Origin of the sequence: Frankia sp. AgPm24 (assembly GCF_023243055.1) — a bacterium.
GTDB lineage: Bacteria > Actinomycetota > Actinomycetes > Frankiales > Frankiaceae > Frankia > Frankia umida.
Genome location: NZ_JALKFW010000199.1, coordinates 1 through 107,364 on the forward strand (window position 1 = coordinate 1; position 107,364 = coordinate 107,364).

88 protein-coding genes, 2 tRNA genes and 1 pseudogene are annotated in these 107,364 nt (G+C 71.8%); 44 read left to right on the top strand and 47 right to left on the bottom strand.

The features are described from left to right. Together MXD61_RS16635 and MXD61_RS28140 are read right to left on the bottom strand one after the other, a co-directional pair. The coding region (locus MXD61_RS16635; protein WP_248814280.1) for a tetratricopeptide repeat protein at positions 1–2,548 on the bottom strand (2,548 nt) is incomplete at its 3' end. Between the two features lie 15 nt (positions 2,549–2,563). Next, on the bottom strand, positions 2,564–3,031 hold the full coding sequence (locus MXD61_RS28140) for a hypothetical protein (RefSeq protein ID WP_285223297.1): 468 nt from the start codon (positions 3,029–3,031) through the stop codon (positions 2,564–2,566). 400 nt (positions 3,032–3,431) lie between these two features. Between MXD61_RS28140 and MXD61_RS16645 the strand changes: the two genes are divergently transcribed. Continuing rightward, a complete protein-coding gene (locus tag MXD61_RS16645) occupies positions 3,432–3,656 on the top strand; it encodes a DUF2188 domain-containing protein (RefSeq protein WP_248814281.1) in 225 nt (74 codons plus the stop codon). Positions 3,657–4,330: 674 nt separating this feature from the next. On the opposite strand, the gene MXD61_RS16650 is transcribed toward MXD61_RS16645, so the two are convergent. After that, a tRNA-Ala gene (locus MXD61_RS16650) sits at positions 4,331–4,404 on the bottom strand. Positions 4,405–4,420: 16 nt separating this feature from the next. Further along, positions 4,421–4,945, bottom strand: a complete 525-nt coding sequence (locus MXD61_RS16655) for a hypothetical protein (protein WP_225438656.1) — start codon at positions 4,943–4,945, stop codon at positions 4,421–4,423. Here MXD61_RS16655 and MXD61_RS16660 point away from each other — a divergent pair. From MXD61_RS16660 to MXD61_RS16670, 3 genes are all read left to right on the top strand, one after another. Beyond that, positions 4,935–5,150, top strand: coding sequence for a hypothetical protein (locus MXD61_RS16660; protein WP_248814282.1), 216 nt, complete (start codon positions 4,935–4,937; stop codon positions 5,148–5,150). The two genes, MXD61_RS16655 and MXD61_RS16660, sit on opposite strands and share 11 nt — an antisense overlap. A 539-nt stretch (positions 5,151–5,689) precedes the next feature. Beyond that, complete coding sequence (locus MXD61_RS16665) at positions 5,690–7,063, top strand: phosphoribosyltransferase family protein (protein ID WP_308222773.1); 1,374 nt, start codon at positions 5,690–5,692, stop codon at positions 7,061–7,063. A 139-nt stretch (positions 7,064–7,202) separates the two neighbouring features. Further along, positions 7,203–8,039, top strand: coding sequence for a CBS domain-containing protein (locus MXD61_RS16670; protein ID WP_248814283.1), 837 nt, complete (start codon positions 7,203–7,205; stop codon positions 8,037–8,039). Here the strand turns inward: MXD61_RS16670 and MXD61_RS16675 are convergent, their stop codons facing one another. The 3 genes from MXD61_RS16675 to MXD61_RS16685 are packed head-to-tail and all read right to left on the bottom strand — an operon-like array spanning position 8,040 to position 10,321. Continuing rightward, on the bottom strand, positions 8,040–8,855 hold the full coding sequence (locus tag MXD61_RS16675) for an ABC transporter ATP-binding protein (RefSeq protein ID WP_248814284.1): 816 nt from the start codon (positions 8,853–8,855) through the stop codon (positions 8,040–8,042). Beyond that, positions 8,852–9,874 carry an ABC transporter permease gene (locus MXD61_RS16680; RefSeq protein ID WP_248814285.1) on the bottom strand — a complete coding sequence of 341 codons (1,023 nt, stop codon included), beginning with the start codon at positions 9,872–9,874 and terminating at the stop codon, positions 8,852–8,854. Before MXD61_RS16680 ends, MXD61_RS16675 begins: the two co-directional genes overlap by 4 nt. A gap of 39 nt (positions 9,875–9,913) precedes the next feature. After that, positions 9,914–10,321: a molybdopterin-binding protein gene (locus MXD61_RS16685; RefSeq protein WP_248814287.1), complete on the bottom strand. Its 408-nt coding sequence runs from the start codon at positions 10,319–10,321 to the stop codon at positions 9,914–9,916. 179 nt (positions 10,322–10,500) lie between these two features. Here MXD61_RS16685 and MXD61_RS16690 point away from each other — a divergent pair, with 179 nt between their 5' ends. Together MXD61_RS16690 and MXD61_RS16695 are read left to right on the top strand one after the other, a co-directional pair. Further along, positions 10,501–11,010 (top strand): NUDIX domain-containing protein, encoded by a 510-nt coding sequence (locus tag MXD61_RS16690; protein ID WP_248814289.1) that lies wholly within the window; start codon positions 10,501–10,503, stop codon positions 11,008–11,010. A gap of 132 nt (positions 11,011–11,142) precedes the next feature. Continuing rightward, on the top strand, positions 11,143–11,667 hold the full coding sequence (locus tag MXD61_RS16695; RefSeq protein WP_248814292.1) for a hypothetical protein: 525 nt from the start codon (positions 11,143–11,145) through the stop codon (positions 11,665–11,667). Between the two features lie 19 nt (positions 11,668–11,686). Here MXD61_RS16695 and MXD61_RS16700 read toward each other — a convergent pair whose 3' ends face one another. Together MXD61_RS16700 and MXD61_RS16705 are read right to left on the bottom strand one after the other, a co-directional pair. Continuing rightward, positions 11,687–14,119, bottom strand: a complete 2,433-nt coding sequence (locus tag MXD61_RS16700) for a hypothetical protein (RefSeq protein WP_248814294.1) — start codon at positions 14,117–14,119, stop codon at positions 11,687–11,689. 124 nt (positions 14,120–14,243) lie between these two features. After that, positions 14,244–15,068 carry a TetR/AcrR family transcriptional regulator gene (locus tag MXD61_RS16705; protein WP_248814296.1) on the bottom strand — a complete coding sequence of 275 codons (825 nt, stop codon included), beginning with the start codon at positions 15,066–15,068 and terminating at the stop codon, positions 14,244–14,246. Between the two features lie 336 nt (positions 15,069–15,404). On the opposite strand from MXD61_RS16705, the gene MXD61_RS16710 reads away from it, so the two are divergent. Further along, the gene (locus MXD61_RS16710) at positions 15,405–16,913 is read left to right on the top strand and encodes an MFS transporter (RefSeq protein ID WP_248814297.1); all 1,509 of its coding nucleotides are present in this window, start codon (positions 15,405–15,407) and stop codon (positions 16,911–16,913) included. Between the two features lie 57 nt (positions 16,914–16,970). On the opposite strand, the gene MXD61_RS16715 is transcribed toward MXD61_RS16710, so the two are convergent. Beyond that, a complete protein-coding gene (locus MXD61_RS16715) occupies positions 16,971–17,861 on the bottom strand; it encodes an acyl-CoA thioesterase domain-containing protein (RefSeq protein WP_248814299.1) in 891 nt (296 codons plus the stop codon). Positions 17,862–18,191: 330 nt separating this feature from the next. Here MXD61_RS16715 and MXD61_RS16720 point away from each other — a divergent pair, with 330 nt between their 5' ends. Next, positions 18,192–18,959: a cysteine hydrolase family protein gene (locus MXD61_RS16720; protein ID WP_248814301.1), complete on the top strand. Its 768-nt coding sequence runs from the start codon at positions 18,192–18,194 to the stop codon at positions 18,957–18,959. Between the two features lie 21 nt (positions 18,960–18,980). Then, positions 18,981–20,747, top strand: coding sequence for a regulator (locus tag MXD61_RS16725; RefSeq protein ID WP_248814303.1), 1,767 nt, complete (start codon positions 18,981–18,983; stop codon positions 20,745–20,747). Positions 20,748–20,876: 129 nt separating this feature from the next. On the opposite strand, the gene MXD61_RS16730 is transcribed toward MXD61_RS16725, so the two are convergent. The 5 genes from MXD61_RS16730 to MXD61_RS16750 form a co-directional block, all read right to left on the bottom strand. After that, the gene (locus MXD61_RS16730) at positions 20,877–22,031 is read right to left on the bottom strand and encodes a family 43 glycosylhydrolase (protein ID WP_285223298.1); all 1,155 of its coding nucleotides are present in this window, start codon (positions 22,029–22,031) and stop codon (positions 20,877–20,879) included. A gap of 66 nt (positions 22,032–22,097) precedes the next feature. Further along, the gene (locus MXD61_RS16735) at positions 22,098–23,699 is read right to left on the bottom strand and encodes a SulP family inorganic anion transporter (RefSeq protein WP_248814305.1); all 1,602 of its coding nucleotides are present in this window, start codon (positions 23,697–23,699) and stop codon (positions 22,098–22,100) included. Positions 23,700–23,820: 121 nt separating this feature from the next. Beyond that, entirely contained in the window at positions 23,821–24,765 is a 945-nt protein-coding gene (locus MXD61_RS16740) for a DUF305 domain-containing protein (protein WP_248814307.1), read from the bottom strand. 82 nt (positions 24,766–24,847) lie between these two features. Continuing rightward, positions 24,848–26,557: an FHA domain-containing protein gene (locus tag MXD61_RS16745; RefSeq protein ID WP_248814308.1), complete on the bottom strand. Its 1,710-nt coding sequence runs from the start codon at positions 26,555–26,557 to the stop codon at positions 24,848–24,850. Between the two features lie 322 nt (positions 26,558–26,879). After that, the gene (locus tag MXD61_RS16750) at positions 26,880–28,664 is read right to left on the bottom strand and encodes a glycoside hydrolase family 15 protein (protein WP_248814309.1); all 1,785 of its coding nucleotides are present in this window, start codon (positions 28,662–28,664) and stop codon (positions 26,880–26,882) included. 351 nt (positions 28,665–29,015) lie between these two features. Between MXD61_RS16750 and MXD61_RS16755 the strand changes: the two genes are divergently transcribed. Beyond that, complete coding sequence (locus MXD61_RS16755) at positions 29,016–29,615, top strand: hypothetical protein (protein WP_248814310.1); 600 nt, start codon at positions 29,016–29,018, stop codon at positions 29,613–29,615. A 64-nt stretch (positions 29,616–29,679) separates the two neighbouring features. Here MXD61_RS16755 and MXD61_RS16760 read toward each other — a convergent pair whose 3' ends face one another. Together MXD61_RS16760 and MXD61_RS16765 are read right to left on the bottom strand one after the other, a co-directional pair. Beyond that, positions 29,680–29,877, bottom strand: a complete 198-nt coding sequence (locus tag MXD61_RS16760) for a hypothetical protein (protein WP_006541195.1) — start codon at positions 29,875–29,877, stop codon at positions 29,680–29,682. Between the two features lie 363 nt (positions 29,878–30,240). Continuing rightward, positions 30,241–31,881, bottom strand: coding sequence for a phospholipid carrier-dependent glycosyltransferase (locus MXD61_RS16765; protein ID WP_251080100.1), 1,641 nt, complete (start codon positions 31,879–31,881; stop codon positions 30,241–30,243). 175 nt (positions 31,882–32,056) lie between these two features. On the opposite strand from MXD61_RS16765, the gene rsmI reads away from it, so the two are divergent. Beyond that, positions 32,057–33,085 (top strand): 16S rRNA (cytidine(1402)-2'-O)-methyltransferase, encoded by a 1,029-nt coding sequence (rsmI, locus tag MXD61_RS16770; protein WP_248814317.1) that lies wholly within the window; start codon positions 32,057–32,059, stop codon positions 33,083–33,085. 18 nt (positions 33,086–33,103) lie between these two features. Here rsmI and MXD61_RS16775 read toward each other — a convergent pair whose 3' ends face one another. Together MXD61_RS16775 and MXD61_RS16780 are read right to left on the bottom strand one after the other, a co-directional pair. Beyond that, a complete protein-coding gene (locus MXD61_RS16775) occupies positions 33,104–33,676 on the bottom strand; it encodes a YdcF family protein (RefSeq protein ID WP_248814318.1) in 573 nt (190 codons plus the stop codon). Between the two features lie 131 nt (positions 33,677–33,807). Further along, positions 33,808–34,911, bottom strand: coding sequence for an ABC transporter substrate-binding protein (locus MXD61_RS16780; protein WP_248814321.1), 1,104 nt, complete (start codon positions 34,909–34,911; stop codon positions 33,808–33,810). Between the two features lie 203 nt (positions 34,912–35,114). On the opposite strand from MXD61_RS16780, the gene MXD61_RS16785 reads away from it, so the two are divergent. Both MXD61_RS16785 and MXD61_RS16790 read left to right on the top strand, forming a co-directional pair. Continuing rightward, positions 35,115–35,939, top strand: a complete 825-nt coding sequence (locus tag MXD61_RS16785; RefSeq protein ID WP_248814412.1) for a TatD family hydrolase — start codon at positions 35,115–35,117, stop codon at positions 35,937–35,939. An 83-nt stretch (positions 35,940–36,022) separates the two neighbouring features. Further along, the gene (locus MXD61_RS16790) at positions 36,023–37,027 is read left to right on the top strand and encodes an rRNA adenine dimethyltransferase family protein (protein WP_374629092.1); all 1,005 of its coding nucleotides are present in this window, start codon (positions 36,023–36,025) and stop codon (positions 37,025–37,027) included. On the opposite strand, the gene MXD61_RS16795 is transcribed toward MXD61_RS16790, so the two are convergent. From MXD61_RS16795 to glmU, 3 genes are all read right to left on the bottom strand, one after another. After that, positions 37,014–38,039, bottom strand: a complete 1,026-nt coding sequence (locus MXD61_RS16795; protein WP_248814327.1) for a tryptophan--tRNA ligase — start codon at positions 38,037–38,039, stop codon at positions 37,014–37,016. The two genes, MXD61_RS16790 and MXD61_RS16795, sit on opposite strands and share 14 nt — an antisense overlap. A gap of 37 nt (positions 38,040–38,076) precedes the next feature. Then, the gene (locus tag MXD61_RS16800) at positions 38,077–39,051 is read right to left on the bottom strand and encodes a ribose-phosphate diphosphokinase (RefSeq protein WP_308222775.1); all 975 of its coding nucleotides are present in this window, start codon (positions 39,049–39,051) and stop codon (positions 38,077–38,079) included. Between the two features lie 114 nt (positions 39,052–39,165). After that, positions 39,166–40,722: a bifunctional UDP-N-acetylglucosamine diphosphorylase/glucosamine-1-phosphate N-acetyltransferase GlmU gene (gene glmU, locus MXD61_RS16805; protein ID WP_374629077.1), complete on the bottom strand. Its 1,557-nt coding sequence runs from the start codon at positions 40,720–40,722 to the stop codon at positions 39,166–39,168. Between the two features lie 625 nt (positions 40,723–41,347). Here glmU and MXD61_RS16810 point away from each other — a divergent pair. Then, complete coding sequence (locus MXD61_RS16810; RefSeq protein ID WP_248814331.1) at positions 41,348–42,490, top strand: acyl-CoA desaturase; 1,143 nt, start codon at positions 41,348–41,350, stop codon at positions 42,488–42,490. A gap of 116 nt (positions 42,491–42,606) precedes the next feature. Here MXD61_RS16810 and MXD61_RS16815 read toward each other — a convergent pair whose 3' ends face one another. Together MXD61_RS16815 and MXD61_RS16820 are read right to left on the bottom strand one after the other, a co-directional pair. After that, complete coding sequence (locus MXD61_RS16815; RefSeq protein ID WP_248814332.1) at positions 42,607–44,403, bottom strand: ABC-F family ATP-binding cassette domain-containing protein; 1,797 nt, start codon at positions 44,401–44,403, stop codon at positions 42,607–42,609. Positions 44,404–44,473: 70 nt separating this feature from the next. Further along, positions 44,474–45,574, bottom strand: a complete 1,101-nt coding sequence (locus MXD61_RS16820) for a 4-(cytidine 5'-diphospho)-2-C-methyl-D-erythritol kinase (protein WP_248814420.1) — start codon at positions 45,572–45,574, stop codon at positions 44,474–44,476. Between the two features lie 295 nt (positions 45,575–45,869). Between MXD61_RS16820 and MXD61_RS16825 the strand changes: the two genes are divergently transcribed. The 3 genes from MXD61_RS16825 (at position 45,870) to pth (ending at position 48,445) form a co-directional block, all read left to right on the top strand. Beyond that, positions 45,870–46,571: a hypothetical protein gene (locus MXD61_RS16825; protein ID WP_248814333.1), complete on the top strand. Its 702-nt coding sequence runs from the start codon at positions 45,870–45,872 to the stop codon at positions 46,569–46,571. Between the two features lie 522 nt (positions 46,572–47,093). After that, positions 47,094–47,714, top strand: coding sequence for a 50S ribosomal protein L25/general stress protein Ctc (locus MXD61_RS16830; RefSeq protein WP_163547448.1), 621 nt, complete (start codon positions 47,094–47,096; stop codon positions 47,712–47,714). Positions 47,715–47,851: 137 nt separating this feature from the next. After that, a complete protein-coding gene (pth, locus tag MXD61_RS16835; RefSeq protein WP_163547447.1) occupies positions 47,852–48,445 on the top strand; it encodes an aminoacyl-tRNA hydrolase in 594 nt (197 codons plus the stop codon). On the opposite strand, the gene MXD61_RS16840 is transcribed toward pth, so the two are convergent. After that, positions 48,442–49,656, bottom strand: coding sequence for a glycosyltransferase (locus MXD61_RS16840; RefSeq protein WP_248814334.1), 1,215 nt, complete (start codon positions 49,654–49,656; stop codon positions 48,442–48,444). The genes pth and MXD61_RS16840 overlap by 4 nt on opposite strands. 111 nt (positions 49,657–49,767) lie before the next feature. On the opposite strand from MXD61_RS16840, the gene MXD61_RS16845 reads away from it, so the two are divergent. Both MXD61_RS16845 and MXD61_RS16850 read left to right on the top strand, forming a co-directional pair. Continuing rightward, positions 49,768–51,042, top strand: a complete 1,275-nt coding sequence (locus tag MXD61_RS16845; RefSeq protein ID WP_248814336.1) for a glycosyltransferase family 2 protein — start codon at positions 49,768–49,770, stop codon at positions 51,040–51,042. Positions 51,043–51,098: 56 nt separating this feature from the next. Then, positions 51,099–52,010, top strand: coding sequence for a glycosyltransferase family 2 protein (locus MXD61_RS16850; RefSeq protein WP_163547445.1), 912 nt, complete (start codon positions 51,099–51,101; stop codon positions 52,008–52,010). Positions 52,011–52,167: 157 nt separating this feature from the next. Here MXD61_RS16850 and tyrS read toward each other — a convergent pair whose 3' ends face one another. Continuing rightward, the gene (gene tyrS, locus MXD61_RS16855) at positions 52,168–53,457 is read right to left on the bottom strand and encodes a tyrosine--tRNA ligase (RefSeq protein WP_248814337.1); all 1,290 of its coding nucleotides are present in this window, start codon (positions 53,455–53,457) and stop codon (positions 52,168–52,170) included. A 9-nt stretch (positions 53,458–53,466) separates the two neighbouring features. Then, positions 53,467–55,059, bottom strand: a complete 1,593-nt coding sequence (locus tag MXD61_RS16860; RefSeq protein WP_248814338.1) for a S8 family serine peptidase — start codon at positions 55,057–55,059, stop codon at positions 53,467–53,469. A gap of 286 nt (positions 55,060–55,345) precedes the next feature. On the opposite strand from MXD61_RS16860, the gene MXD61_RS16865 reads away from it, so the two are divergent. The 6 genes from MXD61_RS16865 (at position 55,346) to MXD61_RS16890 (ending at position 61,386) form a co-directional block, all read left to right on the top strand. Continuing rightward, positions 55,346–57,367, top strand: a complete 2,022-nt coding sequence (locus MXD61_RS16865; protein WP_248814340.1) for an HAD family hydrolase — start codon at positions 55,346–55,348, stop codon at positions 57,365–57,367. Continuing rightward, positions 57,368–57,604: an acyl carrier protein gene (locus MXD61_RS16870; RefSeq protein WP_248814341.1), complete on the top strand. Its 237-nt coding sequence runs from the start codon at positions 57,368–57,370 to the stop codon at positions 57,602–57,604. After that, positions 57,594–58,142, top strand: coding sequence for a serine O-acetyltransferase (locus tag MXD61_RS16875; protein ID WP_248814342.1), 549 nt, complete (start codon positions 57,594–57,596; stop codon positions 58,140–58,142). The genes MXD61_RS16870 and MXD61_RS16875 overlap by 11 nt, the downstream gene beginning before the upstream one ends. Positions 58,143–58,311: 169 nt before the next feature. After that, positions 58,312–59,355: an NAD(P)-dependent oxidoreductase gene (locus tag MXD61_RS16880; protein ID WP_248814343.1), complete on the top strand. Its 1,044-nt coding sequence runs from the start codon at positions 58,312–58,314 to the stop codon at positions 59,353–59,355. Next, a complete protein-coding gene (locus MXD61_RS16885; protein ID WP_248814344.1) occupies positions 59,352–59,942 on the top strand; it encodes a dTDP-4-dehydrorhamnose 3,5-epimerase family protein in 591 nt (196 codons plus the stop codon). Before MXD61_RS16880 ends, MXD61_RS16885 begins: the two co-directional genes overlap by 4 nt. A 187-nt stretch (positions 59,943–60,129) precedes the next feature. Further along, a complete protein-coding gene (locus MXD61_RS16890) occupies positions 60,130–61,386 on the top strand; it encodes a class I SAM-dependent methyltransferase (RefSeq protein WP_248814350.1) in 1,257 nt (418 codons plus the stop codon). A gap of 429 nt (positions 61,387–61,815) precedes the next feature. Here the strand turns inward: MXD61_RS16890 and MXD61_RS16895 are convergent, their stop codons facing one another. Next, positions 61,816–62,154, bottom strand: coding sequence for a hypothetical protein (locus MXD61_RS16895; protein ID WP_248814351.1), 339 nt, complete (start codon positions 62,152–62,154; stop codon positions 61,816–61,818). 13 nt (positions 62,155–62,167) lie between these two features. Between MXD61_RS16895 and MXD61_RS16900 the strand changes: the two genes are divergently transcribed. Together MXD61_RS16900 and MXD61_RS16905 are read left to right on the top strand one after the other, a co-directional pair. Continuing rightward, positions 62,168–64,030, top strand: coding sequence for a hypothetical protein (locus MXD61_RS16900; RefSeq protein WP_248814352.1), 1,863 nt, complete (start codon positions 62,168–62,170; stop codon positions 64,028–64,030). Positions 64,031–64,261: 231 nt separating this feature from the next. Then, positions 64,262–65,821 carry a Wzz/FepE/Etk N-terminal domain-containing protein gene (locus MXD61_RS16905; protein WP_248814353.1) on the top strand — a complete coding sequence of 520 codons (1,560 nt, stop codon included), beginning with the start codon at positions 64,262–64,264 and terminating at the stop codon, positions 65,819–65,821. A gap of 116 nt (positions 65,822–65,937) precedes the next feature. Here MXD61_RS16905 and MXD61_RS16910 read toward each other — a convergent pair whose 3' ends face one another. The 7 genes from MXD61_RS16910 to MXD61_RS16940 all read right to left on the bottom strand — a co-directional run bounded on the left by MXD61_RS16910 (position 65,938) and on the right by MXD61_RS16940 (position 72,862). After that, on the bottom strand, positions 65,938–66,615 hold the full coding sequence (locus MXD61_RS16910; RefSeq protein ID WP_248814354.1) for an O-methyltransferase: 678 nt from the start codon (positions 66,613–66,615) through the stop codon (positions 65,938–65,940). 49 nt (positions 66,616–66,664) lie between these two features. Next, positions 66,665–68,023, bottom strand: a complete 1,359-nt coding sequence (locus MXD61_RS16915) for a hypothetical protein (protein ID WP_248814355.1) — start codon at positions 68,021–68,023, stop codon at positions 66,665–66,667. A gap of 285 nt (positions 68,024–68,308) precedes the next feature. Then, complete coding sequence (locus MXD61_RS16920; RefSeq protein WP_248814356.1) at positions 68,309–69,052, bottom strand: SDR family oxidoreductase; 744 nt, start codon at positions 69,050–69,052, stop codon at positions 68,309–68,311. After that, positions 69,049–69,975: a hypothetical protein gene (locus tag MXD61_RS16925; RefSeq protein WP_163547543.1), complete on the bottom strand. Its 927-nt coding sequence runs from the start codon at positions 69,973–69,975 to the stop codon at positions 69,049–69,051. Before MXD61_RS16925 ends, MXD61_RS16920 begins: the two co-directional genes overlap by 4 nt. Continuing rightward, positions 69,938–70,687: a 2-C-methyl-D-erythritol 4-phosphate cytidylyltransferase gene (locus MXD61_RS16930; protein ID WP_248814357.1), complete on the bottom strand. Its 750-nt coding sequence runs from the start codon at positions 70,685–70,687 to the stop codon at positions 69,938–69,940. The genes MXD61_RS16925 and MXD61_RS16930 overlap by 38 nt, the downstream gene beginning before the upstream one ends. Next, positions 70,680–72,011, bottom strand: a complete 1,332-nt coding sequence (locus MXD61_RS16935) for a DUF4910 domain-containing protein (protein WP_374629083.1) — start codon at positions 72,009–72,011, stop codon at positions 70,680–70,682. The genes MXD61_RS16930 and MXD61_RS16935 overlap by 8 nt, the downstream gene beginning before the upstream one ends. 20 nt (positions 72,012–72,031) lie before the next feature. Then, positions 72,032–72,862, bottom strand: a complete 831-nt coding sequence (locus MXD61_RS16940; RefSeq protein WP_163547545.1) for a sugar phosphate nucleotidyltransferase — start codon at positions 72,860–72,862, stop codon at positions 72,032–72,034. Between the two features lie 1,456 nt (positions 72,863–74,318). Between MXD61_RS16940 and MXD61_RS16945 the strand changes: the two genes are divergently transcribed. After that, positions 74,319–75,479, top strand: coding sequence for a glycosyl hydrolase (locus MXD61_RS16945; protein WP_248814359.1), 1,161 nt, complete (start codon positions 74,319–74,321; stop codon positions 75,477–75,479). Here MXD61_RS16945 and MXD61_RS16950 read toward each other — a convergent pair whose 3' ends face one another. Then, positions 75,480–75,920, bottom strand: coding sequence for a MerR family transcriptional regulator (locus MXD61_RS16950; protein WP_248814360.1), 441 nt, complete (start codon positions 75,918–75,920; stop codon positions 75,480–75,482). Between the two features lie 290 nt (positions 75,921–76,210). Between MXD61_RS16950 and mfd the strand changes: the two genes are divergently transcribed. From mfd to MXD61_RS17010, 12 genes are all read left to right on the top strand, one after another. Further along, positions 76,211–79,834 carry a transcription-repair coupling factor gene (gene mfd / locus MXD61_RS16955; protein ID WP_248814361.1) on the top strand — a complete coding sequence of 1,208 codons (3,624 nt, stop codon included), beginning with the start codon at positions 76,211–76,213 and terminating at the stop codon, positions 79,832–79,834. A gap of 62 nt (positions 79,835–79,896) precedes the next feature. Continuing rightward, positions 79,897–80,664: a SurA N-terminal domain-containing protein gene (locus MXD61_RS16960; protein WP_248814362.1), complete on the top strand. Its 768-nt coding sequence runs from the start codon at positions 79,897–79,899 to the stop codon at positions 80,662–80,664. A gap of 54 nt (positions 80,665–80,718) precedes the next feature. Continuing rightward, positions 80,719–81,918 (top strand): MazG family protein, encoded by a 1,200-nt coding sequence (locus MXD61_RS16965; RefSeq protein ID WP_248814363.1) that lies wholly within the window; start codon positions 80,719–80,721, stop codon positions 81,916–81,918. A gap of 133 nt (positions 81,919–82,051) precedes the next feature. Beyond that, positions 82,052–84,022, top strand: a complete 1,971-nt coding sequence (gene sppA, locus MXD61_RS16970; RefSeq protein WP_248814364.1) for a signal peptide peptidase SppA — start codon at positions 82,052–82,054, stop codon at positions 84,020–84,022. Between the two features lie 117 nt (positions 84,023–84,139). Next, the gene (gene eno, locus MXD61_RS16975) at positions 84,140–85,423 is read left to right on the top strand and encodes a phosphopyruvate hydratase (RefSeq protein WP_248814373.1); all 1,284 of its coding nucleotides are present in this window, start codon (positions 84,140–84,142) and stop codon (positions 85,421–85,423) included. 5 nt (positions 85,424–85,428) lie between these two features. Next, complete coding sequence (locus MXD61_RS16980) at positions 85,429–85,803, top strand: septum formation initiator family protein (protein WP_248814375.1); 375 nt, start codon at positions 85,429–85,431, stop codon at positions 85,801–85,803. A 79-nt stretch (positions 85,804–85,882) separates the two neighbouring features. Beyond that, entirely contained in the window at positions 85,883–86,455 is a 573-nt protein-coding gene (locus MXD61_RS16985) for a DUF501 domain-containing protein (RefSeq protein ID WP_248814377.1), read from the top strand. Beyond that, positions 86,452–87,405 carry a Ppx/GppA phosphatase family protein gene (locus MXD61_RS16990; RefSeq protein WP_248814379.1) on the top strand — a complete coding sequence of 318 codons (954 nt, stop codon included), beginning with the start codon at positions 86,452–86,454 and terminating at the stop codon, positions 87,403–87,405. Before MXD61_RS16985 ends, MXD61_RS16990 begins: the two co-directional genes overlap by 4 nt. A 52-nt stretch (positions 87,406–87,457) precedes the next feature. Continuing rightward, complete coding sequence (locus MXD61_RS16995) at positions 87,458–87,640, top strand: hypothetical protein (RefSeq protein WP_248814380.1); 183 nt, start codon at positions 87,458–87,460, stop codon at positions 87,638–87,640. Positions 87,641–87,790: 150 nt separating this feature from the next. After that, complete coding sequence (locus MXD61_RS17000; protein WP_285223299.1) at positions 87,791–89,161, top strand: NAD(P)/FAD-dependent oxidoreductase; 1,371 nt, start codon at positions 87,791–87,793, stop codon at positions 89,159–89,161. A 311-nt stretch (positions 89,162–89,472) separates the two neighbouring features. Continuing rightward, positions 89,473–89,547: transfer RNA gene (locus MXD61_RS17005), tRNA-Leu, on the top strand. 158 nt (positions 89,548–89,705) lie between these two features. After that, positions 89,706–90,464 carry a Bax inhibitor-1/YccA family protein gene (locus MXD61_RS17010; protein WP_248814383.1) on the top strand — a complete coding sequence of 253 codons (759 nt, stop codon included), beginning with the start codon at positions 89,706–89,708 and terminating at the stop codon, positions 90,462–90,464. A 95-nt stretch (positions 90,465–90,559) separates the two neighbouring features. Here MXD61_RS17010 and MXD61_RS17015 read toward each other — a convergent pair whose 3' ends face one another. After that, positions 90,560–90,817, bottom strand: a complete 258-nt coding sequence (locus MXD61_RS17015) for a DUF4287 domain-containing protein (RefSeq protein WP_163547558.1) — start codon at positions 90,815–90,817, stop codon at positions 90,560–90,562. A gap of 109 nt (positions 90,818–90,926) precedes the next feature. Here MXD61_RS17015 and MXD61_RS17020 point away from each other — a divergent pair, with 109 nt between their 5' ends. Further along, a complete protein-coding gene (locus MXD61_RS17020) occupies positions 90,927–91,310 on the top strand; it encodes a hypothetical protein (protein WP_248814385.1) in 384 nt (127 codons plus the stop codon). A gap of 21 nt (positions 91,311–91,331) precedes the next feature. Here the strand turns inward: MXD61_RS17020 and MXD61_RS17025 are convergent, their stop codons facing one another. After that, positions 91,332–92,327, bottom strand: coding sequence for a DUF459 domain-containing protein (locus tag MXD61_RS17025; protein ID WP_248814387.1), 996 nt, complete (start codon positions 92,325–92,327; stop codon positions 91,332–91,334). 75 nt (positions 92,328–92,402) lie between these two features. Further along, positions 92,403–93,998 (bottom strand): MBOAT family protein, encoded by a 1,596-nt coding sequence (locus MXD61_RS17030; RefSeq protein WP_248814388.1) that lies wholly within the window; start codon positions 93,996–93,998, stop codon positions 92,403–92,405. Between the two features lie 208 nt (positions 93,999–94,206). Here MXD61_RS17030 and MXD61_RS17035 point away from each other — a divergent pair, with 208 nt between their 5' ends. Further along, entirely contained in the window at positions 94,207–95,106 is a 900-nt protein-coding gene (locus MXD61_RS17035; protein ID WP_248814390.1) for an alpha/beta fold hydrolase, read from the top strand. Positions 95,107–95,119: 13 nt separating this feature from the next. On the opposite strand, the gene MXD61_RS17040 is transcribed toward MXD61_RS17035, so the two are convergent. The 3 genes from MXD61_RS17040 to MXD61_RS17050 form a co-directional block, all read right to left on the bottom strand. After that, the gene (locus MXD61_RS17040; RefSeq protein ID WP_248814392.1) at positions 95,120–95,581 is read right to left on the bottom strand and encodes a hypothetical protein; all 462 of its coding nucleotides are present in this window, start codon (positions 95,579–95,581) and stop codon (positions 95,120–95,122) included. A 94-nt stretch (positions 95,582–95,675) separates the two neighbouring features. Further along, positions 95,676–96,848, bottom strand: coding sequence for a serine protease (locus MXD61_RS17045; RefSeq protein WP_248814394.1), 1,173 nt, complete (start codon positions 96,846–96,848; stop codon positions 95,676–95,678). Positions 96,849–96,926: 78 nt separating this feature from the next. Beyond that, the gene (locus tag MXD61_RS17050) at positions 96,927–97,418 is read right to left on the bottom strand and encodes an antibiotic biosynthesis monooxygenase (RefSeq protein WP_248814396.1); all 492 of its coding nucleotides are present in this window, start codon (positions 97,416–97,418) and stop codon (positions 96,927–96,929) included. Positions 97,419–97,484: 66 nt separating this feature from the next. On the opposite strand from MXD61_RS17050, the gene MXD61_RS17055 reads away from it, so the two are divergent. Then, on the top strand, positions 97,485–98,168 hold the full coding sequence (locus MXD61_RS17055) for a helix-turn-helix transcriptional regulator (RefSeq protein WP_248814398.1): 684 nt from the start codon (positions 97,485–97,487) through the stop codon (positions 98,166–98,168). Here MXD61_RS17055 and MXD61_RS17060 read toward each other — a convergent pair. The 5 genes from MXD61_RS17060 to MXD61_RS17080 all read right to left on the bottom strand — a co-directional run bounded on the left by MXD61_RS17060 (position 98,133) and on the right by MXD61_RS17080 (position 107,119). Further along, positions 98,133–100,127: a VWA domain-containing protein gene (locus tag MXD61_RS17060; RefSeq protein ID WP_248814400.1), complete on the bottom strand. Its 1,995-nt coding sequence runs from the start codon at positions 100,125–100,127 to the stop codon at positions 98,133–98,135. The two genes, MXD61_RS17055 and MXD61_RS17060, sit on opposite strands and share 36 nt — an antisense overlap. Before the next feature lie 19 nt (positions 100,128–100,146). Further along, a complete protein-coding gene (locus MXD61_RS17065; RefSeq protein WP_308222778.1) occupies positions 100,147–101,580 on the bottom strand; it encodes a magnesium chelatase in 1,434 nt (477 codons plus the stop codon). Positions 101,581–102,039: 459 nt separating this feature from the next. After that, positions 102,040–104,874 carry a PA14 domain-containing protein gene (locus MXD61_RS17070; protein ID WP_248814402.1) on the bottom strand — a complete coding sequence of 945 codons (2,835 nt, stop codon included), beginning with the start codon at positions 104,872–104,874 and terminating at the stop codon, positions 102,040–102,042. Beyond that, positions 104,861–106,141, bottom strand: a complete 1,281-nt coding sequence (locus MXD61_RS17075) for a glycosyltransferase family 2 protein (protein ID WP_248814404.1) — start codon at positions 106,139–106,141, stop codon at positions 104,861–104,863. The genes MXD61_RS17070 and MXD61_RS17075 overlap by 14 nt, the downstream gene beginning before the upstream one ends. Before the next feature lie 513 nt (positions 106,142–106,654). Continuing rightward, positions 106,655–107,119, bottom strand: coding sequence for an ATP-binding domain-containing protein (locus MXD61_RS17080; RefSeq protein WP_374629095.1), 465 nt, complete (start codon positions 107,117–107,119; stop codon positions 106,655–106,657). A gap of 130 nt (positions 107,120–107,249) precedes the next feature. Between MXD61_RS17080 and MXD61_RS28915 the strand changes: the two are divergent. Further along, positions 107,250–107,364 (top strand): annotated as a pseudogene (locus MXD61_RS28915) (alpha-ketoacid dehydrogenase subunit beta); the annotation flags it as partial.

Below are 107,364 nucleotides of genomic sequence, written 5' to 3' on the forward strand. Positions count from 1 at the left end.
GGCTGTCGGCGGCCAGCCGCTGGTACAGGTTGACGGCTTCCTGGGCTGGGGCGAGTGCCTCCGCCCGCCGTCCCACCCCCGACAGGAACATCGCCAGGTTGTTCAGCGACATGGCGAGGTCGGGGAGGTAGGCGTCGGGGCTGTCGGCGGCCAGCCGCTGGTACAGGTTGACGGCTTCCTGGGCTGGGGCGAGTGCCTCCGCCCGCCGTCCGGCGGAGGAGAGTCGGCCGGCGAGGTTGTTGTGGAGGCGGGCGAGTTCGGCTGCCTGCGGGTAGGTGATCTGCCCGTCGGTGGTGCGTATCCGTTCGGTGTGCTGGCTGAGGTTGTGGGCGGTGAGTTGAACGGCGAAGGTCAGCAGGTTCGTGGTCGAGGTGGGTAGTGCGGCTTCGACGGGGGCCAGGTCGTAGCCAGCGGGGATCTTGGCCAGCAGGGGGCTCGTCGGGGTGGGGCCGCCGTCGAGGAGACGGGCGATGGTGGGGTGGCGGGTGGCGGTGCGGGTCAGGACGGTGAGCATCCGCTGCACCTGCTCGGCCGTCGGCGGGCCCGCTTGTTCGTCGGTGAGGACCTGGAAGGGCAGGGTCCGGGTGGCGGGCAGACGGTCGTCGACGAGGGCCTGGTGCAGGACGCGGGCGACGAGTTCCTCGCCGAGCAGGTCGGGTTGCAGGGGCGGCAGCCAGCCGTCGGTGCTGTCCGCCGGGGGATACAGGTCGTGCAGCCAGCGGGCGATCGCGTTGGTCCGTGGCCGGTCGTCGAGGGCGAGGGCGGTGGACAGGACGGTGGTGGCCTCGTGCTGGTTGGCCGCGCCGAACAGGGTCGCGGTCGCTACTGCCAGCTCGACCAGACGGCGTCCTTCTGGTCCATCGGCGTGCTGGTGGAAGGCTTGCCGGGTCGCCGGGTAGAGCTTGCTGGCCGCGTCGTCCGAGTAGAGCCAGTGGTGGAGGCACTCCAGATCCAGGATTCGGCCGACCAGATCGGCCTCCTGCGGCTGGGCGGGCGGCCCGCTCGGCCCGTTCGGCCGCGGGTGCTGGCCGGGGATCGCGGTGGGTAGCAGCGCGCAGACGGCGGCGATGTGCAGCATCAACGCTGATCCGAACTCGCCCTTTTCCAGCAGGGACGGCGGTGCCGGGTCGGGGACGAACGGCAGCCTGTGCGTCGCGGCGAACTCCCCGACTGGTGCGCGCAGCGCTTCCGCGACGGCGGTGAACGTGGAGCGGCGGCCTTGTTCGGTCGGTTCGAGCAGATCCAGGGTGATCGGCTCCGGCGGTACCTGGACGCCGACGGCCTTCAGGCGGGGCAGCAGGCCGAGTGCGCTGTCGGTCCACCAGTCGCCGGCCGCGCGGGCCAGCAACAGCAGCCGCCACGGGATCTCACTGTCAGCCAGCGCATCGACCAGCGGCTTCAACGCGGCGGCGAGATGTTCGGCCGCGTAGTCGACGATCAGCAGCAGGCGGCGGCCGCTCACCCGGGCGGCATCGACCACCTCCCGCATGGTGTCGAGGCTGCCCGGGCCACGGAACAGCCCGGTCAGCCAGCCGCCCTGGGCGTTCAGTTCGTCGGCGAGCTGGCGGGCGAGGCGGGTCTTGCCCTGCCCGGCGGGCCCGGTCATCAGCCAGGCCGACCGTGCCTGCGACGAACCGCACCAGGCATGCAGGTTGTGCCGTTCGCTGGTCCTGCCCCGAAAGTCGGTCAGCGCGGCATCCGCCCGCAGCAGCCCGGCGACCGAATCTGTCACGGTCCTGCGGCGTGGTGACACAGCTTCCAGCCGGCGCTGCGCGGTGTCGGCGACCGCGTCCGCGACCGGCGGGAAACGCCGGGCGAGATCGTCGACGCGGGTCGCGTAGACGATGCCGCCGAGTGCCGTCCACCTGGTCTCGTCCCCCGGCGGATAGGCACGCACCATCCCGACGGCCACCGCACCGTTCTGGCTGGTGGTCACCGGGCCGTCGGTGCTGGTGGTCGTAGACGGCTCGTGGAGGACGGGCCCGCCGCTGTGGCCCTTCGGGCTTTCCGGAGCCGCCGCCCCCAGCGCCCCCAGCAGCAGCTGCAACGCCGGCGCGGGCATCCCAGCCTGGCTGACCTGCCCATCCGTGTCGTCGACCGTCCCGCTGAAGACCGTCCCGTCAGGGTTCCCGGCGCTGGCTGGGAAACCCTCCGTGCGGATATCCCAACCGAACCGGACCGCCGTCACGCCGAGGGGCACCGCTACCCGCGCCAGCAACTCGGTCAGAGCCCGCGAATCCTGGGCGCTGGCAGCCACCCGGGCCGTGTCCAGGGCGAGCACAGCACCATCCAAAGCCTCGTCCACGTCGACGACCCGCAGGGGGACGAACACATACCGCCCGCCGCCCGGGTGGCCGCCGCTGCCGCTGCTTCTACCGCTGCCGGGCCGCAGGCGAAGCCACAGTGGCTCGTCGGCCAGGTCCCGCACGCAGTGCGCGGCCGTCAGCACATGTCCGTGTGCGATGACGAAACCTGTCCGGAACTCCTCGTCATACGCGGTCTGATCCGGTGTCTCGCCGACCAGAAGCCGGCCAACCCCCGCGAGCATGTCAGCGGCCGCGGATCAGACGACCGGTAGGCCGGACGGCGCGGCGAGCGGCGGGCCGGCGGGTGGATTGGCCGGTCGGCGGGCCAGGGAGACGGTGACCTCCACCGCGGCCTCGCCCTCCACCGACAGCACCGCCTCGATGGCCTTACCGGCACCCGCGGTCAACGTGACCCCGAACGTGACCTCGACCGTCTCGACGCCCAACTGCCCTGGGGCCGGCTCGACCAGACCCGCCCCGTCCAACTGCCGGGACACCTCAGCCGCGACCAGACTGATCTGCGCCGTCACCGCCGTCACCGCGGCCCGCACCGCGTCCTCACCCCGCTGCACCACCCGCCCCCGCCGGCGATGCGACCCCGACGCGTCCTCGAACGGAGACCCACCCGGCACCGGCCGCCCCGGCGCCACGGGCACAGACGCCGCGGGTACCAGCGCCACACCCACCTCGGACGACCAGCCCCCGAGCTCCCCAGCTTCGTCCATAACGGCCCCCCGACCACACCTGCGGCATCACCGCTCGCACCCGACCAGACGCGCCCAGCATCCCACATCCACCCCATCAACCCACCCAGCCATCCCAACACCCTGTCGAAACAGCCCGCGAATCGCGCAACCCGACCAGTCGCCCACCGGTCAGCATTCTGGTGAGGAAGGCGTCGCTGCTGGAGGCAGCCCCGTCGACGAGGGCCGCGAGGCTGTCCACGTCAGGACGTTTTCCCTGCCCGGAATGGCACCTTTATCCGGCCAAATTCAACATGTAGCGTACGCTTACAGAAGGCGAATCTGCCATGCTGCGGCCAATTTGACTCTAGAGCGTCACTTGCGCATCCGCGAACGAACGATCGCGTGGATGTGACCCAGCACTTAGACCAAGGAGTCACCCATGGCCAACCACAAGGTGTATCGGGTCGTCCCCAAGGGCGGCTGGTGGCAGATCAGGCATGAGGAATCGTTCATCTCCACCCATCGCGTCAAGGACGAGGGTGTCAGCATCGCCCAGAAGCTGGCGATCAAAAACCAGCCCAGCCAGCTGCTTCTCCAGCGGGCTGACGGCACGACCGAAACCGAGTGGACCTACGACGAGGACCAGCTTGCGCCCAAGGTCTGACCGGCGGTGAGGCGGGTGACCGCCGCATCGGGATCCGGTGGGTACGTGAGGGAATAGCGAGATCACGAGCTGCTTTTTCAAGCAGTCCGACGTCAGGCGCAGCCCGAAGGCCACCGGTGGCCAGACAGCGAGTCGCAAGCAGTCGTAGTAACGTGCTTTGAGCACGGTTCCGTCCACTCCCTCATGGTCTGGGCGGAACCGGATGCGTTATGCATCTGGTTTTCTTTTCGTTCGCTCCGGTGTCTCGGTGAACTCTCCCGAAGCCGTTGATGCGCTGGATTCGGCAGGTCGAATCGGGGTGATACGGCCCTGGCCAGCAAGGAAAACTGGGACGCCATCGCGGAGACCAGGTAGGTCACGTCGGTCCTGAAGTCGATCTCGGCATCCGCGTCGCATCCGTGGCGATCTTGCCGTCGAAGCCGAGAACCTCGGACCCCGCGCCGAGCCGCATGCCCACGCGAGGCACGCCCGCAGGCACGGCCGCCCGTCAACGGCGCACCGACAATCCGGATCAGGCGGTAGCCCAACCAGCCGTACCCGGCCCACCGGGGGCCATCGCCCCAACGCCCCACAGCGGCCCGCCGGTCGGGGGCTTCGGGACGCGTCGCCCCCGAAAAACACTGCGGCCCGCCGGGAAGCCACCCAGAGGGCGGCGACCACGGCGGGCCAACGAGTGGAGGTGAGGGGACTCGAACCCCTGGCCTCCTCCGTGCGAGGGAGGCGCTCTACCAGGCTGAGCTACACCCCCTGGAAGCAACTGAAGCTTACAGGACGGCGGGGCTTAGATGACGAGCACCCCTCGCTGTCGGCAACGGGGTCGGTTGCAGCGGCAGCGGCTGGGTCCCCGGGACGCTTGGCAGTTCGGCGATCAGATGGTCGAACAGGTCGGCGGCATCGTCCGGGGGGAGCAGGCCGGCTTCGTGGCCGCTCCAGCCCCACCGCCGGGCGCCGTCGAGGACGATCTCCCGGTCGGGGCCGGCTTCGCCGGGGAAGGCGATCACGGCGTCGTCGGACGGAGGCGGGCCGTCAAGGGGACGGTGCCGCCACAGTTGCAGGGCCTCTTCGGGGCACCACGTCTCATCCCGGATGGCCAGCTGCCACGCCGCCCGGCCGGGCCGGTACACGGCCAGGCGGATGGACGTCCCGCGGCAGCGAAAGTGCAGGCCGAGGCCGTCGCGGCGGACTCCGCGCAGGTCGACCGGCACGGCGCAGCTCGCGGGGCAGACGAGGTACCCCTCGGCTCGCAGCCGGTTCGTCCACGCCTTGAAGGACACGTCCTTGGCGGACACAGCTGACGCTGCCTTCCTGGTCGGGCTGGGTGATGTCGGGCGTAACGCCAACGCCAACGGCGACGCCAGGACCGGTCGCGGCGGTCCTGGTCAACGGCCGGGTCTGCTCCAGGGGCCGCGTCTGCTCCAGGGGCAGTGCCGCCTCCAGGAGCAGTGCCTGCTCCAACGGCGGCATCTGCTCCGACAGCGGCGCGCGGACCTGTGACCAGGCCACCCGGGTGGTGGTGCCAACATCGAAGATCGACGTCGGCGCGTCACGCGTGGTGGCGTAGCCGAGAGGTGGCGGTGGACCAGCTGAATCCCTCGCGCCGCGGCGGCCCGCGCTGTCAGCTAGCGGGCCGCCGGGCTCGTCATGGCGGGGACGAGCCTCAGAAGGCGCGAGGGCCGGGACAAGCTGGACAGCCCGGACAACAGGAACAAGCTCCAGCGCTACAGACAGTGCGCCACGCCCAGTGGGAGGCGGGGCCGTGCTGGAAGCGGAGCGTCACCCTTCTGATTATGCACGGCGACGGGTATGCGCGAGGTCACGTGACGACTGGGGTGCTGGTCGGCGGTCATATGCCGGACTGGCCACGGCAAACCAGACAAGTAGGACGGATTTGCGCTAACGGCCTGGCCCGGTCGACGCGATCCGGACGTCGCCGGCAACCGGATGGCCCGAACGGGCGAGACAAGCAGCCGCCCTGTGGGATCGGCGATAGTCACAAGAGGGAAGGCAGATAACGGGGGGTGACGATTCGGCGGGTGGAGGCGGAGGAGGGTGCGGTGACCATGAGCGTCGACAACGGGAGTTTCGCGGATCGTCGGGACGCCGGACGCCAGCTCGCGGCCCGGCTGCGGCACCTGCGGGGGCACGACATCGTCGTGGTGGCGCTGCCCAGGGGCGGCGTGCCGGTCGGGTTCGAGGTGGCACGGGCACTCGGCGCACCGCTGGACGTCCTGCTCGTGCGCAAGATCGGGGTGCCGCGGCAACCCGAACTGGCGATGGGCGCGATCGCCGAGGGCGGTATCCGGGTGGTCAACGACGAGACGGTCTGGCTGGCCCAGGTGGACCAGGCGCAGTTCGCCCAGGTGGAGGCCGAGGAGCTGGCGGAGCTGGAACGCCGCGGCCAGCTCTTCCGACAGGGACGTCCCCGGATCGGGCTGTCCGGGCGGATGGCCCTCGTCGTCGACGACGGGATCGCCACCGGCGCCACCGCCCGCGCCGCCTGCCGGGCGCTGCGGGCGGCCGGGGCGCAGCGGATCGTCCTGGCCACCCCGGTGATCGCCCACGACCGCGTCGACCAGCTGCGGGCGGACGCCGACGAGGTGATCTGGGTGCACGCTCCCCAGGAGTTCGTCGGGGTCGGACAGTTCTACGCCGACTTCACCCAGACCTCCGACGAGGAGGTCGTCGCCCTGCTCCGGCAGGCGTCCACGACGGGCCCGTCCGGGTGGGCGACGGATGTGGAGATCACGCTCGCGGACGTCCGGCTGTCGGGCCGGCTGGCGCTGCCACCGTCGCCGCGCGCGGTGGTGGTGCTCGTGCCCGGCAGCGGCTCTGGGCGTGACAGCCCACGTGGGCGGTATGTCGCCGAGGTCCTCACCGCCGCGGGCCTGGCGACCCTCCTGCTCGACCTGGCCGTCCCCGCGTCGCCGGTTCTCCCGTCGACCCCGCAGGACCAGGACTTCGATCTGGCGCTGCTCGCCGGTCGGCTGACCGCGGTCGAGGCGTGGCTGGCCGCGCGACCGGAGACGTCCGGGCTCCCGCTGGGCCTGTTCGGCGCGAGCACCGGAGCCGCGGTCGCCCTGGCCGCCGCCGCCGAACCCGCCAGTCGCGTGCGTGCCATCGTCTCCCGCGGCGGCCGGCCGGACCTCGCCTGGACACGGCTGTCCGCCGTGCGCGCGCCGACCCTGCTGATCGTCGGCGAACAGGACACGCGGGTGCTCGAGTCGAACCGTTGGGCGCGCCAGCGCCTCACCGGCTGCGTCCACCGACTCGACCTCGTCCCCACCGCGACGCACCTGTTCAGCGAGCCGGGCACGCTCGCCCAGGCCGCACGACTCGCCCGCGACTGGTTCCTCGACGCCTTCCCCGACGCCCCCGATGGCGAGGCCGAGGCGGGCGCGGATCGGTGATCGACCACGGGACGAGCATCCATCGAGATGCGTGCCGTGTGTTGTCGTGCGACTACGTGTTGAAATCGGGGGAAGGACGTGGGCATGGCCGCGTGGCCGGTTCGCGCGGTGTGCAGAGCCCGATCGGAGGGGGAGACAGATGGTCTACGTCGGCTCGATGATCAGCAGGCCGCCGGTGACCGTGCCGCGGACCACCACGATCGGCCAGGCCGCGCGGGAGATGGCCCGGACGGGGGTCGGCGCCCTGCTGGTGGTCGACAACGATCGGCTCGTCGGCATCGTCACGGACCGCGACGTCGTGATCCGGGGGGTGGCCCGGGGGGTCGGGGCCGACGGCCGCATCGACGCGTTGATGACCACCGATGTGATCACGATCCCGGCCGGGATGGGCGTCGAACGTGCCTACGAGATCTTCCACGACCATGCCCTGCGGCGGCTGCCGGTCCTCGACGGGCGGCGCGTCGTCGGCATCGTCACCGTGGACGACCTGCTGATCCGCAGCGAGCGGCAGATGGCCGACCTGGTCCACGCGGTGCACGACGAGACGTTCGCACCGCACCGCGAACCAGCATCCCCCGTCGTGACCAGCCGTCCCCCGGGACGGACCGGACCGGGTCTGGCAGTGGGCGGCCACGCCGCCCGTCGAACGGCCATGGTCGCTGGCCCGAACGGGGGGTCCGGGGAGACGGCGTCGATGGTCCGGGTCTCCGGGTCACCGGTGTTTCCGCGGCGGACCGGGATGCTGCGGGCGCGCCCGGGCGACACGCTGATCATCCACAGTCATGTGCCGCGGACGGCGGATCGGTCGGGGCAGGTCTGCGCGGCCCGCTCGGACAGCGGTGACCCGCCGTTCGCCGTGCGCTGGAGCGACACCGGAGCCGTCAGCTTCGTGTTCCCGGGCCCGGACGCCGAGGTCCGCCACCGGCCAGAGCCAGCAGCGCGACGGCCTCGGGTGGCGGCCGGCGCCGACGGATGATCAGACGGCCGGGGCGATCTGGTGGCCGCCGGCCAGGGCGATCGTGCGGTCGGCGAGGACCTCGGCGTCCATGGGATCGTGCGTGACGATCAGGACCGGCGCGGACAGCGTCGGCAGGACGCCGCGTAGGAACGTTCGGACCTCGGTGCGCGTCGAGGTGTCCAGCGCCGACAGCGGCTCGTCGAGCAGCAGCAGCCGTGGCCGGGTGACGAGCGCCCGGGCGAGTGCCACCCGTTGGGCCTGCCCGCCGGAGAGCGCGGCGGGTCGACGGTCGGCCAGGTCGCCCACGCCGAAACGGGTCAGCCACGACTCGGCCTCCGTCCTGGACCCTCGCCGTCCCTGACGCAGGCGGGAACGCAGTCCGAACGCGACGTTGTCGCGGGCCCGCAGGTGCGGAAACAGAAGGTAGTCCTGGAACACGACACCGACCGGACGGTCCTCGCACGGCACGAAGCGGCGTTCCCGTGGGTCGTCGAGCACCTGACCGGCGAGCGTGATGCGTCCGGCGTCCAGAGGGAGCAGACCGGCGAGCGCCCGCAGCAACGTGCTCTTGCCCGCGCCGCTGCGTCCCAGAACGGCCACCACCTCACCCTGCGCGACGCGCACCTCGACGTCCAGGAGGAACGTCCCGCGGCGCACGACGATCCGCGCGTCCAGACCATCGCCCTCGCCGACGCCACCCGTATCGTCCGCCCCACCAGCGGCCGCGGCGGCGGGGGCAGCGCCGGTGGCCTCAGCGGCGCCGGTGGCCTCACCGGGGGCGGGGGGTCTCGTCGGGTCGGTGGGCGCGTTCGCCTCCGGACGGGCTGCGCTCATCGTGGTCCCCCTGAACCGTCCGAGTGGGTGTCACCGCCGCCCTCGGCAGCCGTGATCATGGATGTGTCGGCGGTGGCGGTGGCGGTGGCGGGTGGGTCGGTGCGGCCGGCCCGCAGACGCGTGATCAACCGGGTGCCGGGCAGCCACCGTGCGCGTAGTGCCACCAGGACCGTGACGCAGACCGCCAACAGCACGAGGGAAAGGGCGATCGCCGCGTCCGGGTCGGTCTCGAGCGCCAGGTAGACGGCCAGCGGCATCGTCTGGGTGGTGCCGGGGAAGTTGCCGGCGAAGGTGATCGTCGCCCCGAACTCGCCGAGGGCGCGGGCCCAGCACAGGGCGGTGCCGGCGGCGACCGCGGGCGCCACCAGGGGGACGGTCACCCGGCGGAACGTCGTCCAGTAACCGGCGCCGAGGGTGGCGGCGGCATCCTCGAAGCGGCGGTCGGAGCTGTTGAGCGCGCCTTCGACCGAGACGATGAGGAACGGCATCGCCACGAACGTCTGCGCGACCACGACACCGTTGGTGGAGAACGGCAGGGTGAAACCGAACCAGCTCTCCAGCGACTCGCCGACCAGCCCGCGCCGCCCCAGCACCAGCAGCAGCGAGACACCGCCGACCACCGGCGGCAGCACCAGCGGCAGCGTGACCAGCGCCCGCAGCAGGGTACGGCCCGGAAACCGGGTGCGGGCCAGCAGCCAGGCCAGCGGAACGCCGAACACCAGCGACAACACCGTCGACTCGGTGGACGTGCGCAACGACAGCAACAGCGCCTGGCGGACGCTCCTCTCGCTCAGCAGATGCGCCAGCCCCGTCCACGGCGCGCGGATCAGCAGGCCGACCAGCGGCAGCAGCAGGAACAGCACCGCGATCGAACCCGGCACCCACAGCACCCACGGCACCCGTTTGCGGGTCTCCCGCCGCTGACCGGACCGGCGGGCCGGATGCGGCCCGTCGGAGCCCGCAGGCTCGCCGGTCTGCGCCGGCGGGCCGGACCACGACAGGGAAGCGTCAGTCGTCATCGCCGGCGAGGTGCCTTTCCCGAGTCCGAGGCGAGGTGGTCAGCGGCGGTCGGGCATCTCGATGACGACGTTGGTGGACTTCACCGCCCCGACCGCGAGAACACCGGGCTCGAGACCGAGCTCGTCGGCGGCCTCACGGCTCATCAGGGACACCAGCCGATGCGGCCCGGCCTGGATCTCGACCTGGGCCATGACCGTGTCGCGGGTCACCCGGGTGATGATCCCCGGGAAGCGGTTGCGGGCCGACTCCGCCACGACGGGGATGGACGCGCTAGCCTGTTCACCAGCCATGTCCTTGGCGAACTCGGCCAGGTTGGCGCCCTCCACCGCCCGGCGACCCGCGTCGTCCAGGACGGTGGGCAGGCGGCCGCTGTCCGCCCAGCGGCGGACGGTGTCGTCGCTGACACCGAGCAGGGCTGCTGCCTCGCTGATCCGAAATCTTGGCATACCTGCGATAGTAACCCCGCAGGTTCGGCTAATTTCGCTTGGCTTACCCGATCTTGCGGTGATTTCAGTCGTGTATCAACCGCTTCTGCGGAGTTCTTATGGCGGTGGATCTGCCCTGCGACGAAACGTTTGCGTTACATTCTACTGACCGTGTGTCGATCTCTGGCCCTGGAGCTGCCGTGACCGATCCCGATCGTCCGTTCGCCGTCGCACCGACCACCCTGGGCGCGCCGCCCGACCGGGGTGGCCCCTCGGGCACACCGACCCGGATCAACGTCCGCGCGCTGCTGGTCGAGGGTGACCGGATCATGCTCACCAACGTGCGCGGCCAGAAGACCTTCCACCTGCCGGGCGGCCCGGTCGAGGCCGGCGAGACAGTCCAGGTCTCCCTGCGTCGTCAACTCGACGAGCAGGCCGACATCGAGGCCAACCACGTGTCGTTCGTCGGCTGCGTGGCCGGAACACGCGTCGAGCGGGGCACCGCCGTCGGTGAACTCGACGTCATCTTCTCCGTCGACCGCTCGTGGGGCGCCGAGTTCGGCAGCCGGCTCGACCATCTGGATGTCATCTCGACCCCACTGAACACCCTCGGCGAGCTGCAACTACAGCCGGAGGCCCTGCGCACGCTGATCCCCGACTGGCTCGCACACGGCCGTCCCGCCTGGCAGGGCGCCCCCGCCATCCGCTGATCACCGGTGTCCCGCGGGACGTGCGTCCGGCGTTCCGCGGGACATGGTTCGGACGGCGCTGGGACACGTGAGGCCCACCTCTGCGCTGGTAAGCAGGCGCGAAGGGGCAGGCTGACAAGCTAGATTCGCCGGATGTCCGGGTGCTCCCAGGGGCTCTCGTTGGCCCGGTCCGTCGTCGGCGTGACCGGTCATCGGGGGTTGACCGATGTGCAGAGCCGCTATGTCGACGCGGAGCTGCGGCGGCTGCTCGAGCCGCTCGCGCGGGCGACGCGAGGTTTCGCGGGCATCAGCTGTCTGGCCGACGGTGCCGACACCGTCTTCGCCGACGTCGTGCTCGATCTCGGCGGCCAGCTCATCTCCGTGATCCCCGCCCACGGCTATCGGGATCTTCAGCCAGCCACCCACCTGCGCGACTACGACCGCCTGCTGCGCAGCTCCGCCGAGGTCCGCCGACAGGACCGTCCGGTGCCCGACCTGCCCAGCCTGATGGACGCGAGCCGGCTGCTGGTCGACGTCTCCGACCACCTCATCGCCATCTGGGACGGACAGCCAGCCCGCGGCTACGGCGGGACGGCGGACGTGGTCGCCTACGCCCAGCGGCTGGGCCGCCCGGTACAGGTCGTCTGGCCGGCCGGCGCGGTCCGCCAACCGGTCTGAGCAGCCCCGAACCCAGATCTCAGCGAGGGGTCAACGGGACGATGAGGACCTGAGTCGGGTCCAGCCCCGTGGACGTCTCTGACGACGTGCTCTCCGCAACCCGCGTCCCCGCCGCCGAGCTGGACGTCGCCGCGGGGTCAGCCGTGGTGCCGGGGGCAGCCGTGGTGCCGGGAGCAGTGGTGGTGGCGGTGGTGGTCGGGGTGAGCTCGGTGATCGGCACGGGTCCGGTGGTCGGCAGGGTGCCGGCCAGCGCGGGGGTGCTGGCGTCACCGGCGCTCGCCGCACCGCCGGTGGTTGCCGCGCTCTCGGTAGCCGCCGCGCTCTCGGTGGTCGGGACGAGCCTGGTGATCGGTATGGACCCCGTGGTCGGCAGCGTGTCGGTAGTCGCCGGAGTGTCGGTAGTCGCCGGAGTGTCGGCGGTCGCCGGGGTGCTGGTGGCCGCGAGGGTGTCCGTCGAGGTGGTGGCTGTGATCGGGTTCGGCCGGACGCCGGGTTTCGCGGCCGAGCGCGGCACCGCCGGGATGCGTCCCATCGGCCGGGAACCGGCCACCGGTTGCGTGGGCGCGACGGCGGCCGCCCCGGCCGGGCTGGCGGGCTGGAGCGGCACCACTGGCTGGACCGGGTCGGCGCCCCCCGGTTGAACCGGGGCAGCAGCCGGTTGAGCCGGGGCTGCGGCTGGCTGACCCACGGCGGCTGGCTGAGCCGGGGCTGCGGCCGGCTGGGCGGGCGTGGTTGTGACCGGACTGGTCTGGGCCGTGGTCGGCGGCGCGGCGGGGTCGGCGACCGCCCGCGCGGGGGCGGGGGGCGCCGGTGGCTCCTGGCCGGACTGTTCGGCTGGCGACAGCGGTGTCAGGGGGGTGATCAGCAGGCCGGCCAGCGACGAGGTGTCAAGGTCGATGCCGGGCCCGTCGGCGGTGTCCGCGTCGCCGCTCGGCGCGCTGGCGGCGGCCGGCGGCGTGACGTCGCCCGTCAGATGGAGGGCGTCGAGTGCCCGCTGCGCCGCGGAGAGCTTCAGCGGCTGTTGGACGGACGGAGCCGCGGTCAGCGGCTTCTGGGCGCCGGGTACGGCCCCGATGGCGGCACCGGCCGGGTCCAGTGCGGTGGTGGCCGGCGGGATCGGCGGGCGGGGCGTCGCCGGGCCGGTCGGTGCGTTCGCCGCGGGGGCCTCGACCTGGGTTCCGGGGCCGGCGTCCGGGCTGGTGCCGGGGTGCGGTTGCGAGCCGGGAGTCAGGCCCGCCGCGGACCGGTCGGCAGCGCGGGAGGCGGCCGGCAGATCCGCGGGGTGCGTGTCGTGCTGGGGTGCCTGGGCGCCGGAGGTGACCTCGTCTCCGGTGGCGCCCAGGCCGGCGGCGGTTGCCGCGGCCGCCACCGCTGCCACCGCTGTGACGGCCAACGCGGCCAGCGGCCGAATCCGGGAGCGACGCGGCTGACCGGGCTGGCCGGGCTGACCGGCCTCCGGCACCGGTGCGCCGGGCAGGGCAGGGGTGGGTGGCAGCCCGGCCAACGGGGGCAGCGTGAGACCTGCGGTGGCGAGATCCGGCGCGGATGTCGGCCCAGCGGCGGCGGGCCGTGGACCGCGGCGGCGTCCCGCGGGACGCGCGGGGCGGGCGCCGGCGAGCAGGGCGAGTAGTTCGGCGGTGTCGGGCAGGGAGCCGCCGTCGGCGAGCCGGACCCGGGCCAGCGCGCGACGCACCCCCGGACTGGTCAGCTCGCTCGCGTCCGCCCCGGCCTGCTCGCGGTGCCAACCGCCACGCCCGCCGGCCGGCCCCACCACGTTGGATGGACGCCCGGTGGCGGCCAGGTCGACGATGCCGGCCCAGGCGACGACGTCGGCCGCGGGACCGTCCCAACCGCCCGCGGCAGGCCCGTAGCCGTATCCCGGCACGTATGTGCTGTCGGCGGCCGGCACGCCCGCCCTGGCCGCGGCCGTCACCAGCAACGGCCGCAGGGCCGCGGCGACCCCCAGGTCGACCAGGCGGGGGCCGACGACCGAGAGCACGATGTCGGCGGCCGTCAGATCGCCGAGCGGGCCGACACTGCGGTGCGCGGCCTCGATCGTCGTCAGCAGGCTGCGGGCGAGGCGATCGATCTCCTCGGGAGACAGCGGGCCGCGCTCGGCCAGTTCACGGGCGAGGGTGGGCCCGCCGACGTACTCGGCCACGAGGTAGGGCCGCTCCGCGCCGGGCGCGGCATCGAGAACACCGCAGGTGTGCGGGCCGGCGATCACACGGGCTCGATCGACCGCGGCGGCGAAACGGGCCCGCATGTCGTCGCGCGGCGCGTCCCCGGGATGCAGCGAGCGGACGGCCACCTGCGCGCCGCCAGGTGCCCGAGCCAGGTGGATGACGCCGGTGATGCCCACGTCAACCCGCCCAAGGAGCTGGTACGGCCCGAGCATGGTCGGCTCGCCCGTGGCGAGTGGGGCCACGTGGCGCGGAAGACGAACGGTCATGTGGGCTGCCCCGGGTGCGACGCGTGGCTCGCCGACGGCGACGGACCTCTCTGACGGTAGCCACTCAGGTGGTGTCCGTGAAGGGTGCTACGCCCGCTTCTTCAGTCTTCTCCTGTGTTGCCGCTCATTGTTCACGCGTGCCGCTGGCGTTCCCGGTGTTCTTCCCCTCGTCCTCCCGGACGTCCGGGTGCGCCGCCTCGATGCCGTCCAGGAGCCAACCCAGCGCCTGTTCGAAACGCGGCACCATCACCAGGCATCCGTTTCTCCACAGGGTGCGTAGCCGGGGGAGTTCCTCGCCGTCGTCGAGCGTGCCGAAGTCGGGCTCGAGCAGCTGGCCGTCGACCGTGGGATCGCTCCAGCCCGCCGTGGTGGTCCGCAGCACGCTCGCCTCCCGCAGGGTGCAGCCGACGACAAGGTCGTTCACCGAGTGCAGGATGCGCTGCTGCTCCAGCGGATCATCGGTGAGTCGTGAGACGACGCCCAGATACTGTTCGATGAAGCGCAGCTTGTTGGGCCCGCGGGACGACCGGATGATCACTTGCAGCGTCCAGGGATGGCGCTGGTAGGACTCCCGCATGCGGCGCGCGATCGCGGTGAGGCCGCCGCGCCAGTCGGCCGGGACCTCGGCGAGCAGGCTCTCGCCCATGAACTCGTCCCACATGACGTCGAGCAGCTCGTCCTTGTCCCGGACGTGGTAGTACAGCGTCATCGTCCCGACGCCGAGGTGGGTGGCGAGCCGGCGCATCGACACGGCGGCCAGGCCCTCCGCGTCCGCGATCTCGATCGCCGCCCGGGCCAGTCGCGGGGGGTTCAGCTTCGAGCGGCAGGTGCCGCCAGCGGCACGCCGCTCGACCTGCGTGCCCGCCTGCGCCACCGGTGGCCGCGCGACGACGGGCCGGACAACCGCAGGTGGGGCGGCCACCTTCGCCGCCGTGCCCGCACGGGACATTGCCTGGTCACCTCCGACCACAACCGATCACGACCTTCGAGCGCAACCCAGAGTCAGGCAAGCGTTTTGCCGTTCGTACATCGTACGGCGTAGAGTGGGACCACGTCGCTCGTACGCTGTACGACTGCGGGTGGGCGTGATCCACCCCTGTGTCCACCCGGCCGCGTGGCTGAGCGGATGCACGGCCGAGGAGAACCGCGGCTGACCGGAGCCGTGGCTGACCTGAACCGCGGCCGAGCGCAACCGCGGCCGAACGGGCCTGCGGCTGAGTCGGGCTGGGGCGCACGAGAGCGGCGGAGAGAACAAGAGAACAGCGGACGGGAGGGAGGGACGTTGATGGATGCACATTCGGAGACCGCTCCAACGGGGGCGGTCGCAGCGCCACGGGCCTCGTGGGCCATCCTGGCGGTCTGTTGTCTGGCCCAGTTCATGGTCGTGCTCGACATCTCGATCGTGAACATCGCCCTGCCATCGATGCAGGACGATCTTGGAATGTCGGCGGGCGGGCTGCAGTGGGTGATCAATGCCTACACCCTGGCCTTCGCCGGGCTGCTGCTGTTCGGCGGCCGGGCCGCCGACCTGTTCGGCCGGCGGCGGGTGTTCATCTTCGGCCTGGCCGTGTTCACACTCGCCAGCCTTGGTGGCGGCTTCGCCCAGAGCGAGGTCCAGCTCATCATCGCGCGGGCGGCCCAGGGTCTCGGCGGTGCGGTGCTGGCACCGGCGACACTCAGCCTTCTGATGACCTCGTTCGCCGAGGGGCGGGAGCGCACACGGGCCCTCGGGGCCTGGGGTGCCACGGCGGCCAGCGGTGGCGCGTTCGGCACGGTGCTCGGCGGTGTGCTCACCGACGTCGCCGACTGGCGCTGGGTGCTGTTCGTCAACGTGCCGATCGGTGTCGTGCTGATCGGCGCCGCGCGGGTGGTGCTGGTCGAGTCGCGTGGCCAGATCAGCCGGCTGCGTGACCTCGACATGCCCGGCACCGTGGCGGTGACCGGCGGTCTGGTCCTGGTGGTCTACGCGATCGTGCGAACCGAGAGCACGTCGTGGACGTCCCCGCTCACCCTGGGCATGCTCGTCGGCGGGCTCGTGCTGCTCGGCGGGTTCGTGGCCATCGAGGCGACCAGCGCGAACCCGCTGGTGCCGCTGGGCATCTTCCGGTTCCCGGGCATCGCGGTGGCGAACATGATCGCGGCCGTGCTGGGGGCCGGCATGTTCGCCGTGCTGTTCTTCCTCACGCTCTACCTGCAGCGGGTGCAGGGCTTCAGTCCGCTGCGCGCCGGAATCGCGATGCTGCCGATGCCGGTCTCGATCATTGTCGCGTCGCAGGTCGTGACCCGGCTGATCGGCCGGACGGGGCCACGTCCGCTCGTTGTCGTCGGCGTCGTGATCGGCGCTGCCGGTCAGTTCTGGATGACGGGTATCTCCGCGGGCAGCTCCTACTGGGTGGATGTGTTCGGGCCCATCGCGCTGATGGCCCTCGGTGTCGGCACGGTGATGGTCGCGATGGTCACCGCCGCCACCTCCGGGGTCCCGATGCACATGGCGGGGCTCGCCTCCGGGCTCATCAACACCGGCCGTCAGATCGGCGCGGCCGTCGGCCTCGCGGTGGTCACCACACTCGCCGAGAACCGCACCAGTTCCCGCGTGAGTCAGGGCGTCGCCCTGCCCGACGCCCTGACCTCCGGCTACTCGCTCGGTCTGCTGATCGCGGCCTGCGTGTTCGTGGTCGGCCTGCCGCTCGCCCTGCTACTGCCGCGTCGCCGTGGCCCGGTCGTCCCGGTGCCCGTGCCGGCGGGCCCGTCCGACGGCGAACCCCTCGCGGTCGCCGAAGGCGCCCAGGTCTGAGCACCCGGCCTGTGGGCCGCCGGGCCAGCGGGTCCGGTGGGTCAGCGGGTCAGCGGGTCAGTGGCGTCGGCGGAGGATGCCGACGACGGAGGCCTCGGCGCGTAGCTCGCCGGCGCGGGTGAGGATCTCGACCCGGCTGGTGGTGCGTCCGCCCGCGATGCTCAGGGCGCTCACCCGGTAGAGCAGCCACTCCCGCACGTCCAGCTCGGCGAAGTACGTCACTGTGATCGACAGGACCAGCGCGGTGGTGTCCGGCATGATCTCGCCCGTCGGCGTGACCATGCCGGACAGCCGCGCGATGTCGTCCAACGGCATGAACTCGCAGGCGTGCGCGATCAGTGCCCGCCAGAGCGTGGGGTCATCGCCCGCGTCGGCGGCACGCACCCAGTGCTCCAGCTGGAACTCGGCACGCTGGGGGAGCAGCCGCGCCTCCCACGGGATCAGCCGAATGGGAAGGTCCACCGCGGTCTCGGGGCCCGCGGGCATCACCGTCGTCGGCGTGAACCGGCCGAGGTCCGGCTCGGGGGCGCGCAGCATGATGTTCGTCCGCGACAGTGCCTGCGAGTGCTGCCGGACCGACAGTGCCAGCGCCCCCACCGACCGGCCGTGCGCCAGGTGCTCCACGTCGATCCACATCGGGAGCTCGCAGTCACCGGGCCGGGAGAAGACCGTGTGCAGCGAATGCACCGTCTTGCCGGGGGTCAGGCGCTCCGCCAGCACGATCTGCTGACCGAGCTGCTGCGCGCCCAGGACACCGCCGTGCGGGCTGCGCAGCGAGCGCACCGGGACCGGCGGCACATCCCCGCGCACGTCCAGCACCGTCAGCAGCTGCGCCAGCGTGAACCGACCCGGTGTCGCCGCGTTGATCAGCGGCGTGGCCGCATCGGGTTCGGCCACCGCCCGGCCGCCCGGTCGGGACTGGCCGGTCAGACCCGGCTGAGCAACCACATCGCATCCTCTCGTCGGTGACCGCCGAGCCGCGGTTCGACGGGACCGCCAGACACGGGCCCCACCGAACGAATGTCGACCTCTCGCGCCCAAGGCGCGGGTCGCAAGTGGCATAGGCCACCTACCCGCCAGTACCCCTGCCTGCACAAACCATCCCAAACGAATGGGAAACCGTTCGTATCCGGCACTGTATACGGCATCGGATACGAAACTGGATACAGAGTTCATGGGTGTGTTACGTGCCGGGCGGTGGGCCGAAACGACCCCCGCTGACCCTCATCTCCAGACACGAGGACCCGCACCAGAGGACCCGGGATGGCGAGAGCTGGCATGACCGACACCGCATCGACTCCGACCGAAACCCCGACCGGCCCCGTGGGCACGCCGCTGACGGTGGGCGCCCGACCCTACGACTTCGCCTTCGACCCCGCGACCACCGCGCTCGTGCTCATCGACATGCAGCGCGACTTCCTCGAGCCGGGCGGTTTCGGGGAGAGCCTCGGCAACGACGTCGGCCAGCTACGCGGCACGATCGAGCCGCTGCGGGCGGTGCTGGCGGCCGCGCGTGCCGCCGGGCTGACCGTCATCCACACCCGCGAGGGTCACCTGCCCGACCTGTCCGACCTGCCTGCGGCGAAGCTGCACCGCGGCAACGCCACCCTGCGCATCGGCGACGTCGGACCCAAGGGCCGCATCCTCATCCGGGGTGAGTACGGCCAGGACATCATCGACGAGCTGGCGCCGATCGACGGCGAGACCGTCATCGACAAACCCGGCAAGGGCGCCTTCTACGCCACCGCGTTCGGGGACGTGCTGCGCGCGAAGGGCATCACCAGCCTCGTCGTCACCGGTGTGACGACCGAGGTCTGCGTGCACACCACCGTCCGCGAGGCCAACGACCGCGGCTACGAGTGCCTGGTGCTCAGCGACTGCGTCGGTTCCTACTTCCCCGACTTCCAGCGGGTCGCCCTCGAGATGGTCGCGGCCCAGGGCGGCATCTTCGGCTGGGTCGCCCCGTCGCCGGCGTTCCTGGCCGCCCTCGAACCCCTGCTCGCCACCGCCACCGCCACCGCCGCTGCCGCCTCCACGGCTTCCTGAGACAGGACGGGTCCTCGTCACATGATCAAGATCGGAAACCGGTCGGCGCAGCCGTCGGCCGCGGGCTCCTCGGCGCCCAGCCTGCCCTACTGGACGAGGGGCGACACCAACGCCTTCTTCGGCCTCGGTATCAACGTGCTGGTCAACGTGATCGTCCTGACCTCGCTGTGCCTGTTCGTCGTCAACATCCCGAAGGACGAGGTGTTCGGCGCGATCCTGCCGGCGCTCGGCATCGCGATGCTGATCGGCAACCTGTTCTATGCCTACCTCGGCCGGCGGCTGGCGGCGAAGGAGGGCCGTGACGATGTCACGGCCATGCCGTACGGGCCGAGCGTTCCGCACATGTTCATCGTCGTCTTCGTGATCATGCTGCCGATCTACCTGAAGACGAAGAACCCGATGCAGGCCTGGCAGGCGGGCCTGGCCTGGGCGTTCATCATCGGGATCATCGTCGTGATCGGCGCGTTCGTCGGCCCGACGATCCGCAGGTACGCCCCGCGCGCCGCGATGCTCGGCACGCTGGCCGGCATCTCGATCGCGTTCATCTCGATGCGTCCCGCCGCCCAGATGTGGGACGCGGCCTGGATCGCGCTGCCCGTGTTCGGCCTGCTGCTGGTCGGGCTGCTCACCGACCTGAAGCTGCCGTGGAACCTGCCGATCGGCGCGGTCGCGCTGGCCGTGGGCACGGCGATCGGCTGGATCGGCGGGTTCATGGACACCCCGGCCGTCTCCGAGGCGGCGAAGGACATCGCGCTGTCGCTGCCGACGTTCCACTTCGACCGGCTCCTCGACGGTCTGCGCGACATCTCGCCCCTGCTGGCCACCGCGATCCCGCTCGGCGTCTACAACTTCACCGAGGGCATGACGAACGTGGAGAGCGCCGCGTCCGCCGGGGACAACTACAACCTGCGCCCGATCCTGCTCGCGGACGGTCTTGGCGCGATCGTCGGCTCCGCGCTCGGCTCGCCGTTCCCGCCCGCGGTCTACATCGGTCACCCCGGCTGGAAGTCCGCCGGCGGTCGCACCGGCTACTCGCTGGCCACCGGCGGGGTGATCGCGCTGCTGTGCTTCTGTGGCATGTTCGGCCTGCTGGGCGCGGTGCTGCCGCTACCGGCGATCGTGCCGATCCTGCTCTACATCGGACTGCTCATCGGCGCCCAGGCCTTCCAGGTCTCCCCGAAGGCGCACGGCGCGGCGGTGATCGCGGCGATCATCCCGAACATCGCCTCCTGGGCCGCAGGGTTGATCGACAACACGGTGACGACCGCGGTCGGCGTCGCGGCGAACCTCGATCCCGCGGTGAAACTGACCGTCACCGACGCCGATCTCGAGGGCAACAGCGTTCTGCTGCATGGCCTGCATCTGCTCGGGGACGGCGCGGTGCTCGCCGGTCTGGTGCTCGGCTCGATCGTCGCGTTCATCATCGACAAACGGTTCATCTCGGCGACGATCGCCTCCGTGGCCGGGGCGGGACTGGCGTTCATCGGCCTCATCCACGCCGAGAAGGTCGAGTGGAACGCCGGGGGTGGCCAGGTCGCCCTGGGCTACCTGTTCCTCGCGGTCGTCTGCGGGATCTGGGCGCTGACCCGCCCCGAACCCCGCATCCCCGACGCCGAGGAGATCGCGCTCGAACGCGAACACGGCATCCCCGCCCAGACCCCGCGCACCCCCGGGCACGCCGACCCCGCGGCCACCGAGCCCGCCGCCACCGGCCCCGCCTCGGCCGCCGCCGGTTCCACCGCCGAACCCGTTGCCAGCGCCACCGCTGCCCCCGGCAGCTCGGCCTGAGAGCTGCCACCGCGTCGTCGTGATCCGGCGGCGCCCATCTGTCGAGGCGTGGTCGCTGAGCCGATTTCTCCCGTGCTCAGCGACCACGCCTCGCCGTCTGCGGCGTGCCCCGGATCATGGACGTGTCGGTCAGTTGCGGTCGAGGTCCTGCGCGTCGCGGTTCTCGCGGTTGAAGTCGAACCGGCGGTGCTCGGTGCCGTCGGTGTCGTCGGAGTCGGTGTCGTCGGAGTCGGTGTCGTCGTGGTCGCGGCGGGTGGGGGTGCGCAGGGTGCCGTGGGCCGTGGAGGTGATATCGATCTTGAGTTTGTTGTCGTGGAGCTGGAGGGGGACGACGACGAACTGGCCCACGGGGGTGTAGGCGCCGGTGGGGGGCGAATCCCAGGTGTGCAGGCCCAGCCACCAGTGGTGGCGGGTGTCGGCGAAGGCATGGGCGCCGCCGGGGCCGGAGCCGGCCAGGGAGCCGGTGAGCAGCGGACGGTCGGTGGGCTGGCAGGGGCCCAGCGGGGTGCGGCAGGAGGCGTCCGCGACCACCTGGCGGTCGTTGAGTTCCGGCGCCGCCGAGTACACGAGGTGGTAGTGCCCGTCGTCCTCGAGCAGGGAGGGGGACGCCACCCTGCCGTCCTGCCAGGGCAGGCTCGGGCGCAGCAGGACGGCAGGGTCGCCGGTGAGCACCAGGCCGTCCGAGCGCAGCGGCTGGGCCCACAGCGCCGGGCCGCTCCCGCCGGCCTGGCCGGGACTGCTCCAGGCCAGGTAGGGCCGTCCGGCGGCGTCGACGTAGGGGCTCGGGTCGGTGCTGCCACCCTCGGCGGTCTGGCAGACGAAGGGGGCGAGTGAGGTGTCCTCGAAAGGCTCGTCGAGATGCTTCGAGGTCGCCGCCGAGACGCAGCGCAGGCCGAGTCCCCGCACGGTGGCGGTGTAGTAGAGGACGAACGATCCGTCGAACACGCCGATCGCGGCCGGGCCCAGACCGCCGCTGGGATCCGCCCAGCTGGGCGGCGCCGCCAGGGCGTTCGGGTGGACCGTCCAGGTGTGCCGGTCGCGGCTGGACAGCAGCTGGATCGCGTCGGGGGCCCGCGGGTCGACCCCGACGGCGTAGGTCGTGCGGTTGTGGGTGACCAGTGACGGTGCCGGCAGGTCGACGTTCGCCACGATCACCGCCCGGTGGTTGTCGCCCGTGCCGGCCTTCGACAGGTACAACCCGGCAAGCACAAGGACGAGGACGACCATGCCCGGCTGGCGGCGGGCAAAGTCGACCAGCCCGCCGGTGAGCCCCTTCTCGCCCATCCCGCCACCATCCTCATTGTGAACACCTGATGGCGGAGTGTATTCACAGTGGGGCGGTATTGGCCGTCAATTGACCTTCGACAGTCCCTTGACCAGGGCGGCGCCGGCCGGGCTCAGGCCGACCAGGCTGACCTCCACGCCCCGCTCGCGGTATTTCGTCCGGACGTCGTCGAGCGCGGCGACCGCCGCAGAGTCGAGCACGTCCGCCGCGGCGAGGTCCACGACCACGCGAGGCGGATCCTGCGCGTAGTCGAACGCCTCGACCAGGTCGGCCGTCGAGGCGAAGAACAGCGAACCGCGGACCACGTAGATCCGCTCGCCGCCGTGCGGGTCGAGCACGCTGGTGACCGTGGCCAGCCGGGCGGCCCGCCGGGTGAACAGCAACGCCGAGAGGACCACGCCGACGACCACGCCGTAGGCCAGGTTGTGGGTCGGTACGACCACCGCGACCGTCACGACCATCACCAGCGTCTCCTCGCGCGGCAGCCGCCGCAGCGTGGACGGCGCGATGCTGCGCCACTCGAAGGTCATCACCGCGACCAGCATCATCACCGCGGCCAGCGCCGACATCGGGATGTGGCACACCAGGTCGCGCAGCGGCACGACCAGCAGCAACAGGAACCCGCCCGCGGCGAACGTCGAGAGCCGGCCACGTCCACCGGCGTTGACGTTGACGATCGTCTGGCCGATCATCGCGCAGCCACCCATGCCGCCGAAGAACCCGTTGACGATGTTCGCGACGCCCAGACCCCAGCTCTCCCGGTCGGGGTTGTGGGTGGTGGCGGTCATCCGGTCGACGATCTGCGCGGTCAGCAGCGTCTCCAGCAACCCGACGGCCGTGAGCGCCAGGACGTACGGCGCGACGATCCGCAGCGTCTCCCAGTCCACCGGCACGTTCGGCAGGCCCGGTCGCGGCAGTGACGACGGCAGCCGCCCCTCGTCCCCGACCGTCGGGACGGACAGATGGAAGCAGACCGTCACGAAGGTCAGCAGTGCCACCGCGACCAGCGGCGCCGGGATGGCACGGGTCAGCCGTCCCATCGTGAGCAGGATGGCCAACCCCGCCGCCACCAGCGCGTACACCGTCCACGACCGGCCGACGACGTGCGGCAGCTGGGCCGTGAAGATCAGGATGGCCAGGGCGTTGACGAATCCGATCATGACGGTCCGTGGAATGAAGCGCATCAGCCGCGCGACGCCGAGCAGCCCCAGTACGAACATCAGCAGGCCGACGCCGATCGTCGTGGCGATCAGGTACTGCACGCCGTGCTCCCGGACCAGCGGCGCGGCCACCAGGGCCATCGACCCGGCCGCCGCCGAGATCATCGCGGGCCGTCCGCCCGTGAAGGCGATGACCATCGAGATGGTGAACGACGCGAACAACCCGATCCGCGGATCGACCCCGGCCACCACCGAGAACGAGATCGTCTCCGGAATCAGCGCGAGCGCGGTCACCAGCCCCGCCAGCAGTTCCACCCGCACCTGACGCCGCCCCGGCCAGCGCGCGCCAAGCCAGCGCCCGACCGCCCACCCACGACCACCCGGCCCGCCGGTGGACGGCGCGGCGACACCGGTCGGGTCGGCGTCGGGGTTGGTGCTGGCGTCGGGGTTGGTGCTGGTGTCGGCTTCGGTGCGGTCGGCGCCGGTGCGAGCGGAGATCTCGGTCATGCGGCGACGGTCACAGTGACGCCGGGTACGGCCGACAGGGCGGCAGAAGGCATGGCAACGAACCTCGAGTAGTCAGAATCGGTGTCCGGGTGGCGTGCGGGACGCCCGAACACGGCACGGGTCAGGCTCGGGGTGCGCCGAGGCGGACGAGGTCCTGCTGCATCTGGTCGATCTCGACGGACTGATTGAGCACCATCGCCCGGGCCACGCCGCGGGTGCGGTCCTGCTCGCCGTGTTGGGAGGCGTACTGCGCCATCGCGAGCCCGCCACGATGATGATGGATCATCAGGGTGAGGAACAGCACGTCAAGGTCGCGCCCGCGCAGGGTGGCGAGTTGGCGCAGTTGCGCCGGCGTCGCCATCCCCGGCATCCGTGCGCTGTCGTCAGCGGAGCCCGAGCCGTTCATGTCGGCCATGCCGTCCATGTCGTGGGTGGACGAGCCTTCGGTCGAGGTGGCGCCCATCCAGCGCATCGCGGCGCCGGTGTTGGACTGGGTGCGGCCCCAGCCGGACAGCCAGGTGGACATGACACCGATCTCGCGTTGCTGGGTGAGCGCGATGTCCTGCGCCACGCTGCGGCTGGTCGCGTCGGCGCCACGACTGAACTCGATCATCGCCATCTGGACGGCCTGGGAATGATGTTCGGACATGTCCCGGGCGAACCCGACATCCACCGAGTTCTCCCCCGGGGACCGGTCGATCAGGCCGCCGATCGCGGCGCCCGCGGCGAGCAGCGCCGCGACCACGACGAGCACCACCGGCGTCCACCACAACGCTGACCGCCCGTGCCGACGCCGGCCGTCGCCGGCACGGCCGTCATCGTCGCGGCCTTCACCGGCCCGGCCTTCACCGGCCCGGCCTTCACCGGCATGGCCTTCACCGACCCGGCCACCGGGTTCACGGCCGTCGGCATCCGGTGCGGTGGGAGTGTTCTGACCGGAGTCGGGGCGGGGATCGGTGCTGCTGGTGGCGCCGCGGTCGTCGACGCCGGGGTCGCCGGTACGTGCCTCTACGGTGGCGGCCGGGGTGGGCAGACCGACCCCGGCGCGCGGGTCTGTATCGCTCATCGTTCGTCAAGTCTGACGTAGGTGCCGACCTTTTGCGCGCCACCCCCGTCCACCGCCCGGTTCGAGGCGGCCCGCCGGACGGTCAGGGGTGCAGGTTGGAGTTGAACACGAAGGTGCGCTTGCCGACCTGGACACGGGTGCCGGGGGTCAGCGGGGCCTCCTGATGGGGGTTCAGGGGGGTCCAGACGGTCGCCTCCGGGGGCGCGATGTAGGTACCGTTCGCCGATCCCTGGTCGGTGATCACCGCGTCCCAGCCGGTGAGCGTGATGATGGCGTGGACGCGGGAGATCGCGCTCTCGCCGTCCTCGACGGGCAGAGCCCGGGCGGTACCGGCGCGCACGGCGTCGTCGCGGTCCGGCTGACGGCCGATGACCAGATCCATGTCGACGGGCAGCGTCATCCCGTCGTCGAAGACGAGGATGCCGATCGGTGGGCGTGGACCCCACACGGTGTGTCCGGCCTGCTGGGCCAGCGACTGCCCGCACTCGACGCAGTACGGCGACTGTGGATGGTTGAAGTGGCCGTTCGGGCACAGCACGCCCTCGACCTGGGGCTTGGAGCTGTTCGGCAGCATCGTGGCCGCCTCGTCGTCCTCGATGAGGTCCGAGACGGTGAAGGTCTGCCCGGGAAGCTGGGTGAGCGCGTCGTGCTCGTCATCGGTGAGGTCGTCGGTGAGCGGCTCCTGCTGCCCCATGGCCCCGCCGCCCGGGCCGTACCCGGACCCGCCGGGTCCAGGGCCGAAACCGGGGCCGCCGGCGTCATGGCCGAAGCCCTGGCCGCCACCGTCATGGCGGTAGCCGGGAGCGCCGCCGTCGTGGCCGTAGGCGGCCCCGCCGGCGTCGTGGCCGTAGACGGGGCCAGCGGCGCCGGGCCCGCCGGGGCCGGCGGCGGCGCCGTGGCCGTAACCGGCGGCGCCGTGGTCGGTGCCGAGCTGGCCGTTGGGGCTGGGGTCGTGACCGGAGCGGCCCAGCGCCTCGCCGTAGAGGTCCCGGCCGGCGAGTTCGGTCGCCGGGTCCGGGTCGAGTTCATCGAGTTCGTCGAGGTCGGCGGCCTGGGTGGGCTCGGCGGCGGCGCGCCGGCGGTGGGCTTCCTCCTCCTGGCTGAGCAGGGGGGCCAGCGCCGGCGGCGTGGTCAGCGACGGGTCGGGGACGCGGGCGCCGGAGGCGGGAACGGGGGCCGCGCCGGTCTTCGGATCCTGGGACGGATCGAAGGCTGCGAGCATGCGGTCCGCCGACGACTTGGAGATCGGTATCGCCGGTGCGTCGCTGAGCAGCAGGCTCACCCCGACCCCCGCCACCGTGCCCAGGCGCAGGTCCAGCGGAAAGTCGAGGCCGCCGGCATCCCCGGCGCGCGTGTCGACCAGACCGGTCGGCGCCACGTCGATGCGCTGGCAGTCGGCGGGCAGCAGCCGGTCGACCCAGGTGGCCGAGTCGACCCCCGAAAGGGTCAGCCCGGACGGGCCACTGACCACGACGTCCATCGCGCCGTGCACGAGTGCCGCGACCCGGTCGTTGACGGTGGTCAGCAGGCTGAAGTCGGGTACCCGCTCGGGGTCGGCGTCGGCCAGGACCCCGGCGACCCGGCGCACCAGGCGCCTGCCCATCGTGGCCTCGGACGTGCCGACCTCGGCGGCCACCTCGGCGCACAGCCCCAGCAACCGGGTGGTGATCTCCGCGGTCTCGGGTTGGTCGACCCGGGCGACGACCAGCGCCCCGGGCAGTCGCACGACCACTCCGGTCCTCTCGGTGCGCCCGGACTCGACGACCACCCGGAAATGGTCCAGACCCGCCATGACTCGCCTCTCGTCCCCACGTCCACGCCGCGCGGCGATCCTCGCCACGTGCCAGCCGTCCTGCCGCGGCCCGCCGGATTCCCGGCCAGCCCCCGTCCGCGCCCCTGCCTGGTCCTCGTCCACCTGGCCGATTGCGGTCACCTGCCGGCCATCGCCCTATCCTCGTCGCACCGACCCGTCTGTGGACGTCGGATGCGCCGATGTGGTCCTGTCGTGCTCGCGACCGGTGCGGGACACGGCGCCGGGCGTGGTGCCAGGCCCGGTGCCGGGCGCGGTGCCAGAGCTGTCACCGCGCCGGCTCCCATCCTGCCTGGGGCGGCGGTCAGCCCAGCGCGCGGTCGAGGTTGATCGCGGCGCTGATCAGCGCCAGATGGGTGAAGGCCTGCGGGAAGTTGCCCAGTGCCTCCCCGGACGGGCCGATCTCCTCGGCGTAGAGGCCGACGTGGTTGGCGTAGGTGAGCATCTTCTCGAAGACCAGCCGGGCGTCGTCCACCCGTCCGGCGCGGGTCAGCGCCTCCACGTACCAGAACGAGCAGAGGTTGAAGGTGCCCTCGTCGCCGGTCAGCCCGTCGCTGCCGTCGGCGGCGTAGCGGCGGACCAGGCTGTCGCTGACCAGGTCCTCGCCGAACCGGTCGAGGGTGGACAGGAACCGCGGGTCGGTCGGCCCGGAGAACTTCACCAGCGGCATGCACAGCAGCGACGCGTCCAGCCGCGGCGAACCGGGGAACTCCATGTAGGCGCCACGAGTCGGATTCCAGGCCTCGTTCTGGACGAACCGGTACGCCTGGCCGGCGAGTTCCTTCCAGTCGTTGGTCGGTCCGGGCAGCCCGCGCTGACGCGAGATACGGCACGCCCGTTCGAACGCCACCCAGGTCATCAGCGCCGAATAGGTGAAACGCTGCCGTCCGCCGCGGGTCTCCCAGATGCCCTCATCGGGTGAGTCCCAGTGTTTCGCGAGCCAGTCGAGCTGACGGCCCAGTGCCTCCCACAGCCCGAACGAGATCGGCACCCGCTTGTTGTACAGGTACACCGAGTCCATGAGCTCGCCGTAGATGTCGAGCTGCAACTGCTCGGCGGCGGCGTTGCCGATCCGCACCGGTTTCGAGTCGCGGTAACCCGCCAGGTGGTCCAGCACGATCTCGTCCAGGTGGGCGTTGCCGTCCACGCTGTACAGCACGTAGAGCCCGGATTCCTTCGGGGCCTCGTGGCAGCGCTGCTCCAGCCAGTCCATGAACGCGGCCGACTCGTCGGTGAAACCGAGTGCCATGAGCGCGTAGGTGGTGAACGCGGCGTCGCGGATCCAGGTGTAGCGGTAGTCCCAGTTGCGCACGCCACCGAGTTCCTCCGGCAGCGACGTCGTCGGCGCCGCCACCAGCGCCCCCGTCGGCCGGTAGACGAGCAGTTTGAGCACCAGCGCGCTGCGCAGCACCATCTCCCGCCAGCGGCCGTGGTAACGCCCTCGGCGAATCCACGACTGCCAGTACTTCAACGTCCGGTTGAACAGCGCGTCGGCCTCGCCGGTGGCCAGCGGCCGGATGGAGGCGTTCCATTCCAGGATGATGTCCGCGGTCTCGCCCATGGCCAGGTCGAAATCGGCGTGCACGGCCGTACCGTCGATGCGCAGCGGCAGTGACGTGCGCAGCACCAGCGTCCCCGTGGTGGACGCGAACACCGCCCCCGAACCGGGAACCAGCGTCACCGTGTGGGCCGCCCGGCCGTAGTCGAACCGTGGGTCGCAGCGCAGTCGGAACGACGCCGTCCCGCGCACCGCCCGAGCCTGGCGGACGATGACGTGCGGCGTCTCGGTGACGTCGCTGTCCATCGGCACCATGAAGTCGACGACCTCGCCCACCGCGCGCGGTGCGAGAAAACGGGTCATCAGCACGTTCGAGTCGGGCAGATACAGCTGCTTCGCCCGTGACTGCGGGCAGTGAATGCGGAAGGACCCGCCGCGGTCGGCGTCGAGCAGGCTCGCGAAGACCGAAGGCGCATCGAAACGCTGCGGGCAGTACCAGTCGATCGTGCCGTCCGTGGCGACCAGCGCCACGGTGCGCAGGTCACCGATGACCGCGTGCTCCTCGATGGGCGGATAGTCGGTGTGGGCCATTCAGGGACTCCGCGAGGCGTGAGGGGGACGAGCGCTGTAGCCGGGCGCCGAGCCAGGCTGTGTTGGAGGTGGGGGCGTTCGGGGCAACCACGCGACGGTAACCCGTCCATCGCACCCTCGCCCACGCCTGTCGGTAAACCCTGGCGTCGCCCCCGGCGACAATGTGAACCCGCGGTAACGCCAGTCGCGTCGCCACCGTGGATTTGCCCGTCGTCCATGGTCAGCGGGCCGGTCAGGGATGTGGCGCCGACCACGCCCACGGGTGGCTCCCGGTATCGAGGCCGATCACGTTGCCCACTCCCGTGGGGTCTGGCCGCACGCCCCCTCTGGTGGGGCACCTACGATCACGCCATGGGCGCCCACCTCCAGACCGCCGAGGACGGTCCCGCCGCACTGGTGATGTTCGCTCGTGGGGACCGGGTCTTCCCGATCGACGACCTCGGCGGCGGTATCTGGTCCCGCCGCGGCACCGTGCTCGCTGTTCACCCCGCCGGTCGCCGCGCGCCGAGCGACCAGACCGGTTCCGTGCGGGTGGAGGTGTCTCCCGCGGCGGCACCACTGATCAGCGCCCGCGCGACGGTCCTGTGGGACGACGGCAGCGCCGAGGTTCTCGACGAGGCCCAGCTCTGCCTCGTCTACGACCAGGAGGCACCCGTCGGCGTCCGGGTCGTCACGGTGCCGATGGCCGAGCCGGTGGACGTCGTCCAGCACGGCGGTCACGTCGTTCTCGTCCTGCGTGACGGCCTGCTGCCCCCCGCCGCCCTGGACTCGCTGCGCGACAAGCTGCGCCGGGTCCGTGCCGCCCTCACCCCCGCGCCCGCCGTCGGCTCCGGACGGCCGGCCGACGAGGCCACCGCGGCCGCGGCCGCCGCCGAGCGTCGCCGCCGCGACCTCGATCTCCTACGCGCCCTGATCGCCCAGCTCACCGGCGGCCCCGCCGACCGCGGCTGAGCGGGACGCGGCCGGGGACGCCGCGGCGTCAGCGGGACACGGCGTCAGGACGCCGCGGTGTCTGTCAGGAGGTGGAGTACGGGCCGGGACGCACGCCGGGGCCGTAGGCGTTGCCGTTCATGCCGGCCCGCGGCTGCTCGGTCATCGCCTGGCTGACCTTGGACGCGATCGCCTCGGTGAGCCGGATCGCCTGTGTCAGCGACAGGTTCAGGACGATCTCGCTGTCGTCGGTCATCGCGAAGCGTACCGAGACATCCGCCATGGTCTGTTTCCTCCAGGTTCTTGCCCCCGGCATCCGGCTCCGGTGAGCGGAGGTCGCAGGGAGATCCACGCGCGGGTCCGACCCGCCGTGTGGACGTGGGCATGATGACCGACTCACCATCCCCGATGGTGCCCATGCCGTGTGCGACGGCCCCTCCATCCAGGGCGGCGGTCACGGCCCCGAAACCCGGCGAATGTCTCGCTCCGAGCTTAAATGATCACCGAGGGTGCGAGAACGGCGCCGATCTGACCACCATATCGCCACACGCGACTGGATGGATGCGCGTGGTGTGCGCATTGCGTACGAGTCGCGACATGTGAGACAAGACACATCCACGATGGATGTGGATGTGCTGTGCGGCGGTCAGATCCAGCCGGGAAACCACATGCGCGCTCGCCAGGAGGAGTACGGGATCACCTGGGCCGCGAGGATCGGATAGAAGTACGCGAAAAGCAGCACCACCACGATCGTGTAGAGCCCGACCGACAGCGCGCCGACGAGGCGTCGTGTGTCGGAGGCGCCGCGTGGGCCCAGTGCCAGGCCAGCGAGGCCGGTGAGGCCGAGAACCAGGAACGGCAGGCACGGCAGGGCGTAGAAGAAGAACATCGTCCGGGCGGGGAACAGCAGCCAGGGCAGGAACGCCGAGCCGAACCCGACCAGCACCAGCGCGGCCCGCCAGTCGCGCCGGGTGATCCACCAGGCCAGCACCGCGAGCAGGCCCGCGACCCCGACCCACCAGATGGCCGGGTTGCCCAGTGCCAGCACCTCGCGGGAACAGCCCGACGGGTCGTGGCAGCCGGACTTCCCGTAGGCGGGAGCCGACCAGTAGTACGCCACCGGCCGGCCCATCACCAGCCAGCTCATGGGGTGCGACGCGGAGGCGTGGCCCTGGTGCAGGCCCTCGTGGAAGTGCAGCACCGCCATCTGGTACTTCCACCAGCCACGCCAGGCATCGACGAAACCGTTGCCGTAGAAGTGGCGGTAGTACCCGCCGTCGGTGACGAACCAGCCGGTCCAGGTGGCGAGGAAGACCACGATCGGGACGGCGACGAAGCCGGCGAGCCAGCCGGGCAGGTCCCGCCGCAGCGCCCCGAGGACGGGCCGGCGAGCACCGCCCGTGCGCCGGGCACCGATGTCCCAGGCCAGCGCCAGCACGGACAGCCCCACGATCGAGTACAGCGCGCTCCACTTGACGCCCATCGACAGACCCAGCGCCGCCCCGGCCGCCAGCCGCCACGGCCGGAGGCCCAGCCGCGGGCCGTACAGCTCGCCCAGCCGCGCCCGCCGGTCGTCCACCGGCGGCCCGGCCCCGGCGACAGCCAACGGCGCCCCGGCGTCGAGCCCCTGGGACGTGGCCGCCTCGGGCACCGCCGATATCGCGGCCGCATCGGAGGTGACCGATGTGACCGAGGTGACCGAGGCGGCGGACACGGGTGCGGTGGCGGTGGCCAGCGCGGCGGCGGTGAGCCGGTCGGCGAGTCTGCCCCGTCCGTGGTCCCGGTCGGCCAGCAGGCAGGCCAGCGCCACCACGATGCCGGTCATCAGGAAGATGTCGAGGATGCCGATGCGGCTCTGCACGAACTCCAGACCGTCCATCGCCAGCAGCAGACCGGCGAAACAGCCCAGCAGGGTGGAGCGGAACATCCGACGGGCCGCGCGGGCCAGCACCAGCACCGCCAGGGTGCCGAACAACGCCGCCGAGAACCGCCAGCCGAGTTCGGGGCTGCCGTGCGGCGTCCCATCGCAACTGGTGTAGCCGAACAGCCCCTCGGACGCCGCCATCAGCCACTTGCCGAACGGTGGATGGACGACGAACGCCGGGCCGACACACGAGTTCGAGTCGATCTCGTAGCCGGCCTTGAGCAGACCGGCGGCGTCCTTGGTGTAGTAGACCTCGTCGAAGTAGACGCCGCGGGGCTGGGTGAGGTTCCAGAACCGCAGGATGCCGGCGAGCACCGCGACCGAGAGGGTGGCCAGCCAGCCGCCCAGCGGGTTACCCGGCATCGGCGGGCACAGCCGGTCACGCAGGCTCGGTGCGGGTGGCCGACCGTGGGCACTCGAACCGCCCACGGCGGACGAGGACGTGCCCTTCACGCGTCCGCTCACACTCCGGGGCACGGGGGCCGTTGTCGCCGTCACACCGATCAGGGTAGGTCCTACCGCCTGCGACACTGGTCGGGTGTCCGGGACCCTGGTGCTCTGTGGTGCACCCATCGGTGATGTGCGGGACGCGAGCCCCCGTCTGGGCGAGATCCTGGCCACAGCGGATGTGATCGCGGCCGAGGACACCCGCCGGGTGCTGCGTCTGGCGGCCGGGCTCGGCGTGACCATCACAGGACGCATCGTGTCCTGCTACGACGCGGTGGAAGGCGCCCGTGCGGCCCAGCTGACCGAGCATCTGCGCCGAGGTGACACGGTCGCGCTGGTCACCGATGCCGGGATGCCGGCGGTGTCCGATCCGGGCTTCCGGGTGGTCGCCGCGGCCGCGGCCGCCGGGATGACGGTGACCGTCGTGCCCGGCCCGTCCGCGGTGACGGCGGCGCTCGCGGTCAGCGGCCTGCCATCCGACCGCTGGACGTTCGAGGGTTTCCTGCCGCGCCGCGGCGCCGACCGGCGGACCCGGCTGCGGGAACTGCGGACCGAATCCCGCACGATGGTGTTCCTGGACAGCCCGCACCGGCTCGAGGCCGGACTGCGCGACCTCGCGGTCGCCTTCGGGCCGCAGCGGGCCGCGGTGCTGTGCCGGGAGCTGACCAAGACCCATCAGGAGATCGTCCGCGGCGATCTGGCCCACCTGCTCACCTGGGCCACCGATGGTCGGGTCATCCGCGGCGAGTTCACCCTCGTCCTCGCCGGCGCCCCCCGCCGACCACCCCCCACGATCCTCACCGGCCCCCCCGCCGAGGTGACGGTGCCCGCCGACGTGACGGTGCCCGCCGCTGCCGGGGCTGCCATCGCTGCCATGGCTGGCGTCGGGGCGGACCTCGGGGCTGGCGACCTCGGGGCTGATGTCGTCGAGGGGGAGACGCCGCCGGGGCAGGGGGAGACGGTGCGGGCCGAGGTGCTGGCGGCGGACGTGGAGCGGCGGGCGGCGACCGGGATGTCGCGCAAGGAGGCCCGACGGGCCGTCGCGGCCGACTACGGGCTGTCCCGCAACGACGTCTACGCCGCCGAGATCGCCGCCCGCCCCGCCCGGCCGGGCCGCTGATCGGGACGGGCCGTCCGGTCAGCAGCCGCGCTGCAGCACAAGCGCCTTGCCCATCGCGGCCCACTCGTAGGCGATCATGTAGGGCCACATGCCGCGGGGCGGCGCGACGCTGATCATCCGGGCCTCGCCGTGGTAGCAGCGCTCGAGGCGCAGCCGCGCCCGGGTGGTCTGCGTGGTCGCGGTGATCACCAGGACGGAACGCCAGCCCCGCTGGGCCGCGGCGGCGGCCAGCCAGCGTGACTCGCCCCTGGTGGTGAGCGGTACGGGCGCGAAGCAGATCACCTCGACCTCGGTCAGCCCGCGGGGGCACGGGTCGTCCGCCGTCGGCGTGGAGACGACGAGCACCGGTGCGTAGCCCGCCCGGGCCAGGGCGACGGCGCGTTCGAGCCGGCCGGTGCTGCCGGCGAACATGACGATCGCGTCCGCCTTCGCGGGTGCGTCCCGGTGCGGCAGGACGAACAGACGCACCGTCGCCAGCGTGAACCCGATCGCCAGCACACCCGCCACACCCGCCAGCACGAGCCGTCGCCGCCGTCCCCGCACCGCCGGGGGAGCGGCGGGCGGCGCGTCGTCGGATGGTGGGGACACCATGACGCCTCCCGTCCTCGCGTCGGTTGGGCCGAGCCAACCACCATTCACACCCGCCAGGCGCGTCACCCGCCGTAACGCCGCGCCGGACCACCGCCGCGGCGCGCGGTGCCGCCGGTCAGCGGGTCAGCGGGTCAGCGGGTGACGGGACGCGGGGCGATGGCGGGGGAGCGGGTGATCAGACGGGGGTGGGCGAAGGTCGCCCGGGCGGCGTCGCGCGGCCACACCGTGTGGGAGATGCCGTCCTGCCACTGCACGATCGGGATCTGATGGCCCACCTGAAGGCCGGTCGCCTCGTCCAGGCGGAACCGTCCGAGCAGGGTGGTCGTGTCGATGCCGCGGGCCGCGGCCAGCACGGACGTGTCCTGGATGCCACCGCAGAAGCGGATCGCCCGGCCGAGGATCAGACCGCTGACGTATGCCCAGGCGGCGGTCTCGGTCGGTGCGACGCCGTGGAGCTCGGTGTAGTCGGCGGTGAACTCGCGGGCGGTCGGGCCGGTCGAGGTCGCCCGGGTGCTCTCCGGTAGCCAACTGCCCGGCGCGAGCAGACGTTCGCGCAGGTCGCCGAGGCTGGCGGTGGCCTGCGCGCTGACCGCGGTGGAGAACGCCGCCGCCCGCCACGGCCGGCGCAGCAGGATGTTCGCCGCGGCCAGTTCGTCGTCGGGGGCCGCGTGCACGATCAGGATGTCGCCGGGGGGCAGCCGGCTGGCCGCCAGCGTGGCGCGTCCGGGTGGGAAGACGTGCGAGGTGACCTCGAAGGCCTGGGCCGCGGCCGCCGCCCGGGTCAACGAGGTGATCTCGACAGCGTTGTCACCCGAGGCGAGCAGCACCACCTTGCGTGCCCGCCGGTCGTTCGCGCGCACCAGCGACAGGACGCCGCGCGGCCAGGTCGAGGTGGCCGCGGCGATGTTGACCACGTTGGGGAACGCCTGCCGGACGAACCGGGTGGACGGCGCGCCCGTGTTGAACACCACCCGGTCGGTCGCCCCGTAGGCGGCCAGGGCCGCACGGTTGCCGTACGGCCCGAGCAGGGCATCGGGATGGGCCGCGGCGGCCGCCCGCATCGCCGCCGCCGGCTCAGGATGGGCGTCGTAGGCGGTGAGACTCACCTCGTCCCAGGGGGCGGGCAGGCGTTCGTCCCGGGCCCAGAGGGTGACACCGCGCAGCCCGGCGAGACCCTGGGCGGCATTCGGGCCTGTCAGGGGAGTCACGAGCGCGACGGTCAGCGGCGTCGTCATCGAAGGGAATCCTTGCAGTGGTTCACCCGATAAGCGTCCCATGCCCGATTGGGCCGGGCCGCGGGACGCCGCAAGCTCCCCGTAGAATTTCCTGACATCGCGTGGACGGCCCGGCGATCGCACGGCCCCGCGTCGTCCGCCAGCACGACCATGGGCATCAGGGTGCCAGGTCACGACACGTCAGGCGGAAGGTGGTGGGTGAGCTGACCCGAAGCTCCGGTCGTAGCGGTGATCCGCCGCCGTCGCCCGACCCGCTGCCCGTCGCGGTGGTCGATAGTCACTGCCATCTCGACCTTATGGACGGCGAGGTCGAGGCCGCGCTCGCCGCCGCCACCGCCGTCGGCGTGACCCGCGCGGTCACCGTCGGGGTGGATCTGGCGACGAGCCGCTGGCAGGTTGAGGTCGCCGAGGCCCACCCGCAGGTCTACGCCGCGGTGGCGATCCATCCCAACGAGGCGTCCCGGGGCGTGAGCGAACAGACGTATCTCGCTGTCACCGAACTAGCCCGCAAGGACAAGGTTCGGGCGGTGGGGGAGACCGGCCTGGACTACTTCCGTACCCCGCCGGAAGGCCACGCCCGCCAGCAGGAGAGCTTTCGCCGGCACATCGCGATCGCCAAGGAGACCGGCCGCGCGCTGATGATCCACGACCGCGAGGCCCACGAGGACACGCTGCGCATCCTCACCGAGGAGGGTGCGCCGGAGACGGTCGTCTTCCATGCCTTCTCCGGCGACGCGGCCATGGCGAAGGTCTGCGCCGACGCCGGCTACGTGATGTCGTTCGCCGGGAACGTGACGTTCAAGAACGCGGCGAACCTGCGGGAGGCCGCTCTGGTCGCCCCGGCCGACCTGCTGCTCGTCGAGACGGACGCCCCCTACCTGACGCCCGTGCCGTGGCGGGGCCGTCCCGGCGGGCCGTACCTCATCCCGCTGACGCTGCGCGTGCTGGCCGCGACCCGCGGAGTCGGCGTCGCCGAACTGGGAGCCGCGATCGCGGCCAACGCCGAGCGGGTGTTCGGGCCCTGGTAGGCACCGCCGCGCCGGGCACCGGTTCGCCACCGCCGTCCGCGTCCTCGGCGTCTTCGGCATCCTCGGCCTCGGTCGTGCCGCCGCTGCAGGGGTTGCTCGCCCCGGCGGATCTGCGGGCGTTGGCGCAGACGCTGGACGTGCATCCGACCAAGCGCCGCGGGCAGAACTTCCTGGTCGATCCGAACACCGTGCGTCGGCTGGTCCGGCTGGCCGGGGTCAGCCCCGGCGACTGCGTCCTGGAGATCGGCCCCGGCCTCGGTTCGCTCACGTTGGGCCTGGTCAGCGCCGTCGCCGCCGAGCGTCCCGGTGCCACGCGACCGGCCGGTCCGGCGCTGCCGTCCGGTTCCGCGGAACCGTCCGACGCGGCGGGACGGCCCGACGTGGCCGGACGGCCCGAGGCGGCGGGGCCGCGGGGGGCGGTGGTCGCCATCGAGGTGGATCCGGTGCTGGCGGGTGCGTTGCCGGCGACGGCGGCCGCTCGGCTGCCGGCGGAGGTCTGCGCACAGCTGCGGGTGGTGCTGGCGGACGGGCTGCGGGTCGTCCCGGCGGACCTGCCCGCCGATCTGGCGGCGGGGCCGCCCACGGTGCTGGCGGCCAACCTGCCCTACAACATCGCGGTTCCGTTGCTGCTCGGGCTGCTCGAGCGGTTTCCGTCGCTGCGGCGGGGGCTGGTGATGGTGCAGGCGGAGGTCGCCGACCGGCTCACCGCCACCCCGGGCGGCCGGGTGTACGGCGCGCCGAGTGTGAAACTCGCCTGGTACGCGCACAGCCGCGGGGCGGGCGGGGTGCCGCGGCCGGTGTTCTGGCCGCAGCCGAACGTCGACTCCGGCCTGGTCGCCTTCACCCGCCGGGATGTGCCGCCGGGCCCGCCGGACCTGCGCGCGGAGGTGTTCGCCGCCGTCGACGCGGCCTTCGCCCAGCGCCGCAAGACCCTGCGTACCGCCCTCGCCGGCTGGGCCGGCTCACCGGCGAGGGCCACCGCGCTGGCCGAGGCCGCCGGCGTCGATCCAGGTGCCCGCGGTGAGACCCTCGACGTCCACGCCTACTGCAGGCTGGCCCTGGCCCGCCGCGAGGTCAGCCGGTGGTGATGCCGACCGCGTGGCGGACACCGGCGAGCACGGGACGGGCCCGCTCCCGGGCGCGTTCGGCGCCGTCGGCGAGGATGGCGTCGAGTTCGCTGCCGGGGGCCACCAGCGCGTCGTAGCGTTCGCGCAACGGCGACAGCCAGTCGTTGAGCGTTTCGAACAGGGTGTTCTTCAGCTCGCCCCAGCCGGTGCCGCCGGCTTCCAGCCGGGCGCGCATGTCCTTGACCGCCTCGGCGGCGGCGAAGTTCTCGTACAGGGCGAAGGCGGCGGAAGTGTCCGGATCCTTGGGCTCGTCGACGGGGGTGCTGTCACTGACGATCCCGCGCACCAGCTTCCGGAGCTGCTTCTCGGGGGCGAACAGCGCAATGGTGTTCCGGTAGGACTTGCTCATCTTGCGACCATCCGTGCCAGGCAGTGACTTCGCCGACACGCCCGCCGGGTAGATGCCCGTGGGCACCGTCAGGGTGAAGTCCCCGCCGTACAGATGGTTGAAGGTGCCGGCGATGTCGGCGGTGTACTCGACGTGCTGCGACTGGTCCAGGCCGACCGGCACGACATCGGTGTTCATGATGAGAATGTCGACCGCCATCAGCACGGGATAGTTGAACAGCCCCATGTTGATGCCGGCGTCGAGGTCCTTTACACCGTTCTCGACATTGCGGTCGCGGGCGGCCTTGTAGGCGTGGGCCCGGTTCATCAGGCCCTTCGCGGTGACACAGGACAGCACCCAGGACAGCTCGAAGATCTCCGGGACGTCGGACTGCCGGTAGAAGATTGTTTTCGCCGGGTCCAGGCCGAGTGTGATCCAGGTCGCCGCCACCGAGCGGGTGTACCGAGCCAGCTCCGCGCCATCACGAATCGAGGTCAGGGCGTGGTAGTCGGCGATGAAGTAGATCGACTCGTAGGTCTCGGTGAGTTCCAGCGACGGCCGGATCGCGCCGATGTAGTTCCCGAGGTGGGGCTCACCGGTCGGTTTGATACCGGTGAGCGACACCTTCGGCTGTTCCGCTGCCATGGCAGGGAAGTCTACGGAGGGGGCGGCGGAACCTGGCTCAGGCGTCCCCGCCGAACAGACCGGTGACCGAGCCGTCCTCGAAGACCGCCTTGATCGCCGCGGCGAGCAGCGGTGCGATCGACAGCTCGGTGATCTTGTCGATGCGGGCCTCGCTGCTCAGGGGCAGCGTGTTGGTGAGGACGACCTCGCTGATCTCGGAGTTCTTCAGTCGGTCGGCGGCCGGGCCGGACAGCACCCCGTGCGTGGCGGCGGCGATGACGTTCGACGCACCGTGCGCCCGCAGCGACTCGGCGGCCTTGGTGATCGTGCCGGCGGTGTCGATCATGTCGTCGACGATGACGCAGGTACGGCCGCGGACCTCACCGACCACGTCGAACATCTTGACCTGGTTCGGGACGTCCGGGTCGCGACGCTTGTGGATGATCGCCAGTGGGCAGCCGAGCCGGTCGGTCCAGCGCTCGGCGACCCGCACCCGCCCCGAGTCGGGCGCGACCACCGTGACCTCGGAGGTGTCGAGCTTGTTCTCGATGTAGTCGGCCAGCAGCGGCAACGCGAAGAGGTGGTCGACGGGGCCGTCGAAGAAACCCTGGATCTGCGCGGTGTGCAGGTCGACGGACATCAGCCGGTGGGCGCCGGCGGTCTTGAACAGGTCGGCCACCAGCCGGGCGGAGATCGGCTCCCGGCCGCGGTGCTTCTTGTCCTGGCGGGCGTACGGGTAGAACGGCGCGACCACGGTGATCCGTTTCGCGCTCGCGCGCTTGAGGGCGTCCACCATGATCAGCTGTTCCATCAGCCAGGTGTTCACCGGTGCCGTGTGGCACTGCAGGACGAACGCGTCGCAGCCGCGGACCGATTCGGAGAACCGGACGAAGATCTCGCCACTGGCGAACTCGTAGGCGTTCGTCGGTACCGGCGTCACATCAAGTTCGGCCGCCACCTCCGCCGCCAGATCCGGGTGCGATCGTCCCGCGAAGAGCATCAGGTTGCGCCGGTTCTCGGTCTGGTAGGCCACCACGTTCTCCTCGGGCGTGCCGGACGACTGGGACGTGCGCAGGCCCCGAACATCCTGGGGACGAATCGGGCGTCAGGACTCCCTCCGCTGGTCGTAGCGTTGGGACGATCGCTTCTACGTTCTGCTTTCAGCCCCCGGAACGCCAGTGATGCCGGCCGTCTCCGACTGGTTGTGCGTCACGTCACCCTGGCCGCCGACGGCCGCGCGGGCCGCGGTGGCGGCCTGGTCGGCGGGTGTGCCGGGGCGGCGACGGGCCACCCAGTTCTCGATGTTGCGCTGCTGGCCCTCGCGGATGGCCAGGGCGCCGGGAGGGACGTCCTCGCGAATCACCGAACCCGCACCCGTGTAGGCGCCGTCACCAATGGTGACCGGTGCGACGAGCATCGTGTCGCTGCCGATCCGCACATCCGAGCCGATGACCGTGCGGTGCTTGGTGACGCCGTCGTAGTTGACGAACACGGTGGTGCAGCCGATGTTGCTGCGGTCGCCGACGACCGCGTCGCCGACGTAGGCCAGGTGGGGGACCTTGGTGGCGTCCCCGAGGTGGGCGGACTTGGTCTCGACGAACGAGCCGATCTTGCCCTCGCGGCCGAGTCGGGTGCCGCCGCGCAGATGGCTGTAGGGGCCGACGGTGGCGCCGGCGCCGATCTCGGAGCGCTCCGCCGTCGTGCGTACGACCGTCGCACCGGCGCCCACGACCGTGTCGATGAGCGTGCACTCCGGGCCGACGACGGCGCCGCTGGCGATCCGGGTGTGACCGTGCAGGAAGGTGTGCGGGGCGATGGTGGTGTCGGGTTCGAGGGTGACGTCCGCGTCGATCCAGGTGGTCTGCGGGTCGATGACGGTGGTGCCGCCGCGCATCGCCGCGTCGACCAGACGATCGCGCAGCGCCCGTCCGGCGGCCGCCAGCTGCACCCGGTCGTTGACCCCGGTGGCCTCCGCCGGGTCGGCCACCGCCAGCGCCGTGACTACCGCGCCGTCGCCGACGAGCAGGCCGATGACGTCGGTCAGGTACTCCTCGCCCTGGGCGTTCTGCGTGGTCAGGCGGCTGAGCGCGGAACGCAGCGGGCCAGCCTGGAAGACGTAGACCCCGGTGTTGATCTCCCGGATGGCCGCGGTGGCGGCGTCGGCGTCACGCTGCTCGACGATCGCCCGCACGTCGCCGCCGCCGGCACGCACGACCCGGCCGTAACCGGTGGCGTCCTCGAGCACCGCGGTCAGCACGCTCGCCGCGGCCTGGCCGCGGTGGTGCTGGTCGAGCAGCGCGCTCAGCGTGGCCGAGGTGAGCAGCGGGGTGTCGCCCGGCAGCACCACGATGGTGTCGTCACCGGTGAGCCCCACCGCCGCCGCGAGCCCCGCCGACGGGCCCTGCGCGGGGGTGCTCAGCGCCTCCAGCGCGACCCGGACGGCGTGCCCGGTGCCGAGCTGGCGCTCCTGCACGGCGGTGACGGCCTTCGGTGCCCGCTCGGCGAGCATCGCCGTGACCTGCTCGCGGCCATGCCCGACCACGATCGCGGTGTGCGTCGGGTCCAGCGCGACCGTGGCGTGCAGGACGTGTTCGAGCAGGGTACGACCGGCCAGGGGGTGCAGGACCTTGGGCAGCGACGAACGCATCCGCCGACCCTCACCTGCCGCCAGAACGACTACGGCTGCCGGTCGTGGTGGTGTCACACGATCCCCCCGAATCCTCGGTCGACACAACGATGGGGCGACGCCGACACAGTACCGTGCCCACCCCGTGTCTCCCGGCAGGGCGGGCACACCGCCGACGCGATCAGCCGGCTGCCACCGGGGGGACACCGACGCCACCACGGCCCCGGAAACGGCGGCCCGGGGTGACCGGCCAGCCACGGTGCTTTCGATGAATTCTTGTGGATGGTATTACTGGTAGTGCTCCGCCGCCACGACTCGAACGTGGACTAAGAGAACCAAAATCTCCTGTGCTGCCTATTACACTACGGCGGACTGCGGGAAAACACGTCAACTCTACCATCGAGGGTCCCCTAGAAGAGAAAGTCTGCTCGGGGTCAGCCCCGTGAGCAGGGCGGTAGCGTTCCTGGCCGCAGGCGGTGATCGCTCCCGCGCGAGCCGGGTCGTCAGCGATGGCGGGTGACTGTGGGCACCGGGTCGGTTTCGGGCCGGCTTCTGTGCTTCCGTCGGCCCACATGTCCGCCGGTTTGCGTGCTGGACGTCGACAGTGGGGACTGTTGTCATATCGGCGGGCTACCGTGACCGTGTTGCGCCGGTCATGGGACCCGCCGGTGCACTGACCTGCCGCGACGGACGGAACGAGGCCATGACCGCTACCGACACGGTAAGCCCCGGGGACGGCCGGGTGCCGGGCGATGCCGCCCGGGCCGCCGGCGCCCAGCCACTCGAGGACGCCCAGGCGCTCGAGCAGGCCCTGGGCCTCGACGACGGTCGGGGCCCAGACGACGAACCCGGCCCGCAGGACGGTTCGGCGTCCCGGCGGCGGGCCGATCCGGCCAACGCCGAGGGCCACGCGACCGTGCCGCGGTCCATGGCCAAGGCCCGCGCCGAGCAGATCACGCTGCTGCTTGTGATCCTGGTGCCGCTGGTCGCGCTGATCGCGGCGATTCCCGCTCTGTGGGGCCACTGGATCACCTGGCGGGACGTCATCCTCGCCGTCGTGTTCTACGGCATCAGCGGCCACGGCGTAACGGTTGGTTTCCACCGTTATCTCACCCATCGAGGCTTCCGGACGTCCCGTCCGGTGCGGATCGCGCTGGCCGTCGCCGGCAACATGGCGATCGAGGGGCCGGTCATCCGCTGGGTCGCCGACCATCGGCGGCACCACGCCTACAGCGACGCCGAGGGTGATCCGCACTCGCCGTGGCGCTACGGCCCCGGCACGCTGCCGATGCTCAAGGGTCTGTACCACGCGCACGTCGGCTGGCTGTTCGACGTCGAGCAGACCGACCAGCGGCGGTTCGCCCCCGATCTGCTCGACGATCCCGACCTGGTCCGGGTCAGCCGCGCGTTCGGCCTGTGCGCCTTCGCCAGCCTGGCCGCGCCGGCGCTGATCGGCGGGCTGTGGGGTGGCTCGTTCGAGGCGGCCGCGCAGGCGTTCTTCTGGGCGAGTCTGGTGCGGGTCGCGTTGCTGCACCATGTCACCTGGTCGGTGAACAGCATCTGCCACGTGCTGGGCACCCGCCCGTTCCGCAGCCGTGACCGTTCGACGAACGTGTGGCCGCTGGCCCTGCTGTCGATGGGCGAGTCCTGGCACAACCTGCACCACGCCGAGCCCACCTCGGCCCGCCACGGCGTGCGGCCCTGGCAGATCGACACCAGCTTCTACCTGATCAAACTGATGGAGATCACCCACGTGGTCTGGGACGTCCGCTGGCCGGACCCGGCCCGCCTGGCCGCCAAGCGCGTCACCGCGCGGCCCGCCACCCCGGAGGGAGCCGCGTCGTGATCTGACCGGCGACCATCCGTACGTCGATGCCGGCCCGGTGGCCCGGCCGGCATCGACGTACGCTCGCCCAGCGTCAGACGGTTCCTCTTGCGCGCCCCGTCGCCCGGCACATGTCCTCAGCCGATCAGGTCGGACAGTTCCAGCCAGCGCTCCTCGAGTTCGACGGTCTCCCGCTCGGCGGCGCGCACCTGACCGGTGAGCTTCTGCAGGCCCGCGTAGTCACTCTGGTCATGGTCGGCCATCCGGGCGTGCAGTTTCGTCATCTCGGCCTGGAGTCTGTCGAGGCGACGTTCGATCGCCGAGACCTCCTTCTGCGCGGTCCGACGTTCGGAGCCGGAAAGCGCGGAGGAACCCGACCCCGGCTGCGACGCCTTCGACGCGCTCTCGCCCGGCGCGCGCGAGGATGCCTGCTCACGGCGCAGCCGCAGGTACTCGTCCACGCCGCCGGGCAGATGCCGCAGCTGCCCATCGAGGATCGCGTACTGCTGGTCGGTGACCCGTTCCAGCAGATAACGGTCGTGGGACACCACGAGCAGGGTCGCCGGCCACGAGTCGAGCAGGTCCTCGGTCGCGGCCAGCATGTCCGCGTCCACATCGTTGGTGGGCTCGTCCAGGGCGATCAGGTTGGGCTCGTCGAGCAGCAGCAACAGCAGCTGCAGACGCCGCTTCTGCCCGCCCGAAAGCTCGCCGACGCGGGCCTGGAGATGTTCGCGGGCGAAACCGAGCCGTTCCAGCAGCTGCGCCGGGGTCGTGTCGCGGCCGTCGATGGTGAACGTGGTCTGGGTGCGGGCCAACACCTCGCGCACCCGGTCACCGCCGATCTCCGCGAGCTGGGAGAACTGCTGGTCAAGCAGGCCGAGCCGGACGGTCTTACCCCGCTTGATCTGCCCGGAGGTCGGCGCCACCGTGCCGGCGATCAGGCCCAGCAGCGTGGACTTGCCGCTGCCGTTGGCCCCCAGAATGCCCGTGCGCTCACCGGGCGCGATCCGCCAGGTGACGTCCCGCAGGACCTCCCGGTCGCCGTAGCGAACCCCGGCACCCTCCAGGTCGATCACCTGCTTGCCCAGGCGGGTGACCGCCAGCCGTTGCAGCTCGACCGGGTTACGGGCCGGCGGCACGTCCTGGATCAGCTGGTTGGCCGCGTCGATGCGGAACTTCGGTTTGGACGTGCGGGCCGGCGCGCCCCGGCGCAACCACGCCAGCTCCTTGCGCATGAGGTTCTGCCGCTTGCTCTCGGTGGCCGCGGCCATCCGGTCGCGTTCGACCCGTTGGAGCACGTAGGCGGCGTAACCACCTTCGAACGGCTCGACGATCTCGTCGTGCACCTCCCAGGTCTGCGTGCAGACCTCATCGAGGAACCAGCGGTCGTGGGTGACCACCAGCAGCCCGCCGGAGTTGCGCGCCCACCGGTTCTTCACGTGCTCGGCCAGCCACGAGATGCCCTCGACATCGAGATGGTTCGTCGGCTCATCCAGCACGATCACGTCCCACTCGCCGATCAGCAGGGTGGCCAGGGCCACCCGGCGTCGCTGACCGCCGCTGAGCTCACCGATCCGCGCCTCCCAGGGCAGGTCGGTGACGAGTCCGCCGATGACGTCGCGGATGCGGGCGTCGCCGGCCCACTCGTGCTCCGGCTGATCCCCGACGATCGACTGGCCCACGGTGAGCGCCGAGTCCAGGTCATCGCTCTGCGACAACGCCCCGACGCGCACCCCGCCCCGGCGGGTCACCCGGCCGCCGTGCGGCTCGATCAGGCCGCTGAGCATCCCGAGCAGGCTGGACTTGCCGTCCCCGTTACGCCCGACGATCCCGATCCGGTCGCCCTCGACCACTCCGACGGTGACCGAACCGAACACCACTCGGGTCGGGTACTCCAGGTGCAGCGCCTCGGCGCCCACCAACGGCACAGCCACTAGCGCATCCCAGCCCTTCGGGTGATTCGATCATCGGAGTGGACGTTCGTCGAGCTCAGCCGCCAGACACTCATGGTCCGTCGCCCGTGGGACCCGCCGGACCGGTGCCCGCACCGGCGACGACCCGGGCACCGGCGGCCGGGCCCGCGGCGCGACGGACCGCACGGGCCACGCCCATCCCGGCCAGGCTCGCGGCCAACTCGATGCTCTCGGTGGCGCCCGCCGCGAGGAAGGCGCAGGTCGGACCGGAGCCGCTCACGATCGCGCCGACCGCGCCAAGCTCGGTGCCGGTCGACAGGACCCGCCGCAGCGCCGGACGCAGTCGCAGCGCCGCCGGCTGCAGATCGTTGACGAGCGCCGCGCCGAGCTGGCGCGGATCCCCGGTGCGCAGCGCCGCCAGCACGTCGTCCGCCGGAGTCGGCCCGCTGCGCAGTCTGCCCTCGGACAACCGGTCGAACTCGGCGTACACCGCGGGCGTGGACAGCCCGCCGTCGGCCAGCGCGAAGACCCAGTAGTACTCGCCGGTGGCCAGCACATCGGTGAGCTGCTCACCTCGTCCGGTTCCCAGGGCCGTGCCGCCGGCCAGCGGAAACGGGACGTCGCTGCCGAGGCGAGCGGCCAGCTCCGCGAGGGTGGCCCGGTCTAGACCGGTCTGCCACAGCGCGTCGCAGGCGACGAGGGCGGCTGCGGCGTCCGCGCTGCCGCCGGCCATCCCGGCGGCGACCGGAATCCCCTTGGTCAGGGCGAGGTGGAGCCGCGCGGAGGTGATCCCGGCGGCCTCGGCCACGAGGTGCGCGGCCCGCACGGCGATGTTGTCCAGCCCGGTCGGGACGATCGACACGTCCGGCGTGGACGTGGCCGGCCCGTTCCCGGCGGCACCCTCGCCGGTCACCCCCACGGTGATCTCGAGGCCGGTGGACGTGTCAGAACCCGGCTGGTCGACGGCCGTGGCGGTGCTGGCGGTCGTCGACGTGCCCGGGGCGGTCGCTGGCACGGTGGCCGTCAGGTCGTCGAACAGGGAGACGGCCTGAAGGACGGTGATCACGTCGTGATACCCGTCCGGACGCAGCGGTCCGACACCGAGATGCAGGTTGACCTTGGCTGGAGCCCGGACGGTGACGGTGGAACCGGCGTGCGCGCCGTGGCGCGGCGCCGGGTGGGATCGAGTCAGCGGAGGCTCCTTCACTCGGACTCGTCGGCTCGGCCTCGAGGGCGCGGGCTCACGCTCACTGGCGGCTCACGGTGCGGCGTGGCCCGCGATCCAACCTATCCGCCGGCTCCGCGGCGCATCGCGCTCCACCCACGGCGTACGTCCGCCGGCCACGGGGTACGTCCACAGTCGGGCTGGTGCAGCGGCGGATACGAACGAGTCGCTGGCGTGGGTGCCCCCGAACGGAAGGCTCCCTCCCCGCTGCGCGCGCGCCGCGGTCCACCGTCTCACCAGGCGCGGCGGGGGAGGAATGATCATGACCATCACCACCAGAACATCCCGGCCCGACACCACGAGTGCCGGCTCCAGCAGCACCACCTCCACCAGCACCACCTCCCGCTCCGGCGCAGCCGCGGCCGGTGGGGTCGGGCGTGCGTCGCGGCCGCCGGCGGATCGCATCGAGGGAGTCGAGGCGGCACGCCGCCGGGCCCAGCTGCGCGCCTTCGTCCGCGCCACCCATCACGACCCCGACCTCAGCCCACGGACGCGGGTCGAGCAGTTGCGTGCGCTGCATGCGGACATGACCGGAGCCCCCGAGCCCAAGACCGAGCCCGAGGCCACGGCGGCGAGGTCCCGCGCGACCGCGTCGCGGACCTCGGCGCAGCCGTCGACAGGTGCCGGTGCCGCGTCGGCCACGGCTCGGCGCTCGCGGTCGGCGTCGCACCGCGGTCGCCGTCCCGCGGCTCGTCGGATCGCCGGTGGCCGACGCGTGCGGGACCGGGCCGCGGCGAACGCGCGCAGGGAGCTCGAAGCCGCGGACGACCGGACTTCGGGAGACCCCGCGGCCGGCGAGTGGACGGCCGCGGACCGGATGACCGGCGAGTGGGAGCCCGGCGAATGGGCGGCCAGCGAGTGGGCGGCCGGCGAATGGGCGGCGGGGAAACGGTCCCGGTGGTCGGTGTACCGGCGCCGGTGGTCGGCGCGTCGCCACCTGCGCGGGGATCACCGTCAGTGGTGAGGCCGGCCCGAGGGTGGCAGGGATGATCGGCCGGCCAGGCATGAGCCAGCCGGCGGATCGGCCCGGACAGCCCGGTCGGCCCGGTCGGGACGGGGCGCCTGACCCCGTCCGCGCCGGGCGGGTGGAAGGCCGCGGGCGGGCCGCTCGGGTGCACCGTCAGGCTGCGTACGGGGCACTGACGTGCCGGTCGGGCGCACCGGGTCCCGGCCGCGCCGAGCGCGGGGCCAGGCGGCTCGTAGGCCGTCTGACCTGCGCGTAATCCGCCGCACGGTCGCCTCTGACCTGCGAAGGTGCCCGGGCTCGCGGTCCGGGGCGGGCGGACCGCGAGCAGCACGGCGTATCCGGGGTGGGTCGGTGGGGTGCGGGGCGCCATCGTGGGGGCGGTCTCCGGCGGCGCGGAACTTGACAACTCCGGGCGGTGGCCCCTGCGCGCGTGGAGTCCGGTACTGTGAAGGACCGCGCCGCGGTGGCTCGTCCGCCCTCCGGCGAAGAATCCCACGTCTGGAAGGACTGTGCGTCGCCATGTCCGAGGTCCGCATCGCCGCGGAGCCGCGCACCGAGTTCGGTAAAGGCGGTGCACGTCGCACCCGCCGCGCCGGCAAGGTACCGGCCGTTCTCTACGGGCACGGCAAGCCGCCGCGCCACATCGCGCTTCCCGCGCACGACCTGCTTCACGCGTTCAAGACCGACGCCGGTACCAACGTCCTGCTCACCCTTGAGCTCGGCGACGGTATCGAGCTCGCGCTCGCCAAGGACGTCCAACGCCACCCGATCAAGGGCAGCTTCGAGCACATCGACCTGGTGCTGGTCAACCGGGGCGAGAAGATCGTCGCTGAGATCCCGGTCCAGGTCATCGGGGATGCACACCCCGACACCCTGATCGACCAGCAGGTCATGACGATCGCGGTCAAGGCTGACGCGGCCCGTCTGCCCGGCCCGATCGAAATCGACATCACCGGTCTCGAGCCCGGCACCAGCGTGCTGGCCCGTCAGCTCGCGCTGCCCGCGGGCTCGGTGCTCGACGCCGATCCGGATCTCGTTGTCGTGCAGTGCCTGGCCAAGCGGACCACCGCTCAGGTCGAGGCAGCGCTCGGCGAGACCCCGGCGGCCGAGGAAGCCGGCGCGGCGACCGCGTCCGCGTAACCACGCGGGCGGGATCCCTCCGTCGACACCCGGCGCCACCGCACCACCCGCACCTGAACCACCCGCACCTGAACCACCCGCACACGCACTACTGGACCTGCGATGCCACCCGATGACGACATGCGGATGGACGGGCCATGACGAACATCCCCACCGACGACGGGCCCTGGCTCGTCGTCGGACTGGGCAACCCCGGCCCGGACTACGCCGGAAACCGACACAACGCCGGTTTCATGGTCGTCGATCTGCTGGCGCAGCGGGCCGGGGCGCGGCTGAAGTCGCACCGCTCGCGGGCGGATGTGGCCGAGGTTCGCCTCGCCGGCGCCCGGGCGGTTCTCGCCCGGCCGCTGTCGTTCATGAACCTCTCCGGTGGCCCCGTCACCGCCGTTCGGGGCTTCTACAAGATCGAGCCGGCTCGGATCATCGTCGTGCATGACGAACTGGACATCCCCTTCGGGACGGTTCGCCTGAAGCAGGGCGGCGGAGACAACGGTCACAACGGCCTGCGCTCGATCACCTCGTCGCTGGGCACCCGCGACTACCTGCGCGTTCGGGTCGGCGTCGGACGGCCCCCGGGTCGGATGGACGCCGCCGCCTTCGTCCTGCGCGACTTCGGCACCGCGGAGCGCCGCGACCTGCCGCTGCTGCTCGAGCATGCCGCCGACTCGGTGGAAATGCTGATCACCCACGGCCTCGAGCCCACCCAGAACCGTTACCACGCCCTGCTCTAGACGGCGGGGTTCAGATGCTCCTCGATCGTGCGGATCAGCGTGCCGTGGTCGAGTTCCCGTAGGACATAGGCACGCCCGGCCGCGCCGATCTCGGCGGCCCGCGCCGGCCGCGCCAGCAGGTCGCTGACGGCGGCGGCGAACGCGGCCGGCTCCTCGGCCACCAGCAGGTCGGTGCCTGGTGTCCAGCCCAGCCCGCGGCTGCCGGTCGGGGTGCTGACCACCGGAGTTCCCGTCGCCATCGCCTCGATGGCCTTGATGTTGACGCCGGAACCGGACCGCATCGGGTTCACCGACAGGGTCGCCGCCGTCAGGTAACCGACGACGCTGGGGACGTCGGTGTGCAGTTCGACGCCGTCGAAGCCGGCGAGCCAGGCGGCCAGGCCGTCCTCCGGTCGCCGTCCGACGACCTGGAACGTCGCTTCGGGATGGCGTACCCGCACCGACGGCCAGCATCCGCCGAGGAACCAGCGCAACGCCTCGATGTTGGTCGGGGTGTCCAGCGAGCCGACGAACACCAGCCGCTGCCCGTCGCGGGGCGCGGCGCTCGCCGGACCGGTGGCCGCATCCGCGTCGACGCCGGCCCGCAGGGCGCCGACCGGCAGGAACGGCGGCAGGTGGAAGGTCGGCACACTCGCCCGGGCCCGCCGCCACTGGTGATCTTCCAGGGAGATGTCCGCGATGCAGGTGACCAGCGGCGAATGGTGCAGGGAAAGCTCGGCCAGGCGCAGCTTGTGGTACTCGACCTCGTAGGCGAGGGCGCGCGGCCCCGAACCGCTGCGGGCCAGCACCCGGAAGAACTCCGAGTCGACGTTGTGCGCCCGGACCAGATGGGGAAGCTTCCAGATCCGGGCGATCTCCTCACCCAGATGCGACGATCGGCAGCTGTAGCTGATCACGGCGTCGGCGCGGGGTGGGGTCGCCTCCAACGCCCGGCGCAGCGGGCCCACCGGCCGGGAGGCGTGCATGAACGGTTTCGGCGTCAGGTGGGCGCGCGGACTGTCGTCCCGGCGCAGCCGGGTGACCGCGGAACCGGGAATCGCCTCCTCGTACGCCGCGATGTCGATGTCGTCGCGCGCGGGGACGAGGACCTGCATCCGGATACCGGCGGCGGCGGCCGCGGTCAGGAAACTCAGGGTCTCCACCCGACCGCCGGCATCGGCCGGGAGAAACGGTTCCTCGACCACGACGATCCAACGTGTGGAGTCACTCACCCGACCCACTGTAACGGGCGTGCGGACGGTGGCCCCTGCGGGAGGTAGCGCGCCGGGTGGCATGAGGAGCCCATGGCCGGATGTCCACGGTGCAACGCTACGGTTGACGACATGACAGGTGTCCGGACCATCAGTCGAGGTGCCGCCGTCGCGGCACTCGGAGCCGTCACCGTGTACGGTCACGTTCTGTACCCGGTGTATATCGGGCTACGTAGTCGGGGCCTGGAGACACCGGTGCCAGCGGACCCCGATCCCCTTGGCTGGCCGGGCCTGAGTGTCGTCGTTTCCGCCTATCGGGAAGCCGCGGTCATCGGCACGAAGCTCGACGAGCTCGCGGGTACCGACTACCCCGGGACCATGGAGATCATCGTCGTCGCCGACGATGCCGAGACGGCCGAGGCGTCGCGCCGTCCAGGCGTGCGGGTGCTCTCCTCCGGTGAGCGGCTCGGCAAGGCCCGCGCGGTCAACCGTGGGGTCGCCGCGGCCTCCCACGAGGTCGTCGTGCTGACCGACGCGAACGCCGTGCTCGCTCCCGGAGCGCTGCGCGCCGCCGCCCGCCACTTCACCGACGACACGGTCGGGGCGGTCGCCGGCGAGAAGCGGGTCGACGACCCCGACGGCGCCCAGGGCTTCTACTGGAAGTTCGAGTCGTGGCTCAAGCGCTGCGAGTCCGCGACCGGGGCCACGATCGGCGTCGTCGGCGAGATGCTCGCGTTTCGCCGCCAGGCCTTCCGCCCGCTGCCCGCGGACACCGCCGTCGACGACGCCTGGCTCGCCCTGGACGTCCTCGAAGGTGGCCTGCGCGTCGTCTACGAGCCCGAGGCGTACTCCCTCGAGCCCGCCGCGCCGGACTACAACGGCGAGTGGGAACGTCGGACCAGGATCGTCGCCGGCAACCTGGACATGCTCTGGCGGCGCCGCGCCGCGCTGGTTCCCGGCGCGCTGCCGGTCACCCCGCAGCTGTGGGGGCACCGGCTGGTCCGTTCGTCGTTCGGGCCCGTCGCCCAGGTCGTGCTGATCGGGATCGCCGTCCCCGCCGCCCGCCACAGCTGGGCCGCCCGGGTGTTCCTGGCCGGCAACGCCGTCGGCGCCGCGAGTACCGCCGCACTGCTCACCGGTCGCACCCCACCGGGCCCGACCAGGCTCGTCGCGCAGGTCTTCTTCCTGCAGGCCGTCGCCCTCGGTGGCGTACGCCGCTTCCTGGCCCGTGACCGTCCCGCCGTGTGGCCCAAGCCCGAGCGGGTCGCGCCCACCGCGACCGCGACCGCGTCCGGTGCGGTGCCGGCCGGGGCGTCCGCGCCGGCCGGCCTGCCGCCCGCGTCCGGATCGTCCCCGGTGACGCCGCCGGGTTCGACGTCGGACGCGTTGAGCCCCACCCGTCCGTGAGCAGCAGCCGGAACATCAGCTAGTTCCGCACATCAGGTAGTGAGGAGCGTGTCGCCGTGGCCGTCGAGCGACCGAAGCGGTCCACCTGGCAGTACGAACTCGTGCTGGTCAGCTACCACAGCCGCGAGCAGCTCGAGGGTCTGTTCGCGACGCTGCCGACCGACATGCCGGTGGTGGTGGTCGACAACGCCGCCGGTGCCGACGGGGTCGAGCAGCTGATCGCCGACCGGCCGAACAGCCGCTATCTCGACTCCGGCGGCGGCAAGGGCTTTTCCAAGGCCGCGAACATGGGCATCCGGTCGTCCCGGTACGAGTTCGTCGTGCTCGGCAACCCGGACAGCCGCCCCACCGTCGACGTCATCGACGTCCTCGTCGACGATCTGCTCGCCGACCCGGAGCTGGTGACCAGCGCGGCGACGATGAAGGGGCACGACGGGAAGCCCGAACTCGGCAACGGCGGCTGGGAGCCGACGCCACGACGGGTGCTGCTGCACGTCCTGGGCGCGCACAAGGTGGCCCCGACGTCGGCGCTGTTCGCCCGCCCGACGCCGGGCCGGCCGATGAACCCCGAATGGCTGACCGGGGCCTGCATGGCCGTGCGTCGCACGATGTTCCTCGAGCTCGGCGCCTTCGACGAGACGTTCTACGTCTACAACGAGGACATGGCGCTGGGCCGGGCCATCCGGGAGGCGGGCCTGCGCCAGAAGCTGCGCACCGACCTGCTGGTGCCGCACGGCGCCGGCGGCAGCGGCGCCGGCAAGACCTGGATGCTGCAGATGCGGGGCGCCTCGATGGTCCGCTACCTGCGCAAGCACAACGCCCCGGGACGGGTGAACGTGATGCGCTCGATGCTGGTCGCCGGCTACGCGGGCCGAACCGTGCTGTCCCGGGCCCGCGGTCAGAAGGCCACCGCCGACGAGCACGCCGCGTACATCAAGGGCCTGCTCGTCGGCCCGCCCGCACCCTGACCGACTGAACCCGGCCGCGCCCCGCCGCGCACCTGGGGCCGGCCGGCTGACCGGCCCACCGTCGCGTGCGGCGGGGACCCTCGGATGGCCCGTCCGGGGCCGTCCGTCCTGGGGAGCCATGGGATGCCCTGGGGGTGCGGGGCGGCGGGGGTGCGGCTCAGGCGAACCTGGCCACCCGCCATTCGCGGCGGCCGCGGCGGATCAGGATCACCGAGCCGTGCAGAAGGTCCTTCTCGGTGACGGTGCTGTCCGCGGCCATCCTGTCTCCGTTGACCAGCACCGCGCCGTTGCCGAGATGCTCGCGGGCGTCGCGGCGACTACTGGCCAGGCCGGTGGCGATCAGCAGGTCGACCACCGACCAGCCGCCGTCCGCGGACAGCCGGTCCAGCGGTTCGCTGACCGTGGGGACATCGGCGAACACGTCCGAGATCAGGTCCGCCCCGATCGCCTTCACGTCTCCGCTGAACAGCGCCGCGGAGGCCGCCTCGGCAGCCTCCAGCGCACCCGGACCGTGCAGCAGCGTGGTGAGCTCGCGGGCGAGATGGCGTTGCAGCGCCCGCTTGCCCGGTGCCTCGGCGTGCTCGGCGAACAGCCGCTCCAGCGGCTCCCGTTCGGTGAGGGAGAAGAACAGCGCGAACGTGTGCGCATCGACGTCGGAGAGGTTCAGCAGGAACTGGTAGAAGGTGTACGGCGACGTGCGGTCGGCGGTCAGCCAGACGGCGCCCCTCTCCGACTTGCCGAACTTCGTACCGTCCGCGCGTAGCAGCAACGGGCAGGTCAGGCCATGCACCTGGGTGCGCAGCACCCGGCGGACATAGTCGATCCCCGCGACGATGTTGCCCCACTGGTCGGACGCGCCCAGCTGCAGCGTCACGCCGTGGTCCTCGCACAGCCGCCGGTAGTCGTAGGCCTGCAGCAGCGAGTAGCTGAACTCGGTGTAGGTCAGGCCGACCTCGGGATCGTTCAGACGGCGGCGCACCGAGTCCCGCCGGACCATCTCCGTGACCGGGAAGTGCTTGCCGACGTCCCGCAGGAACTCGATCATGCCGAGTCGGCCCAGCCAGTCGCCGTTGTCGACGAAGCTGGGCTGCTGGTCCGCGCCGAGCGCCCGGCCGAAGATCGTCTCCATGATCTCCCGGTGTCGGGCGACGTTGCCAGCCACGTCCTCGGCGGACAGCAGAGCGCGTTCCACCGACTTGCCGGACGGGTCGCCGATCAGCCCGGTGCCGCCGCCGAACAGCGCCACCGCGCCGACCCCGGCCCGTGCGGCCCGGATCAACAGCGTGATCGGGAGCAGATTGCCGATGGTCAGCGAGGGTGCCGTGGGGTCGAAACCGATGTAGCAGCGCCGCCCACCGCCCGCCAGGTGGTCCCGAAGCTCGGCGGGATCGGTGCTGTCGTGGATGAGTCCACGCCAGGACAGCTCGTCCAGGAGCGCGTTTGTCATAGGGCCATGTTAGAAGTGACGCGGCTGTGCCCCCGGAGACGCGGGCACCCAGCTGGTGTCGGCGGGGGGCGCCTGCACCGGATACGGCTCCGGATACGGCGCCGGTCGGTATGGCGTGGGTCGGTATGGCGCCGGTCGGTATGGCGTGGGTCGGTATGGCGTCGGTCCGTACGGTTCGGTGAGCGGGACGGGTGGCTGGTCGGTCCGGGGCCGCCGGCGCGTCTGGTGTGTCTGGTGTGCCTGGTGTGCGAGGTGCGCGCCGAGGCCGAGCACGCCGCCGAGCCAGCCGGCGAAGGCCATCCCGAGGGTCCAGACGAGCAGGGATGGGATGGCGTCGAGCCCGCCGCCGCTGGTCGCCGCGGTGGGGCCGGCCGTGCCCGGGTTGGTGCCGGCCGGGTCGAGGGCGGGCGGATCGGCGGTGGCCGGCTGGCTCCCGGGCCGGGCGGGGGAGGCGTCCGCCGCGGGGGGCTCGCTCGGGACACCCCAGCGGGTCGGTGGGGCCAGCAGCGCACTGGTGCGTACGGGTGGGACGGCGGCGGTCAGCGCGGCCAGCGGGTCGATGATCCCGAACCCGAACTCGATGTCGCGTCCGGGTGGGCCGGCGTCACGTGCGGTGCGGATCAGCCGTTCGATCACGTTCGCCGCGGTCAGCTCCGGGAAGGCGGACCGCAGCAGGGCCAGGACGCCCGACACGATCGCCGCCGAGTTGGACGTGCCGGAGCCGGTGTCCAGGCCGTCCGCGGAGATGGAGGTCGGTACGGGGGCGCGGATGCCCGGGGCCGGCGCGGCCACGACAGCCTGCGGGCCGTGCGCGGAGCCGTCCCAGAAGCCGCCGCGCGCGGTGGACCCGGTGACGGCGACCACGCCGGGGATGCTCGCCGGCGAGTTGATGATCGCCGCGTCGCCCGGCGGATCGTCAGGTTCGACGTTGCCGGCCGAGGCGACCACGATCACGTCGTGGGCCAGGGCGTAGCGCACGGCCTCCCGCTCGTCGGAGGTCGGATCGTCCGCGGAGCCCAGGGACAGGTTGATGATGGTGGCACCGAGATCGACCGCCAGGTGCACGGCGATGGCGACCTCCGCCGAGTCCGCCTCGGCACCTGTCGAGATCGGCAGGACGCGGGCGGCCGGTGCGACGCCCCGCACCTGAGCCGGACCGCCGTCGACCCGGCCGACGACGAGGCCCGCCATCGCGGTGCCGTGACCGTCCGGGTCGTCGTCGCGCCAACCGTCCACCGCGGCGTCGGGGCCGACGCCCGCGCCGCGGACCAGTTGCCCGCGCAGCTTCGGGCTGGTCGCGTCGACCCCACCGTCGATGACGGCCACGAGGATCCCGGCGCCCTGGCTGATCCGCTGCACCCGGTCGAGATCCAGCGCGGACTGGTACCACTGCGGGCCGCCGGCTGGGCTGCCGGCTGAGCCGCTGGCCGGGCGGTGCGGCGTTGTGGTGGGGGTGGGGGTGGCCGCCTGGGCCGCCGGCGCCGCCGCCCAGGTCAGCGATCCCCAGAGCAGCGCCGTGAGCAGGATGCTGGCGAGCAGCGGGCCCTGGCGCTTCCCAGCTGTGCCCGAGGGCGAGCGGGGAAGCCGGGTGACCTGCTGCATGCGGACCTGCCTGCGGACGGGGCCACGCGGTGGTCCGGCGGCGACGGCCGGCGGTCCGGGCTGATGCGCACTGCCGCCGTCCCGTCAGCTTGACACAGCGTTCGAGCGCTTCCGGCCGAATGTCTGGGAACGGATAGAGCCGCGCGTACTCGCCTGGTCCGCGGGCGCGGTGCAAACCAACTCTAACGTGAGGGTAGAGTCCGAGTGGCTGCCCGCGACCGCGGGCGGTGAGCACGATCGGTGGACCCGACAGCGGGTCGGCCGGATCCGGAGAGGGGCCGACGTGATGGCGCGACCAGGAGCGGGCACGGACACCCCGGCCGGTCTGCTCGCCGCACTGGTCGCGCGGGCCGCCGCGACCGAACTGCCGTCCGCCCAGCTGTGCCGCGAGCTCGCGGTCGCGCACGAGCGGGCCGACGACCCGGACGGCGCCGTGCGCTGGGCGCTGGCGCTCACCGACGCCGACGCCTGCGCGGACGCCGGTGCTGGTCTCGCGGCCTGGAGCGCGGCGGCGGGTGTGCTGCGCCGCTGCCTGCCGCGAACCCGGCCGCTGGCCCGCACGGCGCGGGTGGCCATCCTCGGCAGTTCCACGACGTCCCAGCTCACGGCGCTGCTCCCGCTGGCCGCGGCGCGGGCGGGGGTGGCCATCGAGACCTACGAGGGCGGCTACGGGCAGTACCGCCAGGAGATCCTCGACCCGGCCAGCGGGCTGTACCAGTTCAGGCCGGACGTGGTGGTGCTCGCCGTGCACGCCGGGGACGTCGCGCTGCCCGCGATCGCCGACGATCCCGAGGGCGCCGTCGCCGCAGAGGTGTCCCGCTGGACGTCGCTGTGGGACACGGTGCGTGCCCGTAGCGGCGCCCGGATCGTCCAGCATGGCTTCGCGCTGCCGGCCGAGGTCGCGCTCGGGCACCTGGCCCTGCGCACCGCGGGGGCGCGCCACCAGCTGCTGGCTCGGGTCAACGCCGAACTTGGACGGGCCGCCTCGGCGGTCGGGGCCGGCGGTGGGGACGCGGTCTGCCTGGTCGACTGTGACCGGCTCGCCGCCGGCGTCGGGCGGCGCACCTGGTTCGACCCGCGGTACTGGCACCGGGCCAGGCAGGCCGTCGCGCTGGACTGCGTCCCCCTGCTGGCCCGGCACACCGCCGCGGTGATCGGCGCCCAGCTCGGCGCGAGCCGCAAGTGCCTGGTCCTCGACCTGGACAACACGCTGTGGGGCGGGGTGCTCGGCGAGGACGGCCTGGCCGGTCTGGCCCTCGGGGAGGGGCCACTCGGTGAGGCGTTCGCCGCCGTGCAGGACTACGCCCTGGAACTGTCCCGGCGGGGAGTCGTGCTCGCCATCTGCTCGAAGAACAACGAGGCCGACGCGCGTGAGGCGTTCGAGCGGCATCCGGGCATGCGGCTGCGCCTCAGCGACATCGCGATGTTCAGCGCCGGCTGGGACGACAAGCCGACGCAGCTGCGCCGCATCGCCGCGACCCTCGGACTCGGCCTGGACGCCCTGGTGTTCGTCGATGACAACCCGGCCGAACGCGAGGCGGTCCGCCAGCTCGCCGGCGAGGTCGACGTCATCGCCCTGCCCACCGATCCGCACGGCTACCTGCGGGCCCTGGCCGACTATCCGTTCTTCGAGGCCACCGCCCTGACCGCCGAGGACGCCACCCGCACCGCCACCTACCAGGCCCGTGCCGACCTCGCCGCCGGTCTCGCCGCGGTACGGGAGTCCGCGGGTTCCCTTGAGGACTTCCACCGCGGCCTCGCGATGACCGCGACCGTCGTCGCCCTCGACGAGCTCACCCTGCCCCGGGTCGCCCAACTGGTCGCCAGGACGAACCAGTTCAACCTCACCGGCCGCCGTCACGACGCCGACGACCTGGCCGCGCTCGCCGCCCGACCCACCACCGCCGCGATCTGCGTGCGGCTCGCGGACCGCTTCGTCGACCACGGCCTGGTGGCCGTCCTGATCGCCGTCGTCGACGGGGACGCGCTGGCGGTGGACACCTGGCTGATGAGCTGCCGGGTGATCGGCCGGACCCTCGAGGACGAGCTGGCCGGGCTGTTGCTCGCCGAGGCCCGTCGCCGGGGCCTTGCCCGCGTCGCCGGCCACTACCGGGCCTCGGCGAAGAACGCCCTGGTGGCCGGCCTCTACGAGCGTCTCGGCTTCACCCGCGTCCTCCCGGCCGACGCCGACGTCCCACGGGACGCCGAGGTGACCTGGTGGAGTCGTCGCGTCGACGAACCGTACGCGTCCCGGAACCTGATCCGGGTCGTCACCGCCGACCACAGGATGGAAGAGGTGCTTGGCTAGATGGTGCAGGATCAGCTTCAGCGGATCTTCCGCGAGATCTTCTCCGACGACGACCTCGTCCTGACCGACACGATGACCGCCGCCGACGTCGCGGGCTGGGACTCCCTCGCGCACATCAACCTGATCTACGCGGTGGAGCGACAGTTCTCGATCCAGATCGCCGACGACCGCCTCGCGAGCTTCGCGTCCGTGGGTGATCTGCGCCAGCACATCGAGGAGCTGCGCCATGCCGCCTGACGTGCGCACGGCCGCGGAACTCGGTCTGCGCGAGATCCTGCGGGAGGACTACCACCGCCACTACCGCTCACTGACCCATCCCGGTCTGCACGTGCTCGCCGTCTACCGGTTCGGGCAGTGGCGGCGCTCGCGCGGCGGGGCGGTGGGCGCGGCGGCGACGGTGCTGTACAAGGCGCTGAACAACCTGGTCATCCGCAATGTGTACGGCGTGGAGCTGCCCGACTCCGCGCGGCTCGGACGCCGGGTGCTGATCGGCCACCATCAGGCGATCCTGATCCCGCCGCACTGCGTGATCGGTGACGACTGCACGGTCCGGCACAACCTGACCATCGGCTACGCCGGGGGTTCGGCCGCACCCGACGAGGTGCCGCACGTCGGCTCCCGGGTCGAGCTCGGCCCCGCGGTGCACCTCATCGGTGCGATCACGATCGGCGACGACGCGAGGATCGGTCCCGGCTCGATCGTGATGACCGACATCCCACCCGGCGCGACCGTGTTCGCCGCGCCCGCCCGGGTGATGCGCCCCGCCTCCACCTGACCTCCACGCTGACCGATGCCGGTCACAGCGCCGCGGTCGACCTGTCGCGGGCAGTGTCCGCGGGACGTCGGCGCCTCGGGTCCGCGAGCCAGTCGGTACGGTTTGAGCCCGGAAACGGGTGGCCCGAACGGGTGGCCCGGCGCCTCGGCCGAAATGGGGATACTCGCGGATGAAGGTGCTCGTGACCGGCACGGAGGGGTACCTGGGGTGCCTGCTCGCGCCCGAACTGATGCGCGATGGCCATGAGGTCATCGGTGTCGACACCGGTTACTACAAGTACGGCTGGCTCTACCGGGGTACCGACCGGGCCCCGCTGACCCTCGACAAGGACCTGCGCCACCTCACCGTCGCCGACCTCGAGGGTGTCGACGCCGTCGTGCACATGGCCGAACTGTCCAACGACCCCCTCGGGGCGCTCGCCCCGGACGTCACCTACAAGGTCAACCACGTCGGGTCGGTGCGGCTGGCGAACCTGGCCAGGCAGGCCGGTGTCTCGCGGTTCGTCTACATGTCCTCGTGCAGCGTCTACGGCGTGGCCACCGGCACGGACGTCACCGAGACCTCCCCGGTCGACCCGCAGACCCCCTACGCCGAGTGCAAGGTCTACGTCGAACGCGACGTGGCCCCGCTGGCCGACGACACGTTCTCACCGACCTTCCTGCGCAACGCCACCGCCTACGGGGCGTCACCGCGGCAGCGGTTCGACATCGTGCTCAACAACCTGGCCGGGGTCGCCTGGACCACCGGCGAGATCGCGATGACCTCGGACGGCACCCCCTGGCGGCCCCTGGTGCACGGACTCGACATCGCGAAGGCCATCCGCCTGGTGCTCGCCGCGCCGCGCGACGTCATCCACAACCAGATCTTCAACGTCGGCGACAGCGAGCAGAACTACCAGGTCAAGGAGATCGCCGACGCGGTCGCCTCGGTCTTCACCGGCTGCCGGCTGAGCTTCGGCGACAACGGTGGCGACAACCGCAGCTACCGGGTGTCCTTCGACAAGATCGCGACGACGCTGCCCGGGTTCTCCTGCGACTGGAACGCGCTGCGCGGCGCCCAGCAGCTGCACGAGGTGTTCACCCGCATCCAGCTCGACACGGAGACCTTCACCGGCCGCGGACACACCCGGCTCAAGCAGCTGCAGTACCTGATCGGCTCCGGCCAGCTCGACGCCGACCTGTTCTGGGCGGCACCCGCCACGGCGACCCCGTGATCGTCACCCCGACCGCGATCGACGGTGTGTGGATCGTCGACGTCGAGCCGTTCACCGACGCCCGCGGCATGTTCGCCCGCACGTTCTGCGCGCGGGAGTTCGCCGCCGCGGGGCTCACCGTCGAGGTCGCCCAGGCCAGCGTGGCGTACAACGCCACGGCCGGAACCATCCGCGGCCTGCACTGGGCGCACGAGCCGGTCCGCGAGACCAAGCTCGTGCGGGTCACCCGCGGGGCGCTGCTGGACGTCGTGGTCGACGTCCGGCCGGACTCGCCGACCCACCTGCGCCATGTCGCGGTCGAACTGTCCGCCGACAACCACCGGGCGCTGTTCATCGCCGCCGGCCTCGCCCACGGCTACCAGACCCTGGTCGACGCCACCGAGGCGACCTACCAGATGAACGTCCCCTTCACCCCGGGACACGACCGCGGCCTGCGCTTCGACGACCCGCGGCTGGCCATCGCCTGGCCGCTGCCCGTGTCGGTCATCTCCGACAAGGATCGTGCCTGGTCACTGCTGCCGGACGGTCCCATCGGCGGTCTCGCCGCCGCGCCCGCCGAGCCGGTCGGCGCCCGCACCGCCCCCTGATCCCGCCGACGTTGTCGGCGCCGTCGCCCCCCGTTGTCCCGTCCTCCGACGGACCTGCGAAAATCAACGCGGACGGGGACGATGGCGCCGACACCCCGCCGCGCGCTCTCGCGGTCCCGCCCGACCGCGCGCTGGCATCATGTTCGGCCCGCCCAGCCGTCCGTCCTCATCTGTGCAAGGGGAGCGCATGTCATCCGGAACTCCGGCCGCCACACCCGTCACCGCCTGCCGGTCCTGCGGTGGGCCCGCCCCACGGCTGTTCCTCTCGCTGGGGTCCACGCCGATCGCGAACCGTCTGGTGCGCGCCGACGGCCTTGACGCCACCGACCCGTCCTTCCCGCTCGAGGTCGGCTTCTGCGAGGCGTGCACCCTGGTGCAGCTCACCCACGAGCTGCCGGCGCTGGAGATCTTCGACGCGGACTACCCGTACTTCTCGTCGTTCTCCGACATGCTGGTGCGCCACTCGGAGAAGCACGTCATCGACCTGATCGCCAGCCGCAACCTCGGGCCGGACAGCCTGGTCGTCGAGGTGGCCAGCAACGACGGCTACCTGCTGAAGGCGTTCGTCGAGCGGGGCATCCCGGTGCTCGGCATCGAGCCGACCCCCGGCCCCGCCGCCGCGGCCCGTGCGGCCGGCGTGCCGACCCGGGAGGAGTTCTTCGGTGCGGAGCTCGCCCAGCGGCTCGTCGCCGAGGGCCTGAAGGCCGATGTGATCATCGCGAACAACGTGATGGCGCACGTGCCCGACCTGAACAGCTTCGTCGAGGGCTTCCGGATCCTGCTCGCCGACGACGGACTGGTCGACGTGGAGAACCCCGGGGTCGGCGCGCTGCTTGCGCACACGGAGTTCGACACCGTCTACCACGAGCACTTCTGCTACTTCTCGACCATCGCGGTGCAGTCCCTGATGCGCCGGCACGGCCTTGAGCTCGTCGGTGTCGAGGAGTTCGCCGAACTGCACGGCGGAACCCTGCGCTGGAGCCTGCAGCACGCCGCCGCCGCGAAGCCCACCGCCTCGGTGGACTCGGTGCTCGGCGCCGAGCACGACGCGGGCCTGGCCACCTTCGACCGGTACGCCACCTTCGGTGACGACGTCCGCGCCGTCCAGCAGGACCTCGTCGCCCTGCTGCGCGGCCTGCGGGCCGAGGGCCGCACGATCGCCGCCTACGGCGCGGCCGCCAAGGGCGCGACGCTGCTGAACTCCAGCGGGATCACCACCGATCTGATCGACTTCGTGGTGGACCGCAACACCCACAAGCAGGGCCGCTATATTCCCGGCGCCCGGCTGCCGATCCTCGACCCGGCGGCCCTGCTCGAACGCCAGCCCGACTACCTGTTGCTGCTCGCCTGGAACGTGAAGAAGGAGATCATGGCCCAGCAGGAGGAGTACGCCGCCCGCGGTGGCCGGTTCATCGTCCCGGTACCCCGTCCGGTCGTGTTGTAGGCGGTACCCACATCGTGGAGTCGGGTCGCCGTCAGCTGTTCCTGTCGTCAGCCGGCTTCCGGCCAGCGGATCTCCGCCGGCCGGAAGGGTGAGCATGGCGGACATCGACGTGGGCAGCTGGAATCCGGACGAACCGGGCGATCTGCCGCCCAGGCCTGACCCTGGCCCTCGCGACCCGGGGTCCCACGACCCCGGGTACGTGGGCTTCGAGGTCTCCACGGTGCTCCCGCCCCGCGCCGAACCGCCACCCCCGGCACCCCCAGCACCTGGTCCCGCGGGATCGTCCTGGCCCGCCCAGCCCCGGCAGACCCGGCCCCGGCCCACACCCGGCGATGGTCATCGGATGGGTCGGATTCCTGCCATTGGCCGGGATCCGACCGGACCCCGCCGTCCCAGCTGGTCCGTCACCGGCCCGAGCGCCTCCGGTGGTCAGGGCCCGCCCAGCGGTCCTGGCGGACAGTCGCCCGTGGCCGGCGCCCGTCCGATGCCGGCCCCCGTGGCCTGGCGGACGGGGCCGTCCAACCCGGAGCCGCGCCGGTCCGCGCCGGCCGACCCACCGGCCGCGTGGGCGCTGCCAGGTTCCTCCCCGCCCGCGGCCCCGTCGCCGGCCGTCGCGCCGGTGCCCTCGCCCCCGGCCACCGGACCACCACCGAGGCCGGCGGGCACACCCGCGCCCAGACCCGCGCCGGCGGCCGGACGGTCCCCCTCACGGGTGCGGCCCCCCTCGCCGGGGGCGGCGCCCTCGTGGTCGGCGCCGCTGCCGGCCACGATCACCTCGACGATGGATCTCAGCGCACTGCAGGCGCGGCTGCGGGCCGAACACGTCGCGCGCGAGCGGGAGGTCGTTCGGGAACGAACCGTTCGGGAACAGGCCGAGCACACCACGGCCCTCGCCCGCGTCCCCGAGCCCGCGCCGGCGACCACACGGCTGCGGATCGGCCCGGCCGACGTCGAGGCCACCCAGGTGGTGTCCCGCGGGACGGCCCCGCCCGCACGCCGAGGGCGGCGTCCCATCGGAAACCGGCCCAGCGGTCGTACCCCGGGCCGGCCGGACGCCCCGCGGGGCGCGGGCCCGTCCAGCTCCGGTCGCACACACGAGGCGGACACCGGTACCGCCGGGGCCGACCCCGGGCGCCGTCGTGGACTGGCGACCGCGGACGGCGTCGAGCCGGCGGCGGAGCACGAGGACGGCGCGGCCGGCGGCAGCACCCGGTCGAAGGCGCTGTGGACGCTGGCCGACCAGGCCGTCTCCAGCGCGACGAACGCCGCCATCTCGTTTCTCATCGCCCACCAGGTGGACCGGATCGAGTATGGCGCCTTCGGCGTCGCGTACACGCTGTTCGCCCTGATCATCGGCATCTCGCGCGGCGCGACCTGCATGCCGCTGAGCATGTTCTACACGGCCGGATCGCGTGCCTCGCTCCGCTCGGCGTCCTCCGCGATGACGGGGGCGTCGCTGACGTTCGGTGTCGGCGTCGGAGCGGTGCTCGCCGTGATCGGCCTGGGTGTGGGCGGGGCGGTGGGGTCGTCCCTGGCGGCGATGGGGCTCGTGCTGCCCGGGCTGCTGCTGCAGGACGCCTGGCGGTATGTCTTCTTCGCGACAGGTCGGGCGTCCGCGGCGTTCGTCAACGACGTCGCATGGGCGTTCGTGCAGCTGCTGGGGATCTGGCTGCTCATGCACCGCGGGGTCACCGAGGCCTCGCCGCTGCTGCTGGCCTGGGGGGCGTCCGCGCTGGTCGCGGCGCTGCTCGGGGTAGTCCAGGCGGGTTTCTGGCCCTCCCCGGGCGCCACCGGCAGCTGGTTCGCCGAGAACCGGACCGACGCGACCTACCTGGCGGGGGAGTTCCTGACCGTGCAGGGCGCGCTGCAGACGTCGATGCTGCTGATCGGCGCGTTCGGGTCGCTGGCCACGATCGGTGCGCTGCAGGGAGCCCGGACGCTGCTGGGGCCGATCACGGTGGTCGGTGTCGGCGTGGTGAGCTTCGCGCTGCCGGAGTTCTCCCGGCGGACGTCGATGGACGTCCGGGCGCGTGAACGGGCCGCGTATGCCCTGACCGCGGTGGTGCTCGGGGTCGGATCGGTGTGGAGCCTGATCTTCCTGTTCCTGCCGGATCGTTATGGGCAGTCGTTGTTGGGGGACAGCTGGCCCGGGGTGAAGAGCATCCTGGGCCTGTCGATCCTGCACTATCTTGCGGCGGCGGTGCCGGTAGGGCCATCGTGCATGGTGTACGCGCTGGGCAAAACCAAGATCACATTTCGGCTCAACCTCGCCTTCGCGCCGATCCTGCTGGGTCTTCCGGTTGTGGGGGCGCTTGTTGGCGAAGCGCGCGGCGCCGTTGTCGGATTCAACCTCGCCTTCTGGGGACTTGCCCCGGTGTGGTTCGTTCTGCTGCGCCGGCTCGGCCGCGAGCATGATGTGGAGCAGGCCGCGCTGCGGGCGGCGAATGCCCGGCGACACGGCGAGGGAAGTACCCGAACGAAAGTCCGTAAGTCCGACGTTCCGGAAGAGTTGCGTCGGGGTGGCGCGCGGTCGCCGGCCGAATCACCGGGCGGCAGGTCACGTGTGGATGATGGGAACGGCCCGCGGCCCGGCCGGTCCGGCCAGCGGGCGGGAAGGCCCCGGCGTGGCCACCCCGGGTCCTGAGCGGCAGCATTGCGTCAGTTGTAGCTATGACCGTTTACTATCCGCTATCGGCTAAGCTCGCAAATCGGTTCGTCAGATCTCGACCGTGGGTCCGGCAGTCAGCCGGATGCTCCTCTGGGGGGCTACATTGAGTCCGCTTCACGTCCTGCCGGAGCTGCCGGTGGGTTCCGCCGGCGCTTCGATCCGCGTGCGGGCGGCTGCCCCTCGTCCCCGGATCGGGGTGAGCGGGTCATGAGCCGCAACGCACCGGCCAGTGGTGAGACCAGCCGGGCCCCGTCAGCTCCGTCGCTGTTCAAAATCATTCAGCCGCGACTGCTGATCATCGCCATCGTGGTGGTCATCTTCGCGGCGCTCGCGGCGATCTACTCCAAGGCGCAGACAGCCTCGTACACCGCCAGCGCCCGCGTCTTCCTGTCGACGGACCAGAACTCGCTCGGTGTGAGCTCCGTCGACGTGACCCGCTACGTCCAGACCCAGGCGCAGTTCGCCCAGTCCTCCGCGGCCGTCACCGAGATCGCCAAGGCGCTGAAGCTCAGCGAGAGCGACGTCTCCGGCCGGCTGAGCACCACGCCGTCGGACGCCGGCTACTTCTTCGTCATCAAGGGTGAGGGTGCCTCCGAGGCGGCGGCGGTCGACCTGGTCTCCGCGGCCGAGACGGCCTACGGCAAGCTGCTGATCAGCAGCACCCAGACGACCCTCAACGAAATGCTCAAGGTGCGCACGCAGCTGACCACCCAGCTGCAGGGGCTGCAGACGTCGCAGGCCACCCCCGGCACCGAATCCGGGGACCTCACCGCCCAGCTGCAGGGGCTCAGCGGTGAGATCACCAAGGCCCAGACCACCGTGGCGCTCGGCAGTGCGGCGATCAAGCTCGCGGAGCCGCCTGTGTCCGCAGGGCAGGGCGCGTCCGGTCTGCTGCGCAACACGCTGGTCGCGGCGATCGTGGGTCTGCTGCTCTCGGTGCTGGCCGTGTGGATCATGTACCAGCGGCGGCCGACGATTCTCGACCCGCACAACCCCTCCGACGCGCTCGGCGTGCCGCTGATCGCGGCGCTGGAGCCGGGGCGCACCACGGCGAGCGCGGCCGAGACACTGGTCTCGGCGATGTCGGCGGTGATGTCGCCGACCAGCAAGGTGGTGGCGTTCACACCGGCGTCCCGCGGGGACCTCACCGCGGATCTGGTGTCATCGGTCGCCGCGGCCTGGTCCGACGACCAGGGCGTGGTGCTGATCCTGGACACGTCCCCGTCCTCGGAGGTGCGGGCGTCGCTGGAAGGGCTGCCGCGGGCGACCTCCGCCGAGCTGCCCCGCTGGGCGCACGAACCGACCTGCCTGGCCCGCTCGTCAGGCACCGGGCGCGGCCACATCCTGTACAACCGGGTCTCACCGGCCCGGGCGGCCCGCCCCGGCGGTCTCGCGCCGATCCTGGCCGACCGGGCCCCGGTCGTCGACCTGGTCATCCTGGTCACCTCGGCGCTGGCCGAACTGCCGATGACGGCGGCGTCCGCGATCCAGGCCGACGCGGTCGTGGTGATCACCTCGCCGGAGACGCACCTCAAGGAACTCGAGCAGGTCCCGCGGGACTGGCCGGCGCTCGCCGAGCGGGTCGTCGGGGTCGTCCACGACGGCCGCACCGGCATCCGCCGCGTCACCGGCAACACGCCGGACCGGCGCTCCTCGGTCGAGTCGATCACGTCGAGCTCACCGGTCAGCGACGGCGCGTCGAGCAGCCGTAACAGCAACCCGATGGACGCCGAGCCCACCGACCGCTACGCCCGCCCCGCCCGGTAGCAACCCCCAGGCCGGGCAACCCCGCCAGCCAGGCGGGCGTTTCCCAGCCAGCGACGAACGGCCCCGCTGCGAGTCTCGTATGCGCCGCGGGGCCGTTCGCGTGGTGGTGGAGGGGGCTAGCTGACGTGGGCGAGCAGGAAGCCGTCCCAGCCCTTGCCGCCGACGGTCTGCACGGCCGTGGCCGTCAGGCGGGGCTCGTCGCGCACGAGGGTGAGCAGTTCCTGGGCGCCGTCGGCGGCCGGCCCCCCGGTGCCCTCCGCGGCGGCCAGCGCACCTCCGCCGCGCACCAGGTTGTCGATGACGATGACGCTGCCCGGCCGGGTCAGGCGCAGGGCGGCCGCCAGGTAGCGGGCGTTGTTCTGCTTGTCGGCATCGAGGAAGACCAGGTCGAACGGCTCACCGCCGGCGGCGATCAGGGCGTCCAGCGAGTCGGCGGCCGCGCCGAGCACGATCTCGACGGACTTGCCGACACCCGCCTGATCGACGTTCTCCCGGGCGACCTGGGCATGCTTCGGCTCGATCTCGAGGGTGACGACCTGGCCGTCCGGGCCGACGCCACGGGCCAGCCAGATCGCCGAGTAGCCACCGAGAGTGCCGATCTCCAGCACCCGGCGCCCGCCGAGGATGCGGACGAACAGGGACAACAACGCACCCTGGCTGGCGGTCACCTCGATCGCGGGCAGGCCGGCGGCATGACTCGCGGCGCGGGCGGCCCGCAGGGCATCGTCCTCGATGGCGAGGGCACGCACGAGATAGTCGTCGACGACGGTCGCGCGCTCCACGACTTCGGTCACGGGAGGTCCGCCTTTCGCGGCTGTGCGCCCGAGCCCGCGCCCGGACGCCTCAGACGCCCGCGTGAGCCCTGCGCTGGGTGGATGGAGACGAGTTCGGTGGTGCGGGACCAGCGCCGTCGAGCCGGGCCTGGGCCTCGTCCTGCGGGCTCACCGTGAACCAGGCGACCAGCAGCAGGCCGAGTCCGGTGACGACCGGTGCCAGCAGACCACCGGACAGCACAGTATAGAAGATCAGTACTGACCCGGAGAGCACAAACGACTGCGAGCCGCGCACGAACATGGCCACGATGAAGCTGAGGAACACGACCGTGCCAAGCACGCCGTACTCCAGGATCAGCTTGGGCACCAGGGCGTAGTTCAACGGCAGGCCGGTGCGGGTGAAGAAGGCGCTCGCGTCGCGGTCGGCGAATCCCGGGCCGGTGCCGAACACGACGGTCAGCGGATCCTTGCCGAGGGCGTCCCAGGTCCGCTGGTAGGGCTGCACGAAACGCAGGCTGCCGCTGGAGGTCGACGAGGACGTCTCCGTCGCCCGGGCCGCGAAGATGCTCGACGCCGGGGTGAAACTGACGATCAGAACGATGAGGCTGACTCCGGCCAGCGCGCTCAGCGCGAACTTCGCGCCCTTGTGCACGGCCAGCAGCACCCCGGCGCAGGCCAGCAGCAGCAGGCCCGTTCCGGACACGGTGCTCAGGATCGCCAGGATGAACATCGGCAGCCGCCACCAGTGGCCACCGCGCAGCACGCAGACGACAATGCCGAACCCGAGGAACTGCGAGCAGAACGACGCTTCCAGGCAGATGAAGGCGTTCGACTTGTACAGCGACGACCCGTACTGGACCGGGTAGGACGTGTTGAAGCCGTGCATCAGAAAGTCCGGGGGCACGATGTCGTGCACGACATCGGTGTACGGCACGCCGACGAGCTGGATCGCGAACTGGAACAGGGCGAGCCCCGCCAGTCCCGTGATCATGATGAGGAAGCGGTCGAGGACCCGGGGGAGCAGCGCGCGGGCATCCGCCGGGCGCAGGCCGTAGATGAACGGCACATACGTCGCCAGCAGCAGCAACAACGAGGTGAAGGACGTGTCCTGCTTCTGTCGCAGGAAGCAGACCAGAGCCGACAGCGAACAACCCGCCATCGCCACCAGGTAGCCCGTCATCCGCCCGGAGTTACGCGCGAGCCCACCGCGGCGCAGCATGATGGCCAGACACACATAGGTGATCGGCAGAATGACCTGGACCTGTGAGGCACCGACCGGCAGCGCGATCCGCTGCAGGAAGATCTCACAGAACATCAGGAAGGTCAGTACCCGCAGTGTCGCCTCGTTGACCGCGCGACTACTACCCGCCGTCTGGGACGGGATCACCCACGACCGGGGGATTCTGGTCGTGAGAGTGGTGGTGACCACGAGTCTCCCGTCTCCCGTTTCCGACATCTGTGACCGGAAGCCGTCCAGGCAGCAAGTCTAACCAGCCCCTGTCTCGCCCCCGTCGGACGGTCTCGGCTACCCCCGGGCCCGCCGTTCATGGCCAAAATGCCGCGGATCCATGACCGTCCGTCGTCATCCGATGGGCATCATCGAACGTGGTTGCGCACCGGCTGTCGTGGTACGCACCGGTCGGGCTCGGGTCCCGTGAGCTCTGGCGCGCTCATGGGACCCGAGCGGCCCGTCGGCCGCCTGCTCGGGCGAGGCTCAGTAGCTTTTCCTCGCCGGCCGCAGGTGCAACTCGGTGATCTCCGCGGTGGGTGGCAGAGCGATCAGGTAGGCGACCAGGTCGGCCACGTCGTCGGCCTGCACGAGCAGGTCCGGCGTGTAGGCGCGGCCCTCACGGGCGTAGATCGTCTCCTGCCGTGGGGTGGCCGTGCGGCCCAGATGGATCGTGGCGACCCGGATGCCGTCGGCGTTGATCTCCTGGCGCAGGCTGTCGGCGAAGGCGCGCATGGCGTGCTGGGTCGCGGCGAACTGGCTGGTTCCGGCGCCGGCGCGGACACCCTGGGTCGAGTTGACGACAATCACATCGGCGCCGCTGTCGGCTCCCGCGACCCGAAGCGCCGGGAGCAGCCGCTGGGTGAGGGCGAAGGGCGCCCGCACGTTCGCGGCGAACTGCGCGTCCAGCTCCGCCAGGGTGGCCGTCTCCACCCGGGCGCTGCTGTAGGCACCGGCGCTGTGCACCAGGTGATCGACCCGGCCGTGCCGTTCGACGATCAGCTCGACGGCGCCCGCGACGGCGTCGTCGTCGGTGAGGTCGAGCCGGACCGGCAGCAGCGTGCCCGGGCCGGTGGCCTGCTTGCCGAGGCTGTCGAGGCGCTCCTGATCCCGGCCGAGGGCGTACACGGTGGCACCGTCGGCGGCCAGCCGCAGGGCGGTGGCCCGTCCGATCCCGCTGGTCGCCCCGGTCACCACCGCCACCCGCCCGGCGGACGGCACGCTCGTCACGCCTGACCCGGATGGGTGAAGACCAGCACGGCGTCCGCGCGGGGCGGCGCGGTGTCATAGGACAGGCAGACCTGCTCGTCGATGCGGCTCAGGTCGGTACCGCGCAGGTAGTCGCGCATCGTGGTGCCGGTGCACTCCGAGTCGACGTTCGGCGCGCCGACGTGGTTCAGGACGTCGTCCAGGTGCACCGTGCGGAAGTCCATGCTGAACCGGGTGCGTCCGGTGTTGTTCGGCACGGAGGAGTGCAGCTGGGCGCCGGAGAAGACCAGCATGCCGCCGGGCGGGGCGACGACCCGGGTCTGCGGGAAGATCTCCACCTCCTCCTCGGGTCTGGGCTGCTTACGGGTGTCCGACCTGATGTGCTTGGCGGCGCTCGCGCGGTTCTTCGCGTTCCACTCGTAGTAGTCGTAGTCCCGTGAACCGTTCGCGACGGCCTGCGAGAAGTACCGCGGATGGAAGGCCAGCCCGTTCTCCGCCACGATGTCGAAAATCGGCATCCACCAGTTGAGCTGGCAGAACGGCGCCGAATACCAGGTGTCGCGGTGCGGGTGAAACGCGTACGCGATACCGGAGGTCAGATAGTCGTCGGACGTCGAGGTGCGCAGCCGCGGCACGTCGAAGTAGGTCTTCGTGAGGTCGCAGCCGTGCTCGGCGAGAATCGCCGGCAGCAGTTCCTTGCAGGTCGGATGGTGGATGAACCGTGGCTTGAGCTCGGCGAGCAGCGCGGCGAAGTCCTCCACCGGCATGTGATGCTGCGCGGTCTCCGGGTCGAGCTCGCCGAAGGCATCCCGGATCAGCGCCCGGCTGAACTCGACGAACTCCCGTGTCGCCGGCTTCGACGCGTAGACGAACAGGTCGCCCTGATAGAGCTGGGCCCGCCGCTCGTCATCGGACAGCGCGGACTCGACCAGTACCGTACTCATCGGGTTCCCCTTCGGAACGCATCTGACGGACGTGGGTGAGCAACAACCGGGCCATGGCGAGTTCGTCCGGCGTGGTGACATGAATGTTGGCGGGTTCCCCCGGGACGACGACGATGCGCCCGCCCGCCGCGGTGACCATCGCCGAATCCTCGACGGCCTCGGGCGCGCCGGCATGGACGGCGCGCAACAGTTCGGCCCGGAAGGCGTGCGGTGTCTGCACCAGCCGATGGGTCTCGCGGACCAGCGACGTCCCCGCCACCAGCCGCTCGGTGCCACCTGGCTCGGGTTCGGGCCGGACCGCCTTGACGACCTCGGTCAGCGGCAGACCGGGTACGGCCGCGTCGGCACCGGCCCGGACCTCGGCGATCACCCGCCGGTACAGGTCGGCGCTGGCCAGCGGATGCGCCGCGTCCGTCACCACGATGATCGTCGCGTCCCGCGGGACGGTCGCGAGCCCCGCCCGCACGGACTCGGCTCGGGAGGCCCCACCGGGCACCGTCAGCACCCCCGGTGTGGCCAGCCCGTCCGGATCGCTGTCGCCGTCACCGGGCAGCACCACGACGATGCCGTCGCTGGCCGCCCAGGCCGCCCTGACGGGATGGGCGACCAGCGGCTCGCCGCCCAGGTCGAAGAACTGCTTGCGCCCACCGAAGCGGGTCCCGCCACCGGCGGCCAGCACGATCGTCCAGACCGGCCCACCCCGATCAGGCACCGCCCACCTCGACCTCGGCGAGCAGGTCGACGCCGGCGAGGGCGTCTGCGGCCTCGACGATCGTGTCGAACGGCAGGCCCGCCCGCTCGGCGATGTCGAGCAGGCTGCGGCTGCCGTCCGCGAGGTTGAGCACCCACAGCAGGGCCATCTCGACGGCCTGCCGGTTCATCGTCGCGCCGATCGCCCGGTACAGGCCGCGCCGGCCGAGCTGCGGTTCGCCGTAGGGCGCGGTGTTGCGCCAGGTCCGGTTCTGATCGCAGATCGTGATGATGCGGCGTAGCAGGGCGTGCGAGTCGGTGAGCGACCCGGGCGTGACGAAGTCCAGATCGTCCGCGCTGGTGTGGTACTGCGGGTATTCGCCGTGCTGGCCGCGGCCGAACCGGCCGACGGGCAGATCGAAGCCCGGCGAGCAGAACTGCCGCTCGTCGTAGCCGTAGGGCGAGAAGTCGACGATCCGGTGTGGCTGACCGCTTTCCGCCAGAGCCATGGCGGCGGCCCGGTCGACGGCGGCGTCACCGCGCCGGCTGCGCTTGTACGTCGGGTCGGAGCGGTCGCCGAGGCCGGTCAGCACCAGGCCGTGCCGAATCCGGCCGACGATGTCCCGGTTGCCGGCCAGCCAGGTGATCGAACCGATCGTTCCCGGAATGAACAGCAACCGGAAGGTGTGCCGCCGCGGGGCCGCGGCGAGTTCCCGGGCCAGCAGGGTCGCCGTGGCGATGCCCGAACAGTTGTCGTTGGCCATCGCCGGGTGGCAGGTGTGCGTGGTGATCAGAAACTCGTCCGTGGTCTCGCCCGGCAGCACGATCTCACCGTAGGTGAGTGAACCTTCGGTGAGAGTGGTGTCGATCTCGACCTCGTACTCGCCGTCGGGCAGCGAGGTCAGCTGCCGGTCGGTCAGGCAGAAGCCCCAGTTCTCGTTGTAGTACGACGTCCGGTAGGGCACCCAGTCCGGCCGGTCGGGCATCGAGAACAGATGTGGCCGAAGCTCGTCGAGCCCCATCCGGGCCCGCATCGGCGTGCTGTACCCGAGCAGGTGCAACGGATTGTCGGCCACGTCGACGACGGTCCTGCCATCCGGCCCGATCAGCCGAGCGGAGCCGACGTTCCACTCACGCGGCACCGACCAGTCGAGCACCTGCGTCCCGCTGGACACCTCGTGCACGGTCAGGGGGATCTCCGGTCCGAGTGCCCGCGCGACGGTGCGCAGCGTCGCGCGCACCCCCGCACCGGTGATGCTGCGCATCGGGGGGAGCAGTTCGGCGACCAGAGCGTGCAGCCAGGCACCGGTGTCGGCCGCCGGGCCCGCCGCTGTCACCGGATCCACTGCTGTTACCGGATCCACTGTCAGTCGGCCCACACGCGCCACGGCGCGGTGCCGGAGTCCCACAGCTGGTTGAGCTCGGTCCAGTCCCGGAAGGTGTCCATACCCATCCAGAACGACTCGTGGGTGTGCAGGGTGAGCTCGCCGTCGCGGGCCAGCTGCTGCAGCGGGTGCCGCTCCAGCAGCAGGGAGGGATCATCGTCGAGGTACTTGTCGATGAACTCGCGCTCGAAGACGAAGTACCCGCCGCTGACCCAGCCGGACTGCGGCGGCTTCTCCGCGAACAGGCTGACCTTGTTGCCGTCGGTCTCCAGCTCGCCGTAGCGGCTCGAGGGACGCACGCCGGTGACCGTACCGATCCGACCGCTGGCCACATGGTCGGCCAGTACGGTGCCGACGTCGATGGCGCCGACGCCATCACCGTAGGTGAGCATGAAGCGCGGTCCGGTCAGGTACTGCGCGACCCGGCGCAGGCGTGCGCCCGTCCCGGTGAGCAGACCGGTCTCGGCGAAGGTGACTTCCCACTTCTCGTCGCCCACCGTGTTGTGGAAACGCGGAGTGTGGTCATCCGAGAGGGTGAGCGTGAAGTCGGCGACCTGCTCGCGGTAGGCGAGGAAGTAGTTCTTGATCAGGTCGCTCTTGTATCCGAGGCAGAGGACGAACTTACGGAACCCGTAGTGTTCATAGGTCTTCATGATGTGCCACAGCACCGGCTTGCCGCCGATGTCCACGAGTGGCTTGGGCAGCTTCTCGCTCGCCTCCCGCAGGCGCGTCCCCATGCCTCCGCAGAGGATGACGACGGGGATGTCGGCGGGATCTACGGATTCGGTGCGCTGTGCGCTGTCGGTGCTCACGACTGTTGCGTCTCCCGTGCTCGTGCCCCGGTCGGGCCGCGGCGGGCGGATGGGCGCAGGCGGCACGTTGCCCGCGACAGAACGCCCAGCGGCCCGTGGCGTCTGGTGGGCAGACCGGCGGGCGAACCACCTGCTCTCGGGCCCCCGGTACTTTCGCCGCAACGGTACCGTACGACCCTCCACCCGCTGGCCGGCTCCTCCCGGCGGCAACGTCAGCTGCTGCGGCCCGCCCCCGGCGGACCCGGTTCCCGGAGCCGAGGGCCGTATTGGTCCGTGTACTGATCAGTGTGCTGAGCGGTGTGGGGTCGGACGCGGCGCCAGGCCGGCTCGGGCGTGGTGGCGGGGTGCCGTCGCAGACCGCTCCGGCACGACCGCGGCCCGAACCCTGTCGCGATCAGAGGCTCAGGTGATGTCGCAATCCTGACGGTGACGGCAACGTACCTGTCCGATCCGACGTCATCTCTGGTGAGACAACACGGAGGAGGCCGAATGCCTGTTGCGGTACGTGACAGCTTCGGCCTGGCATCATCGCGCTTCGTACGCTCTTGTTACGGTTCGTCCGTCGCGACGGGACGGACAAGAGCCGGTAGGCCGTGCAGGCAGATCCGTGCCATCGGGCCGTGGATCACGATCAGGGGTGATGCGCATGCATGAGCGCCCCTGGTCGGATGAGCCCGCACCACGCGGCCGCTCGGGCGAGTCCCGTCCGGCGCCGGACGGGATGGACGAGGGCACCGCGCTGTTCGACGTCCGCCGCCTCCCAGCCCGCCGTGACACCCGGGGCCGTGACACCCGGGGCCGTGACGTGGCGAGCCGCGACGCACGGGGTCACGCCGGCTGGGATGGGGCACCTGAGCCCAGCGCCGAGGACACGGGGGTGCTGCGCTGGCCCGGCGTCCCACCCGCGCACCCGAACGGCGAACGAGCCAGCCATCCCGATCGCGCCCGCCAGCCCGGCCGCGCTGACTACCGCGACCGTGACGACCACCGTGACAGCGTCGATCGCCGTGACCGTTCCGATTACCGTGACCGGGCTGGCAGCGGGTGGGACGCTGCCGCGGATCGTCGTCGTGATCCGCGGAGTGCTCCTGCCCCGCGGACCGGTCCGCGCGATCCGGGGGCCCACCGTCGCCGCCCGGACGCACCGCCGAGCCGGTGGCCGGACCCGTACCCGCGGGAGGACCGGCCGTACCCGCGCGAGGACGGCCGCGGCGCGGCCCGGCCGGTCCGGCCAGAAACGAACCGTTACCCGGCACCGCACCGTCATCCGGAGCCGGACCCTTATCCGGAGCCGGACCGGCGCCCGGCGCAGCGTCGTTCCGCCGCTGGTGCCGCTGGTGCCGCTGGTGCCGCTGGTGCCCGGGGAGCCACCGGCGGCGGTCGATCCGGCGCTGCCAGGGCGGCCGATGTTCGCACGGGTGTCCCGCGGGACGTGCCGCTGTCGCGGCGATCCAGAGTGGCGGCGTGGATCACCGCGCACTGGGGTGGGGCAAGCCGTATCCCGAACCTGCCGATCATCGCGGTCGCGGTGGCGGTGGTGCTGGCATTGGCCGCCGGTATCGCGTTGGTGCTCGTGCCGTCCGGGCGCGAGAACGTGGCGGCGCCAGCGCCGGGCGCGGGCACGGGGGTGGCGCGGACCGAGCAGCCGCGTCCCGCGGAACCGTCCGCGGCGCCGACGGCCGTGGCCGCCGGGGTGCAACGGGTGGCCCGGGCGACGACCAGCGGGCTGTTCGCGACGGGTGTGGCCGCGCATTCACTCGAGCAGGCGAACGCGTGGGCGGCCTTCCGCGGCCGACCCAACGACGTGGTCGTCATGTACACCGAACGCAGCAGCTGGGGTGCGATCACCTCACCATGGGTGGGACGCGGCACGTCGACGTTCGCGGGGTACGCGGGCACCTGGGTGCTCACGCAGCCACTGTTCCCGGATTCCGGACCGCAGAAGGGCAACCTCGCCAGCTGCGCCGCCGGCGACTACGACAGCTACTGGCGGCAGTTCGGTCGCTGGCTGGTGGCCCAGGGGCGCGGTGACTCGTTCGTCCGCCTCGGTTGGGAGTTCAACGGACTCTGGTTCGCCTGGGCCGCGACGGACCCGCAGAACTGGATCCAGTGTTTCCGGCACGCCTCATCGGCGATCAGGTCGACCAGCCCCACGGTCCGGATCGACTGGAATCTCAACGCGCACGGGTCGACCACCCCGGTCGGGGCCTTCGATCTCTACCCGGGCGACCAGTATGTCGACGTCATCGGGGTCGACAGCTACGACCAGTATCCACCGAGTCCCACCGCCGCCGCCTTCGACGATCAGTGCAACGGCGACGCCGGCCTCTGCCAGGTGATCACTTTTGCCCGCACCCACAACAAGCTGTTCTCCGTGCCGGAGTGGGGCGTGGTCAGTCAGCAGGGCAGCAAGGCAGGCCGGTCGGGCGCCGCCGGTGGCGACAATCCCGTCTACGTGCAGAAAATGTACGATACATTTTACCACAATGCAGACATTCTCGCCTATGAGGCGTATTTCTCCGACGCCGAATCCGACAATGTCCGCTCGTCCCTGGTGAACCCGAACCTCAACCCGGCGTCCGCCGTCACCTACCAGCGGCTGTGGGGTGGGGGCTGATCAGAAGGTGCCGGTGCGGTCCGCGTCGAGATGGAGACCGTCGACGAACGCCTCGGCGACGTCGACCTGGTCGCGTAGCGAGGCCAGCTTCTGCTCCGCGAGCGTGACCCAGGTGGCCAGCCGGTCGCGCAGGCGGGCCCGGACCTCAGGGGACAGGCCCGGCGCGCCCAGTTCGTCCCGCAGCGACAGGAGCGCGCGCATCTCCTCGAGGCTGAACCCGAGCGGCTTCATCTTGCGGATGAGCAGCAGCCGCTCGATCGCGTCGCGATCGTAGAGTCGGAACCCGCCCACCGTCCGGTCCACCGGCGTGAGCAGGCCCGCCTCCTCGTAGTACCGCACGGTGCGCAGGGAAAGGCCGACCTGCTCGGCGACCTCGCCGATCTGATGGACGTCACCGCGGCCCGCGCCCGATCCCGAAACGTTGCGGCGCGTGGTGGACAACTCGCCCCCAGCCTCGGTATGGGTGCCGGGCGGCCGGCTGGTCGCCAGGGGAGTCGACTGTACGTCGATCTGTCCCCGGACGCGCTCCCTGGTGTGGCGGTGCCGCGACGGTGCAGGAGGCTCGTACCGACCCCGGCGGCCGTCGGTGTCGTAGGCTGAAGGCGGCGTCCCGGCCGACTTTCCGCGTCGCGCGTGGGTGTACGTCACTCCGCTTGTTCTCGAGGCGCCACCTCCCCTGGGACCTACGGCCCCGGGGACGCGCCGTTCCGGAGAGGCCCAGGGACAGGTTTATGACCCTCGCGCCGCTACTTGACGCACTGATCGCCCGGCCGGGCGGCGATCCGGCCCTGGCTCGGGCCATCAGCACCGCCGGCCAGTCGACTCTCGACCTCGCGGGGCCCGCGGCGTTGCGGCCCTTCGCCGCGGCCGCGCTGGCCGCGTCCACCGGCGACGGTGGGGCGGGTGGGGCCGGTCGGCCGGTGCTCGCGGTGGTCGCGACCGGGCGGGAGGCCGAGGACCTGGCCGCAGCCCTCGGCGATCTGCTCGGTCAGGACGCGGTGGCGGTCTATCCGAGCTGGGAGACCCTGCCACACGAGCGGCTGTCGCCGCGCGCGGACACGGTCGGTCAGCGCCTGGCGGTGCTGCGCCGGCTGGCCCATCCGGATGAGGCCAGTGGTCCCGCGCCGAAGGTGGTGGTCGCTCCGGTACGCGCCGTCCTGCAGCCTCAGGTGGCCCGGCTTGGTGATCTCGCCCCGGTGCAGCTCACCACCGGTGACACCGCCGACCTCGAAGATGTGGTCGCCCGGCTGGTGGGCATCGCCTACCACCGGGTGGACCTGGTCGAGCGGCGCGGCGAGATCGCGGTGCGTGGCGGAATCCTCGACGTGTTCCCGCCCACGGAGGAGCATCCGCTGCGGGTGGAGTTCTTCGGTGACGAGGTGGAGGACATCCGCCGCTTCTCCGTCGCCGACCAGCGGGCCCTCGCCGACGACGAGTCGTCGTCGGCGGACACCCGGCCAGGCGGGGGCGTGCCGCGCGGGCTGTTCGCTCCGCCCTGCCGCGAGCTGCTGCTCACCGAGGACGTCCGGGCGCGTGCCGCGGCCCTGGCCGGGGAGCATCCCGAACTGATCGACCTGCTGGACAAGATCGCCAACGGTGTTCCCGCGGACGGTATGGAGGCGCTCGCTCCCGTCCTGGTCGAGCACATGTCGCTGCTGCTCGACGAGCTGCCCGCCGGCACCCACATACTGGTCTGCGACCCGGAGCGGGTCCGGGCCCGGGCCGGTGAGCTGGTGCGGACCAGCCAGGAGTTCCTCGAGGCGTCCTGGAGCGTCGCCGCGCTCGGTGGCGGTGCGCCGATAGACCTGGGCGCGGCCGCCTACCGGTCCATCGCGCAGGTGCGGGAGCGGGCCGCCGGGCGCGGCCTGCCCTGGTGGTCGGTCAGCCCGTTCGCCGCGGCGGCCGCTGATGGTGTCCCCCTCGCCGAGGACGGCGGGCCAGACGCCCTCGAGGGCGACAACACGGTTGTCGCGAGCCTGCGTCCGGCGCCGCTCTACCACGGTGACACCGCCGCGGTCATCGCGGACGTCAAGGGCTGGCTGGCCGAGTCGCGACGGGTGCTGATCGTCACCGAGGGGCACGGGCCGGCGCAACGGCTGGTCGAGATGCTGCGGGAGGCCGACCTCGGCGCCCGGTACGCCCAGGACGCCGAACTCGTGCCCGGCGTCGCCGTCGTCACCCGAGGCCAGCTCGGCACCGGATTCACCAGCAGCACACTGCGCCTGGCGGTCATAACCGAAAGTGATATCGCCGGTGCTCGTGGTGTCACCACCCGGGACATGCGCCGGATGCCGAGTCGGCGCCGCAAGGGTATCGACCCCCTGGCGCTCGCCCCCGGCGACCTGGTGGTCCACGACGCCCATGGTGTCGGTCGCTACGTCGAGATGGTCACCCGCACGGTCGCCGGGGCGAAGCGGGAGTACCTGCTGCTCGAGTACGCCCGCGGCGACCGCCTCTACGTCCCCACCGACCAGCTCGAACAGATCAGCCGGTACACCGGCGGCGAGGGTCCGAGCCTCGACCGCATCGGCGGCGCCGACTGGGCCAAGCGCAAGAGCCGCGCCCGCAAGGCGGTCAAGGAGATCGCCGGCGAACTGATCCGTCTCTACAGCGCGCGGATGGCCGCCCCCGGGCACGCCTTCGCCCCGGACAATCCCTGGCAGCGCGAACTCGAGGACGCCTTCCCGTTCCGCGAGACCCCCGACCAGCTCGCCGCCATCGACGAGGTGAAGGCGGACATGGAGAAGCCGGTCCCGATGGACCGGGTGATCTGCGGCGACGTCGGCTACGGCAAGACCGAGATCGCGGTGCGCGCCGCGTTCAAGGCCGTCCAGGACGGCAAGCAGGTCGCCGTCCTGGTGCCGACGACCCTGCTGGTCCAGCAGCACTTCCAGACCTTCAGCGAGCGTTACGCCGCGTTCCCCGTCATCGTGCGGGCGATGAGCCGGTTCAACTCGGCCAGCGAACAACGCGTCACCCTGGACGGCCTCGCCGAGGGCAGCGTCGACATCGTCATCGGCACCCACCGACTGCTGTCCAACGAGACCCGGTTCAAGGACCTGGGCCTGGTGATCGTGGACGAGGAGCAGCGTTTCGGGGTCGAGCACAAGGAACAGCTCAAGAAGATGCGCACCGCCGTGGACGTGCTCACGATGAGCGCCACGCCGATCCCCCGCACCCTGGAGATGTCGATCACCGGCATCCGCGAGCTGTCCACGATCGACACCCCGCCGGAGGAACGCCATCCGGTGCTCACCTCGGTGGCCGCCTACGACACCCGGCAGGTCACCGCGGCGATCCGCCGGGAACTTCTGCGCGAGGGCCAGGTCTTCTTCATCCACAACCGGGTCGAGTCGATCGACCGGGCCGCCGCGCGGCTGCGTGAACTGGTTCCCGAGGCCCGCATCGCCACCGCGCACGGCCAGATGCACGAGGACGCCCTCGAACAGGTCATGGTCTCCTTCTGGGAGAAGAAGTTCGACGTGCTGGTCTGCACCACGATCGTCGAATCGGGCCTGGACATCTCCAACGCGAACACGCTCATCGTCGAGCGGGCCGACGTCTTCGGCCTGTCCCAGCTGCACCAGCTGCGCGGACGGGTCGGGCGGGGCCGCGACCGCGCCTACGCGTACTTCCTGTTCCCCGCGGACAAACCACTGACCGAGACCGCGCACGACCGTCTCGCCACGATCGCCCAGCACAACGACCTCGGCGCCGGCATGGCGGTGGCGATGAAGGACCTGGAGATCCGCGGCGCGGGCAACCTGCTCGGCGGCGAGCAGTCCGGCCACATCGCCTCGGTCGGGTTCGACCTGTACGTCCGGATGGTCGGTGAGGCCGTCGCCGAATACCGCAAGGACTCCGTCGAGGCACCGCCGGAGGTCAAGGTCGAACTTCCGGTGGACGCGAGCCTGCCGCACGACTACGTGCCCAGCGAACGGCTGCGCCTGGACGCCTACCGGCGCCTCGCCGGTGCGGTCACCGACACCGAGATCGACGAGGTGCGCGGCGAACTGGTGGACCGGTTCGGCCCGGTACCGGAGCCGGTGGAGAACCTGCTCGCCGTCGCCGGCCTGCGGGTGCTCGCCCGCCGCCACGGGGTCACCGAGATCACGGCGGCCGGTCGTCAGATCCGCTTCGCGCCGTTGGAGCTGCGGGAGAGCCAGGGGCTTCGCCTGGCCCGGCTGTACAAGGGCGCGGTGGTCAAGGCCACGGCGCGCACCGTACTCGTTCCCGCACCCACCGAGACCGGTCGGATCGGCTCTCGTCCCCTGCGTGACCGGGCGCTGCTGGCCTGGGCCGGGAACCTGCTCGCCGCCGTCGTCGGGGACTCGATCGCCGCCGCGGCCGGCTGAATCGCGGGCTTCGAGGACCGGAGGTGTGCTTGGCCACACCTGAGCGGATAGCGTCTGGGTTCGTGAAGCTTCCTCGCCTTCTCGCTGGCGTCGGACTGAGCATGACCGTCGTGCTCGCCGCCTCGGCCTGCACGACGCATGCCGGCGCCGCCGCCCAGGTCGGATCGCACGCGATCGAGACCTCGCAGCTGCGCAGCATCGTCGAACGTGGTCTCTCCGCCGCGCAGGCCGTGCCCCCCTCGCCGTCCGGCCAGTCCGCCGCCAGCGCGCTCGACCAGCCCTCCCTGCAGCGACGCACACTCACCACCCTCGTCCAGCTACAACTCATGTCGGACGAGGCCCACCGCCGCGGCATCACCGTGAGCGACGCCGATGTCTCGGCCTACTACCAGGCCTACGCGATCCTGCAGTTCGGGAGCGTCAGGGCCTTCGAGCAGCGCGCCGCCGCGGTCGGCTTCGCCCAGCGGGACGTCGCGGTGATCGTGAGATCCGGTGCGATCCAGTCGGCGCTCAGCGACCGGATCTCGCCCACTCTGGTCGCGACCGACGCCCAGACCAGGAGCCAGTACGACAGCATCGTCAGCCAGGTCGGCCGGATTCCGCTCACCTATGCCCGGGCCAAGCCCTACCTGGCCCGGTTCATCGCCGCCGACGTGCGCGCCGCCGCGCTCAAGCCGATCCTCGACCAGGCTGAGAAGAAGAACCCGATCTCGGTCAACCCGCGCTTCGGTCGCTGGGACACCGCCCAGTTCGGGATCGTCGCCGCCGACGGCACCATCGCGTCCAGCGTCGTGCCGCCCCCCACCCTGGACACGACCCTCCAGTCCTGACACGCCGCGCTGCCCTGACGCCTGCGAAATCCTGATGCCTGCGAGAGAGAAGACATGCCGCTGCGGGTCACAATGATCGTTACCAGTCCGCGGGTCGCTCCGGGCATCCTCACCGCGCCCGCCTGGGACCTGCTTCGCCAGCTGCCGGTACTCACGGCGTCACCCGCCCATCCGCAGTTGGACGCCCTGCGCGCGGCCGGCGCCGCCGTCACCGTCATCACCGGCGAGGACTCCCACCGGGAGACCGCGGACGAGAAGCTCGCCGCCTGGCTGTCCCCGCACGTACCGCCGGACGCGGCGCGGATCGCCTGGCTCGCCGATCCGGTCGCACCCAGCGATCTCGATCGCCAGCTGGACCGCCTGGCCCAGAGCACCCCGTCGGACGGTGACGAGGCCGCGCGTGACCTCATCGTCGACACGCTCCTCGCCACCGCCGAGCTTCCCGGCTCGGCGCTGCTGGACGCGGTGTCCGTCATGGATCGGCTGCGCTCACCCGGTGGCTGCCCGTGGGATGCCGAGCAGACCCACGAATCCCTCGCCCCCTATCTGATCGAGGAGACCTACGAGGCCTACCAGGCGATCGAGGACGGCGACCTCGACGAGTTGCGCGAGGAACTCGGCGACGTCCTGATGCAGGTCCTCTTCCACGCCCGGGTGGCCGCCGAACGCCCCGAGGACCCCTGGGATGTCGACGACGTGGCGACCGGGCTCGCCGCCAAGCTGATCCGCCGCCATCCGCACGTGTTCGCCGATGTGATCGTCGACGGGTCGGCGGACGTCGTCACCAACTGGAACGCCATCAAGGCCGAGGAGAAGGGACGGGTCTCGGTGACCGAGGGGGTCGCGCTGTCGCAGCCAGCGCTCTCACTCGCCGCCAAGCTCCTCAGACGTGCCAGCGGTATCGGCGTCCCGCTGGACGTCGCCGTCCCCGTCCCCGTCGCGGCTACGGATCAGGCCGTGTCCGGTGTCGAAGGAGCCCTCCTGTCCATCGTCGCCGACGTGGCGACAACCCCGCTCTCCTCGAGCGATGACGCCGAACGTGCCGTCGGCGACCTGCTCTTCGCCGCCGTCGCGTGGGCCCGCGCCGGGCGGGTCGACCCCGAGCAGGCGCTGCGCGCACGTGCGCGCCGATTCCGCGATCAACTCGCAGCGGCCGAGGGTGCCGCCCGCGCGGACAGCGCCGCACCGCCCGACCCGCTGCCCGCCGAACGGTGGCGCACGCTGTGGCCATCTCCCTGCCCGCCGGCAGGCTGACCTGCCCGCCGGCAGGCTGACCTGCCCGCCGGCAGGCTGGCTTCGAGGTAGGCCGCCCGTGGCGCCGCCTCCGCGCCCACTCTGCTCGGTGCTGGCCTTCCTGCATGGCCGGACCGGCGATTAGCCTCTGAGCATGGCTGCCATCCCACGTAAGGCGCTGGCCGACGTCCGGCAGATCGCGGCGCGGCGGACGGCGCCAGTCGTCCTCGAGCTTGATCTCACGGTGGAACTGCTCGAAGGTGTTCCGGCCGACCCGGTGACGTTCGCCCTTTCTCGACGGCGCAACACGCTGCGCGACATCGTGGAGGCGCTGCGCCACGCCACGGATGATGCCCGGGTTCCGGTCGTGGTCGCGCACATCGCCGCGTGCGGGATGCCACTGGCCCACATCCAGGAGATTCGAGCGGCGATCAGCGCCTTCCGCGCCGCGGGGGGCACCGCCATCGCGTACGCCGACACGTTCGGCGAGTTCGGAGGTGGGACGGGGCCGTACTACCTGGCGACCGCCTTCGACGAGATCTGGCTTGCGCCCTGTGGTGACTGCGGCCTGACCGGGCTCGGTATGGAGACCCCCTTTCTGCGCGGTGCGCTGGACCGTCTGGGCGTGACCGTCGAGATCGGACAGCGCTACGAGTACAAGAACGCGGTGAACACACTCGTCGAACGGGACTTCACGCCAGCCCACCTGGAGGCCGTGAGCCGGATCATCGAGTCGTCCGCGGAGCAGGTCGTCGCGGGTATCGCGCAGGGCCGCGGTATTCCCGCCGACCGGGTTCGGCGGCTGATCGACCTTGGCCCGCTGACCGGCACGGTCGCACTGGACACCGGGCTGGTCGACCGGCTCGGCTATCGCGACGAGGTGTACGCCGCCGCCCGGGCGAGGATCGGCGCGAGCGACGACGGCGATGCTGCTGTCGGCGACGCTGCTGTCGGCGACGCTGCCGGAGAGGGTGGGGGCGGCGCCTCCGAGCCGGTGCTGATGTACGCCTCCGCCTACCGGCGTTCCGCGGAACGCAGGGAGAAGTCGCCGGTGCGGCGCGTGACCGCGTTCGCCGCGCGTGGGCCCGGAGCGCTTTTCCTGCGGGACGAGCCGTCGGCGCGGTCCGGTGGGAGCGAGTCCGAGGCAGGGTCCGAGGTGGCGCGGCAGAGTTCGCCGCTGGCGCCGACCGTCACGCCCGCGCACAAGGACCCGCGTCGCTCGGTCGTCGCGCTGATCTACGGAACCGGGCCGGTGGTGCTCGGTTCCGCGGCGGCGGGCCCGTTTTCCGGGCAGGCTCTGGCTTCTGACTCCATCACGGCGGTGTTGCGGGCCGCGGCACGCGATGAGGATGTCGCCGCCGCGGTGCTGCGGGTCAGCAGCCCCGGCGGCTCCTACGTCGCCTCGGACCTGATCCGTCGGGAGGCCGAACGGTTTCGGGCGACTGGTCGACCGTTGATCGTCTCCATGGGTGATGTGGCAGCCTCAGGTGGGTACTTCGTCGCCCTGGCGGCGGACCTGATCGTGGCCAACCCCGGCACGCTGACCGGGTCGATCGGGGTGTTCGCCGGAAAGCAGGTCGTGCGGGATCTGCTGGACAAGGTCGGCGTCGGCTTCGGTGCGGTCGCGGAGGGCGAGCATGCGCTGATGATGTCCCCGCGGCGGCCGTTCACCGAGGGCGAGCGGGAGAAGCTCGAGGAGTTCCTGGACCGGGTCTACGCCGACTTCGTCGACAAGGTCTCCCTCTCCCGAGGGCTGGGTCGGGACCGGGTCCACGAGCTGGCACGTGGTCGGGTGTGGACGGGCGCGGACGCCCACCGGCACGGTCTGGTCGACGAACTCGGCGGGCTTTCCGACGCCCTGCGGCTGGCCTGGTCGCGGGCCGGCCTGCCGGCGGACGAGACTCCCCGGGTGCGACTGACCTCCAGGCCGTCGGTGCTGGACCGGGTGCGTACACCCAGATCCAGTGAGGATCGGGGCGCCGCGGCCGTCGGTCCGTCGCTGGGCTCGACGGTGGGGTCGGCATTCGGGTCGTTCGGATGGGGCTCCTTCGCGCCACTGGCCGCTCGTCTCGGACTGCCCGTGGCCGGCCCGCTGACCATGCCGCCGATGGGACGGATCCACTGAGTACCTTCGGCACCGGCGGGCGGCGCGCCGCAGCCCGTTCGGCGTCTCGTCAGCCGAGGCACGACGGTAGTCTCGGTCCGTGACGATCCGTCCCCCGTCGCATTCGGAGGTCTAACCGTGCCGTCCATCGAGGCCGTAGGAGCCCGCGAGATCCTTGACTCGCGCGGTAACCCCACCGTCGAGGTCGAGGTTGTGCTGGAGGACGGCACGCTCGCTCGTGCCGCCGTGCCCAGCGGTGCGAGCACCGGCGCCTTCGAGGCTGTCGAGCTGCGTGACGGTGAGGACCGATACGGCGGCAAGGGTGTGCGCAAGGCCGTGGCCGCTGTCATCGAACGCATCCAGCCCGAGATCATCGGGTTGGACGCGGCGGAGCAGCGGCTGCTCGACCAGCGTCTCATCGATCTCGATGGCACTCCTGACAAGTCCGCGTTCGGTGCGAACGCCCTGCTCGGGGTGAGCCTGGCCGTCGCCAAGGCCGCCGCCGCCGCCAGCGACCTGCCGCTGTTCCGCTACCTGGGCGGTCCCAGCGCGCACCTGCTGCCGGTGCCGATGATGAACATTCTCAACGGTGGCGCGCACGCCGACAGCAACGTGGACATCCAGGAGTTCATGATCGCTCCCATCGGGGCGCCGACCTTCTCGGAGTCGGTGCGCTGGGGTGCCGAGGTCTATCACGCGCTCAAGAGCGTGCTCAAGGCCCGGGGCCTGGCCACCGGCGTCGGTGACGAGGGTGGCTTCGCGCCCAGCCTGCCCACCAACCGGGACGCACTCGACCTCATCGCCGAGGCGGTCGACAAGGTCGGCCTGCGTCTGGGTTCGGATGTGGTCCTGGCACTGGACGTCGCGTCGACCGAGTTCTTCGCCGACGGGGCCTACACGTTCGAGAACCAGACCCGGACCGCGGCTCAGCTCAGCGACTACTACGCCGAGCTGGTCGATGCCTACCCGATCGTGTCGATCGAGGACCCGCTCGCCGAGGACGACTGGACCGGCTGGGTGGAGCTGACGGCGCGCCTTGGCGACAAGGTCCAGCTGGTCGGGGACGACCTGTTCGTCACCAACCCCGAGCGGCTCGCCCGGGGCATCGCGTCGAAGGCCGCGAACGCCCTGCTGGTCAAGGTCAACCAGATCGGCACGCTCACCGAAACCCTGGACGCGGTCACTCTCGCCCATCGCAGCGGCTACCGGGCGATGATGTCGCACCGGTCCGGGGAGACCGAGGACACCACGATCGCCGACCTCGCCGTCGCGGTCGACTGCGGTCAGATCAAGACCGGAGCCCCGGCACGTACCGAACGGGTCGCGAAGTACAACCAGCTGCTGCGGATCGAGGAGGAGCTGGACGACGCGGCCCGGTACGCGGGTGCGGCGGCCTTCCCCCGGCACGGTCAGTCCGCCTGAGTCCGGTGCCGGCGCCGCGTGTCGCACTGACGACGAGGGCGACCCTGCTCGCCGTCGTGATCTGCGTGCTGGTCCTCACCCTGGCCTACCCGTTGCGGTTGTACCTGCGCCAGCAGAGCAAGCTTTCCCAGCTTGTCCGAGCGAACGCGCAGGCCCAGACCCAGGTGGACCAGTTGCGCACCACGGTCGGTCGCTACGGCGACCAGGCCTGGGTCGAGGATGAGGCGCGGCGCCGGTTGCACTACCTCAAGCCCGGTGAGCAGGCCTATCTGATGCCGGCACCAGCGACGCCGCCGTCGACGGACGAGGCCCACGGCGGCGCGTCCGCCGGCGGCTCGGCCTGGTACGGCAGACTGTGGTCGCAGATCTCCGCGCCGTAGCGCGGCGTGGCTGCCGCGTCATGATGGAGCCGGCGACATCGTCGTGGACACGACGCCACGGCCAGGAAACGGGGGAAACGTGGTGCGGACGGCCGTGACGACCCAGGACGCGCAGGTTGTCCGCCAGCAGCTGGGCCGTGAGCCCCGCGGCCTGGTGGCGGTCGCGCACCGGTGTTCCTGCGGACGTCCGGATGTGGTGGAGACCGCACCCCGGCTGCCCGACGGGTCCCCGTTCCCGACGTTGTTCTACCTGACCTGCCCGCGGGCGGCGAGCGCGGTGTCCCGGCTGGAAGGTGCCGGGGTGATGCGCCAGATGACCGAGCGGCTGGCGACCGATCCGGAGCTGGCCGCCGCGTACGCGGCGGCGCACCAGGATTACCTCGACCGTCGGGACACCCGTGAGCCGCTCACCGGAGCCCCCAGCGCGGGGGGGATGCCGACCCGAGTGAAGTGTCTGCACGTGCTGGTCGCCCACAGCCTGGCCGCGGGACCCGGGGTCAACCCGTTCGGCGACGAGGCGCTCGCCGCGCTCGAGGACTGGGGCCGTCGTGGCCCCTGCGTGCCCGACGAGGCCTGCGTGCCCGACGAGGCCTGCGTGCCCGCCGCCGGCGGTGCCGAGCGCGAGAACGCGAAGAGGAAGGGATCGGTATGACCCGCGTCGCCGCGATCGACTGTGGCACCAACTCGATCCGTCTGCTGGTGGCGGAGGTCGATGGTCCCCGACTGCGCGAACTGACCCGCCGGATGGAGATCGTGCGTCTTGGCGCGGGAGTCGACCGCACCGGAGAGCTCTCCCCGCAGGCGCTGGAGCGCACACTGGCGGCGCTGCGCGACTACGCCGGCGAGATCGAACGGCTGGGCGCGACGCGGGTGCGGATGGTGGCCACCAGTGCCACGAGGGACGCCCGTAACCGAGGCGATCTGGTGGCCGGAGTCCGGGAGATCCTCGGGGTCGACCCCGAGGTGATCAGCGGGGACGAGGAGGCCGGGTTGTCGTTCGCCGGCGCGATCGGCGATCTGGCCACGACCGCGTCCGTCGCGACGCCGGTCCTGCTCGCGGACATCGGCGGCGGCTCGACCGAACTGGTCCTGGGCGACCTGGCCGGGGTGCGGGCCGCACGTTCGGTGAACGTGGGCTGTGTGCGTCTGGCGGAGCGGCATCTGCGGGACGACCCGCCCACGGCGGCGCAGGTGGCGGCGATCGTCGCCGATGCGCGGGCCGCGTTCGACCTGGCCGCGCAGACCGTGCCGATCGAGCGGGCGGCCACCCTGGTCGGTGTCGCCGGAACGGTCACCACCGTTGCCGCGCTCGCCGCGGACCTGCCCGGCTACGACGCTGAGCGCATCCACCTGTCGGTGACCAGCGCCGAGCAGGTCGCCGAGGTCACCGCCCGTCTGGTGGCGATGACCCACGACGAACGGGCGGCGCTCGCGGTCATGCATCCGGGCCGGGTCGACGTCATCGCGGCCGGATCACTCGTACTGCGCACGCTGATCGAGCGCACCGGGGCGAGCGCGGTCGTGGCCAGCGAGCGTGACATCCTCGACGGCATCGCGCTGGCCCTGGCTGCGGCCCCCGCCGCACCCATCGTCACGGCCTGAGCCACGGTCCCACGGGACGGGCGCACCAGCGGCCGAGCCCGGCGGGCAGGTGGTGACGTTCGCCGCCACGGCGGCCGGGCCGACGAACTCGACGCGCGGGTGTCTGCCTGTCGCGCGGGCCACCGTTGTCGGCTGTTATCACCCGGGCCGGCAGAACACCTTCACCGGGCGGGTCACCGAGGTGATGCTCGACACGGTTTTCGCCTCGACCCCACGGCTGGTCGAACCGGGCTGAGTGCGTTCACAATGTGGGCCGAAATGTGGCCGTCACCACGGCGCGTGGTCCAAAGCACTCATCTGTATTACGTGTCGTGCGTCACGGAAATGGTCGTGCCGGTTGGTTCGAGCGGCGGTGTGACACGGTCGTCGCGGGTACGGTTTTCGCATGAGCTATGGGCGCGCACCGCACATCCTCATCGTCGGTGGGGGTTACGTCGGCATGTACACGGCCCTGCGACTGCAGCGGAAGCTGCGCGGCGGCGAGGCGAGCATCACGGTGGTCGACCCAAACTCGTACATGACCTACCAGCCGTTCCTGCCCGAGGCGGCCGCCGGCAACCTGGAGCCACGACATGTGGTCGTTCCGCTGCGCAAGGTGCTCAAGTCCAGTCGCGTGATCAGCGGGACTGTACAGTCCGTGTCCCACGGGCGACGGGTGGCGGTGATCCAGCCGCCCCTCGGTGATCATTTCGAGGTGACGTACGACGTGCTGGTGATGTGTCCCGGCTCGGTGGCGCGAACACTGCCCATTCCGGGGCTGGCGGAGCAGGGCATCGGGTTCAAGAGCGCAGCCGAGGCGATCTACCTACGCAATCAGGTCCTCAGCCGCCTTGACGCCGCGGCCTCCGCCACGGAGGCGGCGGTCCGGCGCCGCGCCCTCACATTCCTGTTCATCGGTGGCGGTTATGCGGGAATCGAGGCCCTCGCCGAACTCGAGGACATGGCCCGCGATGCCTGCTCGTTTTATCCTGATCTCAGTGCGGACGAGATGCGCTGGGTTCTGGTGGAGGCCACCGGCCGAATACTTCCGGAGGTTTCTCCGGCGATGGGTCTTTATACCGTGAAGCAACTGGAGCATCGCGGAATCGAGGTCAAGCTGAAAACGCGGGTGGAAAGTCTGGTCGATGGGCGGGTCGAGTTGGACAGCGGCGAGCGCTTCGATGCCGGAACCGTCGTCTGGACCGCTGGCGTCAAGCCGAACCCCGTGCTGTCCCGGACGGACCTTCCGCTCGACGAACGGGGCCGGGTGCGGGCCACGGCCTTCCTCCAGGTCGACGGAGTGCCCGGCGCCTGGACCGCGGGTGACTGCGCCGCGGTGCCCGACCTGACCAAGGGGGAGGGGGCGACCACGGGTCCGTCGGCGCAGCATGCCGTCCGCCAGGCGGCTCGCCTCGCGGACAACCTCGTCGCCGAGCTGAGGAAGCGTCCGATTCGTCCCTATGAGCACAGTTATGCCGGCAGCGTGGCGTCGCTTGGCCTGCACAAGGGGGTCGCCGAGGTGTACGGGGTGCGGTTGCGTGGCTGGCCAGCCTGGTTGATGCACCGGACCTACCACCTCAGCCGCGTGCCGACCGTCAACCGCAAGGCCAGGGTGATGGCCGACTGGACCCTCGCGCTCTTCTTCCGGCGAGAGATCGTCTCGCTGGGTTCCTTCGCCGATCCGCGCAGGGAGTTCCGCAGCGTGGCCACGCCGACGCCGGCCGTGTCGGCATCGGCGGCCCCCTCCGGCGCATCAGAGGGCTCGTCCGACAGCTGAGCGGGATGTGACCGGCATCCGGTGCACACCACGAATGCCGGCGACTGTCCAGAGATGAGGTCGGCCGGGTTCCGTGCACCTTAGTGGGCTATTCCGGCGAGGCCGGTGGCATCTGCTAACTGTGCCTACGGCCCGAGGTATTTGACTGTCGCCGCTCGGTCCACCTCCGATCGAAGGTCATGGCGAATGAGCGGCATCCCCGTCACGAAGAGTCACGCTTTCGTCGGTGTCGTCGACCCCGACTGCTTCATCCGCGATGTGTTATTCCCAGAACCTACGTAGCGTGGTAGAAATAGCAGCGATGTAGACGAGCCGGTGTATCCCAACTGGTAGAGGAGGCTGTCCTAAAAACAGCTCGAGTGTCGGTTCGACTCCGACCACCGGCACATTTGCTCAACGTCGATCGCCCACGCCGCCCAGTTGCGCGCGTGGGCGATCGACGTTGGGCTGGACTCACCCTCGCGTCCCGGTCGGGAACCCCTGCGCGCGCGAGATCGTTGGACCGGTGACCATCTCGTTCACTGTCGTTGGAGGAGCCGGCTCGATGGCCGACCTACGTTCCTCGAACCCCGCGCTGCGCCCAGGGTCCTTCGCGCCGCCGCCCACGCCCACCCCGGAGCAGCTTTCCAGCCAGTTCCGGCAGCCGACGACGCTCACCGTCGACGATGTCGTGGTTCACACCCTCGGCCTGTTCGCGGTGCTGGGCATCGGCGCCGTCGGCGGGTGGCTGATCGGGCCGGGCGCTCCGGGCATCGCGCTGGGCGCCGGTCTCGTCGCGCTGGCCCTGAGCCTGGTCGTCTCGATGCGCGGGACCATCCGGCCGTCGCTGGTGATCGCGTTCGCGCTGATCGAGGGCGTCGCGGTCGGCGCGGTCTCGCGCTACTTCGAGGACGCGTTCGCCCACATCGTCCCGCAGGCACTGCTTGGCACCGGGCTGATCTTCGTCGCGATGCTGGTCGCCTACCGCAGCCGCCGGCTGCGCGCCACGCCGCGGATGGCCCGCATCGTGACGGGCGTGCTGTTCGGCGTTGTCCTGCTGGGCCTGGCGGATCTCGTGGTGCGCGGTGTCAGCGACAGCCACCTGCCAGTGATCAACGATCCGTCGCCGCTGGGAATCCTGTTCAGCGTGGTGGTGCTCGGCGTGGCCAGCCTGCAGTTCATCCTCGACTTCGACGGTATCGAGCGGGCGATCCAGGCGGGGGCGCCGCGGTCGGAGGCCTGGCGTGCCGCGTTCGGTCTGCTCATTGGCTTCGTCTGGGTCTACCTGGAGATGCTGCGCCTGCTGTCCAAGCTTCGTCAGTAGCGTCGGTCTGGCCAGCGGCCTCGGCCGGCGGCTGGGGGCGGCCGCACCGGATCGCGGATCCCGGGGCAGCGTCCCCCAGCCGGGCCACGTGCGGCCTAGGTGCGGATCGCCCGGCGGCGTAGGTCGGCTTCGTGTACGAGAGCGGAGGCGTAGCTGTGCGGCAGGTTGTGCTCGGCGCGTAGCCAGTTCACCCGCTCGGAGAAGCGCAGCAGCCCTGGGCCCTCGGCCAGCCGGCCCAGCCAGATGTTCACCTCATGACCGGTGACCTTGGGGATTCGCTCGATGAGGTACTGATGCGTCTGAGCGGAACGGACCTGCGGGGAACGGACCTGCGGGGAACGGTGTAGTGACATGCGCGCCTCCAGTCGTGAAACCCGACGTCAACGACTCATGTCGTAAGCGTGCCCCAGACCACAGCGCCCGGCAAGGGCCGGCGTCGGTTCGGTCCGGTATCCTGCCCGGATGTCCACCTCAGTGGTCGAGCTCGCCCGCGAGGTGCGGCTGCTCGTGCGGCAGCTGCGCGGCTGGGCCGGCGCGTCCTGGGAGGTTCCCGTGCCAGGCGAAGTGAGCCGGGCACAGCGGACTGTTCGACTGATCAACGAGCTGGCCGTTCTGGGGGAACGTGCCGGTGTCGGTTCGCCGCCGGGGATGCGTCCCCCTCGGCTGGCCCCACACGCGCTGGCGGACCAGGTGGCCGTGCTCGCCGAGGAGCTGCTCGCCGCGCTGGCCGACGCCCTGGAGCCGGCCGGTGCGCGGGCGGTGCGGCTCCTCGCCGACGCACGCACGGCTGTCACCGGCGCGCGCACTGATCTCGATGGTGCCGGCTTCGGCTTCCGAACGCGCTGACCCGCGCCGCGCGGGCGGGGCTCAGCCCGGTTGGCGCATGGCGGCAACGGCCTCGAGGACGGGCCCCGCGGCGATCCGAGCGCCGTCCAGGGTGAGGTGCACCCCGTCGCGGGAGCGGGCGAGTACGGCCCGGCCATCGGCGGTGGTGAGGTAGTCGCTGTAGCCGCCGTCCCGCGACAGCCAACGGCGAAGATCCAGGTAGGTGGCGCCGGGAACGGTCCTCGCGGCCGCGGCGGTCGCGGTGTCGAGCTGGTCGAAGTAGCCGGCCAGGCGCTTCGACCGGGCGGGCGGCAGGCCCAGCCACAGCAGGTGCCGGGTGCCGTCGCCGGTCCAGATCCGCATCACCACCTCGGCCCGTCGGGTGTACTCGGCGGCCCACCGCGGTGTTCCGGCGGGCAGCAGTGTCCCGTCGGGCAACGTGATCGTCTGTCCGTCGTTGCCGCCCATGGTGACGATGACCAGCTCCAGGTCGCGCTGCGCGACCTGGGCGCGGGCCTGGACGGCCCAGTCGAAGAAGTCCGGACGCACCAGACCCGTCCCGTATCGGGTCTCGGTGCGCGAGCGCACCGTGGTGCCCGCCGCGGTGGCGATCGCCGGGCCGAGTGTCTCGGTGAGGGAGTCGCCGGTGATCAGTACCCGCTGCGGGTCGGCGACGCTCGGGACCCGCAGCGCGGGCACCGTCCGTGCCGGGCGGGCGGGCTGTGGCGTCATCCGGCGGGCGGTGCTGGCCAGGCCCGGGTTCGACGGGGAGGAGGCGGGGGTCCGACCGAAGAGGTCGGCCAGCCAGCGATCCGGCAGGTCAAGGCGCAGCGGGTGCGTCACCTCGACGAGTGGACGCGCCCCGCCGAGCACCAGGGTCCGGGTGAGTCCAGGGCGCATCCCCTCCCCGGTGTGCACCATGGCTGGCGCCCGCAGCACCGCCAGCAGTCCCAGTACGCCCAGCACCACCAGCATCGCCCGCCCGGCCGATTCGGTCGGACCGTCCGGTTGGCTGTCGTCGCGCTGGGGTTCGGTCATCTCTGCGCCGTCCTGTTCTGGCGGTCATGCGGTCGGGCGTCCCGCGGGACGCTGGCTCGACGGTGAAGGGACAGGTCAGAAGCGGAAGTAGATGAACGGGGACACCGTCTGTGTCCCGACGGCGTGATAGATGACCGTGACGGCAGCGGTGATCAGGACGATCTGGAGACCGGCGCCGAGCCGGGCGAACCGGCCGCGCACGGCGATCCACCAGGCCCGGGGTACGGCCGCCGTCGCCAACCCGGCGAGGATCGCGGCCACCACGGTGGGGGTGACCAGCGGTGCCGGACCGGGCCTGCTGACCAGCCGAGCGAACACCTGACCGGCCGTTCCCAGGTCCGGGGCGCGAAACAGCACCCATGTCGCGCAGACGAAGTGGAAGACCACCAGCCGCCCGATCCAGGTCCGCACCCGCGATGGCGAGGCGGGGCCGGGGGCCGGGCCAGGTGCGGGCCCGAGCTCGCGGGCCGGACCGGAGGCGAGGTGCACCGGGGTCGTCGTCGACCGGAGGGCTGGCTCCGTCAGCAGGCCACCAGCCGGCACCGGCACCGGGGCGGCCTCACGCCGGGGAAGCGGCAGGGACACGGGTCGGGCGGCGGAACGTCCCGCGGGACGTCCGAGGTGATCCCGTCGGGCGCGCAGGCGACGCTCCAGGGCGAGGGCCGCGCCATGCAGGGTGCCCCACAGCACGAACGTCCAGGCGGCGCCGTGCCACAGTCCACCCAGCATCATGGTGATCATGAGATTGAGCTGGGTGCGCCGCGGGCCGGCACGGCTGCCGCCCAGTGGCAGGTAGATGTGGTCGCGCAGCCATCGGGACAGGGTCATGTGCCAGCGCCGCCAGAACTCCTGCAGACTGTGGGCGGCGTACGGGCGGTCGAAGTTGTCCGGGAAGCGGAAGCCGAGCAGCAGGGCGAGCCCGATCGCGATGTCGGAGTAGGCGGAGAAGTCGCAGTAGATCTGGACCGCGTAGCCGTACACCGCGGCGAGGACCTCGGCGCTGGAGTGCTGCGCGGGCACGGCGAACACGGGGTCGACCAGCCGGGTCGCGATCAGATCGGCGAGTACCACCTTCTTGGCCAGGCCGCCGAGGATGAGCAGCAGCGCGCGGTACAGCGGGACCCGACGAGGATCGCGGGGCGTGGTCAGCTGGGGGAGGAACTCGCTGGCCCGCACGATCGGTCCGGCGACCAGATGCGGGAAGAACGCCTCGTAGACCGCGAAGTCGAGCAGCGGCGCGGGGGTGGTCACCCCGCGGTGGACGTCGACGACGTAGCTGATCGCCTGGAACGTGAAGAACGAGATCCCGATCGGCAGCGCCACCTGCAGCAGCGGTAGCGGTGCGGGCAGGCCGACTCCGCGCAGCGCCTCGTCCACGGACAGGGCGAAGAAGCCGTAGTACTTGAACCAGCCGAGCAGGCCCAGGTTGCCCGCGACCGCGGCCATGAGGATCCGCCGGTCGTGCCAGCGGTGGATCGCCCGGGCGGCGGCCTGGTTGAACAGGGTCGATGCGACGAGCAGCAGGACGAACCGGGCGTCGGCGTAGCCGTAGAACAGGTAGGAGGCCGCGAGGATCATGGGCTTCCACGCCCACGGGTGTGGCATGAGCAGCCACGACAGGGACAGGACCACGGCGAAGAACGCCGCGAACTCGATTGTCGGAAAGATCACCTGTGTCCGCCAGCCCTACGGTCATCGTCACCAAATAGAGTCAACCAAGCGCACAAGGTAGTGAGTCTGTGGGCTACATGCCCTTCGCCTCGCGGTGGACTCGGCAGTGGGCCTCGCGGTGGACCTCAGGGCGAGTCCCGAGGGTGGGCTTGGGTGTCTTGGGCGGGAAGGCGTGCGTCTGCGCCATCGGATGGCTACCGTCCGGGCCATGAGCATCGTCATGGCCAACGGCCTGCAGCTGGCCTACGAGATTCACGGTGACAACGGCGGACGGCCGTTGTTGCTGATCGGCGGGCTCGGCCAGCAACGCGCCGGCTGGCATCCAGATCTTCTGGTCGCGCTGGCCCGCCGCGGCTACCGGGTGATCGTGTTCGACAACCGGGACGTCGGCGAGTCGACTCATCTCGACGCCCTTGGTCAGCCCGATCTCGCCGCGATCCTGGCCGGCCGGTTCGAACATGCCCCCTACACCCTGGCCGACCTGGCCGAGGATGCCCTCGGGCTGCTCGACGCCCTGCGCATCGAATCGGCGCACCTGGTCGGCCAGTCGATGGGTGGCATGATCGCCCAGGTCGCGGCGCTGCGTCAGCCGGGACGGGTCCGCAGCCTCACGTCCCTGATGTCACATCCCGGTGATCACCGGGTGCAGCCGAGACCCGAGGCGCTCGGGCTGTTCATGCGCCCGGCCCCGGAGAGCCTGGAGGAGTCCCTGCTCGCCGCCCAGGAGGCCCAGCGGGTGCTCGGCTCACCGGAGTTTCCCTCGGACGAGGCATGGCTCGCCCAGCGGACCCGGATCTACTGGGAGCGGCGCAGCGACCCGAACGGGCTGCTGCGCCAGGCCGCGGCCCTGCTCAGCGCGCCCGACCGGACCGCCGATCTCGCGACGCTCACCACCCCCACGCTCGTGGTGCACGGCGGGGCGGACCCGCTGGTGCCCGTCCTGGGCGGACGGTTGACCGCGGCGGCGATCCCGGCCGCCGAACTGTTCGAGATCGACGGGATGGGCCACGACCTGCCCCGGCCGGTGTGGGACCGGCTGCTCGACAAGCTCGAGGATGTCGTCGATCGGGGCGAGGCGGGCCGTGCGTCGCTGGCGGCCGCGAGCTGATCGACGCGGGCGTTCAGGCGCCAGGCTTGATCACCATCAGGCTGGCGACGAGAAGCCAGCACAGGGTGCTCGTCGCCGCGCCGACGGCGACGCCGGCGATCCGGCGCCGAGCGTCGCCACCGGCCTCCACCTCGGCGATCGCACGCGACATTCCCGGCGCGACCAGGCCCAGACAGCTCGCACAGCCCAGCGCCCACAGCAGGAGCGAGCCCAGCAGCCAGCCGTCTCCCAGCGAGCGGACGCTGCCGAACGATCCCTGATGGACCAGCCCCACGCCGGTGAGCACGAGGAGCAGCGAGGCTGCCGCGAGCACCCGCACCAGCCGGGTGGCCAGCAGCAGCACCGGCAGCGGCCCGGGTACCGCCCGCAGCAGCACCGGCGCCGTCACGCAGACCAGGGCGAGCGGTCCCAGCAGGAACAGTGCGAGGACGACGTGCAGGGTCAGTAACAACCCGAAGGCACCCGGATGTGGCATGTGCCGACGCTATCGATCGATGGCGGAGGTTGGCACACCGGCTGGGGCGGGTCCGGTCGAACCACTCGGCCGGACCACCCCGGGCCGGGGTGCCTCACAGCTGGAGGGAGCGGATGTAAAGGGTGCGGACCTCGTCGCCGAAGCGGGTGCCGTACAGCCGGTCGGTCGAACCGGCGTAGGCGTAGCTGATGACCCCGTCGATCCAGCCGTGCCCGGGGCCGAGCTGACCGAGGCCGGTGAGGAAGGGGCCGCCGCTGGCTCCGGCGGTCATACGGCAGCGGATTCCGATGGACGGGCCGCCGTACGGGTCGGTCGCCGCGGGGCTCGCGCAGTAGATCAGCCGAGTGCCGTCGAACGGCGTCAGCCGCGGATAGCCGAAGCTGTACTGCCGGACGGTGGCCGGCAGGTTGAACGCGATGTCCTGGGCGCCGACGACGTCCTGGAGGCGACGTCCGCCGTGCGGGTTGAACGTGGCGAAGCCGGCGTCGACATCGAAGTCCCCGCGCTGGGACCAGCCCGGGGTGACGAGCAGCTGCCGGGCGGTCCAGATGCCGTAGGGCATCGAACCGTTGGCGTAGCCCGGCACGAAGGCGACGTTGCGGGCGAAGGTGGAGCCCGCCCCGCCGTGCAGGCAGTGTCCGGCGGTGACGACAAGGTTGCGGCCCGGGCTCGTGACGACGCTGGCGGAACAGGCGAAGTCGGCGCCGTCGATGGTGGTGAACAGCCGCCCGGTCGTCGAGGTGACCAGCCCACCGCCACGGTAGGGAGCGCCGTTGCTCGGCGCCGGCGGCGCACCCGCCGGTCCCTGGCCGGTCTCGGCCGCGGCCGCCGACGGGGACATCTCAGCCGCATCGGCCCCGAGGCCGGCCTCGGGGCCGACATCGGTCGTGTCTGCTCTGGCGGCGGAGTGGGAGCCGAAGGCGCGCTCCCGGCGGGTGGTGGTCCAGTAGAGCGTGACCCGCTCCTGCTCCGCGGCGGTGAGCGCGCCGGGAGCGCTCGGGGCGTCCGGCCGGCCCGAGGTGGACGAGCCAAGGGTGGCCGTGGCACCGGGGCTGGCGGGGATGGCCCCCGTCGAGGACGGGCTGCTGATCGTCCCGTGTGACGCCCCGGCCAGTACGGGAGTGGCGGGCAGGGCCGCCGGTGCCAGGGCGACCCCCGCGGTCAGCAGGACGGCGGCCAGCAGCCGGGAGCGGGCGGGTGGGCGAGGTCTGGCGACGCGGCGGGGCGCGGTGTCGCGATGTCTCGCCGGCCCTCGCACTCTCCGCATCAACACGATCGCGGACGGTAGCAGACCGGCCGTGGTTCGGTGGCGCCCTGGGGTCGGGTGCCGAGCTCTCGGCGGAGTTCACCCGACGCGGGTGGGTGCCTGGTGCGGCCGTGGCGGGGCGTCGGCGAGGCGGGCGAAGGCGTCCTCCCAGCTCGGCGCGTCCGCCTCGGCCGCGGTGGGCCAGAGGGCGAAGCGGGCATCGGCCATCGCGGGACCAAACCGGCGCATCGCCGCGACGTGCGCGTCGCCGCGGACGAAGGCGTTGAGGGCGTCGCGGTCGGTCCAGCGCGACAGCGTGTAGTACTCGCGCCGAAGTGGGCGAGCCACCAGGGACACCCCGAGTGCCCCCGGTGTGGTCAGCAGTGCTCGGCGCACCGCCAGGGACTGTCGCAGCATCGCGACCGTCTGCCAGCGTGACCGCAGGATGAACCGGGACGCCATCGTCTGGGTGGTCGCGCCACCCGCCGGCTCGGGCGGCCGGTTCGGTGAGGCCGTCGGACTGTGTGGCGTGGTCCAGGGGAAGGTCGGCATGGCGGATCTCCAGGAGGGCGAGTCGGGCGGGTCAACCATCTCTTTCATACCGTCCAGGCAATAGTATTAAAGAGACCGTATGAGTCAAGCCGTATCATCGGGATCATGGAGGAGATCGCGCTGACGCCCGTGTCCTACCTGGTGCTCGGGGAGATCGCCCGCCGCGGCAGTGCCACGCCGTACGACCTGAAGGTGGGCGTGGCCGGGTCAGTGGGGCATTTCTGGTCGTTTCCCCATGCGCAGCTCTACAAGGAGCCCCCACGGCTGGCCGCGGCCGGGCTGCTGGAGGAGGAACGGGAGGAGGGTGGCCGTCACCGCCGGGTCTTTCGGATCACCGAGGCCGGCCGGCGCCGGTTCGAGCAGTGGCTGGCGCGCAGCGACGCGGGCCGTACCGAACTGCGCGACCCGGGCCTGCTGCGCCTCGCCTTCGGTGACCTGGCCCAGCCGCAGGACGTGACCCGACTGGCCCGCGAGCAGGCGGACGCGCACCGCGTGCAGCTGGCGGTGTACCAGCGGCTCGCGGCGTTGCCACCGCGGGAGATCGTGTGGTCACTGCGCCAGACGCTGGAACTCGGTCTCGCCTACGAGAAGCTGGCGGTCGACTTCTGGGACGGCGTCGCCCACGACCCCCGCATCGTCGCGCGCTCCCACGACCCCGCGCCGGACCGCGCCGACCCGCCCACCGCCGGGTCTTCCACCGCCCCGCCTTCCGCGACCCCCGCCAGGCGGGGGCGGCGGAAGGCGGCTGGTGGGTCAGCGGGCGGCGCGGCGGCGACTCCGGGAGCGTAGATAGTCGCGGATGACGTAGCTGCCGAGTGCCTGCGGGTCGGGGGAGAGGATCCGGCCACCGTTGCGGCGGGCCATCTCCTCGACGAACTGCACCAGCCGGGGCTCGTCGTCGAGCATGAAGACGTTGATCGTGACGCCGCGCCGGGTCAGCTTGTCGACCTCGGCCAGGGTGAGTTCGAGGGTCTCGGGCATCGGCGGCCAGGAGAACGACGGGGTGCCGTCGCGCAGCAGGTGGGCGGTGGGCTCACCGTCGGTGACGACCATGACGACCGGCTCGGCCTGCGGGTAGCGGCTGAGCAGCCGGCCGGCGATGAGCAGCGCGTGCTGCAGGTTGGTGCCCTGGACCATCTCCGAGTCGAGCCCGGCGAGCTCGACCGGGCGCAGCTCGCGGGCGTAGTCGGAGAAGCCGATGATGTGGATCTTGTCCTGGGGGAAAGAGGTGCTGACCAGGGCGTGCAGTGCCAGCGAGGTCGACTTCGCGATGCCCCAGGTGCCCCGCAACGCCATCGAGTACGACAGGTCCACCAGCAGGCAGACCGCGGCCGTGGTACGACGTTCGGTCTCGGCGACCTCGAAGTCGGCGACCGTGAGGCGGACGGGACGTCCGGGGCCGGTCGGACCGCCGCGCAGCACGGCGTTACGTACCGTGCGCACCACATCGATCGGTTGGGTGTCGCCGAACTGCCACGCGCGGGACGTGCCCAGCAGATCGCCGGCGGACCCGGCATCGGTCTGGCCGTGGTCGCCTCGGCCACGGGCGGAGACCTGCCGGAAGATGCGGGCAAGCGCCGCCTGACCGATGCGGCGCACCGCTCGCGGGGTGAGCTCGAGGTTGCCGGCCCGGCGGGTGATGAACCCCTGGCTTTCGAGTTCCCGCTCGATCTGCTGCAGGCTGCGCAGGTCGTCGACGGCGGAGCGGCCCAGCGCCCGAGCGACGGCCTCGGGATCGACGTCCTGCAGGGACGCGCCAGCGTAGTCCTGGCTCAGGGTCGAGGCGAGCTCGTCCAGCTCGGCCATCTCCTCGAGGGCGCTGGTGGCATCGCCGAGGCCCAGCGGTGTGTCGCCGGTGAGGCCCTCGCCCATCCGGGAGCCGCGCCCGCGTGCCCGTCCACCCCAGTTCAGGTCGGGCCGGGCCGCCCGCAGCGCCTGGTCGAGCCGGGACATCTCGGCGGCGAGCCCGAGGTCCTCCCGCGCGGTGGACAGCAGATCGGCGAGTTCGGCCCGCTGCTGGGGGGTCAGCCCGGCCAGCAGCCGGGCCGCGGCGGCCGCCCGACGGGCCAGCGCGTCGACGAGATCGGCCAGCGACCGCGGTTGCTCGGGGAAGAAGTCGCCGAACTCCGCCATGAACCGCTCGAACGCCGCGCTGGTGTCCTCCCCGCGCAGGTCCGCCTCGAGCATGCTGTTCAACGCGCCGATCATCTCGCGGATGCGGGCGAAGTCCTCCGGACCGGCCTGCTCGAGCGCCTGCTTCATGCCCTTGAACTGGGCATCCAGGACCTCACGGCGCAACAGCTCGGAGATCTGCTCGTAGGTCTCGCGTGCCTGCGGGGAGCGCCAGTCGTAGTCGGCGAGCGCGCGCACGGCCCGGGCCGGGTCCGACGGCAGGCTGTCGAGTTCGGACTCGCGTAGCCGGGCGGTGTCGGACGGGTCGGGAAACAGCGCCGCCCGCTCCTGGCCCACCGCGGTGTCCAGCAGCCGACGGACCTCGGTCAGGGTGCCGTCCATCCGGCCGCGGGAGCGGGCCTCCCGGCGGCGACGCTCGATGGCGCGGCGCAGGTCGTCCAGCCCGCGGCGACCGGGCATGCCGCGGCGCAGCAGGGCGTCGAGCGCCTCGCGGGGGGTCCGTCCCTCGAGGATCTGGCGTGACATCTCGTCCAGGGCGCCGGCGGCGGCGAACGGTGAGGCGAGCGGGTCAGGGCCACCATCGAACGGGCTGTAGCGGAACGTGCCGGAATTCACCGGTATGTCCTCCCTTGGGTCACGACCCGCCGTAGACCGTTCGGCCGGGCAGTTCCTCCTTGGCCAGCCGGCGGTTGAGGTACAGGCCCTCCATCGCGAGCTCGAGCGCGGCGGCGGCGAGGCCGGGCGACTCCGCGCCGTCCACACCGAGCCGGCCGAGGATCGCGGCGAGCCCGGGCACCGGCCCGATCCGGCGTAGCAGTTCGGTCGCCGGGACCAGCTCCCCGGTCTCGACCGGACCGTCGTTCTCGAAGCGGTCCTGCAGCCCGGTGAGATCCGCGCCGGCCAGCCGGGCCCGGAAGGTCTCGGCGATCGCGCGGCGCAGCAGCAGCGCCAGCACCTCGTCCTCGCGGCCCTCCTCGAGCTGGTCGAACTCGACCTTGCCGCGCACCGCCGGGATGATCGAGGCGAGGTCGACCACCCGGGCGGTGGCGGTCTCCTCGCCGGTCAGCGCCGCGCGCCGCACCGCGGAGGCGGCCACCGTCTCCGCGGCGGCCACGGCGAGCCGCGCCGACACGCCCGAGCGCTGGTCGACCTGCGGCGCGTCGCGGACAAGCCGGGTGAACCGGGCGACGATCTCGAGCAGATGGTCGGCGAGCTCAGGGCTGCCCAGCGGCGAACCGGCCCAGCTGACGGCGGCCTCCTGGCGGATCAACGCGAGCTCGTCGGCCAGCACCAACGGGTAGTGGGTCCGGACCTCGGCGCCGAAGCGGTCCTTCAACGGGGTGATGATGCGACCCCGGTTGGTGTAGTCCTCGGGGTTCGCCGAGGCGACCAGCAGCAGATCCAGGGGAAGACGCAGCAGGTAGCCGCGAACCTGGATGTCACGTTCCTCGAGCACGTTGAGCAGCGAGACCTGGATGCGTTCGGCAAGGTCAGGCAGCTCGTTGACGCTGAAGATGCCGCGGTTGGTCCGTGGGACCAACCCGTAGTGCACCGTCTCCGGGTCGCCCAGGGTACGACCCTCGGCGACCTTGACCGGGTCGACATCGCCGATCAGGTCACCGACGCTGGTGTCGGGTGTGGCGAGCTTCTCCCCGAACCGTTCGCCGCGATGGCGCCAGCTGACCGCCAGCTCGTCCCCCTGCTCGGCGGCGAGCGCCCGACAGCGCCCGCAGGCCGGCGCGTAGGGATGGTCGTTGATCTCACAGCCGGCCACGGCTGGTGACCACTCGTCGAGCAGGCTGACCAGCGTCCGGATCAGGCGCGTCTTGCCCTGCCCACGCTCACCGAGGAAGACGATGTCGTGACCGGCCAGGATCGCCCGCTCCACCTGCGGCAGCACCGTCTCGTCGAAGCCGACGATGCCCGGGAACCGCGGCTGCTCACCGCGCATCGCGGTGACGAGGTTGTCCCGCAGCTCGGCGCGTACGGAGCGGTGGACATGCCCGCTGCGGCGAAGCTCGCCCAGTGTGGCGGCCGCCGGCGGCGCGCCGACAGGCGTGCCGAGCAGGGCGCTCGCCGACGGTGGGGCCGTCGCCGGGGAGGCGACGACCGGGGGGGTCGCGGTCGGTGGGATGGAATGACGGGGTGGTACCGGCAGGTCCTCCACGGGTTGACGGTACGTCGGCGTCGCCCGGTGCGCAGCCAAGTCGGCCGCCGTCCGCTGCGGGCGTAGCCCACCGCCGCGGCCGACCGGGTGGCCGGCCGGCCGCGGCGGTGCGCGGTGCGCGGTGCGTCAGAACACCGCACCGTGCACCGCGCGGACGCCCCGCGGGACGCGGCCCGCGACTCGCCGGTCGGCCTCGCCCGGGGGGGGGGGGGGGGGCGGCCCCCCCCGGGGGGGGGGGGGGGGGGGGCCCGTCGGGTCCGGTGGGCAGGCCGCGCTGGACCAGGACGACCGCGGCGCCGTTGACCAGCACCACCACCAGCGCGACGAGCACCAGGGTGCCGCGGCGCCCACTGTGGCCGGTCATCCGATCCGGACCCAGCGGGCGACCGAGGGAACCCCGGCGGTGTTCTGCGCGAACATCATGTAGTACCCCGGCGGTAGCAGGTTCGGATTGGCGGGGACGTCGACGTTGATCTGGCCGTTCTGGCCGGCGGTGACCGGCAGGTCGACGCTGCGCTGGTTGGGGTCGGCCTGATGGGTGACCGACGCGGGGCGCAGCAACGTGACGCGACCGATGTCGCCGGTGACGCCGAGGCTCTGATGGGAGCCGTAGCCAAAGGTGGCGGCGGCGGCGGTGATCGACGGCCGGGTCCGGGTCATGTACCACGGCCGGTAGACGGAGATGGTCTGGTTGAACGAGCCGTCCAGCGGGTTGTTGCCCAGCGCCGCGACGCTGCCGTCGGGCAGCAGGAAGGCCTGCGAGTGGTAGGTGCGGTCCTGCGGATCGGCGGGCACCGAGGTGAAGTGGTTGGTCACCGGGTCGTAGAGCGACGCCTCGTGCACCGGGTCGGAACGCAGGTGCCGGCCGCCGCCGGTCTCGAGGACCAGACCGTCGGGCAGGATCACCGCGCTGACGTACATCTTCGCCGCGGGCAGGTTCGGGCCGGGCTGCCAGCGCGGGTCGGCCTGGCGCAGGTCGATGAGGTCGGTGCTGGCGATCGCGTCGGCGCCGGCGTCGCCGTTGCCGCCGCCGAGGGTCAGTACCCGGCCGGCCTGGGCCGGTGGCAGCAGCACCGAGGCGCCCTGGTCACGCAGGTTGACCTCACGCAGGCCGGGGACGTCGTTGACGGTGGCGGTGGCCGGATCGTAGATGTTCGAACCGGCCGCGGTCGGCGCGTTGCCGAACGTGTGGACGCCGGCGTAGAACAGCCGTCCGTCGGACATCAGTTTGAGTTCCGGGTAGAGCCCCCAGAAGAAGAACGTCTGGGGTACCTGGGCCGCGGGCAGCCAGCGGCCCTGGGTGCTGTCGAACTGTTCGGTGGCCACACTGCCGGCCGCGTTCTGGTCCAGCCCGCCGACGGCGATGACGTCACCGGTGCCGAGCGCGGTCAGGCTCGGATACCAGTGGCCGCCGCCGGGCAGGTCGTTCGTGACGGTGTAGGTGCCCGCCACCGGATCGAAGACATAGCTTTTCGCCAGGCCTTTGTAGTTCGTTGTCGGCGTCGAATAGGCAGATGTTCCACCGGCCAGCAGAATGCGCCCGTCCGGGAGCTGTACATGTCCGGAACAGAAAAGGTCGTCCGCAGTGGGTGCGTTCGCGAACTGGCCGGTGCTCGGGTTCCAGACGGTGGCGGTGAAGGCGTGCGAGTCGAACGCCGCCTGGTCGTTTCCCGAACCGGCGACGAGCAGCACGTCTCCGGTGTGCAGAACGCTGGCGTGCACGGAGCGCACGGGCATCTGGTAGCTCAGGGTCTGCCAGGTGCCGCCGCAGTCGGCGGTGCAGCCGCCGGGTGGGGGCGGCGGGACCGGTCCGGGATCGCCGCCCCCGGTGTAGTCGACCCGGATCTGCGCGCCGCCGGCACGCTCGTAGTACTCGGTGACGAGGGTGTGGGTGCCCGCGGTCAGGGTCGGGGACGCGGTGAGCGTCGTCGGGCCCTGATCGTTCCAGCCGTCGATGACGCGGGTGCCGTCGACGTAGACGCGGACCCCGTCGTCCGCCGTCGCGGTGATCTGGATCGGGCCGCCGGCGAAGCTGTCGACCCTGGTCCAACGGGCGGAGAAGGCGTCGGTGCCGATACCGGGCACGTCCGGGCCGCCGTTGCCGTAGGGATGGTGCAGGCCGGTCTCGCACCGGGCCGGCGTCGGCGGGCCGGTCAGGGTCACGTTCGGGAAGTACTGCGCCGACCACTGGATCGAGTTGCAGGACGCCACCGGTGCCGCGGTGAACTGTTCGCCGACGTGGACGGTCGCGCCGCCGGTGTGCTCGTAGTACTCCACCTTCAGGTCGTGGCTGCCGGCGCTGACCGCCACGTTCGCCGTGTAGGTGGTGGGGCCCTGGTCGCGCCACTGGTCGAGGACGGGCTGGCCGTCGACGTACACCCGGATGCCGTCGTCGGCGGTCACGGTGAGCGCGAGCGTGCCGGCGGCGAGCGTCTCGGTGCGCGTCCAGCGGGCGGAGAAGTTGTCGGCGCCGATACCGGGCAGTCCCGGGTCGCCGCCGCCCCAGTCGTGGTCGATGTCGGCCGAGCAGCGGGGCACGCTGGTGCCGGCGAGCGTCCGGTTCGGGAAGTACTGCCCCGACCACTGGCCGGCCGGACAGTCCGGGCCGCCGGTGCCGGGGCCCGGGTCCGGGTCCGGGTCGCCGTCGGGGTCGGGGTCGGGGTCGCCGGTGAAGTCGAGGTCGACCCGCGCGCCGCCGGCGCCCTGGTAGTACTCGACGACCACGGTGTGCGCGCCCGCGGTCAGCGTGCGCGCACCGGAGTAGGTCTGGGGGCCGTGGTCACCCCAGCCGTCGGCCACCGGCTGCCCGTCGATGAGCACCCGGACGCCGTCGTCCCCGGTCACCGAGGCGGTGTAGGTGCCGGCGGTGAGGGTGAACGTGCGGGTCCAGCGCACGGAGTAGTTCGTGGTGCCAAGGCCGGTGACGCCCGGGCCGTTCAGCGACCAGTCGACGTCGACGGCGGCGTCGCAGCGCTGGGCGACCGGGGTGCCGGCCAGCGCCGTGCCGGTGAAGAAGTCGGCGTTCCACTCGGTGTTCGGGCAGGTCAGCGCCTGGGCGGGGGTGCCCACCGCGATCAGGGCGAGGCCCTGTCCGACGGCCGAGGCCAGCAGCACCACGCCCAGCAGCGCCCGCCTCGGCCGCCTGGGCCGCCCTGGCCGGTGCCGCCGTGCGCGGCTGGGATCAGCCGGGGGCATCGGTGGCCTCCTCGCCCGCGGCCGCCGCCGCGGGGACGAGGGTCCGCTCGCGGGCGGTGGGACGGGCCCGGCCGCCCAGGTGGCGCGGTGCCCGACGTCCGGTGGGCGGGGGCACGGGACGGGTGCGGTAGACCAGCCGGTCGACCACCAGGTAGCGCACCAGCACGGCGGCGGCGAGCGACAGCAGGGTCGCGATGCCCACGCCCACGCCCCAGCGGCCGACCAGCAGCGCCAGCAGGGGCAGCCGGATGACCAGGTCCAGGTTGTTGAGCAGGGCGAAGGTCGGATAGCGCCGCAGCCGGGAGCCGTCGCGGCGATCCCAGACCAGCAGTTCACAGCCGACGAAGTTCCAGGCGATCGCGGCCTGCGTGGCGATGATCGCCGCGGCCAGGTAGTGCAGCCCGAGGTGGTGCAACGCGGCGGTGCCGAGCAGGTTCGGCGCCGTGCCGGACGCGCCGACCAGCGCGAACCGAGCGGCCCGCGGCACCCGCAGGGCGAACAGGCGGCGGGCGAACCGCAGACCCTCGGTCATCGACGCGTTGGACGCCCCGGCGTGACGCTCGGCGAAGGTGTAGCCGACCTCGCGCACCCGCAGCTGTCCCGCGGTGGCGAGCAGCTCCAGCAGGATCTTGTACCCGTCGGGACGCAGTCCCGCGGTGTCGACCGCGGCCACCCGCACCAGGAAGAAGCCGCTCATCACGTCGGAGACCCCGCGCAGCCGGCGCGGAAACGCGAGCCGGCACAGCAGGTTCGACCCGGACGAGACGAAGTGGCGGACCGCCCCGGACAGCCCGGACGCGCTGCCGCCGGCCACGTAGCGGCTGGCGACGACCACGTCGGCACCGTCGCGGACCGCCGCGGCCAGCAGGTCCGGGATCGTCTCCGGCGGATGCTGCAGATCACCGTCGATGATCACGGCGAACGGCGCCGCGCACAGCGCGAAGCCCTCGGTCACCGCGCCACCGAGCCCGCCCGCGCGCTGCCCGGCGGCCCGGTGGTGTATCCGCACCGGCAGCCGCACCGTCGCGCGGACCCGCTCGATCTCCCGCTGCGTCCCGTCGTCGGAGTCATCGACGAAGATGACCTCCCCGGCGACCCCGGCCAGCGCCGCGTCCAGGCGGCGCAGCAACGGCGCGACGTTGTGCACCTCGTTGCGGGTCGGCACCACCACCGACACCTGGAGGTGGGGGCCTCGGGCGCCCCGCACCGGGACGGGTTCGTCGTCCGGTGGGTTGCGGGGGCGCGGCAGGTCAGATCGACGCAGCATTCCGGTGTGATCGTCGGGTTGTCCACCCGCGGACATCGGCGTCACCGCAGCCAGCCCAGGAATGATTTCTGTCGCCCCACAGGCATATTTCTTACCAAGAGCATGACGAATTTCCCCCAGGTTTACAGGCCGAACTTCGGCCCTTTACCACTCCCCCGGGCCGACCCTCGGCCGAACATTTGACGGCCGGTGGAAAAAGTACACGCACACGCCCGCACGAGGGGCCAGAGCACCCACCCGGCACACTCCGAGACACAACCAGAACATCTACAGCATCCACAACGTGGCCCAACCCGACATGAAATTCCCGACATTCCCGCCAGGAATTCACTGCATCTTCAACCGCTTACTTCCTGCGCCGAGATTCCGTTTCTGGCGGGCCAGGGAGCATGTCTCACCCGGGAAGACCACGCGCCGGATGACGGCCCACACCGAGGGTCGCGGCGAAACGGCTCCGACCGAATCCAGTGGGGTCCGGCGGGGCCCGGTTGAATCAGGCGGGGTCAGGCGGGGTCAGGCGGGGTCGAGGCCGTCGCGCAGCATGTCGGGCAGGTCGCCGGAGTGCACGACGCACAGGGAGCGGGTGGCCCGGGTCAGCGCGACGTAGAGGTCGGCGAGCCCGCGGGTCGGTTCGGCGAGCAGGTCGGCGGGTTCGACGAGCACGACCGCGTCGAACTCCAGGCCCTTGGTCTCGGCGACGCTGAGCACGGCGACCGGGGCGTCCAGCGCGTTACCGGCGACGCTGGTCGGGTCGATCGAGTCGGGGGCGACGGCGAGTTCGGGCATCAGCGCGATCAACGCCGAGCGCAGGGGCTGGACGTCCCTGGGCCGAGCGATGACCGCGACCCGACCCGAACCCGCCGATCCGTCGTGGCCGCCCAGGCCCAGGCGCAGCGCCTCGCGTTCGGCCGCGTGCGCGACAGCGGCGATCACCTCGGCGGTCGGCTCGCCGGGAAGCACCGGTCGCTGCGCGAGCATCGGGCCCAGGCCGGTCACCTGCTCCACCGGCACGTCGCCGGCCCGCAGCGCCGTGGGGCGCCGGCCCACCGAGCGCACCGACACCGGTGCGACCAGGTCCGGGGCCGGGGCGGCCCCCGCCCGGCGTGCGCGGGCGCCGCTGGACCTGGGCCCGGTGCTCGAGTCGGGGCGCCGCACCGGACGGCTGGTGGTCGTGCACGAGGCGCCGTCGAACGTGTCGGTCTCCGCGGAGGTCGCGGCCCGGG

What these genes read in the sequence shown, in the direction of transcription:
- MXD61_RS28140 (WP_285223297.1), bottom strand. Translation starts at nt 3,031, where the DNA reads ATGGACGAAGCTGGGGAGCTCGGGGGCTGGTCGTCCGAGGTGGGTGTG.
- MXD61_RS16645 (WP_248814281.1), top strand. Translation starts at nt 3,432, where the DNA reads ATGGCCAACCACAAGGTGTATCGGGTCGTCCCCAAGGGCGGCTGGTGG.
- MXD61_RS16670 (WP_248814283.1), top strand. Translation starts at nt 7,203, where the DNA reads ATGGTCTACGTCGGCTCGATGATCAGCAGGCCGCCGGTGACCGTGCCG.
- MXD61_RS16675 (WP_248814284.1), bottom strand. Translation starts at nt 8,855, where the DNA reads ATGAGCGCAGCCCGTCCGGAGGCGAACGCGCCCACCGACCCGACGAGA.
- MXD61_RS16680 (WP_248814285.1), bottom strand. Translation starts at nt 9,874, where the DNA reads ATGACGACTGACGCTTCCCTGTCGTGGTCCGGCCCGCCGGCGCAGACC.
- MXD61_RS16685 (WP_248814287.1), bottom strand. Translation starts at nt 10,321, where the DNA reads ATGCCAAGATTTCGGATCAGCGAGGCAGCAGCCCTGCTCGGTGTCAGC.
- MXD61_RS16695 (WP_248814292.1), top strand. Translation starts at nt 11,143, where the DNA reads ATGTCCGGGTGCTCCCAGGGGCTCTCGTTGGCCCGGTCCGTCGTCGGC.
- MXD61_RS16700 (WP_248814294.1), bottom strand. Translation starts at nt 14,119, where the DNA reads ATGACCGTTCGTCTTCCGCGCCACGTGGCCCCACTCGCCACGGGCGAG.
- MXD61_RS16705 (WP_248814296.1), bottom strand. Translation starts at nt 15,068, where the DNA reads ATGTCCCGTGCGGGCACGGCGGCGAAGGTGGCCGCCCCACCTGCGGTT.
- MXD61_RS16710 (WP_248814297.1), top strand. Translation starts at nt 15,405, where the DNA reads ATGGATGCACATTCGGAGACCGCTCCAACGGGGGCGGTCGCAGCGCCA.
- MXD61_RS16720 (WP_248814301.1), top strand. Translation starts at nt 18,192, where the DNA reads ATGACCGACACCGCATCGACTCCGACCGAAACCCCGACCGGCCCCGTG.
- MXD61_RS16725 (WP_248814303.1), top strand. Translation starts at nt 18,981, where the DNA reads ATGATCAAGATCGGAAACCGGTCGGCGCAGCCGTCGGCCGCGGGCTCC.
- MXD61_RS16730 (WP_285223298.1), bottom strand. Translation starts at nt 22,031, where the DNA reads ATGGGCGAGAAGGGGCTCACCGGCGGGCTGGTCGACTTTGCCCGCCGC.
- MXD61_RS16735 (WP_248814305.1), bottom strand. Translation starts at nt 23,699, where the DNA reads ATGACCGAGATCTCCGCTCGCACCGGCGCCGACCGCACCGAAGCCGAC.
- MXD61_RS16740 (WP_248814307.1), bottom strand. Translation starts at nt 24,765, where the DNA reads ATGAGCGATACAGACCCGCGCGCCGGGGTCGGTCTGCCCACCCCGGCC.
- MXD61_RS16745 (WP_248814308.1), bottom strand. Translation starts at nt 26,557, where the DNA reads ATGGCGGGTCTGGACCATTTCCGGGTGGTCGTCGAGTCCGGGCGCACC.
- MXD61_RS16750 (WP_248814309.1), bottom strand. Translation starts at nt 28,664, where the DNA reads ATGGCCCACACCGACTATCCGCCCATCGAGGAGCACGCGGTCATCGGT.
- MXD61_RS16755 (WP_248814310.1), top strand. Translation starts at nt 29,016, where the DNA reads ATGGGCGCCCACCTCCAGACCGCCGAGGACGGTCCCGCCGCACTGGTG.
- MXD61_RS16760 (WP_006541195.1), bottom strand. Translation starts at nt 29,877, where the DNA reads ATGGCGGATGTCTCGGTACGCTTCGCGATGACCGACGACAGCGAGATC.
- MXD61_RS16765 (WP_251080100.1), bottom strand. Translation starts at nt 31,881, where the DNA reads ATGCCGGGTAACCCGCTGGGCGGCTGGCTGGCCACCCTCTCGGTCGCG.
- MXD61_RS16775 (WP_248814318.1), bottom strand. Translation starts at nt 33,676, where the DNA reads ATGGTGTCCCCACCATCCGACGACGCGCCGCCCGCCGCTCCCCCGGCG.
- MXD61_RS16780 (WP_248814321.1), bottom strand. Translation starts at nt 34,911, where the DNA reads ATGACGACGCCGCTGACCGTCGCGCTCGTGACTCCCCTGACAGGCCCG.
- MXD61_RS16795 (WP_248814327.1), bottom strand. Translation starts at nt 38,039, where the DNA reads ATGGCAGCGGAACAGCCGAAGGTGTCGCTCACCGGTATCAAACCGACC.
- MXD61_RS16810 (WP_248814331.1), top strand. Translation starts at nt 41,348, where the DNA reads ATGACCGCTACCGACACGGTAAGCCCCGGGGACGGCCGGGTGCCGGGC.
- MXD61_RS16825 (WP_248814333.1), top strand. Translation starts at nt 45,870, where the DNA reads ATGACCATCACCACCAGAACATCCCGGCCCGACACCACGAGTGCCGGC.
- MXD61_RS16830 (WP_163547448.1), top strand. Translation starts at nt 47,094, where the DNA reads ATGTCCGAGGTCCGCATCGCCGCGGAGCCGCGCACCGAGTTCGGTAAA.
- pth (WP_163547447.1), top strand. Translation starts at nt 47,852, where the DNA reads ATGACGAACATCCCCACCGACGACGGGCCCTGGCTCGTCGTCGGACTG.
- MXD61_RS16845 (WP_248814336.1), top strand. Translation starts at nt 49,768, where the DNA reads ATGACAGGTGTCCGGACCATCAGTCGAGGTGCCGCCGTCGCGGCACTC.
- tyrS (WP_248814337.1), bottom strand. Translation starts at nt 53,457, where the DNA reads ATGACAAACGCGCTCCTGGACGAGCTGTCCTGGCGTGGACTCATCCAC.
- MXD61_RS16860 (WP_248814338.1), bottom strand. Translation starts at nt 55,059, where the DNA reads ATGCAGCAGGTCACCCGGCTTCCCCGCTCGCCCTCGGGCACAGCTGGG.
- MXD61_RS16865 (WP_248814340.1), top strand. Translation starts at nt 55,346, where the DNA reads ATGGCGCGACCAGGAGCGGGCACGGACACCCCGGCCGGTCTGCTCGCC.
- MXD61_RS16870 (WP_248814341.1), top strand. Translation starts at nt 57,368, where the DNA reads ATGGTGCAGGATCAGCTTCAGCGGATCTTCCGCGAGATCTTCTCCGAC.
- MXD61_RS16875 (WP_248814342.1), top strand. Translation starts at nt 57,594, where the DNA reads ATGCCGCCTGACGTGCGCACGGCCGCGGAACTCGGTCTGCGCGAGATC.
- MXD61_RS16880 (WP_248814343.1), top strand. Translation starts at nt 58,312, where the DNA reads ATGAAGGTGCTCGTGACCGGCACGGAGGGGTACCTGGGGTGCCTGCTC.
- MXD61_RS16890 (WP_248814350.1), top strand. Translation starts at nt 60,130, where the DNA reads ATGTCATCCGGAACTCCGGCCGCCACACCCGTCACCGCCTGCCGGTCC.
- MXD61_RS16900 (WP_248814352.1), top strand. Translation starts at nt 62,168, where the DNA reads ATGGATCTCAGCGCACTGCAGGCGCGGCTGCGGGCCGAACACGTCGCG.
- MXD61_RS16905 (WP_248814353.1), top strand. Translation starts at nt 64,262, where the DNA reads ATGAGCCGCAACGCACCGGCCAGTGGTGAGACCAGCCGGGCCCCGTCA.
- MXD61_RS16925 (WP_163547543.1), bottom strand. Translation starts at nt 69,975, where the DNA reads ATGAGTACGGTACTGGTCGAGTCCGCGCTGTCCGATGACGAGCGGCGG.
- mfd (WP_248814361.1), top strand. Translation starts at nt 76,211, where the DNA reads ATGACCCTCGCGCCGCTACTTGACGCACTGATCGCCCGGCCGGGCGGC.
- MXD61_RS16965 (WP_248814363.1), top strand. Translation starts at nt 80,719, where the DNA reads ATGCCGCTGCGGGTCACAATGATCGTTACCAGTCCGCGGGTCGCTCCG.
- sppA (WP_248814364.1), top strand. Translation starts at nt 82,052, where the DNA reads ATGGCTGCCATCCCACGTAAGGCGCTGGCCGACGTCCGGCAGATCGCG.
- MXD61_RS16990 (WP_248814379.1), top strand. Translation starts at nt 86,452, where the DNA reads ATGACCCGCGTCGCCGCGATCGACTGTGGCACCAACTCGATCCGTCTG.
- MXD61_RS17000 (WP_285223299.1), top strand. Translation starts at nt 87,791, where the DNA reads ATGAGCTATGGGCGCGCACCGCACATCCTCATCGTCGGTGGGGGTTAC.
- MXD61_RS17010 (WP_248814383.1), top strand. Translation starts at nt 89,706, where the DNA reads ATGGCCGACCTACGTTCCTCGAACCCCGCGCTGCGCCCAGGGTCCTTC.
- MXD61_RS17015 (WP_163547558.1), bottom strand. Translation starts at nt 90,817, where the DNA reads ATGTCACTACACCGTTCCCCGCAGGTCCGTTCCCCGCAGGTCCGTTCC.
- MXD61_RS17020 (WP_248814385.1), top strand. Translation starts at nt 90,927, where the DNA reads ATGTCCACCTCAGTGGTCGAGCTCGCCCGCGAGGTGCGGCTGCTCGTG.
- MXD61_RS17025 (WP_248814387.1), bottom strand. Translation starts at nt 92,327, where the DNA reads ATGACCGAACCCCAGCGCGACGACAGCCAACCGGACGGTCCGACCGAA.
- MXD61_RS17035 (WP_248814390.1), top strand. Translation starts at nt 94,207, where the DNA reads ATGAGCATCGTCATGGCCAACGGCCTGCAGCTGGCCTACGAGATTCAC.
- MXD61_RS17040 (WP_248814392.1), bottom strand. Translation starts at nt 95,581, where the DNA reads ATGCCACATCCGGGTGCCTTCGGGTTGTTACTGACCCTGCACGTCGTC.
- MXD61_RS17045 (WP_248814394.1), bottom strand. Translation starts at nt 96,848, where the DNA reads ATGCGGAGAGTGCGAGGGCCGGCGAGACATCGCGACACCGCGCCCCGC.
- MXD61_RS17050 (WP_248814396.1), bottom strand. Translation starts at nt 97,418, where the DNA reads ATGGTTGACCCGCCCGACTCGCCCTCCTGGAGATCCGCCATGCCGACC.
- MXD61_RS17055 (WP_248814398.1), top strand. Translation starts at nt 97,485, where the DNA reads ATGGAGGAGATCGCGCTGACGCCCGTGTCCTACCTGGTGCTCGGGGAG.
- MXD61_RS17070 (WP_248814402.1), bottom strand. Translation starts at nt 104,874, where the DNA reads ATGCCCCCGGCTGATCCCAGCCGCGCACGGCGGCACCGGCCAGGGCGG.
- MXD61_RS17075 (WP_248814404.1), bottom strand. Translation starts at nt 106,141, where the DNA reads ATGCTGCGTCGATCTGACCTGCCGCGCCCCCGCAACCCACCGGACGAC.
- MXD61_RS17080 (WP_374629095.1), bottom strand. Translation starts at nt 107,119, where the DNA reads ATGCTCGCGCAGCGACCGGTGCTTCCCGGCGAGCCGACCGCCGAGGTG.